This is a genomic window from Mastigocladopsis repens PCC 10914 (assembly GCF_000315565.1).
Lineage (GTDB): Bacteria > Cyanobacteriota > Cyanobacteriia > Cyanobacteriales > Nostocaceae > Mastigocladopsis > Mastigocladopsis repens.
In genome coordinates this window covers 4,616,192-4,731,534 of the sequence record NZ_JH992901.1, presented here as the reverse complement: position 1 = coordinate 4,731,534, position 115,343 = coordinate 4,616,192, and the positions used below count along the sequence as shown (strand labels likewise).

Below are 115,343 nucleotides of genomic sequence, written 5' to 3'. Positions count from 1 at the left end.
TGAAAGATTTTTATCATGACTGGTGTGAAGGAAGATTCATTAATGTACACCCGAAGAACCCTCTTGATGAGGAACACCAGGACAATCTGCCACAGAATAAAATGATGCAGCTGCAAAAGTATGGAAGCAAATTAGGACTGCGAGAAGTTGATATATATACTGGGCTAAATGTAATGATTTTACTCTTAGAATTACATCGTTATGCTCAGAGCAGCGATGAGTTAGAGGATAAAATCGCTTTTCACCCCTGCGGGCAACAAAACACTAAAGATTTTGATAACCAGCGATTGAGTTGCATCATTAGCTACAGCAATAGCATTGCCATTGGCACTTTTCTAAGGATAGCGGGTGTATTCCTCAGTGGCGCAAACCTCAGTGACGCAGACCTCAGTAACGCAGACCTCAGTGGCGCAGACCTTAGTGGCGCAATCCTCAGTGGCGCAAACCTCAGTGGCGCAAACCTCAGTGGCGCAGACCTTAGTGGCGCAAACCTCAGTGGCGCAAACCTCAGTGGCGCAATCCTCAGTGGCGCAATCCTCAGTGGCGCAATCCTCAATGACGCAAACCTTAGAAGCGCAAACCTCAGTGGCGCAAACCTCAGTGGCGCAGACCTCAGAAGCGCAGACCTCAGAAGCGCAAACCTCAGTCGCGCAAACCTCAGCGGCGCAGACCTCAGTCGCGCAATCGTCAGTGGCGCAAACCTCAGTCGCGCAAACCTCAGTGGCGCAATCGTCAGTGGCGCAATTCTCAGTGGCGCAATTCTCAGTGGCGCAATTCTCAGTCGCGCAATTCTCAGTCGCGCAGACCTCAGTGGCGCAAACCTCAGTCGCGCAAACCTCAGTGACGCAAACCTCAGTGACGCAAACCTCAGAAGCGCAAACCTCAGTGGCGCAAACCTCACAAACATTATTTGGAATCAGGATACGAAACGGGAAGATGTGCGAGGATTGGAGACAGCAGTTAATAAGCCCGAAGCCTTTTAACGTCCTCCCCGCCTCACCTCTGTTTCGCTTCTGTTGTATCGGCATACGCTTTGCGCTTACGCACAATTACACCCTACGCGCTCCTCACTCCACTAAAAAACCCGGTTATCTTGACCGGGTTTTCGTGGGGCAATATCCCCTTTGGCTTGTTATAAAAGTTAGTTATAAATGAGTAATCTAACAAAGACTACAACCAGAGCGTTGTCAATTTCGGAAAACTTTTATCCAGTTCTAAAAATTTCCTCGCATCGTGGAGGGCGATCGCCTTCAGCACTCCGCTCCGCGCGATCGCCCTCCACCTATTGGGACTTAGACAAAACAGAAGCTGGAAAATTTGCAAGAGGCTGAATGAAACGAACTTGATATCACCGACGATTAAGCAAACGCATTTTTTGAGACAACTTGATATACTGCACCCAAGGCTGCTCCGACAACTGAGAAATTGCATTTGGCGACAGGGTTGCTGTGAAAATATCCTTTTCGGGCGTAACATCTGGAACACCTAAATTTTCCAACATAGCAGTTGCACCCGTTGAGTCTGCGTCCGGTTTGGTGTGAATAAAAACATTCAAATTAGGCTCTTGTGCGCTATCAACATCATTAAGCGCCATTGCAAGGGCGGTATCTAGCTTCTGATAATCCATAAACTCCTCGCAGTCAGTCAACAAGGGCAAGCAAAACAGCTTACCCTATCATCAACCTATCAGATTTATTAGGTTGTCAATACCTACCGTTGTACGGACTTGATATGTCTATCTCTATCTCCAACTATAGATTGAGCGCATTAATCAGTCCATAGCCCCATTGGTTATCAAAGCTTCCTGCTGGTTTACCTGGTATGGAACTATTTTTACGAAGTAGGTCTTTAATAGCCTTTGGCTCAAGATTGGGGTTACGCTGCAACAGCAGTGCTATCAAACCAGTGACGAAGGGCGCCGCCATACTCGTACCAGCTAACGCCACAAACTTGGAATTAATGATCATCGAGTGATCAAAATTGGCATTGGAAGAGAGGGCGGAAACAATCATCGCTCCCGGTGCTGCGACATCTGGCTTTTGAGCACCATTCCGCAAAGGTCCTTCACTGCTAAAATCAGAAATCGTATTGAGCGGGAAGCCAAATTCTTGCACCTTGTTGTCTATGTCGGTATACTTCTCCTTTGTTGTATAGGCAGCAACTGTAATTGCACTGCTGGCACATCCAGGGGAACCAATTTTCACTGAGTCAGCTACACTCTTACCTGTAAATAACACCGACCCATCTAATGTCCATACATCCAGCCGCACATCTTGAGAGGAAGTGTTTTTGACCCGCAACTGCCAAATTCCACCCGGTACGGGCGAGCTAAAATTTCCCTTACCTGTACCGCGAATTTGTAGGAAAACATTATAGTCGCCGTTTGCTGGATCGCGTTTTGGTGTTGCGACTTGCACCCGCGCATCTTGCAAGGTGTATTCCTTTGTATAATTGCCTTCAGCAATGATTGGTTGGTAGGGAGTGACGAAGCCATTGGGACTACGTAGGGACACTTCCAATTGACCAGCACTTGAATACCAAGCGTTTAATATTGCCATGCCCGTTTGATTTAATGGCACATTGAAACGCATGGTATGCGTCTTTCCGGCACGTACAATTGCTTGACCGTGAATGTTATCGTTGCCCTCATTGCCTGCAGCACAGCAAACTATGCGTCCAGGACCAGTTTCAGAGTCAATGATTTTTGATAGCGAGTCGCTCCCATCGTGAGGGTCAAAGTGTCCGCCCAAGCTCATATTGACCACTGCTGGACGTCCTAATTCTCGTGCTACCCGGAAAATGTAGCGGACAGCATCAGCAATGTGACCTTCTACCAAGTCGCACCTGACGATGATCAATTCTGCCTCTGGCGCTACACCACCATATTTAGCATCAACACCAGCAGCAATTCCAGCAACGTGCGTGCCGTGACCGTTTGTATCTTGGGAAACTGTCAATAATGAGCCAGTTAATTCCGCTCCATATTTGCCTTCTAATACTCCCGGACCAGATAATGTCTGATCCCAAATGCGTAAAATGCGTCCTTGAAAGGCGGGGTGTTTCGGGTCAATGCCACTGTCGATAATACCGATAATAACTCCCTTGCCCGTCAGGGACTTATTTTTCTTTGTAAACTCCGGTATATAGACTGCGCTTTTGGCAACGTCCATCCGCAGTTCAAGTTTGCGCGATGGCTTGATGCGATGGATGGCAGGGTCTTCAGATAAGGTGTCTAAACTGTTTATAGGTAAGAAAGCCGTCCGGACACTCCCTACATTTTGGTTGACTTCAATACCTCGTTGTGATAGGTAACTCAAGTCTGCGTGTTCGTCACAGTAGATAAAAACTACGCTACGGGTTGGCTTGAGATTGTTTTTGGGGGGAACTATACTCAGCGTTCGTATCTGTGGAGTTAAAGCCTCCTGTCCTTCCCGTTGATAATCTTCAAATGCTAATAGCAGTCCTGGAGATAGTTTTTCGTGTCTCATTTGACCTCAACTGAAGTTGAATTTCTGGAAGATTTTAGCTAGATAAGTTGCCTCAGCATCATATAGAAAAGGCGCTTTATTAGGCTTTCAACTCTTTGTGCGACTATCTTAATTTACGATTTACGAGTTTTGGGTAAGAAGTGAAGAATTATAAATTATGAATTATGAAAAATTTTAGGTTTTTCCCGGTTTTAGCGAGAATTAAAATCCCTGGGACAATAATCTGGGTGCGTGCATTGGTGATAAGTTAAAATTGTGTAAAATTTGTCTATACCTCCAGAGATAGAAAGAAACTGCTGATAAGGTAAGGCTTAGGAAACAGTAAAAGTAACTTATGCAGTTTTCGCTTAAGCAAACTTGCCCCTAAAATCAGCTTTAGTGCGTTGTAGATGCCAGTTAAAGGAATGCAGAGTAGGCATTACACTGACACACTTGCTGGGCGCTCAGTTTTAACTCCGGCAAAGCTATCTTGGATGTCGCAATTCATCTCCCGTTACAGGCTTCGCCTTAAGGGTGAGATGAATTGCGACCAATAAAAAACATGGCTTCGCAATACCTTGGTGTAGTAGAATATACTTGCCACCAAAAAAGTTAGGGTTAGGCAAGATTGGTGTTTCTCCACCAGACAACTCGCATCACCAAAAAGAAATACCTGATTAACAGGGGGGTCGAATGTTGTGAATCAGACAAACGATACATCAGAATAAGTATTTTGTGACTGCGGTCGGGCAGCCCGTGGTAGTAAAACAGATGCTTGTGGAGGGGAATCTGTCGGGGTCAGTGCCGGTGGGAGAGCTTTTAACTCGTTATACCCCAGTGGGCTAGAAAAACCTGTTGAAGCAAGAATCTCCCTTCAAGGCTTCGCCTGTGAAGGTGAGAGTGTCAATGAAACAATAGAGCGATTGCCCGAAGGGCAGACGCCTAAAGGCGTATCGCCGCAGCCTTGGTTCTGGGGAAAGTGGGCGCGAGCCTATGCTTTGGAAGCAAATCACGTATGCGTAATTTCTGCTTGCTAATTTCCCCCAGAACTGAAAGAGGCGATCACAGCATCAAGTTCCTTTTTAGCTTCTGTGTGGATAACGCTCAGAATAGTTAAAGAATCAGGAAAACATTTGAAGTATTGGCTAAAATCTTTGTTGGCAGAGATAGAGGCGCTACTGGTGATGAACAAAAGAGTCACAGCTGTATTTGATGGCGATGTTTTACATCCTGATGCACCTTTGGATTTAAAACCGAACACGCGCTATGTGATTACGATTCAAGAGTTCAGTGAACCATCTGTAGCAGGTGATGCTTGGGATGTGCTAGAGGCAATGACGGGAACGATAGAAGCGCCACCGGATTGGTCGAGTGAGCATGACCATTATTTATATGGTACGCCCAAGCGAGAGACAGAAGACGGAGAATGAGCGATGAGCGCTTATTTTTGGACACGGTGTTTATCCAAGCTTTGCTGAATAAACGTGACCAGTATCATGCTCAGTCTAAAGTGTTTCTGCCAAGAGTGCGAGCAGCCGCAGCTGTTTGGGTTACGGAAGCAGTGTTGGTGGAAGTTGCTAATGCCTTGGGTGCTGTCAATCGTCCTGCAGCAGTGCAATTTATCCAACAGTGTTATCATACAGCTAATTTACAAGTGGTCACGGTGGATACGCCATTGTTCACTCGTGCGTTACAGCTTTACAATGAGCGTCCTGACAAAACCTGGGGTTTGACAGACTGCATTTCTTTTGTGGTGATGTGGGAACAAGGTTTGACTGATGCTGTAACGGCGGATGTGCATTTTGTTCAAGCAGGTTTTCGGGCGTTGTTGCGGGAGTCATTGACGAGATAAACTTAGGACTTACGCAACTGGTACACAGGGTGACTGGTTGCGATCTCAGGCACATCCTAGGTGGAAAGGGTAGAATGTGGTTACTTTGATGAGAGCGATCGCCGTCAGTAGGAGGGGAGTGATCGGGGAAAGGGGGGTCGTGATAGGAACAAGACGTCTGCTTCTACTTGATTTTATGGCTGCTACATTTGCATTCAATCCAAAATACAAAATCAAACATTGAATTATGCCCTAGATGTCGGCTTGAGAAATAACCAAGCCACAAAGAAGGTTGCAGCGGTAAACAGTTGGGTGAGATCCAAAGCAGACAAATAGCCATCGGAAAACGAAGCAATACTGCGATCGGTTATGCCAAATATCCACGATGAGATGCCAAACACCCAAATTCCATTCTTAAGATTTCCCACAAATTGATTAGCGTCTGATGATTGTTGGTTATTCATTATTTTCTCCATAAGTGAAGAATCTGATGGTTAAAGGATGCACCAGTAGCGGAGGTTCGCGACTGGTTCATTTCTGGTATGGGAGTTTCCGTTTGATTGAACTCAACATTAATTTATATTCTATATTAATAAATATTTAATCTACTTGACATCACTACCATAAGGTACATATGTAACATAGCATTCTTTATATCGATACTTTAGCATGATGTGATTTTTGTCAAGTTATATTAGCTACTGATATCAAATTATTCTGTTACAGTTTTGACAATTAATTTAATAATTATTTATTTTTACTTAGAAATCTTTCTGAAGACAGATATACTTGTACGACATGACTCAAGTAGAAATTCCTCATATTCATTTCCGTCTTTGGATACTCATCACTCACGGGTAAAAATGAGTTAAATCAAAGAAGTGGCGTAATAGCGAGATGTAAGATGTCAGCAGCGCGGGACTCCAAATCCCTATCAGGGATTGCAATCAACAATTCACCTCATGTACAGCAGTTGCAAAAAACTGCTCCACCGCACTTAGGGCTGGTTTGCATTACATTTTCCAAAGAGGTGCGCTTTCGGACAATAACGCGCACACGCTACTTACAACTCCCAGAAGAGCAACGTGAAACAGCCCTGAAAGTCCTTTATCGGGAGAACTTACAGCGCTTGGATCTGGCATTAACTTTCTGCGTGCGAAACTCGATACGGCTTTATCGGATGCCCTCTGGGTTATTTCCTATGAGTGACTTAGAGGACGAAATTGGGGCAACTGTTTTAGAGAAGATGAGTGCAGATTTAGCCAAAATCGGGCAAAGAGCGGAAAGATTGGGCATCAGAATGGTATTGCACCCAGACCAATACGTTGTGCTGAGTTCTGATTCACCACACGTGGTGACAACAAGTCTCAAAATTTTAGACCGACACGCCCGCACACTAGACTTGCTGGGTTTACCACGTTCCTCTTGGTCACTTATGAATATTCACGGCGGCAAATCCCAACGTGCAGATCAATTGGTAGGTGTCATTTCAGAATTGCCAGAAAACATCAAAAGCCGCTTAACTTTGGAAAATGACGAACACGCCTACAGCGCCAGTGAAATTCTACAAGTCTGCCAACGGGCTGAAATACCATTGGTATTTGATGCCCATCACCATATCTGCCATGAAAACTTAGATAGTTACGACCATCCAAGTGTTGCCGAAATGTTGTATGCTGCACGCGAAACTTGGGCAAACCCAGACTGGCAGTTGGTTCATATTTCCAACGGTGAAGAAGCTTTCGGTGACAGAAAACACAGTGACTTGATCACTGCTATGCCTAATGTATACCGAGAAGTGCCTTGGATAGAAGTCGAAGCCAAGCACAAGGAAGAAGCAATCGCCCGTATAGCCTCGGCAGGTTTCTTCTAGAAACCTGCCCCCTGTCCTTCTGAGACAGGGCAACCGTACGGAGTACGGTTGGAGGCTAGGGCGCGCAAAGCGATCGCCCATTTGCGCTCTTGGTGGGTTATGGAGAATAATTTCAAATAATCATGTAGAGACACGCAAATAAATAATGATGTAGAGACGTGCCTTGGCGCGTCTCCATAACGTCTAAGCGTAAAATCTTAAATATAAGAGATGGCAATAGCAATAGATTTTGGTACGAGCAACACAGTTATTGCTCGCTGGAACCCTGTTACCCAAGAGCCAGAAACCCTCAACATACCTGGTTTATCCATTCAACAAAGTCTCAACCCCCCACTGATTCCTAGTTTGGTTTACGTGGAAGACGCCGCGAAAGGGCAGGTCTTGGTAGGACAACAAGTACGCGATCGCGGTCTTGATCTCAAAACTGATCCGCGATTTTTCCGCAGTTTCAAACGCGGTATCGGTGCAGACATCCAAGGTTTCTTACCTGAAATCGATGGACAGATCATCACTTTTGAGCAAGTGGGGCAATGGTTTCTCTCTCAAGTCATTGAGCAATTGGCACCACTGCAAGGGGGAATAGAGTCTCTGGTGTTAACCGTACCTGTAGACAGCTTTGAGGCTTATCGCCACTGGTTGGGAAAAGTTTGCCAATCCTTAAGCGTCGAACAAGTGCGGATGCTGGATGAACCGACAGCAGCGGCTTTAGGCTATGGTATGGTAGACCAAGAAATTCTCTTGGTAATTGACTTTGGCGGCGGAACTTTGGATTTATCTGTAGTGCGGCTGGATAAAAGCGTGCAAACCGCTCAAAAGCCCTTGGGGTTTATTCTCAAGTGGGGTAATAAGTCTCTAGCCGAAGACTCTAAGCAAAAGGTAAAAACTGCTCGCGTACTGGCGAAAGCTGGGCAAAATTTGGGTGGTACTGATATTGACAATTGGCTGGTGAATTACTTTGCCAACACTCAAGGGCTGGTGGTTAGTCCCTTGACAATGCGACTCGCAGAACGGTTGAAGATTCAGCTGTCAACCCAAACCCAAGCAAGTGAAGTTTATTTCAACGATGAGACGTTTGAAAGTTATGAGTTAGAACTCAATCGTGATACTTTGGAAACTATCCTCAAAGAACACTTGTTTTTTGAACGACTCGATGAGTCGATGGCTTCCCTGTTGCAGCAAGCACGACGCCAGGGAATAGAAGTTTCAGATATTAATGCTGTTTTGCTCGTTGGTGGGACTGTGCAATTAAGCGCAGTACAAACATGGGTCAAGCAGTATTTTGAACCAGAAAAAATTCGTTGTGAGCGTCCTTTTGAAGCTATTGCTCAAGGCGCTTTGCAGCTTGCTCAAGGGGTGGAACTCAAAGATTTTCTTTACCACAGCTACGGCATCCGCTACTGGGATCGGCGCAACAGCTGCCACAACTGGCATTCTATCATTAAGGCTGGACAGCCTTACCCCATGACGCAGCCGGTGGAATTAGTCTTGGGCGCTTCTTTGGAGAGTCAGCCCAGCATTGAATTAATTATGGGCGAATTGGGAGCAGATACAGGCGGTACAGAAGTTTATTTTGATGGCGATCGCCTGATTACCCGCCGTATTGACAGCACTCAAACCAGCGTCAAACCCCTAAACGACAAAGATGGTGCCAGAACAATTGCCCAACTGACACCGCCTGGCTATCCAGGAAGCGATCGCATCAAAATCCTGTTTCAAGTTGATGAGCAACGCTTTTTACGAATCACGGTTGAGGACTTGTTGACGAGTGAAACGCTGTTGGAGAATCAACTCGTGGCACAGTTGAGTTAAACACGTCTTGTAGTAAGCGCTTAAGCGCTTACTACTAACCACTATCTACCTATGCACCACCACTGGTGTTCCTATTGATGCCCACTTAAATAGCCACTTAGCATGATTAGGAGCCACATTTACGCAGCCGTGGCTGACTGGCGTGCCAAATCTTCGATGCCAATAGGCACCGTGGATTGCATAGTTTCCACTGTAATACATAGTAAATGGAACGTCGGGAATGTCATAGTCCCTACCCTGCATTCGCGCAGACTTATGCTTGGATTGAATCTGAAAAACACCAGTGCGAGTCGGGGTCGATTTCTTACCTGTAGAAACAATGATTGCATAGACAGGTTTGCCACCTTCCCAAGCTGTTAAGCGTTGGTCTGAAAGGTTAATTTGAATCCAACGCTGAGTTGACTGTTGTAGGGTCTGTATTTGTTGTTTAATTGTTTGACTTTTTGATTGTGCCCAAACCTCATTTGAAGAAGTCATAAACACATTCAAGGTCAGTGCTGTCCCAGTCAGGAATATTTTTAAGTGACGCACCCAGTAAGGATAACTCAGGCTTTTCATGGCAGATTCATTCAAATTACGGACTTTGGGGAAAGCTTTTATACTAACTAGAGGGAGTAGAGCCTTTTCCTCTGCTGCCAACATTTCATACAAGTCGCTGTACTGATTTAAGATTGAAACGGTAGTGCCAAGGTGATGAGAAACTCTGTTCCTTCTCCTAATTTTGACTTACAAGTTAAAGTCCCCCCGTGTTTTTCCACCACAATAGAATAGGCGATCGCTAACCCTAAGCCAGTCCCCTTGCCTACAGGTTTGGTAGTGAAAAATTGGTCAAAGATTTTTTATTTTACATTCTCAGACATTCCTATTCCATTGTCAGCGATCCGAATTAACACATTCTTCTTTTCTGGTGTAACAACTGTCGCAATCCTAATTTGTCCTTTGTCTTTCACTAAGGACAAATCATTATTGGCAAATGGCTCTTCTATGGCATCAATGGCATTTGCTAGAATGTTCATAAAAACTTGGTTTATTTGCCCTGCATAACATTCAACTAGGGGCAAATTCCCATATTCCTTAACTACCTCAATTTCTGGACGCTTTTGAGTGGCTTTCAGACGACTACCCAAGAGCATTAGGGTGCTATCAATGCCATCGTGCAAGTTCACTGCCTTACATTTCGCTTCATCTAAGCGGGAAAATATTCGCAGCGATCGCACAATTTCCTGAATGCGATTAGTCCCCACTGCCATTGAGGATAACACCTTGGGAAGGTCTTTCTTAATAAATTCTAGCTCAATTTCCTCTGAATAAGCTGGAATTTTTTCAATGGAATCAGGGGCCTGAACTTCATATAATTCCAGCAATTTCAGCAATTTTTCGATATATTGTGCTGCGTAGTGCAAGTTGCCTTCAATGAAATTCACTGGATTGTTAATTTCGTGAGCCACTCCCGCCACCAATTGCCCCAAGGAAGACATTTTTTCCTGTTGCACCAACTTGAGTTGAGTTCTACGCAGTTCTAAGTGAACATTAATCCGGGCTAATACCTCTTCGTGTTGAATAGGTTTAGTAATATAATCCACCGCTCCTAGTTGCAACCCCTTAACCTTATCGACAACATCAGAAAGAGCGGTCATAAAAATCACTGGAATCCGCTTCGTTTTTGGGTTATCTTTCAGACGACGGCAGATTTCAAACCCATCAATTCCTGGCATGATCACATCTAATAAAATTAATTCTGGTAATGTCTCTTGTGCTTTTAAAAGCGCACTTTCAGCATTCTTAGCTACGGAGACTTGAAACCCAGAATGATGCAAAATATCAATTAAAATCTTAATATTTGTAGGAATGTCATCAACAATTAAGATAGTGTTTTGCTGAAGAGGTAGCATTTGATAATCTCAGACCATAAAGGGTTTAACTAAATTAGCGATCGCCTCATCGTCAAATTCTTCAGCTAACTTTAATACCTGGTTAGCAAAGATTGTATATTTAGGGTCTAGTTGCTTGATTCGATTAGCTTCCTCTACTATACGCAAAGCATAACCACCTTTAGCAGCTTGATACAGGGAGGTAAGTTTCTCTGTTGGAGGAATGACCATGTCACTAACCTGGGTGGAACTGTTCTGAGCCTGGGCGGCTAATTCCTCATTGTCCTTGGTTTTATAAATCCATCCCAACCCCAAATAATGCTGTAATTGGTCGAGCAACTCTGTTGCTTGCACAGGTTTGGGAAGAAAATCATCACAGCCGGCTTCTCGACTTTTTTGGCGATCAAAGCTAAACACACTTGCAGAAGAAGCAATAATCAGTGCATTTTTAAAGACTTCCAAATTCCGCAAACATTGAGTCATCTCAAAGCCATTCATGACAGGCATTGTTAAGTCAGTAATAATTAAATCTGGTTGAAATTCCCTAGCTTTTTCTAAACCCTCTTGCCCATGACTTGCCTCAATCATCTGAAAACCGATTGGTTCGAGCAGATTGACAATCACAGCGCGGTTTTCCCAACGGTCATCGACAATCAGGATTGTCCGTTGCTCGCCTTGATAGCCAATCACGTTTTTCTCCAATTTAGACTGTTCTAACTCAATCCACTCTGTTGCTTCTAGTAAATCGAGGTCAAACCAAAACTGACTACCTTCTCCATAGGTACTCTCGACTTTAATTTCACCGCCCATCATTTCCACAATTTTGCGGCTGATGGCTAGTCCTAAGCCAGTACCTTCTGCCTTGCGTGAGCTATCTCCCACCTGTTCAAAAGGCAGAAAGATTTTCTCTAACTGTTGGGGAGTCATCCCAACGCCTGTATCTTCCACTTGGAAGCGAATTTTGTGAATAGCTAATTGCTCTTGATCATTAGCAATTACCCCTACTTTAAAAGTCACGCCACCTTTATTAGTGAATTTAATAGCATTCCCCAACAGGTTAACCAACACTTGTCGCAGACGTTTTTCATCAGCATGAATGGCAGTGGGTAGGTGGTTTAATGCTTTATAACTAAAGCCAATTTCTTTTTGTTCTGCCTTAATGCGGCAAATTTCCTGAACTTCCATTAAAAAGTTTTCAAAATGAAAGTCTGTGGGGTAGAGTTCTAGCTTTTGTGCCTCGATTTTAGAGATGTCTAACACATCATTAATCAGTGTCAGCAGGTGAGAACCGCATTGGTAGATGATGCTGAGTCCGTCGTGTTGCTTAGAACTGGTAATTCTATCCCGTTGCAGGATTTGGGCGTAGCCGAGAATGCCGTTGAGGGGAGTCCGCAGTTCATGGCTCATGGTATACGACGAGGGAATCTTTAATAAAAAAATTGCCTGGATTCTCGTTTTTCTTGTAGGAACAACAATGGGAATTGTCATGGCGTTAGATGCTTTTTCTGGAGAATTGCTGCTCGCCATAATCCTTGGTGTCTCAATCACGTCAAAATTTGATGTTTGGGCATTTAGAATATCAGGATTAATAGCATTACTCGTTCCAGGAATATACACATTAATACAGTCTGATGGCTTAGAGTCTCATTTAAGGTGGCTTCCTATTGCAATCCTCACCACCGCAGGAGTGCTTGACGAATTTTTGGACGGTTTATCTGATAGAAAATACTTTCAGATATTCAAATATCGTCCTATCCTAGAAATAACAATGCTTTTGACAGTTTTTATGAAGCTTTTCCCTCTTACATATTCTTTCGCACTTCTATCATTTGATTTGGGCTACCTTACAGTAGCAAAAATTAGTCTTCGGATAAAAGAAATGACAAACATTTCAGTAGTAGAAAAAGTATAATTACAAAAATGACAACAGCGATTTTGTAATTAAAAGAGCATATTGTTTGCATTCAAATTGCATCAATATCAATGAGATGAAAAGCTCCGACAAAACTCGTTAAAAAAGGAATATTTTTTCAAGATGTTCGGCAAAAAGTCTCTCTTTTTCAACGGAAGTTTGTACGATAGCTATCATAATGCAGGTAAGTCATACTTTTATCAAAAGCTGGAAGATATTCCTCTTTGGCTTAACTTGGCAAGAAAGTATGGCGAGCCAATTCTGGAGCTAGCTTGTGGTACGGGTAGAATATCAATACCTTTGGCAGAGCAGGGTTTTCAAGTCACAGGAATTGATATTTCTCAGTCCATGCTAGATGTAGCCAAACAGAAATCTTCTCAAGTCGAATGGCTCGAAGCTGATATCCGAGATTTTAAACTGGAGAAAAAGTTTGCCCTGATTATATTACCTTATTTTCTCCTAATGGGTCTGTTGAAATTAAAAGACATAGAAACCTGTTTGGATTGTGTGAGAAGACATCTACAACCAGGAGGAACATTAATCATAGATGTAATGAATCCTTCTCGTAAATTTCTCTTAGATTTACTTCTCCTTTCCCAAAAAAGATTTCTTGATTGCATCTTCCCAAATCCTGAAGGCAAGGATAACATCGTAGTTACAATCGAAAGGGGATATGTTGTAGAACAACAAATTCTTATAGAAAAGCTGTTTTATAATATTCCAGGAGAAACAGAAGAAGTTGTTGATGAGTTAAAACTTCGGTTGTATTTTCCAGAAGAACTGGAAATGTTGCTCAAGTATAATGGGTTCACAATTGAGCGCAAGTTTGGAGACTACGATATGACACCGTTTACCTCAGAATCACCCCAACAGATTGTAGTTTGTAAGGCAAGTTTGTGAACCTATTACCTTTTGACACTCCCACGGCTACGTGAATATCGCGCTTTGCGCTCATTCCCGTAAAAAGCCGTGGGATTCTTGGTTCATTGACTCACCATTAGACAGCAGGCTTGCGCCAACCACCCAAGAGGGCAAATCTCCCCAAGCGTAGGTTCCCGTGTGCCCCACGCTTCCGAAATATATAAATAATTGCCGAAATCATCTTGTATCTGGAGATGAGGGGACAAGGGTGACGGGTATGAGGACAACAGGTCTATTGAGTGTTGACTAATTTTTGCATCAACTTGGCTGCTTGTTGAGTTACCCCCTCCCAATCTCCATTATCTACACATTGTTTGGGAAATAATTGACTACTCAAACCAACTGCGCTCGCCCCTGCTTGTAAAAATTCCTTGGCATTTTCTAAAGTGACACCCCCTGTTGGAATCAAGGGAATATGACCTAGTGGTCCTCGCAAACTTTTGATATAGCTGACCCCTCCCACTGCTTCCACGGGAAACACCTTGACACAGGTTGCCCCACTAGACCAAGCGGTCATTATTTCGGTTGGGGAGAGCGCTCCTGGTATGATAGGTACGCCTATATCGACAGCGGCTTGAATCATGACTGGGTCAACGTGAGGAGTGAAGAGAAACTGTGCCCCTGCAGCAATTGCTTCCCTCATTTGCTGTAAATTTAGCAGCGTACCAGTTCCAATAGTACATTTAGGTAATTCTACTCGTAGTTGCGCGATCAATTCAGTAGCACCAGCACTATTCCAGGTAATTTCAATTAACTGCATTCCCCCAGATGCAACAGCTAAAGCCATTTGGCGTGTCAAGGACACTTGGGGGGCGCGAATAACTGCAATTGCTTTGTGTTGTTTGATTTGTGATAACCAAGGTTCACCAGACATCTTTATCAGGTTTTAGATTTGGTAGTTTCAATGACAATAAACTGTAGCTCTCTACCTTTTAGCTCTCTCATTTATGCTTAATAATTATTAAATCTTTTCCTTATCTTACCATAGATAGATTTAGTTTAAACACTGAAAAGCTGTGTCCCGATTTTAGCTCTATCTTTAGAAAGATAGACTTAATTATTTAATATTTAGTTATTTAGTTTTGAATAAATACTCTCCACCCTAATAGCTAAATAAGTAATAACTAATGACTGATGACCAATCTTTTAAATTAAGTCGCCAGCCAGATGAAAACAATCCCATCTATTTTTACTCTAAAGAGATAGATGTTCTTAATAAAGTAATAACAGCATTATGCCTCTCTACAAACTTGCAGACTTTGATCCAAACTATCGAGAAACTTTTGGTGGCGACGATATCAGGGATTTAGACTTATATACCCAAGGCGGAGTAAAAGTTGGCTCAGTTGCCGATGTGCTAGTTGATGCAGATGGTCGTTTTCGCTATCTAGTTATAGACACTCAATACAATTCTTCTAGTAAAAGAATACTACTACCGATTGGTCTTTCTCGTATTGATTATAATCAGCAGCGCGTGTATGTTGATGGACTCAGCAAAGAGCAACTGCAAAGTTTGCCTGAGTACAGAGACAACATGACCGTTGATTACGATTATGAAGAGCAGGTACGCGGCGCTTATCGTCCAATGTCTAGTGATGTGGCTTACAATCGCGATACCTACAATTACCAACAAGACGCATCCCTGTACAACTTGAATGAGCAGGACCATCAAACTTTCAAACTGTACGAAGAACGGCTCATTGCCAACAAAAACCGTATCAAGACAGGGGAAGTAGCAATTGGTAAGCACATTGAGACAGAAACAGCACGGGTTTCAGTACCAATTGAAAGAGAGCGAGTTGTCATTGAGCGAGTTAATTCTACAGAAGTAGGGACAGCAGTAAATCCCAGCGAACTCCACTTTCAAGAAGGGGAAATAACACGGATAGAAATCTACGAAGAAACACCTGAAATTCATAAAGAGGCGTTTGTGCGTGAGGAAATCCGCGTCAGAAAAGTGGTTGATAGAGATACAGTTGAAGCACAAGAAACAATTCGTCGGGAAGAGTTAGATATTAATACTCAAGGGGATTTGCCCATACAAACTGATGTAACTCCATCTGACCGTGTTTAAATTGCTTACTCAAATCGAGTAGAATTTTACTGACAAAAGTGCAGGCAAGAGGGAAAGTGTTCACTTTTGCCTGTGTTTATTATTTAAATAGATAATCTTAAACAGAAGTTTAATAAATCCTTAAAAAATCTACTATATAAATAAAAAAAAATAAAAAATATACTACTCTTGAGCATTAATAATATAAGTTAAGTCAGTCGTTAGGGAGATGGAGCAAAGTAGCTAATTCTTTAGCCTAGTTGATAGGAGATAAAAATAGTTTGAGGGGGAATTAGCATGGCTTTACACAAAATCGCAGATTTCGACCCAAATTACCGAGATGCTTTTCAGGGTGATGACGTTAAGGGAATGGGTGTCTACACAGAAGGTACCGATGAAAAAATCGGTACCGTTAATGATGTTTTAGTAGATGAAGAAGGTCGTTTCCGCTATTTGGTCGTTGACTTAGGTTTTTGGATTTTTGGTAAGAAAGTCCTGTTACCAGTTGGTCGTTCTCGCATCGACTATAACGTTAATCGCGTTTTTGCCATTGGGATGACCAGAGAGCAAGCAGAAAACTTACCTGAGTTCAATGAGCGTCAGGTTCTTGATTATGACTATGAAGAGCGGGTACGCGGTGTATATCGCACTCCCGGACTTTCTACTCAAGCTGTAGAATCATCGGCTCCTTTGGAAGCATCAGCTCCTTTGGCAGATACAACATATCCACCTGCGACAGCAGGATATCAGCAAACACCTGTAGCAAATTCCACTTACGACCGTAATACCTACAATTACGAGCACGATGCGCCTTTGTTCCAGATGAACGACCGGGATCATCAGACTCTGAGACTGTACGAAGAACGGCTGATTGCGAATAAGACTCGTCAGAAAGCTGGGGAAGTAGCGGTTGGCAAACACGTTGAAACCGAAACAGCACGAGTTGCCGTTCCAGTAGAAAAAGAGCGCGTTGTTGTTGAGCGAGTCACTCCAGCAGATGCTGGTAGAGCAGTTGCTCCTGGTGAAGCTAACTTCCGCGAAGGAGAAGTTGCTCGCATGGAAATCTACGAAGAAACAGCTGACATTCGTAAAGAAGCTTTTGTGCGTGAAGAAGTCAGAGTGAAGAAAGTCGTAGACCAAGAAACCATTGAGGCGCAAGAAACAATTCGCCGTGAAGAATTGGATGTGAATGCTCCTGGTCTTCCCATTGATGAGCGATAAATCAAACCTTGTACTTGCCTAATGAACCGTCAGCAGATGAATTTGCCTGGCTCGTAGCAAAAAGTCCTCTGTAAGAGAACTAGATGAGGCATTTACTCCATTTCAATGAATGTAGAGACGCGCAATTGCCTCGCTCCGCTTCGGAGTAGCTCTTAAGCGTCTCTACTTACCATTAATAAACAAATGGAATATAACATTTAGAGTTAACAGGTATTAGTTCTTAACAATGACTTACAAGACACTTCATATAAGCAATGAAAATGCAACTAGAATTGCAAGAATCAGCGCCCTGCTTGAAAGTTTGAGGACAAAAGTGAAAGATTTTGCCGTTATTGACAGGCAAGGTCAGCTAGTAGGTGGGGTAAGAGATTTAATTATAGATGCCAATCGTCAACTAGAGTTTGTGGTATCTCAATCAGATAGTCAGGTAAGCAATCGATCATTTCTATTAAGTAGCAAGATAGTAGAAAAAATCGATTCACAGATTCAAAAAATTTTTATAAACCTGGATAAATCACAAATACAATATCTACCTGAATATATAGAAAGAGAAAATCAAGTTAGTGAAATGGAACAAAATTCAAACTCTCAGGAAGTAAATACACAAGACTCAGAACTCAGGGCAGCAGTAGCAAATGCTACAGTTAGCTCTGTAGATTCAGTAGAAGATATTATTCGTTTGCTAGAAGAACGATTAGTCATTGACCGTAGTAAGCGCAAAGTTGGTGAGGTGATTGTCCGTAAAGAAATTGAAACCCAAATAGTACAGGTGCCTATCCGGCGCGAAAAACTGATAGTGGAACAAGTCAGCCCAGAACGCAAACAGCTTGCAGAAATAGATTTGGGGCAAGGAGAAATTTTTGGTGTTGATTTGAATGAAAATGAAAAGGAAACTCCTTTATTTGCCAATTCTAATGGCGCTCTAACTGTGAGGGGTGAATTTACCTCCCCTAAAATTGCTAGTTTGCTTTTAAATGCGATCGCCCTTGAGCGAAATCATGGATGCAAGGCGGTGCAAGTCACAATCCTTGTGGAAGACGAAGAACGTCAGAAAACATACCAAGAGTGGTTTGATCGCACCTCGAAAGATTAAGAAGCTAATTATTTAGTAAACAGTTATCAGCAATCAAATGACTGATAACTGTTTACTGGTAATTATTAAAACAAAGTTAAGCTAACGAGATTTTAACTTTAGTTCCTTCGCCACGCTAAAAGGAGTCAAGCCCATCGGCATTATGCAATGGAAGCGGGATAATTTTTATTTATATGGATTAGTAGAACCATTAACTGGAGAGCATTTTATTTGGGAATTCTCTCATTTAAATACAGCTTGTTTCAATATTTTTTTAGAAAAATTCTCAGAGACTTATTCTCAAGATATACATATTCTTCAGTTAGATAATGGAGCGTTTCATTTTAGTCAGCATCTCAAACTACCAGAAAATATAGTTTTGTTATTTCAGCCTCCGCATACACCTCAAGTTAATCCAATTGAAAGATTGTGGGAGGAGGTTAAAAGGCATTTAACTTGGGAAAGCTTCTCAACTTTAGATGAATTAAGAGAATTTATTTGGAAGCGATTGGAACAATTAAACACATCAATCGTTGCTTCTATTACAGGTTGGGATTTTATTCTTGATGCTTTATTTGTATCAGGCTTTTCGTGAAATGGTATCACACCCGAACAAGACGGACATATTTAGTACATTAGAACTGTATGTGAGGAGAGTTTGCTAGAGCTAAATAAGAATTACTACTATTAAGCTGAAGGTACAGTTAATAAAAATGATAATTATTTGTATGGAAGGTAAAGGCAGAGGCTGCCAACGTCAGCCTCTGCCTTTACCTTTTTTATAATTCCTTTTTTGGGTGTTTAAAGTGTTTATATAAAAGACAGAAATTTATCGCACAAACTCTGAGAAAAATGTCAAAATTTTAATTTCTATTGATTTTGGGTACTCTGTTGTCATGTTTAGCGTTAAAAATATTGAAATACAGAATATAGATCATTTGGGAATAGTAGACTCAATTGGGTTAGTAGACATAATTAATAATTTATTAGGCTCAGAACTAGGAGAAAAAGTCAGCGCTGGACATGTTGTCAAAGCAATGATTATAAATGGATTAGGTTTTGTTTCTAAACCTTTATATATGTTTCCGAAGTTTTTTGAGTCAATTCCTTGTGAACATTTAATCGGAACAGGAGTAAAAGCAGAGTATTTAAACGACGATAAACTTGGTAGAGTCATGGATAAATTATTTCTTAAAGGACTCGATACAATATTTTTAGCAGTGTCGTTAAATACAGTGAAAAAATTTAATATATCTCTCGAGTCATCACATCTAGACTCGTCATCAATGCATGTACATGGAGAATATAATTCGACTTTACCAGAAGTAATATTTGATTTCCAAAGAAATGGAAATGAGCAACACCAAGAAGATTCACAACTAAAATCATCACAAGCGATAAATTTAACATACGGTTACTCTCGCGACCACAGACCAGATTTGAAACAATTTCTCATAGAGTTAATATGCTCAGGAGATGGAGATATACCAATATTTTTTAAATCAGCATCTGGAAATCAAGCGGATTCATCATGTTTTGGTCAAATTGCAGTTGAATATAAAAAACAAATACAAGTTGATAGTCTAATAGTTGCAGATAGTGCCCTATATACAGAGCCGAATATCAAATTAATGTCCGATTTCAAGTGGTTATGTCGAGTACCTTTAACGATAAAAGCAGCACAATTATTAGTATCATCTCTAGACGAATCAGAATTTCTCGCAAGTAAATTATCAGGATATTCATTTGTAGAGAAAACAGTAGCTTATGCAGGGATAGAGCAAAGGTGGCTGGTGGTACAAAGCAAAGCGAGAAGGGAATCAGACCTCAAAAAACTATCACAAAAAATTACCAAGTCAAAAGAAAAAACAAAGAGCGATTTGAAAAAAACTCTTGCCAGAGAAATTTGCCTGTGAAGCAGATGCAATTCAGGGATTAACAAAACTCTCAAAACAATTTAAATATTACCAAATTGCTGAGAGTCAAATAACCGAGCAAACGTCAGATAATCCAGACGGCAAGCAAGAAAAATATTATCAAGTATCAGCAACTATATCCGAGAATGAAAGTAAAATCAACACGGAAACAAGAAGTGCAGGGCGTTTCATTATCGCCACAAATATTTTAGAATCAAATCAACTCAGTAATGATTCAATACTTTCTAAGTATAAAGCACAGCAATCCTGTGAAAGAGGATTTGGTTTTCTCAAAGACCCGTTATTTTTCGCAGATAGTATTTTTCTCAAATGTCCAGAGAGAATCGAAGCATTACCAATGATAATGGGTTTATGCTTATTGGTCTATACTCTGGCGCAAAGACAAATACGAACTGCTTTAGAAAAATCAAAATCTACGATTAAGAATCAGTTAGGTAAATCAACCAATCGTCCTACCTTACGGTGGATATTCCAATGTTTTCAATCGATTCATTTAGTGACATTTAGTCATCAAAAACAAATTTCTAACTGGAACCAAGATAGGGATTTTATACTGTCCCTCTTACCTGAGGATTGTCATCGCTACTATCAATTTCTTACATAATTTTTGATGCATTCTCTTTTTTAGAATTATTTATTGTTCCCCAAACGAGCTACCTTTATCCTGTTAATAGCTCTAAATCATCACGTTTAATTATATTTTTCCAAGTACTTACATATTCACAAACTTGATAATAAATGTAAGTCAGCATAGAAATTCATTTATTAATTATAGTCAAAACATATTTGATGATTATTGCTGCTTATTGACAATTGATTGGACATAGGAAATCAAGCTATTCACGCTCTACCAAATCTCTTTCTTGGATGACAAGTATTCTTTGCTTCTTTGTTGGTAAATTTATTTCAGTAATTACCGATTGTGACACTGGGGGGTGCGGAAGATGGGATTAAGCCCGCCTGCGGGGGCTATAAAATCATCGGGATTCCAGCGAGGCTGACTGATTATCCTGATGAGGACGCTGACGGGGGTGGTGTTTCATCATAATTTACCGCTTTGCCTAACCAAGTGGGACTGAAGGGGCAAAATTATGGTGTTATGAGCTATCTATCCTATGAGTGATTTGCTAAAATTTAATCCCATATTTAATGGGAAAACTGCAACACTTTCGCTTACAGCGTCTAAGCTGTTTCTTGACTCCTATGGTTCTAGCTTGCAGGCGATTTTTAGATAACTTCACGATTGCTGCTCGCCACATTTGTTGCATTTTGGTCTTGCGGTCGGAAAATTTGTGTAGTAGGTAATGATCCATAAGTCTCATGAGATGTTGCCAAAAATAGCCATATCCCAGAATGAGTTCATACCAACAGCGATCCCCAAATGTTTAAAAACTGTGAACCATTGATGAAAATACGTGGAAGATAACATAATATCAAGCAGAATTACTTTACCTATGAAAACAGGTCACTACAATTGTGCAATTAGATGCTGGTACTGCCAAATTGGAACTATTTCTTAAGTTTGGCAATCTAGGAATACGATTCATCTAAGTACACGGAGGCAAGTAGATAGAGCTATATTGGATGGCGAATCTCTAATGGCTAATACATAACTGAAGATTGGCTAGAGACAAAAGTACAATTAGCAGTTAAAAATGCAGTTATTTGAGTGCTGTTTAATTCTCCCTACCTGTTGATCATACCCATTTCGATAAAATGACTTGGCACAATCTGAAAACTCAACAGCGCTTTGATAAGCGACACACATGAATCAACTGAACAATGGTTTCACTCTTTTTCTGAGTCTGCTAGTCGAGGCGATACCTTTCTTGTTGCTTGGGGTTTTGTTCTCTAGTTTGCTACTGTTGTTTGTAGATGAGCGCAAACTGGTGGAAAAAATGCCCAAAAACCCCTTATTGGGTGCATTAGTCGGGAGTCTAGTGGGCTTTGTATTTCCTGTTTGTGAATGCGGCAACGTACCAGTTGCGCGGCGGTTGCTGATGCAAGGAGTACCCACACCAGTGGCAATTGGCTTTTTGCTAGCAGCACCAACTATCAATCCCGTCGTTATTTGGGCAACTTGGACGGCGTTTCGCGATCAGCCAGAAATAGTGGTGTTACGAGTCGTGTTTTCCCTAATGATTGCAATCATTGTTAGCGTTGTCTTTAGTGTTCAAAAAGACTTAGGGTCAATGGTACAACCTGCGATCGCTCGTTATCTGAAATTTAACCCACCTGCAAAACCAGAACCCAAACGCCGCAGAAGTAAATTAGTCCAACAGCAGCAAGCAACAGTACCCACTTTGTTACAGTCTGGGACTTATTTGCTTGGAGGGCAAGCAAGTCAAAGCACGCGGATGGATGCTAGTGCCTTGCAAGCAAACATGGCAGCCTCTAAACCCAGTAAACCCCTGCCAGATAAACTGCGGTTGTTGGTGGATAATTGTGTGCAAGAATTGCGCGAATTGGGGGCAGTGTTGGTCATAGGAAGTGCCATTGCTGCTGCCGTTCAAGTATTAGCCCCCCGTGAATTTATCCTCAGTTTGGGGGCAGGTCCAATTAGTTCAATCATTGTCATGCTGATATTAGCGGCGGTGGTATCAATTTGTTCTACAGTAGATTCATTCTTTGCCCTATCTTTTGCCTCGACCTTTACCAGTGGTTCCTTGTTAGCTTTTCTGGTATTTGGACCGATGATTGACATCAAAGGCATTGGTTTATTGTTATCAATTTTTAAACCAAGGGCTGTAGTCTACTTGTTTGTTTTAGCAGGACAGTTAACATTTTTATTCACCCTCTTCATCAACTTACACGTCATTTAACAAATGCGTTATTTGTTCCTTGCTAATAACAAATGACTAATGACTAAACACCAATGACTTCAATCCCAAAAACAAAATCTAAAATCCGCCCTGATAAATTACAGCCATGGTTGGATGTTTTAGCAATCACAGCTTGGGGCATTTTAATCCTAAAATACTGGCTAACTAATAAGCTAAACTTGTTAATTCACCCCGATTACTTTTGGTTAGCAATTACAGGTGCCATTGGCTTGCTAATTATTAGTTTATTTAAAGCACTGCAACTTTTGCAACGGCATCCTCGTGAGGTGACTCCAAATGTCCAGCACCTAACTTTATTTCCACCCGGTTGGGGCAGTGCTTTACTATTAACAGCAGCAATCCTAGGATTAACAATCACACCCCGCGTCTTTGCCAGCCAAACAGCACTTCAGCGGGGTGTAACAGATTTAGTGGGAGCAACACGCGCCCAACCTCAAGCCTTTCGCGCTTCCGTCCGTCCAGAAGAGCGAACACTCGTAGATTGGGTACGTACGCTTAACGTCTACCCGGAACCAGACGCATATACAGGACAAAAAGCCAAGGTACAGGGATTTGTTATCCACACACCAGATTTAGGAAAAGAACATTTATTCTTGGCACGATTTGTCTTAACTTGCTGTGCCGCCGATGCCTATCCCGTGGGATTACCCATAAAACTGAAAGAAACTCGTGATAACTACCCACCCGACACCTGGCTAGAAGTCGAAGGACAAATGGTCACGGAAAACCTCGCAGATAAACGTCAACTAACCATCAGTGCGACCTCCTTGAAAAAAATTCCTCAGCCGAAAAATCCCTATACTTACTAGAGAAATGGTTAGTTGTTAGTTGTTAGTTGTCAAAAATTCCGACTAACTACTAACTACCAACAACTAACTCATAAGTAATGATTAATGACTAATGACTACGAGTAAAACTTTTTTCCAACCACTAGATCGTGTTGCTATAGGACTGATACTCATCCTTAGTCTGCTGATTGGGCTATTGATATTACAAGGTGATGCGGTTAAGCCTAGCGTACGTCATTTTAGCTGGCAGAACCAACAAATTGGAGCAGATGATACATCATTCACCCTTACCTTTAGTCGCCCAATGAACTCAAAAAGCGTAGAGGATAACTTAAAAATTGATCCGCCCTTAGCAGGTAAAGTTAGTTGGGCAGGACGGCGAATGGTTTACACGCTTGTGACACCAGCCCCCTATGGCACAACGTACAAAGTGCAAATACAGGGAGCTAAGGATAAATTTTCCGAACAAGAAGGAAAAAATAGACAGATACAACCTTTTACAGCGAGTTTCAGCACACGCGATCGCGTTATTCTTTACGTTGGAGCAGATCAACAAGACAAGGGGCGATTAGTTCTCTACAACCTCAGCCAAGAACAAAAAAAGGTACTCACCCCGAAAGACTTAGTTGTCATGGATTTTAAGCCCTTTCCAAATGGAGAGAAAATTTTATTTTCTGCTCGTAAAGTAGGAAACCAAGATTTACTTTCAACTCAGCTTTATACTGTAACAACGGGTATTTCTGCACAAGCTGAAAAACAACCAGAAGCACCAGGTAGAGTTGACTTGCTTTTGGATAATAAGGAATATCAAAACCTGAAATTTGACTTATCGCCTGATGGGCAAATTCTCGTTGTCCAACGAGGGAAAAAAGATGATCCAGGCGATTTTGGGCTGTGGTTTATGCCAGTCAACAGCGAGAATTCTCAAGAACAATCAACCCCCAAACGTCTGCAAAGTCAACCAGGGGGAGACTTTATTATTACGCCGGATAGCAAAGCTGTGGCAGTTGCCCAAGGTCAGGGAGCAGCGATATTATCGCTGCAAACAAACGCCAGTAAACCCCTAGATTTTCTGCCACAGTTTGGCTTAGTGCAGGCTTTTTCTAAGGATGGTTCGCAAGCGGCAATGGTGAAGTTTAATACAGATTACACGCGAGATTTGTTTTTAGTGACTAACCAAGGCGTCCAAAAACAACTGTTACGCACCAAAGGCTCAATTCTTAGCTGTCAGTTTGATACTGCCTCACCCACCCTTTACTGTTTGCTGACACAGCTGTTGCCAGGGGAACTTTATCAGGAACAGCCATATTTAGTGGCAATCAACCTCAAAAACGGAGAACAGAAACCACTGCTGGTACTACCACCAGACCAACGCAATGTGGAGATGAGTTTAGCACCTGATGGTTTAGGGTTGTTATTTGACCAAGTTGTCCCACAGACAACCCCCTCTAACTCATCAGCAGCAAATATGTTAACAACTGATGACGGACAGCCAATAGCTAGCAGTAGCTTATGGTTAATGCCCCTGCTGCCCATCGCAGACCCACCAGCAACAAACGACATCAAGCCAGAACAACTTCCCTTAGTTGGATTTCACCCACGTTGGCTGCCGTGAAGAAGAGGGAGAGATGTTCTGGAGCCAGCGATAAGGATTAGTACCGATACTGCATTTACACCTTAATGGTAATATTCTTATAGAATAATAGACACTACGTGTACAACACACCTTCCCAAAATCATAGTTGGTATCTTACCGGGTGAAAACTGCTATAACTGTTTAGCACAAACAAGTAAAGTGAGGCTTTTCAACAGCATCTGTTGCTTCAGCAAAAACGGAAGTATTTTTTTACTTCTGCTTTTTTTGCACTTAGCAGTGAGGAAAAGCTATAACTAACTCATGTTTAGTGACTTAATCTCAGAGGAGCTAAACTTGCCTTCTATAGTCTCTTTTGATCAGACAGCATTTATATGTAATGCTACCGCAGTCTCTGCTTTTTTAATTTAAAGCTGGTGGGTGAGGAGAGAGTGATGAATGAAGCTGACACCCCAAACAATGGGGATTTTGTTAAACCCCTAACAACTCCCAATTCGCTGCAACCCGAGCAGGTGAGTTGTCCATTTTACTCGGTTAGCAAGAGTGAAAACACTGGTATTACGATGCCACTACTGGCACCAGCACAAAACAAGCCGTGCGAAAGCGAAATTCCATCAGAAGAAAATGCACCCCAGCAGGACTGGGTTGCACAGCCCGACCGCGAAAAACAAGAACTCGTAGACGCTGAATTCAAGAAACTGCTGGAGTTGAATGCAGAATTACATTCTGCCAACAACGACTTGTATGACAAAGTCGAGGAGCTAAAAGCTGCCTTAACTGAGTCGGAAAAAGCTTTGCAGTGGCAGAAAAAGCGCTCAAGTGTTACAGAGTCAATGCTTAACCAACAAGCTCACGAACTGGCTGCGGCTCAAGAGCAAGTAAAGTCTTTATTTCAACAGTTGGAAACTGCTGTGCAAACTGTTCAGTGCCAGGAAAGTTCGATTGATAATTACAAAGTGCAGCTAGAAATTAGCCAACAACGCCTCGCTCAGTTAGAACGGGAATGTGCCCTGATTCAATCTAGTTACAACGACCAGTCTCACCAGCTATTGCAATCAGAAAATGCTTGTCGAGAGCTAAAAACGAGGCTGATGCGACAACAACGTCAGACCTTGCAATTCAAAGCCGCTCTGGAAAAGTGTCTAGAAGCACCTGTCCCCAGCTACGATGTCTTTGATAATAACGACATAGACACCAGTCAAACAAGACCATCTGAGCACTCTAGCTTTTTGTTTACCCAAGCGCAGCCGATTCGACCTTGGTCAGCCCAACCAGAATCCTTTACGGATAGTCTAGATAATTCTTGGGAGGAAACGCCAGTATCACTCTCACATCAATGGGATACTTCCACACCCAATTTATCGTCTACTTGGAACACGTCAGATACACAAGAAACACCTACACAACCGCAACCAGTTGACACACCAGAACCGAAAATTGAAACAGTTTCATCTTTGGGTTCTACAACCTTAGAAGAGCAATTGGATGGTGTGATCCAAATGTTTTTCGTTGCCAATCCTGTCTCTACATCTTCACAGCCACCTGCTGAAAAAAATGCAGACATTACCCTGGCGTCTGAGACTATCTGGGAAACTTCTGCAATACCCCTTGCAGATGAACCAGAAACTGCTAAATTGTCGCCAATTCATGATGGTCTAGAGCAAACAGAGGATTACTGGACAGAGGTATCACAATCGTCATCCCTGGAAGTACCAGCAACTGCTGACCCTCAAGAGCCATCGACAGACCATCCCACCAACCTCAACTCCCCCTCCCCACTGCTCTATCCGCAGCGTCCACCCAAAAGGAGAAAGTCTTTGGCTGCTGTAGAGCTACCAAATTTTCGTCAGAATAGTCATTAGTCCTTTGTCATTAGTCATTTGTCAAAAATTCTTAACTAATGATAAACGACTAATGACTAAATGACTAAATGACTTTCGGCTTCTGAAGCGAGACTTCAGAAGTAACTTTTGTTGCCGAAGTGTGGGGGCGTGCAATGCCTGTGGTGAGAGCATAGCTAATCGCTAATAGCCGCAACCACAATGCCGGATATCGGGATTCCAGCCAAGGTTGTATCCGACGAAGGAAACGCGGGAACCATCCACTGAGCAAAGCACTAATCAGAGCATGGCGACTAAAGTCAAAATAGTTTCTAGTCCACCTCAGTAAATCCTTAGCACCCGCAAGTTCCCAAATCCACAGTAGTAATGCAGGGTTGTTACGAGCTGCTTTCAGCGCCAGCCGATTGAAGGTCAACCAATCAAATCTATCTTTAATGAAATTATCTGCCACCTCTAGGGGTTCATCTACTAACAACCCAAAAAAGTTGTTGAGCATAGAGTTGATTCGCTGAGGTGGTATAAATTTCCCTGTGGGAACCATCATTCCTTTGGAAAACATCCAAGTGACGGCAATATTATTTTGAAAAGCACGAATTTGGTTCAAATGCCGGAAACTCAGCAAGTCGTGCTTGAGGGCGGTATCCAAAAGAGTTGTTAGGCGTTCCAGGTTGCGAACCAGAGAACCAAAGCCTGTGAAAACTAGGGGAGACTGGAGTGATGCTGCATCACCTATGGCAATCAAGCGGTCAAATGCTACCGTGCGATCGCGACTCCCCACACTAAAATGCCCCGGTATATATCCAAATGTTGGCTTTTTCCACACCAGCTTATCCAGCTCACAGCGACGATACTCTGGCAGAATCGTGAAAAAGTCCTCGTACATCTCTAGCAAGGAACCGGGATTTTTAGGATTGACTTCGTGGTAATGAAATAAATAAATCGTCAATTCTTCATTTGCTCCAGGAAACAACTCCCAAATCAACTGCCGTCCTCGCGAGGTATCTCCATGACTGTAGAGAACATCCCCATACTGAGAATCCCATACCCCAGGCTCAAATCCACCCTCAATCACCGCTCCTACAGTCGGGCAAACACTGTCGAAGGCACGACCACCATTCAATTGCCATGCAATTGGTGAAGCCGTTCCCATCGCATCCACTAACACTCGTCCGCTCACTTGCTTCTGTGTTTGACTGGTTAAATCCTTGACAGTAACAACAACTTGTGAATTATAAATATCTGCCCGGATAAACTCTGTCTCATCGCAGATGTCACCGCCTGCTGCACGCAGCTTTTGCCCACACATTTGCAACAATTTCTCAGAATCTAAAGCCACATTTAGCACTGTGGGCGTGTGTAAAACAGGCGCTTTTAGCTTGCTGGGATTATTGGCATCAAAAAATTTATTAAATCCATCTTTGTATTCCCGCGCAATAATTGATTCCACTTCTGTAATCGTCAGCAAACCCAAGTTAAGTAAACTTTGAATCTCATCGCGGGAAATATTCCATTCTCGATTCATTCGCCCAAAAGGTAATCGTTCCATTAGCAGCACTCGATAACCGAGTCTTGCCATGACTGCTGCATGGATAACGCCAAGTGCCCCACCAATGTATATCAGGTCGTAGGAAGAGGAGGGGGAGAGGGGGGGAGTGGGAGAGGAGGGGATAGCTTCCCCTTGTTCTCTTGTCCCTCCTACGTGGGAAAATACCACCTGACGTGGTTGCTGGGGATTCCGCACACCTTCGCGCCATCGTTGCTCCCACCAGTAAACGCGCTTTAGGTCATATTCGCCCTTGGGCATTTTTTGAAAATATTGGACAGTCAGGGGGTAATAGGGAGCAAGTGCCTCAAAAATCGATTGCTCACACAAATCAAGCATTGGGGGTTCAGGGTATTCATAGGGAAAGCGGCTTCTAATCCCAGTGGTGAGCCTTTTAAGAATTTGTTGCTCCCTATGTAAGGGTTTATCTGCCCAACGGAACGCTTTCAAATACGTAGTTCGCTGCACTGACCAAACGAAGACAGAAAGTTCTGATGGTAACTTTTCCGAAATAGTCCCCAGACTCGTTGTAGTATCAGAAACTCTCAGGCGAAAGCCTTGCGGGGTAAGCACTTTTTCCCCAGTTCCCGGTTCAAAATCAGTCTGCAACCAGTTGTATACAGCGGCTGTATCGGGAGTAGGAATTTCTAGGTAAAGAATCTCTTGCATTTTTTCTGAAATCTCCAATAATTTTATGCTTTAAGACAGATCTCACAAAGGGATAAAGTATGGTAAACTCCGCCCTATCGGTTGAATGAAGATTCAGTAAAGAAATTTTAAGAGTTTCTCACATTTATTGTTCATTCTTTGTTTCTGTAAACGCACGCCATGAATTATCCCATCCCAGACAGCCCACAAGAAATCGTTGCCTTGAGACAAAAGCCGATCGATGAAGAGTTGGTTGCTGCCGCGATCGCTGGTGTCATCAAAATTGTCCGTTCTCAAGGTCAATCGTTAGAAGAGTTAACCACCCAGTTGTTAGCTGACGACAGCCTGCTAGACATACAACAGAGACGCTGGCTAAGTCAAGTCGTTACTCAAGCTTGGGAAAATTTCTCGTAAATTAGTAGGTAGTGGTTAGTAGTTATTAAACAACTAACAACTCACATACAGTCAAATTTTCAGCCAAATTGCCAATCACCTTTGTGGTGTGGGAGTTTCAATAAATTGTCTGGGATTGGCGATTTGAGGATTGGGGACATCGAGAGATACAGACAACAGGACGCGGGGAAGTTTCTTTTTCTCCGCGTCTTTGCGTCTCCCTCTCTCGTCATCTTCTTAGCCTCTTTGCAGTTAGATTCAACTGGAAGTACTCAAAGCTGCTTCAGCTTGAGAGTGTAACAAAAGACCGTACTCCAAACCTTCTACCACTGCTTGATAAGAAGCTTCCAAAATGTTTGTGGAAACGCCTACCGTTGTCCAGCGTAGATGAGCGTTGCGCGACTCCACTAAAACGCGGGTTTTCGCTCTTGTCCCCGTGTGTCCGTTAAGAATCCGGACTTTATAATCTGTCAACTCAAATTCAGCAATATGGGGATAGAAATTCATCAAAGCCTTGCGTAAAGCCGCATCCAAAGCAGCAACAGGTCCGTTTCCTTCCGCAGCTTCTAGAATATCCTTACCGTTGACAGTGACTTTTACAGTGGCAAGAGCGTTAGTCGTTTCTTTCCCCTCAACCAAGTCACAATGGACTTGAAAACCTTTAATTTCAAAGAAAGGCTGGCGACTGCCTAAAGCTTCGCGCATCAGCAACTCAAAACTCGCCTCCGCCGCCTCAAATTGATATCCTTCGCTCTCCAAAAGTTTGAGACGTTGCAGAATTTGCCCTGTTGTTGGGTTATTTTTATCAAGTTCAATACCAAAAGTGCGAGCTTTGGCTAAAACATTACTGACTCCAGACTGTTCAGAAATCACGATGCGGCGACGGTTTCCGACTTGTTCCGGTTGCATATGTTCGTAAGTCAGAGGATTACGTTCCACCGCTGATACATGAAGACCACCTTTGTGAGCAAAAGCCGAACGTCCTACAAAGGGAGCATGTTCGTCAGGAGCAAGATTCACGACCTCACTCACGAAGCGGCTAGTTTCTGTCAGTTGAGACAACTGGTTATCTTCAATACACTTGTAACCCAGCTTCAGTTGCAAGTTGGGAATTAACGAACAGAGATTGGCATTTCCGCAGCGTTCACCATACCCGTTCATCGTGCCTTGTACCATCCTCACCCCTGCCATGACACCACCTAAGGCGTTGGCAACTGCTGTATCTGAATCGTTATGAGTGTGAATTCCTAGCTGAGTGTCACCAGGCGTGGAATTAACCACATCTGTGACAATTTGAGTTATTTCGTGGGGTAAAGTTCCGCCATTAGTATCGCAAAGAACTATCCATTCAGCACCAGCAGAAATTGCTGTTTGTAATGTCTGTAAAGCATAATCTGGATTTCGCTTGTAGCCATCAAACCAGTGTTCCGCATCGTAGATAACGCGACGTCCTTGAGAGCGAAGATACTCAATCGTATCTTGTATCATTGCCAAATTTTCTGCGAGGGTTGTTCTGAGTCCTTCTGTAACGTGTAAATCCCAAGACTTGCCAACAATCGTCACCCAACGGGTGCCAGCAGCCAGAATTGCTTGTAGCATGGGATCACCTGCTGCTGTTTTTTCAGGGCGTCGGGTATTGCAAAAAGCGACAATCTCTGCTTGCTGAAGCGGCTCTTCTTGGAGATGCCAGAAAAATTGTACATCCTTAGGATTTGCCCCAGGCCAACCACCTTCTATAAAGGGAATTCCAAGTTGATCCAATCTCCGGGCAATGCGTAACTTATCTTCTATGGACACCGATAACCCTTCACGTTGAGTGCCATCCCGTAGCGTCGTGTCATAGATCCAAAGTTGGGTTGAGGAATTTGCAGTCATAAGATGGGGACTCTTGGAGACAACTTTCAAGGCAATGTGTAAGTATAGTTAAGGATAAGGCGATAAAAGTAACGCAGAGTACTTCTTACAGTTCTTAAAAGAAGATTTTACCGTTCCTGAGGCTCAAACGGAGATCTCAGTTGTCTAAAGGAAACAAACAGAAAATGACTCAGGAGTTATTCCTTGCCACTCTCAATTGCTGAGTAAATGCCCATTTATTGAGCATTTTCACAGGGTTCCCCCATATTTTTCAGGTTGTGGGGTCTCACTAATTCTTCTATGGCTACAGATGCACGAGCGCAAGGTTTTGCACTCCTAGCGCCTAGGTGCAAACTAGATGACGATCTGATTAAGTTTCTTGGGTTCTTAGGTTAGCGTTTATCATATAGTATCTCTGTCTTTTTCTACAACGAAATGAATTGTTACAATACAACAAAAAGCTAATTTAGTCATCCCGAATGCCCAATATCCAAGCTCAAGGTCAGACAATTGAGTGCAAACGCGGAGCTAATCTGCGGCAAATCTTGCTGCAAAATGGTGTTGACCTCTACAATAGCGGTGCTAAGGTTATAAACTGTCGAGGAATTGGCAGCTGTGGTACTTGTGCAGTTCTTGTAGAAGGTGAAGTGTCAACAGCCAATTGGCGCGACAAAGCGCGACGGTCACTACCTCCCCATTCTCCTACAAAAGACCTGCGTTTAGCCTGTCAAACCAAGGTTTTGGGCGATGTGAAGGTGACAAAATATGAGGGATTTTGGGGACAAGGTTCTCAAATAGTTTGGACATCAGAAGGTTAAAAGGTTAAAACGGAGAAAAACAATATGGGTAGATGGACACCACTTATTCTCATGGCAGGAGGCTTGGCAATTTTGCTTGGTACATTGCTGGGCATTAGCTTTCCTATGGGCGGACAAAACACTGCCCAGGCACCTGCACCTACACAAAGGGGCAAAGAATCAAAAGTCCTCCCAGCTAATATTAATGTTAATAGCACTGCCGCAGGTAATGCTCCCGCGAACGATAACAGGAATAGCGTTGCCCAAACAACTCAGGGAAGCGACTCTTACAATGACCAAGTTCAAGAAGACACAGGTAGTGACAATCAACCAACAAACAATCAATCACCTACTGAAAGCAATCAGGGTAACGAACCCATTCGAGCCTTGTGGTAGTGGTAGTATGTCATTAGTTACAAGTTGCAAGCTATGAATTACAAGTTATGAGTTATGAGTTATGAGTTATGAGTTACGAGTTATTAGTCCAAAGTCCATACTTCAAAGTCCAAGTTTTTATGACTAATGACTCTTGACTAATGACTATCGACTAATGACTATTGACTCTTGACTTAATAACTTAATGACTATTGACTAATGACTAGTGACGTTTTAATTATTGGTGGCGGCGTCATCAGCTTGGCGATCGCCATTGAATTAAAATTACGCGGTGCGAAAGTTACAGTTGTCAACCGCGAATTTCGCGTCGCTGCGACTCATGCTGCCGCTGGGATGTTAGCACCAGGTGCTGAAAGAATCCAACAAAAGGCAATGCAAGAGTTATGCAGCCGCTCTCTGTATTTATACCCCGAGTGGACGCGCAAGCTTGAAGAATTCACCAGCATCAATACTGGTTACTGGTCCTGCGGTATCCTGGCTCCAGTTTATCAGGAGACAAATAGACTTGAGGAAACCTTCCCCCCCTCCTCTTCATACTGGCTAGAAAAAGTAGCTATTCATCAATATCAGCCAGGACTGGGAGAAGAAGTTGTTGGAGGTTGGTTGTATCCTGAAGACGCACAAGTAGACAATAGGGCTTTAGCACAAGCTCTATTGGCAACTGCTAAGTCGCTTGGTGTTGAACTTCAAGAAGGTATTGCAGTCGCAGGAATTCAACAGCAGCAGGGGCAAGTTGTTGGCGTACAAACGAGCACTGGACTCCTTCGCGCCCAACATTATGTTTTGGCAGCAGGTGCTTGGTCAAACACATTGTTTCCACTTCCCCTGCGTCCTGTAAAAGGTCAAATGATCAGCGTGAAAGTGCCGGAATTTTTGCCGGATCTGCCCTTGACACGCGTTTTGTTTGGGGAGGACATTTACATCGTACCGAGGCGCGACAGACGAATTATTGTTGGTACCACGGTTGAGGATGTCGGCTTCACCCCCCACAACACTCCAGCAGGAATTCAAACCTTACTACACAGCGCCATCCGTCTATTTCCCCAAATACAGCACTATCCCATAGAGGAATTATGGTGGGGATTTCGCCCTGCAACCCCAGATGAATTACCTATTCTTGGCAGCAGCCCCTGTGAAAACTTAACCTTTGCCACAGGTCATTACCGCAATGGTATTCTTCTGGCACCGATAACAGCAGCATTGCTTGCCGATTTGATTCTCGAACAAAAAACAGACCCATTACTCTCTCATTTCCACTACTCGCGCTTCCACACAAAGTCATCTACCACCCCAATGCTTACTTACCCTACACTCAGAACTCACAGATCAGAACTTAGTACTCAGAACTTAGAGATCAGCACTTTAGAAGACTCACCACTCCAAATTGCCGGAAAAACTTTCCAATCCCGCTTGATGACAGGAACGGGCAAGTATCGCAGCATTGAGGAAATGCAGCAAAGCGTTGTTGCGAGCGGTTGTGAAATTGTCACTGTTGCAGTACGGCGAGTACAAACCAATGCCCCTGGACACGAAGGTTTAGCCGAAGCATTAGATTGGACAAAAATCTGGATGTTGCCCAATACCGCTGGTTGCAAAACTGCAGAAGAGGCAATTCGCGTCGCACGTTTGGGGCGGGAAATGGCAAAACTGTTAGGACAGGAAGATAACAACTTTGTTAAGTTAGAAGTGATTCCTGACGCTAAGTATCTGCTACCAGACCCCATTGGGACTCTACAAGCAGCAGAACAGCTGGTGAAAGAAGGTTTTGCAGTATTGCCCTACATCAACGCTGACCCCATGCTAGCGAAGCGCTTGGAAGAAGTTGGCTGTGCTACAGTCATGCCTTTGGCAGCACCCATTGGTTCTGGACAGGGATTGAAAACTACTGCAAATATCCAAATTATCATTGAAAATGCCAATGTACCAGTGGTGGTAGATGCAGGGATTGGAGCACCCTCTGAGGCGGCGCAAGCAATGGAAATGGGCGCAGATGCTTTGTTGATTAATAGCGCGATCGCCCTCGCACAAAACCCCGCTGCAATGGCTCGTGCCATGAATTTGGCAACAATTGCCGGTCGTCTGGCTTACCTTGCCGGGAGAATGCCCATCAAAACCTACGCTATGGCTAGTTCACCCCTAACGGGAACGATTACTGGTTAATCCACTCAAGAGTCAATGGTTCATAGTAACTCTTGACTCTTGACTCTATGTAACGATTTGTCTCCTACTTTTAAGAGCAAATATAACGTTTATGTAACATAAAATAAAGAAATAGCATAAGGAATTATACTCATGCCCTACACCACAGAAGAAGGCGGTCGTCTCAATAACTTTGCTAAAGAACCCAAAATTTACAAGGCAGAGCCTCCAACAGAGGGACAAAAGCGAAATTACATTATCCTAGGAATTACTGCTACAATTTTGGTCGGTGGTTTAATTTTTGTTGCTTTTTCTGTCTCAAATGTCAGTTGATCATAAATTTTTTGAGAAATTGAAAATTAAATTTTTGAGTTTTTTCAGGTTCCCTGTTTTATAGGAGCCTGTTTTTTTTATTTAGATTAAAATTCTTTCATTTATAGTATAAATATATACTTTCATTCTTTGAAACCACAAAGAATCGATTTATCCTGAGCAAAGCAACAATTACTTGAAAGTCGTAGTCATGGTCAGATTTACAGGCTACCTGTATGCACCCCAAGAGGGTATGTCCACTGCGTTTTGGCTCTTTAGCCGCCATGAGCGTAAATGAAACTGCACACTCGGATAATTTTACTTGGAATCGGCAAGTGTATCACCGCCTGAAACTTGCTCTCGGTCTCGGTTTACGGCGACAAATTTTTTTGGCGGTGTGTGATGATTTAAACCTGAGAAATCAGGTGGCAGCGCGTTTGCATTCAACTTTGGCTTATCCTGTTGGGCAAGTGCTATATCAGCCATCAAATATGCAGGAAGCAAGCACACCAGCCTATCCGCGATTAGTAACATTACGGCTGAATTTAAGCGACCCTAATCCCATAGCTCAAATAAATCAATGGTTGTCTAGTTATCCACCGCCGATTGTTGGGGCATCAAAAGACGCTCCAGGGCGACCATTACCAATACCAGCGTTTCAGATTGTGGGTGTCGAACAGCTGACGAGGCAACCAGTTGCAATACAGCGGTTATTTTTGCACTATCTGCGTTTAACAGAGCAGCAACTGTCTAAGTTTGAATCCAGCTTACTGTTGTGGATACCGCGTCCTTGGTTGTATGCTATTCAGCAATCAGCACCACAGTTTTGGCGTTACCGTACAGGTGTTTTTGTTTTTGCCGGAGAACCCACACCGACAACTCAAAATAAAAGCTCACCAGAACGTTTTTCCGGTTCTAGAAGTTTAGAGTTAGGCAATGTAGAAAAATCCATTTTAGAAGAATCAGCCATTGCGGATGATTTCGATTTTCCGGCACAGAGATCAGTCAATCGGGGACACAAACCGCAGGAGTTTCCTCCATCAAAATCAGAAAACTTAACAAACAAACCTCTTCAAGAGGAACTCGCGGATAAAGCAAGCACAAGCGAACCCCCATTGCAAGAGCGCTTATCTCACATTAGCCAAGAGTTAACAGAGCTAGTACTGGGAACTATTAACACAACAATTGCTGAAGATGATGACCAGAGCTTGCAAGTGAAGCAAATTCTAGAGGAGATAGAGGAATTACATTCACAACAAGCTTCAGGTGTCCAGATGGGAGCAGCTTATCACCGCTTAGGAAACTTATATCGCCTTCGTATTGAGCAAGGACAGTCAACCCTAGAAAACCTCATGGTGGCAATTCTTGCCTATCAAGAATCAATCACCCATGATGACAGTTCCCCCCAAGTGCCTGATACCTTGAATGACTTGGGTACACTCTACTGGATGCTTTATCGCACACCACCCAATTCTGAAGAGGGACAAGCTTACATAGAGCAAGGGATTGAATTTTATCATTTGGCTTTGAAGCTCATTTCACCAGAAAGTCACCCTGAAACCTACGCTCGTGTGCAAAATAATCTGGGGACAGCTTACGGTGATTTAGCTCGTTTTGCTAACCCTGCGGACAACTGGCAACAAGCAGTTTTAGCTTACAGTGAAGCTCTCCAGTTCCGTACAGCGCAGATGGAACCATTAAAGTATGCTGCTTGCCAGAATAATTTAGGTACAGCTTACTGGCATTTAGCACAATACAATCAACCTGTTGAGCATCTCAAGAAAGCCATTGGATCTTACAAACTGGCGCTGACTTACTACAGCCCTGAAGAAGAACCGCTTAAGTATGGCATGATTCAAAACAATATCGGCACGGCATACTGGAATATTGCACAATACGAACAGCCAGCGGAAAATCTGCCATTAGCTATTGATGCTTACCGCGAAGCGCTGAAATATCGGACTCCTGCGAATGTTCCTCCCGCCTGCGCCGCTACCCAAAATAATCTTGGAACTGCCTACTGGCATCTTGCCAATGAAGCACAAACTTTAAAGCAGGATCGGCAAAATTTGTTAGAACAATGCATTAGTTCATATGAAGAAGCTCTGACCCTTGCTCACTCACTCAATGGTATGCCTTTGAGTTTTGATGTGTTGGCTACTCACAATAATTTAGGAATAGCGCATTTTCAGTTAGCAACAGACCAGTATTTCGATGCCGATAAAGCGACTCGTTCTAAACACCTAGAAGCATCATTAGACAATCATTTGCAAGCCTTAAATGGACTGAGCAAGCAACCAGAGGCTTATCAAACAACTTTTGCTTATGTGATAAAAACGATTCGCGCTTTCCACAATGAATTAGGCATCCAAGGACAAAACTTGGCTTTGTCTAAAGTTCCAGGTCAGTTATTGCCAGAGATTCTGCCCAAATTGTAATTAGAGTAAAGCGTTTAAGATTGTTGCGTTACCAGATCAAGATTGGTCGGACTCCATATTTTACAGGACTGTTATCCCATCCACCTAAATCTTTCAAATCAACACGAGTCATACACTTTTTCGGGTTAGTAAATGGGCGGGCAAATACTTCAACTTCAATCACCCCTGTGGTATCCCGAAAAACTGTCCATTGCTCACTATTCGCTTGGATTTCGTCTTTTACGCGTTTTCCCAGGTCATTGTAGTAAACAATTACACTCACCCACCTTATAGCAACTTGTTCCATGACTTCCATTTCAGACTCAAGCAACATCGCTTGAAGCCCCGTATCCTGAAACAGATAGACAAATTCCTCTAAGACGCACTGCTTTAATAAAGTAGCAGCCCTCTGTTTACCTACCTTTAGTTGGAGTTTCAACCTATCGTTGTGGTCAGAGTTAAGCATAGTTTTGTTCTTGGTTAAGTTTTAATTAGGAAGACTAAAGCAAGAAACTGAGGTGCTTGTTCAGAAAGTTTGTAACTATTGCCCAATCTTACATACGAGATAGGTTTTTTAACTACTACAGCACAGCAGAAATAACTAAACAGTTAAAAATGACAAAAAAGCTGTTTTGATAGGCACTATAGTCTTCTGTATTCACCATAGCTACCTTTTTGTACTAGTGATAGTTGGACACAGTACTTACCCTTAATCTGTGAAGCGGTAAAGTCGCTATTTTTTTTTGAATAATCTTTAGCTTACACTTAATTTGTACAAGTTTTCTAAACTTGTACAAGTTTATGATGACAATGTGTATAGGTAAACGTATGTTAGAAAGTCCCCGATGTGGTAAGCGAGGTCCAGCCCCTTCATGGAAACTTGGGAGTACCCGTGCTATTAGGGTGCCAATTGTCTTAGCTGATGCTTTACTTAATTTGGCTAGGCGAATAGATAACGGTGAAGTGACTCTAGCTGATGCCTTCTTAACAAAATCCGAGCAACAGATTTCCTGCGTTCTGGTTGCTCAAAACGAAGATGAAAAAGACACTGATGAGGAACGAAATCAGAAAAAGCAGGCTTTAGCTATCTAAATGGAGCAAGAAGACTCCCGTCACACCCAAAGGGTTGACGGTGAGATGAATTGCGACCAGTATAAAACCGGCCGCAGGGAGAATTCTACACAGATTGACAGCGTGTGTAGAAAACCCTAAGATACAGAAACATTCTGGAGGTCGAGAATGCTTACACTTACTTATGAATTCAAACTCAAACCAACAAAAGAACAGGTTGAAGATATCGAAAATATCTTAACTGTTTGTCGCAAAGTCTGGAATTATGCTTTGCGTGAAAGAAAGGATTGGGTTAATTCTCGTAAGTGCAAAGTGAATGCTTGCTCTGTTGAATGTGAATACATCATTAAAGCTGATGAACCTTTTCCTAATTATCATGTTCAAGCCAAAAGATTAACTGAGGCTAAGAAAACTAATCCTGAATTAAAAAGTGTAAATGCCCAAGTTTTGCAGCAAGTTCTCAGAACTTTAGATCGTGCTTGGGATGATATGAAATCTCGAAATTTTGGATTTCCTAGATTAAAAAAACACTTCAGGATGAGAAGTTTTGTTTTTCCTCAATTAAAAGGAGAAATCCTGAAAGCTAATCAGGTTAAATTACCTCAACTTGGATGGATTAAGTTTCATCAATCTAGACCAATTCCAGATGGATTTGCTGTATGCCGCGCTAGGGTGGTTAGAAAAGCATCTGGGTATTTTGTCATGCTGTCTTTACAGCTAGACGTTAATGTACCAGATATGCCTTTTCACGGGCATCCGATTAGTATTGATGTAGGCTTAGAAAGTTTTTTAGCTACTTCCGACGGGACGCTAATTGCTAGACCTAAATTCTTCTTGCACCTCCATCGTAAGTTGAAATTACTACAAAGAAGGTTGAAGCACAAGAAGCTAGGATCTAACAATCGCAAGAAGTTGAACGCAAAGATAGCTAGACTACACCAAAAGATTTCTGATACTAGGAAGGATTTCCACTTTAAAACAGCACATAAACTTTGCGACCAAGGCGACTCAATATTTGTTGAAGATATTGATTTCAGAACCTGGGCTAAAGGTATGTTCTGTAAACATACTTTAGATGCTGGATTTGGTCAGTTTTTCAATATCTTGAGTTACGTAGCGAGTAAGAGAGGAAAATACTTTGGCAAAGTAGATAAGAACTACACCAGCCAAACTTGCCCTAATTGTGATGCGCTGATTGGCAAAAAAACACTATATGTAAGGATACATCATTGCCCTGAGTGCGGATACACAACAAATCGAGATGTTGCTGCTTCTCAAGTAATAAGAAATCGTGGTGTAAATGCCGTTGGGCAAACGGTATTAGAAAATGCTTGATGGACTCGTACTGACGGGGATTGGTAGTAATACCAGTCTAGTTAAGTGGGGATGAAGCAAGAATCTCCCGTTACAGGCCCAGCCTTAGCGGTGAGAGTGTCAATTATATGAACAGGCTGTAGAGGCGCACGTAAATGCAACACGAGTTCATATTCAGGCAATTAATTTGTACACAAAGGAAGTGGAAAAACTGCTGAAGACAATTAACTTGCAGCGCAAAAAACCTTTGCCGCCAACTTAATTTTCGATAAATCCCCTCTAAGCTAGGGGAGCAAGTTTCACCATTCTGGTACGGTTGTATAGGCGGTAAGTTGTTTTGCTCCGCTGCAATTAGGAGGAATCATAGAAAATGCCTGGACACGATATTATCGTTATCGGAGCATCGGCAGGCGGAGTTGAAGCGCTTTCTTATCTAGTCAAGCATTTATCGCCAGACCTGAATGCTGCAATACTTATAGTCCTTCACGTTCCAGCCCACGGCACAAGTGTTCTGCCGCGTATCCTAAGCCGTGCGGGAAAATTGCCAGTGTCACACGCTACAGATGGCGAAACAATTCATCCGGGACACATCTATGTTGCCCCGCCAGACTATCACCTGCTGGTGAAGTCTGGATATATACGCTTAACGCGGGGTCCGAGAGAGAACAGCCATCGCCCAGCCATCGATCCGCTGTTTCGCACCGCTGCACGAGCTTACGGGCGGCGAGTTGTCGGCGTGGTGCTCACGGGTGTGCTTGACGACGGCACGGCGGGACTGCAGGCGATAAAAATCCAAGGTGGTGTGGCGGTTGTGCAGCACCCCGATGATGCGATGTATTCTGGAATGCCGCGTAGTGCGATCGAAAACGTAGACGACATTGATCAGATCCTGCCACTGGCGGATATTCCAGATGCCTTGGTCGTTCTAGCTAACACGCCAGTGCCAGCAGAAGCAGAAAACCCTGTTTCTAAAGAGATAGAAATTGAATCTGAATTGGCGGAAATGGATATGACAGTCCTAAACAACGAGCACAGACCTGGTAAACCATCTTCTTTCGCTTGTCCTGACTGCGGTGGTACTCTCTGGGATCTCTCAAAAGAAGATGTGTTACGGTTCCGGTGCCGCACTGGTCACGCTTTCTCCGCTGAAACTCTGCTGGCAAAGCAGTCAGATGCCTTGGAAGATGCGCTGTGGATTGCCCTGAGGGCACTTGAGGAAAAATCGTCTTTAGCACGTCGCATGGCTACGCGAATGCGCGATCGCAACCAAAATCTGTCAGCCAAACGATTAGAAGAGGAGGCGCACGATTCTCAAGAACGTGCCGCTGTTATCCGGGATGTCCTTTTGAAGGGCAATAGTGTCAAAATAGAGGCGAATAGCGCTCAAGTCTCTGAAGACATAGAAGCGATTAATGACGAATAAAGAACTCAGAACACAGAACTCAGTAGTCAGAATAATAAACGGTAAAAAGGAACTGAGCCGCCTGTTTTTAAATAAGCGTGCATTTATTTATGGGGATGCCCAACTGAGTTTCTCGCTGAGGACTACTGAGTTCTTCTTAAGAATAAAAAGTATGTTGTTGGCACAGGAAAATTTAGGCTGATCCTATGCACCCCGAGGTGTTGAAAAGAGTTCTACTTTAGAGAACTTCAAAATTGGGCTTCTAGGCGCAACTTCATTTGCACCAGGCAGTCTTTTGACTTTTCCATCATCTCCCTGGTGTTTTTGATATGAAGCTTTGATGTCTCTACATGATCCTTTGATATCTCCATCCGTTCGTCAGACGATGACTTCTCGTGTTTGTTTAATCTCTGATACATAACTCATCTCCAAAGGTTTTTATTGCGGTAATATCTCAATAATTAATCTAAACTTTAATTTAAAAAAATAATTATTGTTTTGTTTTACATTCAGTCCAATATGCCTGAATTTTACTATACAAATCTTTCATAGTCATAAACCGCCACCCAAGCCCCTCATACTGTTTTGAAAGCTGTTTTGAATGATGTTTAAGTTTGTTTGAATTAGCAAAAATATCACGGACAAGATCCTTTTTCAAAGGAACTGTTTTCATATTTAAGCTATCTATTTGTTGCAATTCCTCCGGTTTAACTGCACAGCCATAGATAGTCGTGAGTAACTCAGCGAAAGAGACTCTAGCAGATTTTTCACTTTTCAAAAGTATCCTAGCAAGTTCCTTCGCTTCATCAAGACTTAACCTATCTTCCATAAGTGCAGTAGACAACTCCTGGTTTGTCATCTTTAACTCTTGCTTCAATTCTTGCAGTTTCTGCTCTTCGTGCCGCCGATTGAGATTTTCGCTTTCTACCAACTCACGCAAAAACTCTACCTGCTCATGCAAAAGCTGTATCTCCATCAAGGCTGCCGATAATCTTTCATAAGCAGAGGTTATCTCTTGTGAAACTTGACACTCTTTTTGGTTTCCCTGCATAACTTAAAAATGTTATACTATAAAAGTTAAATATCCTATAATCCTAGTTATTAAGTGTATACGTTAACTGCATAAAAAATATCCTTCTTTATAGTAGTTAAAGAATTCTAATAGGTTGATAACTCTTACTATAGAGATAGTAGTTAGTAGTTACTCTACTTTGCAGTATATGCCAACTGACCTAGAATCGTCTCAACATAAGTAATCGGCTGGCTTGTCCAAGTCCTAAGAGGATGTCTGAGAATTTACAGGGTGAATGTAATTCGCGCAAAACTTTTCAGATTGTTTGCTACATTTACCGTCCAAGTTTCACAAGCTTCCTCTGTCTAAAACCTCGGAATTGAAGGATTTAGCAGGCTTCAAAAGCAGGTAGCTTCAGATGTCAAGGATAGTAAAATTTTAGAAAAACTTACAGCGGTTTGCGGATGAGTGAGTTACAAAACTTCGGTCTTAAAGCTAGATAGAACGACTGTTTTACTTCTGTGCCTCCTAGGTCGGAACTGCGTTAACGCGCAGCATACACGGAGGGCATATTCTGACGCCCGACGCCTTTGTTCTGCTATATACACAATTTAACTGAACTATAATTCTGGTTCCTACTTAAAATAATTTTATTCAGTAAACTATCTTTAAATTTTTCATCCAACCTGCTTTAATAGTCAACTATTAAGTAGAATTACTAGGTAATATATGAATTGATTTTTTCTCTATCATTTACTAGTCGAGCTAGAAGATGAGCTTTAGGGGGTTTTCTAGCTGCTATTTTGCTTAAAACATGGGGTTAGCGCCTGTGCTTTACTTGACAGAATAATCTACAGAAGGGAGACTGTAGCCTCTTGAATGCGTTCCAAAGCAAAAGCTTTAGGAACAAGAGTAAAATCTAAAATCCCGAAGAATATATCTACAAAAAAATATGAGTATTACGGAACTCAATCCTGACTTAGAGAAACTTTTAGAATACATAAAACGTAACCGTGGTTTTGATTTTAGCGGCTACAAGCGTACAAGCTTAAGCCGCCGCATTCGCAAACGGATGCAAGTCCTTGGTGTAGAAAGTTATAGCGATTATCTTGACTACTTAGAGGTTCACCCGGACGAGTTTATTGAGCTATTTAACACGATTTTGATCAACGTCACGACCTTCTTCCGAGAACCACAGGCTTGGGAGTACATAGCTAATGACATTATTTCTCAAATCATTGCAGGCAAGCACACTAGCAAACCGATCCGGGTTTGGAGTGCTGGATGCGCTTCCGGAGAAGAAACCTACACCATAGCCATCTTGCTGGCTGAGGCATTAGGCATGGAACAATACATAGCACGGGTGAAGGTCTTTGCCACCGATGTAGACGTGGATGCCCTCAACTATGCTCGCCAAGCAAATTACAACCCTAAGCAAGTACAGAATGTTCCCCCGGAGCTACTGGACAAGTACTTTGAGCGAGTCAATGGTCACTATCTTGTGCAAAAAGAACTGCGTCGCGGTGTGATCTTTGGTCGTCACGACTTGATGCAGGATGCACCTATCTCAAGGATTGACCTGCTAGTATGTCGTAACACCCTCATGTATTTTAATACCGAAACCCAAGCCAGAATTCTTGAACGCTTTCACTTTGCCCTGAATAACAACGGCTTTCTGCTTTTGGGCAAAGCAGAAATGTTGTTTACTCGCAACCACTCGTTTACACCAGTGGATTTGCGGCAACGGGTGTTCACCAAACTGCCTAATGGCAATATACGCGAAATGCTGCTGAACATGGCTCACTCTAGTAGCCAGAAAGCTGCCCCACAGATGGTTGACAAACTCCGCATTTATGAAGCTGCCTTCGAGATTGATCCGGTTGCCCAGGTCGTGGTGGATCTCAACAGCATAGTCATCCTAGCCAACGCCGAAGTCCGAAAGTTGTTTAATCTCAATTTCAAAGACATCGGTCGCCCATTGCAAGATTTAGAACTTTCCTACCGACCAGTAGACTTGCGATCGCCTATTGACCAAGTTCGCACCAATCGTCGCTCCATCACTTTAAAAGAGATTGAATGGTTGCACCCAGAGCGCGAAAGCAGATATCTGGACGTGCAAATCACACCACTGTTGGACGAAAACACCGATGAACTGCTTGGCTTAAAAATCATTTTCACCGACGTGACCCGTTTTAAACAGCTACAGCAGGATCTCGTTCACACCAACCAAGAGCTAGAAACAGCATATGAGGAACTCCAATCTACCAACGAAGAACTGGAAACCACCAACGAGGAACTTCAGTCCACAGTGGAGGAACTAGAAACAACCAACGAAGAACTTCAGTCCACCAACGAAGAACTAGAAACAATGAACGAAGAACTGCAATCCACCAATGAGGAATTGCAGACCATGAACGAGGAACTACGCCAACGCAGCGAGGAACTCAACCGAGTCAACAGCTTTTTAGAGTCAATCCTCACCAGTCTCCGCGCCGGAGTTGTCGTTCTCAGCCCCGACTTGCATATCCTGATTTGGAACCGTAAAGCTGAAGACTTGTGGGGTTTGCGCTCTGATGAAGTTTTTTCCAAGCAGTTCATGAGCTTGGATATTGGTTTGCCCATAGAGCCACTTATCCAGCCACTGCGGGCAATGATTTCTGGGGAATCAGAATACCATGAAATGCTGCTGAATGCCAGAAACCGCCGGGGTAGGGCAATTGAATGCCAAGTCATTTGTACACCGTTATTAACTAACAAGTCGGAGATCCAAGGAGTGATTTTACTCATGGAAGAGCGCGACCAAGAGGAATAGTCTTCAAAGGGAACCCCTAGCCCTTAAGCTTTACTCCCCTTGACAGAAGAGAGTAACCTAAAGAAATAACCAACACTCATTAGAGTTATTATCAGATTAATAACTAGCTAGATAGATTTTGGATATTGGCGCGACAAGTATCGTGGTGGGTGGAGGAGCGCACAAGAGGTAAGCAGTGAATCCGGACAAGTTTGGTCAGCAAATAAAGGAAGTAAGCCAGCGCAGCCAATTGTTACAAAATAGGGTTAGCGAATCACCATTGCGGCAAGAAAATTTGTTGTCACAAGCTTTCGAGGAACTTAGCACCGCCTTGGAAGAATTACGTGTAGCAGAGGAAGAATTACGCGCGCAGAATGAGCAGTTAGCAATTGCTCAGGAACAGGTAGAAGCAGAGCGCTTGCGCTATCAAGAATTGTTTGAGTTTGCCCCTGATGGCTATTTTGTAACAGATACCTACGGGAAAATTTTGGAAGCCAACCGCGCTGCTGCTATTTTGCTGAACATATCAAAAAAGTTCCTGATAGGCAAACCCTTGAGCAACTTTATCCCTCAGGAAGAACGTAGTGCCTTTCGTGAGCAACTTTTACGGTTGTGTGATCTAGAGCGACTACAGGAGTGGGAAATTCGCTTAGAACAGCGAAAAGGTCATATATTTGATGCAAGTTTAAATGTAACTACTGTCAGGGATAGAGAAGGCAAACCCACTGCTTGGCGTTGGCTTGTGCGGGACATCACTGCTCGCAAGCAAGCAGAAGAAAAACTGCGAGCAATTCAACTCCAGAATATGCAATTGCAAGAAGTTGCACGCATCAAAACCCAAATTATGTCAGTTCTATCTCACGAGCTGCGTACACCTTTAAATTCAATTTTAGGGTTTTCCCAGCTGCTGTTGCGCCGCTACTACCATCTGTTCCCCCCCGAATTAAGAGATATGGTAGAACGGATTGCCAACAGTGGCAAACACTTACTAGCGCTCATCGAGACTATACTTGACTTCTCTAGGCTGGAGACAGATAGGCTAGAACTGAAATTACAAGAACTTAACATAGTTGAACTAGTCACAGCAACCACAGAAGAACTACGTTGCCTTGCCGAACAGAAAAACTTAACCTTGGTTCTACACTCAAATCTCCAAAACCCCAGAATTATCAACGACCCCATTCGCCTACAGCAGGTTCTGGTGAACCTAGTTTCCAACGCCATCAAGTTTACAGATACCGGGGGCGTGTTTGTGGAAGTGCAACAACTTAATCATAACCGAGTAGCGCTCATGGTTAAGGATACAGGTATTGGCATCCCAGAATCAGAGTTGACAAATATTTTCGGGGAATTTTGGCAAGTTGATAGGTCCACGACACGCAAGCATGGAGGCGTTGGTTTGGGACTGGCGATAGTAGATAAGTTGGTACGCTTAATGAGAGGAACCATCACAGTTGAAAGCAAACTGGGTGAAGGTTCAACCTTTCGCGTAGAGTTACCACGCGAAGTTAGTCAATTGTAGAGACGTGCCATGGCACATCTCTACATTATCCTCTCGGCTATCCTCAACTTTGCAGAACGAGCGCGTGGGTTATTGACAATTTCCTCCTCTTGTGCTTCTATTGGCTTTTTCGTCAACACCTTTAATAAAGGGGAATCTTTGAAACTGTGCTTCACGATGCGGTCTTCTAGGCTGTGAAAACTGATGACAGCAATTCTGCCACCAGGTACAAGAGCGTTTGGCGCTTTGCTCAAGAAAGTTTCTAGGGATTTTAACTCGTCGTTGACGACAATTCGCAGCGCTTGAAAAACACGGGTAGCGGGGTGAATTCTCCCGTAACGGTATTTAGGGGGAACACAAGAAGCGATCGCCTCAGCTAATTGCGTCGTAGTATGAATTGGACGCCGTTCGACAATACGTCTGGCTATCCGCCGCGATAACCTTTCTTCACCGTATTTAAAGAAAATATCTGCTAAATGAGCTTCATCCCAACTATTAATCACATCAGCAGCCGTGAGAGGTTGTCCCCTATCCATCCGCATATCCAAACTTGCTTCGCGACGAAAACTAAAACCCCGTTCTGGCGTATCCAAATGGTGGGAGCTAACGCCTAAGTCGGCAATTATACCATCAAACAGACTATAAGGAAACGCGTAGGAAGCAAAGTTGCTATAGATAAATTTTATACGCTCCCCAAACATCCCTAATACCTTTTGCGCCGCCGCCAAAGCATCCTCATCTTGGTCAATTGCCGTTACTCGAGTATCCGGTGCAGCCTCCAAAATCAAACGACTGTGACCGCCACCACCTACCGTTGCATCTAAATAATGCCCACCGGGACGGACAGCCAAACCCGAAATCACCTCTCGACTCAACACAGGCACATGAAAAAATTCCTGTGCCTCCATTCCCTGCATCTCACGCTCCATATAATAATAGTTGAATAAGTGCAACAAAACGAAACATCAAACAAGACCCACCAACGACCAACCTCTCTCCAACTTAACGCTAACTCCGCGCTCTGTTGCGGCTGTACGGTTCAATTTTAAAATTTTCCAAGACCGGAGAACACTGATTTTATGGCAAGATTAGAAACCCGCACCGAACCAATGGTGCTAAACATGGGTCCCCACCATCCCTCCATGCATGGAGTGATGAGACTGATTGTCACCCTAGATGGCGAGGATGTGGTTGATTGTGAACCGGTAATTGGCTACTTACACCGGGGAATGGAAAAAATTGCGGAGAACCGCACCAACATTATGTACGTCCCCTACGTCAGTCGGTGGGACTATGCAGCCGGAATGTTCAACGAAGCCGTCACCGTTAACGCACCAGAAAAACTAGCAAATATTCCTGTCCCCAAACGCGCCAGCTATATCCGCGTCATCATGCTGGAGTTGAACCGCATCGCCAACCACTTACTGTGGTTTGGTCCATTCTTGGCTGACGTCGGTGCTCAAACTCCCTTCTTCTACCAATTTCGTGAACGGGAAATGATTTACGATCTGTGGGAAGCCGCCACAGGTTACCGGATGGTCAACCATAACTACTTCCGTATTGGTGGCGTAGCGGTTGATTTACCCTATGGTTGGGTTGACAAGTGCCTGGACTTTTGCGATTATCTATTACCTAAAATAGACGAGTACGAGCGCTTAGTGACTGACAACCCCATCTTCCGCCGTCGTGTTGAAGGGATTGGCACTATTTCGCGCGAAGAAGCCATTAACTGGGGACTTTCTGGTCCAATGTTACGCTCTTCTGGGGTGAAGTGGGACTTGCGGAAAGTTGACCACTACGAATGCTACGACGACTTTGACTGGGAAGTGCATTGGGAAACCGCCGGCGACTGCTTCGCCCGTTATGTGGTGCGGATGCGGGAAATGCGCGAATCTGTAAAAATCATTAGACAAGCTATCAAAGGACTTCCCGGTGGTCCCTACGAGAACCTAGAAGCCAAGCGTTTAGCAGCAGGGAAAAAATCCGAGTGGGATGGACCTGATTACCAATACGTCAGCAAGAAAATTGCTCCCACCTTCAAAATTCCCAAAGGTGAAATCTACTCCCGTGTAGAAAGTGGCAAAGGTGAACTAGGAATTTATTTGATTGGCGATGATAACGTCTTCCCCTGGCGATGGAAGATTCGCGCAGCCGATTTCAATAACGTTCAAATTGTGCCTCATTTACTTAAAGGCGTGAAGGTGGCGGATATTGTCGTCATTCTGGGTAGTATCGACATCATCATGGGTTCTGTAGATAGATAATAGAATTCCGTTCCTAGAACACTGGTTCAGTATTCAGACTTAGGGCTAAAAAACCAGGTTTTGTCGTAGAGACGTAGCATGCTACGTCTCTACATTATTGCTTTGACAACAGTATGATGAATTCCAATCCGGCTTTGTGTGAAGTCATTGCACACCGTATTGCTACCAGTTCCCAAAAGCGAATAACTTTCGCCGAATTCATGGACATGGTGTTATATCACCCTGAACTTGGTTACTACTCCACCAAGGCGGTGAACTTGGGAAAGCAAGGCGATTTTTTCACTTCTGTCCACCTTGGTGCTGACTTTGGCGAATTGCTTGCGGTGCAATTTGTCCAAATGTGGGAGATTTTAGAGCGACCTGTCCCATTTTCTTTGGTAGAAATGGGAGCAGGTCAAGGACTATTAGCCTTGGATATCCTCAAATATATTCAGCAGCAGTCCCCTGATTTTTGGAATGCTCTAGATTATGTCATCGTTGAAAAATCTCCTGTTTTAAGGCAAGAACAACAGCAACGCTTACAAGAATTTTCTGTGCGCTGGTGTGATTTAGAGGAGATACCAAGTCACTCTATAACTGGCTGCTTTTTTTCTAACGAGTTGGTGGATGCTTTACCCGTGCATCAATTTGTTCTCGAACAAGGGAAACTGTGGGAGATTTTTGTAACAACACAACAAGAGTCAAAAACCCTCCCATCTCCCCCCACTCTCCCTACTCCTCTACCATCATTTGTAGAAATTGCAGATACGCCATCCACACTCAAGCTTTTGGAATACTTTAACCTTGTGGAAATTAATATCAGTGATTACCCTGATAGTTATCGTAGCGAGGTTAACTTAGCCGCTTTGGACTGGTTGAGTTTGGTGGCGAACCGTTTGCAGCGTGGATACCTGTTAACTATTGATTATGGTTACTCTGCCAATCGTTATTACAACCCAAGGCGATCGCAAGGGACGCTACAGTGTTATTACCATCATCAGCGCCATAATGACCCGTATATCAATATTGGGGAACAAGACATAACGGCTCATGTTGACTTTACCGCTTTGGAACGATGGGGTGAGCGGTGTGGATTAGATAAAGTTGGTTTTACGGAGCAAGCGTTGTTTTTGATGGCTTTAGGGTTGGGAGAACGAATTTCCGCCCTCTCTTACACAGAACAACCCATCTCACAGTTGCTGCATCGCCGGGATGTCCTGCATCAGCTTTTAGACCCTTTAGGACTGGGTGGGTTTGGTGTCTTAGTTCAGAGCAAAGGACTGACAACTGAAGAGGCTGCACAACCGTTGAAAGGACTCAGTGTGCCAGAACAAATCCAAATGCAAATGTGAAAAGTTAAGCGCTATTAACAGTATGTTAGTGATTATTGGTCTACCATAGCAGTAATTACATTAAAAATAATAACTTCAGGAGAGTAATAATTATGACTCCTCATGACCTGTTAACGCTAGTAACCCTACTGACTCCGGGAATTCTACTTTCAGTGCTGATTATGGTGACATTTGCGGCAGGTGGCTAATTACGAGTTACGGGAGATGAGGGAGTCATTTCTCCCTCTACTCTTTCTACTCTCCCTACTCTCCAATACCTACTCTTCAAAGAATTAAAATCAAAAGATTGAAAAGCAAGCGCTTACCAAGGGAAGGTGAAAAATGAAGGTAGCATTTCTGGGGACTGGATTAATGGGACTACCAATGGCTCAAAGGTTGTTAGAGGCAAATGTAGAGGTGATTGCCTATAACCGCACCCCAGAAAAATTAGAACCACTCAAAGCAGCTGGTGCTGAAGTCGTAACACACTCCTACCAAGCAATTAGTGCTGCTGATTGTACCATCATGATGCTGAGTAATGCCGCAGCAATATACAATGTTTTGCTTTCGGATAGAGCTTGGCAATCTGTCGCCGGACGCAGCATCATTCAAATGGGGACAATTACTCCCACAGAAAGTAAAGAAATCTCAGATGCAGTGGTTGCTGCTGGTGGAGAGTATCTAGAAGCACCGGTTTTGGGTAGCATTCCAGAAGTCAAAGATGGCAAACTGATTGTGATGGTAGGCGCACACCAAGAACAATATCAACGCCACCTAGAGTTATTCAAACATTTTAGTCCAGAGCCTCTACTTGTAGGTCCCGTAGGAACTGCGGCGGCGCTGAAACTGGCGTTAAATCAACTCATTGCTTCCATGACAACAGCTTTTGCCCTGAGTGTTGGTTTTGCCCAACGTCAAGGTGTTAGCGTAGATCTATTCATGTACATTCTGCGCCAGAGTGCTCTTTACGCACCGACTTTCGACAAAAAGTTGCAACGGATGCTGGAGAGCAATTATGCTAATCCCAACTTTCCGACAAAACACTTGATGAAAGACGTAGATTTGTTTATCTCAGAGGCAAAATCGACGAGTTTAAATCTCAGCAGCATTGAGGGTGTGCGGGACATTATAGAGATGGCAATGAAAATGTCATTTTCTGATGCGGATTACTCATCAATATTTTCTGCCATTAATTCATCAACTGACGGTGCTTGAGCCTTTGTTGGGCAATAGCAAAGTATCCTCAATTGACTGTCGCACTTGATGAGTGATGTAACAATCACTGTTGAGGCAATCGATAAGCAACTTTTTAGCGTCCTCATACTGCTTTTCCTCGCTTGCCAAAAGACTGTCGAGTTGGCGTTTCATCAATTGCAACAGCTTGTCTGCGTTTGGCAACATTTCCACTGCTAGTAAAAAGACTTCTCGCCAGCGCTTCTCACTCATATGGCGGACAAGGTTTTGCAAAGCTTCTTCAGCATGATGAGGTGGACTAGAAACAATTTTTTTGGCAGCCAAGTATTTCTGAAAGATGATATGGGAAAAGGAGTAAATACCCCTTGCCCGCTCAACAAGTAAACCATGCTGAACTTCAATCGACTTCAAAATATCTTCGCTGTCAACTTGAAGTGTTTCTAAAAAGGTGCTACCCTCAGGTAATGTATGGATATGATGGGAAATCCTTGCCTCAATAGCTTTTTGCTTGAAGAAATACTCGCTACGTTCAAAGGTAGTCCAAGCAATTTGACTTAACAAGTCTTCTTTATGCTGCCGGGATTGTTTGTAAACCTGATTTCGCTCAATGCCGCGCTTATTATCCCATTTTTTCAGTAATAAATCCAGCCCTTCTTGATAAAGCTCACAACGATTAGCTGGAAAGTCAACTCTTTCCTCAAACACCAGGCACAAAAGGGTTAGCAGTAAGGGATTGGTCGCTAGTTCTTTGAGTGGTTGATGTTCTTGCAGCTTTTGCACAAAGCGTTGTGCTTTTACCGCATCTTGACCTTGAAACCATTTGGCGGCAAAGCTAGCAATTTGTTCGTCATCAAAATCGGCAACTTCCACTTCGGTGAACTGTTCAAAAGTATATTCCTGTGCTGCAATCCGACAGGTTATCACTATAGAATTGGCAAAAAACCGCGTTGCAACAGCGCGAATTTCCTGCAACACTCGATCAAGGTCGGCTTGCCTGACTTCATCCAATCCATCGAGTAAAAGTATCGTTCGCCCCTGACTCAGCAGTGTTTGAACTGCTTGGGGTTCAACAACTCCACATTCCTCAAATTGTGCTGTCATGTAGTCCAACAAGCTTGGTTGTCCGCTAGTCTGGGCAAAGTCCTTCAAGGTGATAAAAATAGGGACAGTATTACACAGAAACTGACCTGAGTTGCATTGCGTTGCTACCCATTTCAAAAATGTCGTTTTGCCCGAACCTGGTTTTCCCCAAATCATCAGCTTGTCGTAGCATTCTACCGCTTCGAGTCCTAGGACTTGTTCTTGGGAAATGTTGCTCAAGCTAAAAGGCTCAAAGTTCTCCTCGTCACAAGCCTCGTACAATTCTGGAATGGAAAGCCGTTTGCGTCCAGTGACTCTTTCTAAAATATTCACATCTGTGTATATGCTGTCCAACCTCATCGGCTGCTCTCTATCAAGCAAGCGTATTATGCCACAACGCCTCTGAACACTCTCATGAACTTTTTCTCGTACCGTCTGCACCAGACTCTCTATCTGATAAGTACTTGCTGCATCATCTACATTTGGAATTGAGCATAAACTAGCAATCTCAGCCCATTCCAGTCCTAACTTTTCGCAGATTGTGACAAAAATGTAGCGGTCAACAGCTTTCCCTTGGAAAAATTTGCTCACTGGCTGACGGCTAATACTTAGTTCTTCTGCTAACGCTTGTTGTGTAAGTGAATTACGAATGAGGGCAGCTTGCGCTTTTTTAATTCCCTGATCAGATGCTTGAAGTGAGCGTCTTGCCATTATACCCTAGAAGAAATAACTTTTATAGTTTAATCTGCTATTTTTTTATCCTTAATGCACAAGTCATGCATATCTCATACATAAATCAATCATAACACTTACCGGAAATCACTCAGCCAAATGTGATTCTAGAGATGTAGGTTCTGGACATCTCTTACACACAGGAAGCGAATACAGTGACAAATTATCAGTTGTCCAACAGCCTTAATCAGCTTATACATGTTCTTGTCCATCCCCAAAGGAGGGGATTATGACTGCAATAACTCTCTCATACACAGACCAAGATTCAACCAAACCTGTCACAACGACAATATATTCTCGTTCAACAAAAGCTGTAACACCACAGCGGCTACAACTCATTGCAAAGGTTGTGAAGGCTCTCAGTTGTTTACCGCAAGATGAGATTAAATGTTTAGCAGATCAGCTTGAAATGACCCATGACAAGCCAAAGTCATCTCACAATAACACTGACTTGGCGGCAAAACTTGGTGTCGATCCAATCAGTGAAGATGAGCAAAGAGAATTAGAACTTGCTGCTCTGAAAAATTATTTTGAGTGGAGACAAGAGTTACTCAAAGATTCATTCTCAGCATCTGAAGTAGCTAAACTGCTGGGTGCAAAAAGTCGTCAGACACCACATGATCGACGGAAAAATAACAGCTTAGTTGCAGTTGAAGATAATGGTGTTTGGAAGTTTCCACGCTGGCAATTCGATCCTCACGGTTCAGACGGCGTTATTGATGGACTACCAGATGTCTTAAAAGCTCTCAAGGTTCCTGCTTTATCGCAAATCAGTTGGTTAAACCGACGCAACCCAGCTTTAAATGGTCTAACCCCTGTACAAGCGCTGAAGCATGGTCAAAAAGATGACGTAATTGCTCAAGCAAGGGCTGTAGGAGTTATATAGCTGGTAGGGGGTTCACTTTGGGAACTCAACGACTGATAACAATATCCGAAATTACACCTAGAAGATAACCGTAAATACACTAAGAAAAATAAAAGATCCGGAATGACCTCAATAGGTTTCCGGAATTACCTGAGCGGCTTTTGAATCTCTGGATTAGACTGGGCTTTGAAGTTTCGGTCTTATGACGGCTCAAGAGTATTGAAACATTGAGTGTCAAAATTTTGTCAGTCAATCCAGATTTAGGAGTGATAAAGGTGGTAAAAATCTTGCTTCCGCCTCCTCGGTTTACGGAACCACAATTTTATGTCTTAGACAAGAAAACAAAACTTTTCAGAATTTTTCGTCCCGAATACAATCCAACTGCCCTTACCTTTCGTTCTTGGGGTCCACTTTTTCGCTTTGACCATCACCGGGGCAACCCGCCCACACCTAACTATGACATACACAAATGCGAACCGTGTGATGATACAGAACGTCGGATATGCTACGTTGCGCTTTCACTTTCTAGCTGTCTAGTTGAAGTTTTTGGTGATGAATGCTTTGGTGATAAACATAATGACTATGCACAAGTGACTGACCATAACCTTGCAATCCTCACTCTTAAGAGTAACCTAAAGTTACTGGATGTACGGGGTTCTGGTGCAATGCAGGCAGGTGCTAATGATGCAACCCTAGCAAAAACGGAGCAACGTGGTATTAGTCAAGCTTGGTCGCGCTACTTTTATGAGCAACAAGCAATTTACCCTGAAATCCAGGGGATTATTTATGGAAATGCTCATAATAATGAAGATGCGATCGCATTTTATGAGCGTGCTAAAAATTTCCTCACTTGTCAGATAGAAGATGTATGGATGCTGAGCGATCCAAAGTTACGTCGTTATATTCTCCAAGCCACAAAGAATAATAATCTAAGATTGGCTTTTCCTGACTGGCAAGAACATGGGTATATTATGAATTCTCAAATGGTGACTCCTAGCTACGCGAATGCCGATAGATAAAGTAAGAATATGGATAGCAAATCAGACACTGAGGCGCTTAAAAGCGTAATTTCAAGGGAAGCAGTAGATTGGCTACTGCAACGCATCTTCCAAGTTCCGAAAAAATGGTTAATTATTAGTATTATTCTTATCCTTATTAGTACTTGTGAAATTAGCTGGGGCAAAGAATCATCATTTAAATTTAGAGTCACGAATACAACAGCGGTTTTCTTGTCACTGATTTGGTTACCATCTATACTTAAAATATTTGCTTTAAGTGGAGGAGCGCTGAAGACGCCAGCGGGAGAAATTGGTAGCTCAGGCATGAAGACTATGCTAGAGTCATTAACCAGTGATTCATTGGGATTTCTCATTGAGCAGACTAAGCTAGCGGAAGATGCTGCTCCACCGCAACAACAGCAAGAAATGCGTCAAATTCGCCAACAATGGCAGAAAGTCTACGCGTCAAGGATTCCTGTATCACAAGCACGGCAAGAAATGGAGCGTTTAGCCGAACGCTACAAGGAACTAAGAATGACAATGCCTTCTGGGGTGCAGCGAACATTTGAGATGGAATCAGTCGCTGGACGGATGCGTGCTTTAGCTCCAGAAGTCAAATATAGCGTACAAGAAGTGAAAGACCTTCTGCAATCGAGCGACCAAGGGAAACGGTTGCTCGGACTTTCTGTTGTTGAGTGGTCTGGAGATCCGATTTATTTTGATTTGGTTCTACATTTAATTAATCATTCAGAAACGGCGTTTGAGCAAACGATTGCATTGCGTTCTGCTCAAAAGATGGCGTCTAAGCTCGATACTAACCAGAAGAAAGACTTACAAGCAGCACTTATTGAACAGCGTAATTTTAATCCAGACCAGAAGCATTGGGTTAAACCTGATTCTAATCGTTGGATATTGAGCGATCGCATATTATCCGCCCTACAAATATCAGAAAGTTAAAAGTACTAATTCATCTGTGTCCATCGGTGTCCATCTGTGGTTCATTATTTCTTGCTATACCTCACCCAATTGCAAACCGCTATATATCAAAGGGTGGGTTTCGCGCCTCAGGATGCACGTACTTGCCGCTGTCGCACCCGTTCGGGACTTCCAGTAGGAATTGAGGCAATAAGCTTCTGCGTGTATTCCTCTTTGGGTTCACGGTAGATACTCTCTGCTGTGCCTTGTTCGACAATTTGACCACGATTCATCACCAAGATGCGATCGCTCATAAATTTCACGACGCTGAGATCGTGGGAAATGAAAATATAGGTCAAACCGAACTCATCTTGCAACTCTTTTAACAGATTCAGCACCTGTGCCTGCACTGACACATCCAGCGCCGAAACCGATTCATCGCAGATAATAAACTTAGGATTTAATGCCAACGAACGGGCAATACAAATCCGCTGACGTTGACCACCAGAAAACTGATGAGGATAGCGATTTATCCCATCTGCACTCAACCCCACCCGTTCTAGAAGGTAAGCAACCCGTTCTCGCCGTTGTTGCTTTGTCTTACCAATCGAGTGAATCACCAAAGGTTCCATAATTGCTTCCCCAACCTTGAGGCGCGGATCGAGGGAGCTAAATGGGTTTTGGAAAACAATTTGCATTTCTCGCCGCAACTGCTGCAACGGTTTGCCTTTGAGGGTGGTAATGTCTTGTCCTTCAAAAAGGATTTGACCGCTCATTGGTTCGATTAATCGCAGCAAGGTTCTACCAAGAGTAGTTTTACCACAACCAGATTCTCCCACCAATCCCAGCGTTTCTCCCTTTTTCACATCAAAGGAAACACCATTGACTGCCATAAAATAGCGTTTTGTGCCACCAAATATTCCCCGTACGGGGAAACCAACCTTAAGGTCACAAACTTGCAACAGAGGTTGCTGCTGTTCTAAGGTTGCCAATCTTTGAGCAATCTCTTCAGTTGTCACTTCCAAAGGGTGTTCGGGTTGTTTCTCCTGAATCACCAAATCTCCTGCTGGCGTTTCCTCCACATTCATATAGTCGGAAACTGTCAGTAATTTGTGGGGACGGCGGTTGAGTGTGGGGCGACAAGCTACCAAACCTTTCGTGTATGGATGCTGCGGATTTGTGAAAATTTGCGCTGCCGAATTGTATTCTACAATTTTGCCTCTGTACATCACCGCCACTTGGTCAGCAATTTCTGAAATGAGTCCTAAGTCGTGGGTGATAAAAATCATTGCCATATTGCGGCGCTGCTGCAATTCTCGCAGCAACTCAAGAATGGTTGCTTGTACCGTCACATCCAATGCTGTTGTTGGTTCGTCAGCAATCAGTAGCAATGGGTTGCACGAAATAGCCATTGCTATCATCACCCGCTGCAACTGTCCCCCAGAAAGTTGATGCGGGTAACGCTCCAATATAGCTTTTTTGTGTTGCTTCACCAACTGTGCTATCTTTTGCTCATCTGGGGTTGATGACCCAAAAGAGCTTGGTTGCCAATTCTCAATATACTGTTGCGTCAGCGCTTCATCGCTGGGGAGGAGTTTGACCTCTTGCAGGCGAGCGATCGCCACTCGTCGTGCTTCCAATGGTGAAACATTCTGGTGTCGCAAAATGGCTTCAGTAATCTGAAATCCAATTGTATAAACCGGATTGAGTGAACTCATCGGTTCTTGAAAAATCATGGCGATGTCGCCGCCTCTGTGGACTTCTATCTGCTCGTTAGGCAATTCCACTAAATTAATGGGTGCGCTATTGTCCTGGGCGCGAAACCAAATTTCGCCGCCACTAATTCTACCAGGATTCTGGAGCAAACCCATAACCGCTAGGGATGTTACTGATTTTCCGCTCCCCGACTCCCCCACTATTCCTAGAGTCTCTCCTCGATGTAGCTCAAAGGAAATGCCATCTACAGCTTTGACAATTGTGGTCTCACCAGAAAATTCAACTTGAAGATTGCGAACGTCTAGGATAGTTTCTTTCATAAAAGTCGGGCGTTTAAATCGTAACTTATAAATTATTTGGTATTTGGATTTTAACAGTGACTTTGATATTTTTGCGGTAGTTCACTTCTGGTAATTCATCCATCAGTAGGTTTATGCCGAATTGTTGAGTGTACTACAGTTGCAGTTGTTGTCAGATATACCGTATGTCTTGGAGGATGGATGCCACAATACTTCGGAAAATTGCCCACAACTGACCAACCTTGGACAACTATCGGTACAGTACAAGCTGTACATTGGAACCAACATAATATCAACTTAGAGTGTGGAGAGTCACGCCTGAGTATCAGCGTGCTAGCACCAAATTTAATCCGCGTGCGGATGTCACCCAATGGTGAATTTATGCCCCGCCGTCCTTGGGCGGTGACGCTGGATGATACAGAATGGACAGTCATACCCTTCCAAGTACGGGAAACAGACGCAACAGTAGAAATCGAAACAGAGCAAATACGTGTGTGCGTACAGCGGGAAAATTGCCGTATGACCTGCTTCGACAAAGCTGGTCGTCCCTTCGCCCAAGATGCTGATTTGGCTATAGGTTGGCGCTTGGGTGCAGTTGCTGCGTGGAAGCGCATCGAAGCCGACGAACATTTCTACGGCTTTGGTGAACGCACGGGCTTTCTTGATAAACTGAGCGAAGTCAAAACGAACTGGACGACCGATGCCTTAGATTACGGTTCTCTCACCGATGAAATGTACCAAGCCATTCCATTTTTTATGGCTTTGCGTCCAGATGTTGCTTACGGTATCTTCTTCAACACCACTTTCTGGAGTCAGTTCGACATTGGTGCAGAACAACCAGGTCTGTGGAAAATGGAAACTCGCGGCGGTGAGTTAGATTACTACATCATCTATGGTTCCGAACCTGCTGAAATCCTCCGCACCTACACCCAGCTAACTGGTAGAATGCCGCTACCACCGAAATGGGCGCTGGGCTACCACCAATGTCGTTGGAGTTATGAGTCGGAAACTGTCGTGCGTGAACTGGCGCGGGAATTCCGCGATCGCCGTATTCCCTGCGATGTCATCCACCTTGATATTGACTATATGCGGGGCTATCGCGTGTTTACCTGGAGTCCTAAGCGCTTCCCTGACCCGGCAAAATTGATAAGTGACTTGACAGAGGTTGGCTTTAAGACAGTCACAATTATTGACCCTGGTGTGAAGTACGAACCAGAAGCGAACTATCACGTTTTTGACCAAGGTATACAAAACGACTATTTTGTGCGTCAAGCCAATGGACGCTTATTTCATGGCTACGTATGGCCAGAAAAATCTGTTTTTCCTGATTTTCTGCGTTCCGATGTGCGTCAGTGGTGGGGCGACTCACACAAAAGCCTCACAGATATCGGGGTTGCAGGAATTTGGAATGATATGAATGAACCAGCCATAGACGATCGCCCTTTTGGGGATGATGGTCATAAAATTTGGTTTCCACTGGATGCACCCCAAGGAGATGGGGGAGAAATGACTCCCTCATCTTCTCCATCTTCCCAAAATGCAAGGGCGACTCACGCAGAAGTGCATAACTTGTATGGTTTGTCAATGGCGCGAGCTAGTGCAGAGGGTTTGCAAAGACTGCGCTCTCATGAGCGTTCTTTTGTACTAACTCGTTCTGGTTTTGCAGGAGTGCAGCGGTGGTCGTCGGTGTGGATGGGCGATAATCAGTCATTGTGGGAACATCTAGAAATGTCTCTGCCAATGCTGTGCAACATGGGACTTTCTGGTGTAGCATTTGTCGGTTGCGATATTGGTGGATTTGCTGGTAACGCCACAGCTGAATTATTCGCTCGGTGGATGCAGGTAGGAATGCTCTACCCCTTGATGCGTGGTCACTCGGCGATGAGTACAGCTCGTCATGAGCCGTGGGTTTTTGGAGAGCGTACAGAGAAAATCTGTAGAGAATATATCAATCTACGTTATCAATTGCTGCCATACATTTACACCCTCTTCTGGGAAGCAGCAACTACAGGAGCGCCGATTTTAAGACCATTACTCTACCATTTCCCCAACGACCCCAAAACCTATACACTCTACGACCAAGTTTTGCTCGGTTCTTCCCTTATGGCTGCACCAATCTACCGTCCTGGAATTGAGCATCGCGCCGTGTACTTACCCGAAGGGACTTGGTATGACTGGTGGACTGGCGAGAGTTACTCTGGTCCGGTTCATATCCTCACCCATGCTCCCCTGGAAAAAATGCCTCTTTATGTCCGTGCTGGTGCGATTATACCTATGCAACCTGTCATGCAGTATGTTGATGAACATCCAGTTGAGCACCTACGCCTACGTATTTTCCCTGCTACTGGTGAATTTACACTTTATGAAGACGATGGACATACATTTGAGTACCAAAAGGGGAATTTTGCAACCATAAATTACCGTGTCTCAGTTGATGGAGAACAAACAATTGTGGAAATTGGAGCGCGAGAGGGAACATGGACACCATCGCCGCGTGAGGTCATTGTTGAACTCCTTGGAGTTGGCGAACAGCAATTTCAAGACGATGGTAAACCACGTACTTTGAAGTTTTGAAATATGTGAGTGGTTAGTTGTTGGTTGTTAGTTAAATTTTCTACTAACTACTAGACTTCTTGCAAAAATACGATTTATGAATTTTTGAACCACAGATGGACACAGATGAACACAGATAAATATCGGTTTTTATCTGTGTAGCCTACGGCACGGCTTACGCCTACATCTGTGGTTTAATTTCAAAAAAATTGAATGAGTGCAAGAGTTCTACTAACAATTAACCACTAACTACCGACTGCATCTTTGACCTCGCGCTTTTTCCATAAGTTGGACATAAATGGTCGCTCAAAAACTAAATAAAACCAATAGGCAATAAGTAAAGACAGTGGTACAGAAACTACATAAAATGTAGCTGCAAACAGAATTGGTGACATTTGAAGATTAAGAAGGAAATTCCCCACAACTGTGACTACTACTCCGTGAGTGAGATACAAACTGTAAGAAATTCCTCCCAATGCAATTGCCCAACGACTCTCAAAGAGGCGCAGAATGAAAGGTGCTTTTTTGCCTTCAAGCACAAATTTTGTGCAGTAAATGAGTAGACAAGCTGTCGCCAAACCACAAAAACTATCACCAATCCACTTATCTAATCCTAGTTTTTGCCATTCGGTGATCACAGCAACAACAAAGACTATCATCGCCAGCACACCCCAAGGCAATGAATTTCTTATTGTTGTTAACTTAGGTTTTTGAGAAAATCCAATATCTGCTGCTGTCATTCCTAAAGCAAATAAGCCGAGAAACCAAGGATGGACTGATTCCAAAAATCCATTCAAAAGATATATCGGAGCTAAACCAATTAAAAAGGCAGTGATGACAACAGTAAATAAGCCGAAACGCCGCCATATAGGTAGCAGTAAGAGTGGGAATAAAAAGTATATTTGCCACTCAGTGGCGACACTCCACAGTGGTGCATTAATAGAACCAAGTGTTTCGCGACTCAGGTTGTGAATAAGTAACACATGGGTTATCACATCAATAGGAGAAAAGAAAGGATGGAATTCCCCAAAGTCCGGAGATTCATGCCATTGAAAATGGGAAAAGTGAATCAGTCCTACGATGATGACTGCTATGAGCAAACTAAAAAAAAGAGCCGCATAGTAAGGGGGCAAAATTCTCCGCGATCGCCTCTGAATATAATCCCACAAACCTCTTGAAAGATAACCGCTGTGTGAACGGGCTATCGGTAGCATGAGAACGTAACCGGAAAGCACAATGAAAATTGCCACAGCAAAATTTCCATATCTGAGAGTTTTGCCTATTAATTGCAAAAATACAGGCAGTCCCTCTCCCATGTATCGATTGATGTGAACAAATACTACATACAGAGCTGCCAATCCACGTAAGCCGTCTAAGTAATCAAGTCGCAGTCTCTGTTCAGTAGATTTCCCAGATTTTAATACTTGCATTGAATGACTCTAGCCGTTAAATTTAATCTTTGCTTAACAATCAACTTGTTAATCTTTGCTGAAAAATAAACTGACCATCTAATAAGCAGTTAGTTAGTAGATGATGTATTCAATTAATAAAGTAAGAAAATCTTTGCTCAGTAATTATGAAGGTCTAAAAAAGAATCATGAATTTTTTTTAAAGTCTTAATTGAATCTTGATTTAATGAAAATTTTTACGTTTTTTTACTGTAAAAATTTATACATCCAATTCTCTTTTAAAAAGAATGCACAACTTTATCAGTTAGGCAATTGCTTCTAAAGCAAATTTGCTTGAAAATCGGTCTTGTTGCTTTACATCTTTAACTAGCTCTAACAAGACAATCTATGACTTTAATTCTTACTAACGACGACGGAATAGACGCTCCCGGTCTTCAAGCGCTCCTGAAAGCTGTAAATGGAAAAGAAGTCATTGTGACTGCTCCCAAAAGTCATCTCTCTGGCTGTGGACATCAAGTCACTACGACTCAACCAATTCACGTCCACCGTCGCTCAGAGAACGAGTATGCGATCGCAGGCACTCCCGCTGATTGCGTCAGAATTGCTCTCACACATATTTGCGAAAATATCCAATTTGTGCTTTCCGGAGTTAATGCTGGGGGCAACATGGGGGTGGATGCTTACATTTCCGGTACTGTCGCTGCTGTGAGGGAAGCAGCGATACACGGTATTCCTGGAATTGCAATTTCCCACTATCGTAAAAGAAAGCTGAATGTTGATTGGGATGTGGTCGCACGCTGGACAAGTTCTGTTTTAGCTGACTTACTCAATCGTCCTTTGGAAGCAGGAACTTTTTGGAACGTGAATTTGCCTCATCTGCTTCCAGGCGAACCAGATCCAGAAGTTGTGTTTTGCCAACCCTGTACTAAACCATTGCCTGTTAACTACCGCATTGAAGGCAATGATTTTTATTATGAGGGTGAGTATGCCAAGCGCGATCGTACTCCTAATAGCGATGTTGATCTCTGTTTTTCAGGGAAAATTGCCGTAACCCAACTGCGAGTTTAATTAAGGAAATGAAGGATAAAGGCTAGAGGGTAAAAATTACTTAGACTTTATACTTCATGCTTTTTTCACAGTTTATACTGTACAATTTCTCAATCAGATGGTTCTTCAATCATCGTCATCAATCGGTCTAAAGTTAGTGTAAGTTGAGTGAGTTTTTGCAGAGATTCATCCTGGTTTTCTGCAAGGATCTGTACAGCATCACACAGTGCTAGGATCTGATATCCTTGCTGCTGTAGTTGCTTTCCTTGTTCTTCAACTTGTGTGCTAAGAGTATCTACTCTTTGAGCAAGACGTTCAATCGTCTCAGTGGTAGCTAGTACTGCTTCCCCAATTTGTTCAACAATCGATTCCAAGCGACTAACTTTAACTCCAACTTCTGCTACAACCATTTTTTTAGCACCTTGATTTAAGATCGTATTACAGTAGATTTACTGTGATTTTTGAACAAGTGAATAAAGCAGCAGCGCCAAACAGCGACTGCCATCTGGAACTATGTACAATCTAGTAGTCCGCCACATACACACATACGGTTTGCGGGGTTTGTAGTGAGCGCTTTAGCGCTAAAGCGCCAACTACAAATTACACTTACCCGTCATTTTTGGATTGGCAAACTACTAGTGGTCTATGTCATTAATTTTGAGGGATTCGTTGTGAGCACAAGAGCGCTCTCGGAGTCTAGGACTAAAGTCCTTACTACGAACTTGTACAACCATCAGAATTAATGCGATGAACTACTAGTGGTAAATTAGCTTTTGTCATAACTCACACCTACTACCTGCATCCTGCAAGACAAATTATCCGACCATTTATCAATAGACTTCTTGCACTCAATCGATTTTTTGTGAGGGGAGAACCACAGCTAGGAACTCACAAATCAGGAGAAATACTGCCTTCTTGCGTTCAGCCCAAGCTGCGTTCTTCTCTATTGATTGATGAATGAGTGCAAGAGGTTTAATAAAATCAACTTTTTAGGAGGATGAATTTTGCCTCAGGTTTACACAAGCCAGCTATGAGTTTAACTTTTCAGGTGACCAAGAAAGAACTCAGTAGTCACAACTCACTAGTCAGAATATTAAACGCGCTCTTCAAGCATGAATTAAGAGTTTTGGTCTTGAGTCTTGGTATAGCGCCCCCGGATTTATCCGTGAAGACCAAGTAAAGTCTTTCCTGATTAAATCAAGCGGATTCTCTCCGTGGGGATATTCTGATTACTGTGTTCTGTGTTCTGCGTTCTTCTTAAGCACTTAGTTGGTAGCAGATTCTAACACAATTGTTTTGAATCGTCATATTTATAGTGTTCTTTCATCCCACATAAGATACATTTATTTAGCTTTAACTAAAATTTATAAAAAATCATGATCCCAGTCGTTTTGATGAAGATTCAGTGAAACTACGGTTGAGCTTGATTTCCTTCTGGAAAGCTAAGTTTATAGTCAAATTAATGTTAGGTAATATTACGTTTCTCGCTAAATAATTGGCTTAACGATGTATCAGATATCCTGCACAACCGTTATTGAAGGTGTAACTGCTGACAATTGGGAACTACAACTGACTCCTCATCCATCAGTAAATTCTAAATTTAAACGATTTTTGGACATTATGGGGAGCCTAGTAGGACTATTGATTTTAGCGATTTTGTTTGTGCCCATAGCGATCGCAATAAAAATCGACAGTCCTGGTCCAATTTTCTTCACTCAAGAACGCTATGGACTCAACGGACGCCCTTTCCGCATCCGTAAATTCCGCTCTATGGTTTCTGATGCCGAGAAGTTAAAATCTTTAGTGCAAAACGAAGCTAACGGCTTAATCTTTAAAAGTAAAAGTGACTTCCGAGTGACAAGGGTAGGGCGCTTCTTAAGAAGTACAAGTTTAGATGAACTACCACAGTTTTGGAACGTTCTGGTAGGCGAAATGAGTTTAGTGGGGACACGTCCACCAACAGCAGATGAGGTTCGTCTCTACAATCAGCGTCACTGGCAACGTTTAAATGTCAAACCAGGTTTGACAGGTGAATGGCAAATTAACGGTCGTTCTCATGTAAAAGATTTTGAGCAAGTTGTTGACTTGGACTTGCAGTATCAGAAAAAATGGTATCCCATGTATGACCTGTTATTGATAGTGAAGACATTCTTCATCATCGTTGGTCGAGTTGGAGCTTTCTAAGGAAGAGATTATTAGTGTTGAGTTATTAGTTGTCAGTTATTATACGACATCCAGTTCAATAACGCTCTTTTCATAAAGTCCGCCTGTGCGGACTTTGTTTGTATAGCCGCAACCTGTAGTCGCGGCTACACAGCAAGGGTTTGTATCATGTTTAGGGAATCTAGTACTCCACCATACAAACTACACTTACCCGTCATTTTTGGATTGGCAAACTACTAGAAAATATTGTAAAAAACTAATGCAATAATTCCTCTACCTGATGCTGACTCCATAAAGTTCTATAAAGCCCAGGCTCCTGCAAAAGTTCTATTTGCGTACCTATCTGAACGATTTTACCCTTGTCCATAACGAAAATACGGTCAGCAGCAGCAGCAGCAGAGAGTTGATGAGTGATAAAAACCACTGTTTTTCGTTCCGTACCACCAGAGATATTTCTCAAGATGGCTGTCGCTGTTTGATTATCGACACTGGAAAGGGCATCATCCAAAATTAATACTGGGGCATCGACGAGTATTGCCCTAGCCAAAGCAGTGCGTTGTCGTTGACCGCCAGAAAGAGTAATGCCGCGTTCCCCAACAATCGTGTCATATTTTTGGGGGAAGTTGATGATCTCTGGATGAATTTGCGCCTCTTTGGCAGCCTTTTCTACTGCTTGGCGTTCGCTGATAGGGTCGCCGTAGCGGATGTTATTTTTAATTGTGGTACTGAAGAGAAAGCTATCTTGAGGGACATAAGCGATCGCACTCCTTAAATCTGCCAAGGCTATCTTGGTAATATCCACGCCATCCAAAAACAACTGTCCCGGCTCAATATCCAACAATCTGGGCACAGCATTTGCCAAAGTTGATTTTCCCGAACCAATAGCGCCCACAATTGCCACCGTCTCCCCAGGAGCTATGGTAAAGTCTAAGCCTTGTAGCGCAGGAATGGTAGAACCAGGATAGGTGTAACTAAGGTTTCTGGCGGTGAGTTCTCCTTTAACTTGCTCTCGTGGCAAGTGAAAAGTATCTGGTGCGTCTTTAATTTTGGATGTGACAGTAAGAATCGACTCAATGCGGTCAATACTCACCTCACCCCGTTGGTAGGCGGTAATGGTGAATCCTAACAGGGCTGTGGGGAAAACCAGACGCTCTACGTAAAGAAGTAGCGCGATAAAGTCACCAACTGCAAAGGTTCCATTAGCAATCCGCGTGGCTCCCAGCCAGATGATGATAAAAGAACTCACTGTGGCTAGTCCACCAATCAGTGGAAACAGTGTATTTCGGCTTTTTGCCAGTTTCAAATTATCCTGCAATAGCTGCTGGTTTTTGCTGGCAAAGCCACGGCGCTCGTTTTCCTCTTGAGAATAGATTTTTATCAGGGCAATACCGCTGACATCCTCTTGAATCAGTTCGCTGATGTCGGAGAGTCTCTCCTGCACAGCTAACTGTTCAATGCGTAGGCGATCGCTAAATAAATGCACCAACAAAAACATCAAAGGATACACTGCCAGTGAGGCTAATGTGAGATCCACGCTGATCGCCAGCATCACTGGCAGGGTCAGAACGTAGGCAAATAGAGTGTTTGCCAAACTCAGTACTGCAAAACCTAATAGCCGGCGGATATTGTCCACATCACTCGTCGCCCGACTAATCAAATCACCTGCGGTGTTTGTGGCAAAATAAGATGGCTCCAGTTTAAGTAAGTGTTCAAAAATCCGTTGTTTCAGGTCGAATTCCACCTGACGCCCCACGCCAAATAGCCAAATCCGGGAAGACATCCGGATGAGCCACATAGCTGAACTCAACAATACAATTTGTATGACAAAATATATGACTTGATTTAAGGTGAATTCTACTGAAAGTCTTTCAACGCAAGCGCGAATCAGCAGAGGGATGTAAACACCCAATCCATTAACGATTAATAAGGCAATAATGCCTAATGTCGCTTCCCGCCAATGAGGACGCAGGTATGCAACGAGTTTAGCCAGCCGTCGTGATTTTGCCATTCAAGCAATTACGCAACTTTATAAATCATAAACTAAGTCAAAATATACCTGTCTTCTTACTATAGGCGCAAAAAAACTAGTGGTTCATCGCATTTATTTTGAAGGCTTCGTAGTGAGTGCAAGAGCGCTCAAAGAATCTAGGACTAAAGTCCTTACTACGAACTTGTACAACCAAAGAAAAAAATAAGGTCAGCCACGACTACAGAACGTGGTGACCGATGAAGTACTAATTTTCTCGACGTATACCTAACGACCACGCAGGAAAAAGTATATCTGGTTAAGATAAGTTTCCCATACTCGTGTTGTTATTTGTAGTGTGTCCGCATTTGGTACAAAATCTTCTAACCTCAACCCCCTTGTTCTAATATCCTGTGGAGTTTGCAACAGGTATGGTGTTGTTCTGATGTCAGATATTCTTGAGGCATAGATGATACCATCGCTGGTTACGGTCGTATCTGGTTCCAATGCGACAAGTGTCTCAGATGTTGGTATGGTTGAGCGCAAATTCTGGACACTTTCAAGACTTGCTATAGGTGGCTCGCCCACCATTGCTACAGGTGATCTCACAAGGAAGTAGGCGACAGCTGGTGTACTTGCTAACAACAAAATTGTTAGCGCCCAACCTATTAAGTATCCTCCTGGTGCGTCTAACGCCCCTCCGCCTTTCATCCTTTGTGCTGCAAAAATCATCAGTAAAATCGATGCTCCCAGAGGTTTGAGCGGAAACGACACGACCCTCCATAATGAGGCAACCGCTGGTTCATTGGGGTTAATAAACGACAGCAGTATGACGAGCAACAGAATGACTAAGATTAATCGTCCTACAAAAGTTCCTGAGGGATAAAATCTCTGGAACAAGCTGTATATAATGGTGCCAACAAGCAGCCACAGTAATACCCGGCTTAACAGTACAAACATGAATGATTGACTCTCAAATATTCATTTTGGGTTCAGCAGTACAAGGCTGAGGGCAGAGGAGCCATTGCGGTGGAGGCAACGCCTGCATAAAGCAAAGGAAATTCTCAAGACAGAAGAAGGAATGATGTATTTAGCAGCGAAGCTGCTACTTCTGCCTTAGTACTTCTGCCTTTTTGAGCACTATTACCTAACTTCAAATACCTCACACCCTCACACCACGACAACCATCGTAGTGATTTTAGAGCAATTTCTTACAACTGCATCTACTATCTGTAATTTTCCAGATCAGTAATCCGCCTCCTGTAAATTAAATTAATTAAGTAGTCGTCACATCAAAAGGAAAAACTATGTCGCCTGGAAAACCCACCATTTTGGTGACAGGGGGAGCTGGATACATCGGTTCCCATACGGTGCTTGCTCTCAAGCAGGCTGGTTTTGACGTGATAATACTCGATAATCTGGTGTACGGACATCGCGATTTGGTAGAAAAAGTTTTACAGGTAGAACTTGTGGTGGGAGACACAGGCGATCGCGCGCTGTTGGATGATTTATTCAAAACGCGCGATGTAGCTGCCGTCATGCACTTTTCGGCTTATGCGTACGTGGGGGAATCGGTTAGCGACCCTGCAAAGTACTACCGCAACAACGTTCTAGGCACCCTGACTCTGTTAGAAGCAATGTTAGCAGCGTCTGTTAAGAAATTTGTATTTTCTTCTACTTGTGCAACATACGGGGTGCCCCAAGTTGTGCCAATTCCCGAAGACCATCCCCAGAATCCGATTAACCCCTATGGCGCGACTAAGCTCATGGTAGAACGGATTCTGTCTGATTTTGATGTGGCATACGGTTTCAAATCGGTGCGGTTCCGCTATTTCAACGCCGCTGGTGCTGCTCCCAATGGCTTATTGGGGGAAGATCACAACCCAGAAACCCATTTGATTCCCCTCGTGTTACAAACAGCGTTGGGCAAGCGCGAATCTATATCCGTGTTCGGCACTGATTACCCCACGCCTGATGGGACGTGCATTCGGGATTATATTCATGTTAGCGACTTAGCAGATGCCCACGTTTTGGGATTGGCTTATTTGTTGAAAGGCGGCGACAGTGAAGTTTTTAATTTAGGAAATGGCAATGGCTTCTCAGTCAAACAAGTCATTGAAACTGCCAAGGAAGTCACAGGAAAAGATATCAAAGTCGTGGAGTGCGATCGCCGTCCTGGCGATCCACCAGCACTTATTGGCAGTGGCGACAAAGCTAGAAAAATCCTAGGCTGGCATCCACAATACTCTTCTCTTGAGGAGATTATCGCTCACGCTTGGCAGTGGCATCAGAGCCGCCATAAATGAGGAGTGATCATTCCATAGTGTAGAGACGTGCCATGGCACGTCTCTAGATTGTCGTACCTAAAACCTAGCTCCTCTTGACCATCCGCAGTACCAAAAAGAAGACACCCACTGCTAAAAGACCTGAGAGGGCGAGCGCCCAAAATGGCACGCCCTGTGTTTGCTCCTCAGCTATATTCCTATTGACATTTTGTACATTTTCTATATTCTCTGTCGCCACTGAACCAGCTGCTACAGTGACCGGAAACTTTAACTCAAATGGCTGGAAGTTCTTTCCATCTTTTGGTTTACCACTGAGCTGTAGCTGATAAGCTCCTGGTCTGGGAAAGGTAATTTCAGTACCAGGTATGCCTTGATACCGCTCTGCCGTAATAGGTTGTAAAGATGGTTCGAGGAGTGGAGGTTCGCCTGGTGAGTGAGGTTCAGCGTAAACAGCTAATTGACAATTACACTGTGCCAAAGGGATAACTTTTCCACCTTTACGAGCCAGGGCAAACCAAGTTTTTGCCGATTCCCCAGCACGGGGATTATCATTTGGTTCAATGTGTAAGGTTGCGCCAACATCTGCTGCAGTTGTTATCTTATGACCATAGACTGGGTAAGCAGTGGTTAGATATGTAACTAAAAGAAACAACAACAATACATAAACACTACGGTGAACACACCTTACCCCAATATGTTTACCTTGTTTTACAGCATTCTCAACAAACCCAAGAGCCAGCCTGGAACTTAAGTTCCAGCCTGATAGCAAAAGTCCACTAAAGAGGACTAGAAAAGAATATTCAGCCCACTTTAGTGGACTTAACCTATAAACCAAGGATTTTAATCCTTGACTTATGAATTTACTGTGACTTTCTTGGGGGAACATAAAATTTCTGTAAAGATAACATTGACCAAAAAAAGCGCCAACGTACCAGCAACACAGCCAGAGTCACTAATCCCAGAAGAACTGCTGCTAATGTATTCCCCCAACTAGATTGAAAAGAACCTAAGTAGTGGGAGCCAATAATGACAGCATGAATGGCGCTTAACAGCAAAGCTGGTACGCTTAATAAATGAATTGGTCGCCAGCGCTTGCCCAAAAACTTCTGCAAGTTGTCAAAACTGGTGAGGGCTGCGGGAGTCATCAAGACCAGCGCTATAGCACCCAAAACCATGCCCAACTGATACTCTGGCGGCAAGAAAAAGAAGGCGGCAAAATTCCATTGCAATGAATGTTCCATCATATGGGTGGTGTGAGCACTAGACAGCACAAAAGCGCCTACTCCCAACGCACGACGGTAACGCAAAGGTGCTGCCCACAAGCTGCTGATGGGACGAGCAACAAGCGCCAGAATTAAACAGATTAACGCAGCGTGTCCGGTGTAATCTACCATTGTGTCGCCAGTCCGCAGCAGCGTTAGCACACCGATGGTGAGAGTCACCCAACCACCGAGGCGGAACAATTGACTGCGCCTGTCTTTACTAACCAACGATGTAGACACACCCACACCTAACATTGTAGGCAGAGTTCCCAAGCCAAAAGCTAGCATTGTCGCTGCACCCATCCACCCATTGCCAGTTTCAGCAGCTTTAATTTGGGCAGTATACAGGAAACCACAGGGCATTAAACCCCAAGTCATACCCAAAAGTGCTGGAGTCCACCATCTAGTTTGTAGAGAAAGCTTCACCATTCCCTGACTCAGTGAGTTATGTAGACGACCTTGCACCAGAGGGTGTAGCAATGGAATTCGAGGCAGAAAGCCGGGTTTTATTTGTCCAATCCCAAACCAAATCAGCCCAATGCCAGTGATAATCGCCATCCATTGACGTAATTCGCTACCAATTCCCGCCATTTGTCCACTTTTGAGTAACACTGAACCCAGCGCCCCAATAGCAGCACCAACGAGAACATAGCTCAACATTCGTCCTAGGTTGAGTAATGCGTGAAATTGCAATTGCTGTCGCCAATGGGAATCCTGCTTGTGAGATAGGGAAAACGCCACTGCTAAAGGACCACACATCCCAAAGCAATGTCCAAAACTTCCTAAGAACCCCAGAGTCATGATGAGCAACAAATGTAGCATCAGTTATTAAAAATTTAAAAAATGAAGATTAAGAATTAAAAATGCTATGTATTTTATTCTCATTACGCTTTTTTAACTTGATTCTCTCTAATATTTGTGGAAACTTCTTGCAGGAACTTCTATAATTTCGGTATCTTGAATGAGTTTTCCGTTATTAACTAAACTTTCATGATTATTGGCATTTAAACTAACTGTTATAATGTTTTTCCCTGGTGGCAAATTTTCCAGATAATACCAATTCCCATATAATCTGGCAATTTTTTTCCCATTTACATTAAGATGAGCGTGACCTTCTCCAGGTTTATCAGCTGTATTAACGCTTTCTGGTGCAAAGCTAAAGTTAGTCACTTTTACCTCCAAATTCCATCCTTTCTTAGCATCTTGATGCACAACTAAGTCAACAGAGGGGATAGGCTGACCAGGAGAAATTTCTACTGTTTTGTGATGATGAGTTGTACCATCACCATCTGGAGTATCACCACTGGCTACTGTCAAACTGTTCCCTAATACTGTTAAGCAAATTAATGCAGTAGATGCTAAGAAAAATCTCTGGAGCATTGCTGAGAAGCACGAAAGTTTCATGGGGAACTTTAAATGAAGTTAGTCGATATGTCAAAAGACACAATGTCAAACTTGGATTTGCGCTATCCTATGTCAGGAATGCAGCAAGGAAACAAGGAGGTGGGGTGGTGGGTCAGTAGGGGAAGTAGAAATGATCAGGGGACAAGGGGATAAGGGAAGGTTTTTTGATGAGATATGTGAAAAAACGGTTTTGGCTGGTGCTTTTGTTATTGACGACAGTAGTTGCAGTGGTGGTTACTAGTCTGTTTGTTCAACAACACAAGGAATCAGTGATTTACAGCATTAGAGTCGAGAAGAATTCCCTCAGTGCAAATCAAGAAACAAAGACATCAACAGGGGAAAATGCACAGACAATGAAACGCAAAGATACGGAGATAGAAAATTTCCCAGAGTCCTTGCAAGTTTCTGCGGATAAGCTTTTTGCCCACCTTCAAAGATTAAATTTTACACGCCATACCCCAGCAGAGCGATCGCGTACTTGCGCTTACATCACAAGCGAACTGAAAAAATTGGGCTGGAAACCTAAGCTAGAGAAGTTCCAAGATGGTGTCAATGTCTTTGCCCAAAGACCTGGGACTGATAAAAATGCAGGCGCAATTCTGGTAGCAGCTCATTACGATACGGTTTATATCTCACCGGGTGCTGATGACAATGCTACCGGTGTTGCTGTGGTGCTGGAAGTTGCCCGACTTCTTGGTTCGCGTCCCACTCCCAGAACGTTGCAACTCGCCTTTTTTGATCAGGAGGAAGCAGGACTTTTAGGCAGTAAAGCCTTTGTAACAAACAAGGAACATCTGGAAAACCTGCAAGGCGTTATTGTCATGGATATGGTGGGTTATGCTTGTCACACTCCTGGTTGTCAGAAATACCCAACGGGTTTACCAATCACCCCACCCAGTGATCAAGGTGATTTTTTGGCGGTCATAGGTGATGCAGAACACTTGCCACTACTCAACGCTTTTCAAAATTCACAGATGCTCCCTGTAATCTCTCATAAGGGAAGTACGAAGGACGAGAGTGAATCAATGCCACCCGTGCTAAGACTGCCAATACCCCTCAAAGGCTTGCTCACACCTGATACTTTACGTAGCGACCACGCCCCATTCTGGTATCAAGGAGTCGGTGCAGTGCTCGTAACTGATACCGCGAATCTACGGACTCCCCACTACCACCAACCCAGTGATGTACCAGCAACTATCGACCGCAAGTTTTTCACAGGGGCAGCACAGGTTGTCTTAAATACTACTCATTCTTTGTTAGAAAATAGTAATTTCTTGAATAGCCCAGTATCAACCTTGCCAGACCACTAGTAACCAGGATGATTCCGTTGTAGTAAGGGCTTCAGCCCTAGCTCTATGCAACTTGAATGCTCATTAGCTTATGTATTTGTTCCTGCTTGGATAGCAAAATACAGTTGATTAAATTCTCTATTTGGTAATAAACCTGTTTTATCTAAAGCAAGGCTATCTTTAATCCGTTTAACAAGATACATATCAGTTTCGCCCTTATTTTTAGCAGTGATTTTTCCGCGATATTCAACTGCAAAAAAATCTTTAATTAACTCAAAAGTTGCTTGGGAAATATTAATGCTTCCAGGAATACCAGATGATTCCATCCTGGAGGCGATGTTAACAGTGTCGCCCCAGACATCGTAAGCAAACTTTTTGTGTCCAATCACACCAGCTAATAATGGTCCTGAGTGGATACCAATACGAATGTCCCAGTAAGGCTGGTTCAAAACCGACTTCTCTTTTTTGCGCCACTCCATGAATGTGCGAATGTTGATAGCAGCTAGAACAGTATCAATGGCATGGGTTTTGTTAGGAGTAGGAATTCCCCCAGCACACATATAACTGTCCCCGATTGTTTTCAATTTTTCCAAACCATGCGCTTCAATAAACTGGTCAAAGCAAGAAAAACAATAATCGAGTTCATCAACTAGTTCTTTTGGGGTAAGCTGTTCTGATAACTTGGTAAAATTCTTGAAGTCTGTAAACAGAACAGAGGCACATTCATAATAAACAGGTTTAACTGTACCAGTTTGCTTGAGTTCAGAGGCAATATCTATTGGTAGTATATTCAAAAGCAATTGGTCAGTCTTGCGTTTTTCCTCTTCTAATTGAACATACAGCCGATTTAACTCTTCAAAGCGTTCAGCATTACGGATGGCTGCTGATAATTGCACCGCCACTAAATAGCCAATGCGTAAATCTTCTTGTGTGTAGGTCTTTGGTGCTGTGGTGGCAAAGTTAATCGTACCCATTACCTGAAGATCGCATTCTAAAGGAATGATAATCTGCGATTGGTACTGGCTGAGAAAGCCGCTTGTACAATTTTCATGAATGAGTTGGGCTTGACCTGTTTTTAGGCTAATACCAACTGCACCCATGTTTGGGATACCAGAAGATTCAACTTCGACAGGAGAACCAAACAACGTCACTATACGCCAAGAATTGTTAGTCAGACGGAGGCAAACACTACAATGCTCAAAGTCCAACAACCATTTTGCTTGTTTGCCGACTACCTGCAAAATCTCATCTAGCTTCAGCGAACGATTGATTGCTAGCGCAATTTCATTCACAGCAGCGATGCGACTGGAAAGCGCTTGCGCTTCAGCAAGTAGGCGGCGGGAAAGATGCAACAATTGTTGATATTCCTGTTCTTCCAGCCTACGACCAATAGAGGCGGGGATAGAAGTCATAGTGTATCAATTTCGAGTGAAATCGAATCAGTGTATCGATTTATACTCGTAAATAAATCTGCCGTGGCGATAATCTCAAAGATTTCAGAATGGTCTAAACCTAAGTCATAGAGGTGTTGGTAATCTTGAGCCGTCAGTTCATGGGGTGTGGTGGCGGCTTTCAACCCAAAACTGATAACTGCTTTTTCACGTTGAGGAAGTGGACAGGCGGCAAAATCTGAAACGAGGGTTTTTAAAACTTCCTCACTCATTCCCAAGGACGATAATCCATGCAGGTGGACATTCAATGCATAAGGACTGCTATTAGCCTGGGAAATAGCAATTCCCAACATTTCCTTGAGCGTGCGGGGCACATCTCCTTTGAGGACTGTAGCACGGAACTTCTTCCAGTTGGCTTCCAGCACATCAGGATTGATTGCCATTGATTTAAATAAGTTTGGTACTATCCCAAACCCAAGTTCTACCTGGATTTCTTGATATATCGTTTTGACCTTGGAATTGGTCAGTTGGTCGTATTCAATTAGGGGAATTTTTGCCATTGTCACCTATAGCTAGACGTGGGAACATTTTTTGAGTCACTCAACTCAACTAAACCTTGTCCTATTTTTTGTACAATCTATATATTTTTTTGGAAGATCAATACTTAGGCAGGCACCCCATCATTACATGGCACAAGTTTTTATCCGAGTTGCTTTATCGGTAAAATACATCTTGTCGTAAATCTTTATGCCATTATAAATAGTCTATCAAAAGTATAATAACATTGGCTTTGGATTTCAATAAGCGCAGGTTTTCTTAAGAAATTTCTTGTTTTGAGAGAATAGGTAATAAAAAAACACGCTAAGAATTATGCAGGCAGAATATCGGCAGCGCCGTGAGCAATTGATGTCAAAAATCGGTAGTGGGATTGCAATTTTTCGCAGTGCGCCAACAGCGGTGATGCACAATGATGTCGAATACGCTTTTCGCCAAGACAGCGATTTTTACTATCTGACAGGGTTTAACGAAGCGCAAGCAGTAGCAGTTTTAGCACCATCACACCCAGAACATCGGTTTGTGCTGTTTGTACAACCCAAGGATAGGGAGCAGGAAATCTGGAGTGGTTATCGCTGTGGGGTTGAAGCGGCGAAACAAATGTATGGTGCAGACGAAGCTTACCCCATCACCGAACTTGATGAAAAGTTGCCACAGTATTTGGAAAAAGCTGATCGCATTTACTACCACTTAGGACGCGATCGCACTTTCAACGATAAGCTCCTCAACCATTGGCAGCGTTTAATGCGGACTTATCCCAAGCGGGGTACAGGACCAATTGCCATTGAGGATACCAGTCCAACTCTGCACAGCATGAGATTGATTAAAAGCCAAGCAGAATTGGAGTTGATGCACAAAGCTGCCGATATTGCAGTAGAGGCACACAATCACGCAATGGAATTTACGCAACCTGGGCGTTACGAGTACGAAGTCCAAGCAGAAATCGAACATATCTTTCGCCTCCGGGGTGCGACTGGGCCTGCTTACCCCTCAATAGTGGCTTCTGGAGTGAATGGGTGTGTCCTGCACTATATTGAAAACAATCGGCAGATGCAGGACAAGGAGTTGCTGCTAATTGATGCAGGCTGTGCCTATGGTTATTACAACTCCGATATCACGCGGACATTTCCGGTAGGTGGCAAGTTTACGCCAGAACAAAAGGCACTGTATGAGATTGTTTTGGAAGCACAAAAGCAAGCTATAGCCCAAGTGCAACCTGGCAACCCCTATAAACAAATTCACGATACTGCTGTGCGTGTCCTCACGGAAGGCTTAGTCGAACTTGGTATCCTTAAGGGTGAAATTGACAAGCTCATAGCGGAAGAGAAATATAAGCCATATTATATGCACCGTACTGGTCATTGGCTAGGCTTAGATGTTCATGATGTTGGTGTGTATCAGCACGGAGATGATAAACCGCAGATTTTACAACCAGGTCAGGTGCTAACGGTAGAACCTGGACTTTATATTGTGCCAGATACCAAGCCAGCAGAAGACCAGCCAGAGATAGACCCTCGCTGGGTTGGCATTGGTATTCGGATTGAGGATGATGTTTTGGTGACAGCGACAGGTCATGAAGTGTTGAGTGCTGGTGTGGCTAAGGAAGTTGCCCAAGTGGAAAGATAAGCAGCAGGGTGGGCATTGCTCACCCTTTGAGAGTCGTTTTAATCCCTGATCAAGATATAGCAGTCCTAAATCATTTGTAAGAAAAATGAACCACAGATGCACACGGATGCACACAGATAAAATACGACGCTCTCACGATTCATGTAGGATTGCTGTATAAGCTCTATTGAGGTAGACTAGTCACTCTCGGTTGGTCTAGATAACCATAAACCAGCTTAGACACTTGACTAATAAAGTCTCTTGCTCTTGTATCACCAAAAGGTCTTTTCACCAAAATGCCTGCCAAGTAACGCTTACCTGATGGCAACTCGATGATACCTGCATCCCCAAGGAGAACTCCAAGAGTTCCTGTTTTATGAGAAATGACCGCACCTTTACCAAGACCAGCTGGTAGCAATCTTTTGTTCTCAACACGACGCATGATACCCAAAACCTGGGAACGGCTTGTATCATTAAGCAACTTATTATTAGTAATCAATGCTGACAGTCTGACCAAGTCTTTAGGACTAGTTGTATTAGTACCTTTAAAATCACCTAATAAATTGCGAATCACGGTGTTTTGTAGTCCCCAACTGCGAAACCGCTGATTTAACTTAGCCTTACCACCTAAACGGTCAATAATCATATTGGTAGCGGTATTGTCGCTGATAGTAATCATCTTGGTGGCGGTAGCTAAAACACTCAATCGGGTTCCCACTGGTTTGTATTGTAATACTCCCGAACCTTCAGCTTCAGCTTTCAAGTCACGCCGCAGCACTAAGGTTTCATTCAGCTTAACTCTGCCAGCATCGACTTCCTGAAATAAAGCAACCAAAATGGGAAACTTAATGGTGCTAGCAGCTGAAAATACCTTCTCTCCATTAAAGTCTAAATAGTTGCCTGTATCCAAATCGAGGAAAAACATTCCAGGCGAGAGAAAGCTGTAGCGAGCCATCAATGTTTTCAGTTGAGAGTTGAGCTGCGACAATTCCTTGCCTAAAGGTACAACCCCAGCAAAGGTCGAAATATCGCTGATTTGGACAGGAATTTGTTCTTCTCCAGAGTTAGTGTCTACATCTTTTACTTGTGCATCACCAAAAGCTACACGCTCAATTGAGGAGAATTTCACTATCCAGTGGGAGGAAGAATCTCCTTGAATGAGTAATTTTTCAGGAGAAACTGTGTAGCCAGGTGCTAATTCAATAACTAATCTGGTGGTTTGGGAATCAACCTGTCCAAAGCGAATTTCCCGAACTGCTGAACCAAGACTTTTACGCACTGTATTGTCATCTAGATTCGTCGTTCCTGGTAGGTCAATGACAAGTCTCATCGGGTTATTAATTAAAAAAGCTCTGGGTTGAACTCCAGAATCAGTGGTTATATCTAGTTGATTTTGAACAGGATCGAAATACCAAGATTGCAAGCGAGCCGCTTTGACTGGAGAAGATAACAGTACAAGACTGACAATACTAACTAACAGAAAGCTAAATCTCATCCGTGTGATTTTTGTGAGCGATAATAGACTTTGCTTGCACAAATCTTCTAGATTTTTATAGCCTTATCCGGAAGAAATCTGAGTGAAACTGTAATTATTGCTAATTTATTCTCCATTAAAAAGTAATTTTAATAACATATAGCTGATTTGCCGAGAACACAGCCTCAATCAGCAACAGTTCATCCACACCGAAAGCTTCGGTGGGAACATTGTGTCAGGTATATAAGTCCTTAAGAAAGTCACTCTTGCCGATTTGTTCCCGATAAGGAATTAAATAGGGAACGGCAACTGTAATACAGCAGAATCCAGAACTCAGAACTCAGAACTCAGAAGTAAAATTGGCTCAATGTCTGGCTTTTAGACAAAGCGCGTTGTACTTCATTTACTTGCAATGTGCTGTATCTAGGGAAATATGTTGTATTAGGGTGCAGTGAATTAACTACGCAAAAAGCCCTCATCCTGCCTTAAGGCACTTCTCTCAAAAATTGGGAGAGAGTTTTCGAATGAGGGTATTTATGAGAAATAAGCTGCTGGCAAAAGTTAAGAAGAATGAAAATGAAACCACAGATGGACACAGATGGACACAGATAATTTATGTGTGTTAATCCATGTGCATCCGTGGTTTTAAATATCGTTATATGAATTTTGCAAGAAGTCTAATTATTAGCTGATGAGTTACTCAAATTGCGCGGGAAAATTTCTGCTCCTGTTTGATTGTATGAGTATCAAAGATAACGGCAATATTTCGTATCAATAACCTGCCGATTTCTGTGACGCTGATGTGGTTTTTTGACAGCTTAACGAGTTCATCTGCTTCCAGATACTTCAACGCTTCTAGTTCCTGAGAGAAATACTCATCAAAACTGATATGGTACTTGTCTTCAATATCTTGCTTATAAAGTTGAAAATGACACATGATGTCCATGATGACATCCCGTCTCGTCATATCATCCCAACTCAGTTTAATACCTTTACTAATTGGTAAGATACCTGTATCAATTGCCTGATAGTAATCCTTTAATTGCTTGTGATTTTGGGCGTAAGTATCTTCTAGCATACTGATGGATGTAGCACCAAAACCAAAGAGTTCTGCTTGTGGCTGAGTTGTGTAGCCTTGGAAGTTACGTTTTAGAGTGCGATCGCCTTGAGCAATTGCCAATTCATCATTGGATTTTGCAAAATGATCCATACCAATGAATAAATATTGGTGACTCGTCAACTCCTCTACAGTCATCTTCAGAATTTCTAACTTTTCCTGTGCTGGGGGTAGTGCCTCTGTTGGTATATTTTTTTGCACTGGCTTGAGCCAAGGGACATAGGCAAAGTTAAAAACAGCAATCCTGTCAGGGTTTAATTCAATCGTCTTTTTCACCGTCTCCCGAAAGGTCTGGAGAGTTTGATATGGTAAACCATAAATGAGGTCTACATTCACGCTTTCAAACTTCGCTGCTTTAATCCAATCCATCACATCAAACAACATTTCTTCTGGCTGGATGCGATTCACTGCGACTTGAACTTGACGATTAAAATCTTGGATACCAAAACTAATTCGGTTAAACCCAATTTCTCTCAAAAAGAAAATGTAATTTTTATCGACGTAGCGGGGATTAATCTCGATAGAGATTTCTGCTGTTGGACTAATTGTGAAGTATTGATTGATACTTTTCCATAAAAATTCCACTTGTTCAAGGCTCAAATAATTAGGAGTTCCGCCACCCCAGTGAATTTGAACCACTCTCCTATCTAAATCAATTAAGCTTGCTGTTTTCCTGATGTCTCGAACTAGATACTCCAGGTATGGTTTAGCAATATTCTTGTTGTTTGAAATCACCACATTACAGCCGCAAAAGTAGCAAGGACTTTGGCAAAAAGGTATGTGGAAATACAAAGAAAGGGGGTTTTTTCTTTGATTCGAGGCGGCGATCGCGGCTTGAAAATCTGTGTGAGTAAATGCTTCTGTTAACTCTGTAGCGGGTGGGTAACTAGTGTATCTGGGTGCGGGAGTATCATATTTTTTGATGATATCGAAATCAAATTTGACACCAGGAATTTGAAAAACCATTGAGGTTGCTTCCAATAAAATAAATGTCTGGAGGATACAAAGGTGATAACGGATCTAATGGATAAATCATCCGCGATCGCCGTTACAAAATCCGTTACTTATATTTCAAGAATCCTATATTTTCACCTGCTGTGCGCGCTTGTTGTGTTCCACAGCGAACTTTTCCGGTTGGATTGCTACTCATTGTTAAAGTAGTTCTCGTCCAAATAAAGTACGTACCCAATACCTACGAGGTGTGGATTTCTTGAAATTTAGGATTTTCGCACAATTCCCGATGTCAGACTATATCCTATAGTTTGTAGTGAGGACTTCAATCCTCAACTTTGAGAGCGCTTTAGCTCTTACTACGAACTCCTTATTAAGACTATTTAACTATTAAACAGTTGTATAACTATAAAAACAATTGGATTTCTTAAGATTTCCCTCATTGCCACTTCATGAAAAATCTATTTTAAAAATTGTTTTAAATAATTTTACTTTTGATGGATTTAAATAAAAAATCATGCTTATATAGCTTTAAAAAGATAAATTCATCGAACGGTTCTCATGGCTAAGTCTCTTCAAACCTCAGAGCCTGAGTTGCTTAAGCTAGGTGTTAAAGCCCCTGTGCAAGAAACATTGTTAACACCCCGGTTTTACACCACTGACTTTGAGGCTCTAGCGCAGTTGGATATTTCGGCGCATCAAGCCCAATTGCAGGCTATCGTGGATGAACTACGAGCTGACTATAACCGCGATCACTTTGTGCGCGATTCCGAGTTTGAGCAGAGTTGGGAACACATTGATGGGGAAACACGCTGCGCTTTTATTGACTTTTTGGAACGCTCATGCACTTCGGAGTTTTCCGGCTTTCTTCTGTTCAAAGAGTTATCGCGCAGGCTGAAAAACCGAAACCCTATTCTAGCAGAAGCCTTTCATTTTATGGCGCGGGATGAAGCACGTCATGCAGGATTTCTCAATAAAGCAATGTCAGACTTTAATCTCTCGCTGGACTTGGGTTATCTGACAAAAAATCGTACTTACACCTTCTTCCCGCCAGAGTGGATTATTTACACAGTTTACCTATCTGAAAAAATTGGCTACTGGCGCTACATCATCATGTATCGTCACCTAGAGTCACATCCAGAAAACCGATTCTATCCCCTCTTCCGCTATTTTGAGAGTTGGTGTCAAGACGAGAATCGACATGGAGATTTCTTCAAGGCGCTGTTGCAATGTCTGACGACAAGCCGCTCCGCGTCTACGCAGCCTCACTTATGGAACAAGTGGAAAGCACGTTTGTGGGTGAGGTTTTTCCTGTTGAGTGTGTTTGCAACTCACACTCTCACAGTGTTGGAACGGGCATCATTTTATCGCTCTGTTGGCATGAATCCATACGCGTACAACATCAAAGTTATTGAAAAGACAAATGAAACCGCAGCACGAGCATTTCCGGTGATACTGAATACAAATCATCCAGAGTTTTTCCGGCGGCTGGAGGAGTGTTCGGATATGAATCTCAAGCTGGCGGAGATTGACAGGAGCAATAGTCCAAAGGTTGTCAAGTTCTGCCAAAAATTACCCTTGGTACTTTCAATGATCGGGCATTTGTTGCGGATTTATCTGATTAAACCAATTGATGCTGAATCAACTCGGGAAGTAGTTTGTTAACTTCGTGAGGGTGTAGGGTATCAAAATTTTGAATTTTGAATTTTGAATTTTGAATTTTTAACCCCTACTCCCTGAACCCTTTTTCTTATCATCAGCCACTGAACTGCGAACGACTAGGCGATCGCCTATAACTTCAACGTCTTGAACCTCCACAGGTAGATTCTTCAATTCCTTTGAAACTTGTTGCTGTAGGCTTTCTTGGGAAATCCCAAAACGCTGATATATATCGGAGATAGAAAAGCTCAGATTGCCAAACTTGATGCGTGTTTTGTCATCCAAGCTCACTTGTTTATTGCGGATATTCGGTTTCCCTTCAATCTCTACATAAATGGGGTGGTATTTTAAGATTGGTACAGTCGAGAGCAGTTTTGAAATTGCGGCTTGTTCCCCTGCTTGTAACTCGTTTAAGGAAACTGTTCTTAAATCAATCACTGCACCTGCGGAGATTTTCCCATCTTTAATTTGAGTATTTGTGCTGACAACTGCTTGAGCAAGCCGACTTTTATCGGTTGTTTTGGCAATTCCTGAAACAATCAGCGTATTAACTTCATTAGCATCGAGTTGAACTTCACCTTTAGCATTTGAGCCTTTAAGATTATCGGAAATTTTACTGAGTACTTGCTGTTGTATTTGCTGTTGTGATAGTTGAATTTGGGTTTGGGTTTGGTCAGATATGGCGGGTGGACTTGCTGTTGTTGGTGGATTTGTGTACCACTTAGGTAGCTGGATTGCTTGTTGCCAAAAGAAGAATAAAACAGCACCAATACCGCCGATACTACAGCACAACAGTAACAAAACTCGCTTGAACATGACTAAATTCCAAATGAGAAGTCCGTAGAGGGAGATTTGAACAGCCTTCGTTCAATACGCTTATCGGCATAGGCTTTTTATTAAGTCATTGGTTCACAATAAAGAGTAGAACACTACTTTGTGCTTTTTATTCATGCTGCATCGTTCAACAAAACAGGGTCTCATTTGCATTACTCAACCTAACCATGCTAGGCTTTCAGGTCAACTGGCACAGGCTTGGGGAAATGAAGATTTTGGTCAGGTTGCCCCAAAAACAGAAGTTTGTCAAGGTGCGGAACTACATGACATTGGTTGGATTTTTTGGGAACAATCACCCAAACTGAACCCGCAAACTGGCTACCCCTATCAATTCATGGAACTTTCAACTCAGGAGCATATAGATATTTGGTCTGGTGCTAAACATCTCGTACTTCCTATGGGTAGGTACATAGCGCTACTTGTTTCACTGCATGGCACAGGATTATATGAAAGATTCACAAGCTGGCAGAACTCACAAACGTCTACTGAAATTGTGCAGAACTTCTTAGAGCGGGAGTATGCCTTCCAAGAAAAGCTTGTTGCTGTTCTTGGTAATGACGAATATTATTCACCATACACAACACCGGAAGTGATTTCGCGCAATAGAAAGCTGGTAGCTACATGGGACGCACTATCAATAATTTTATGTCAAGGATTTACTTCTGAAGCACACGTAGCTCAAGTACCAATGAGTGACGGTGAAACCACTCTCAAACTCACGTTGAAAGAGGTTAAAGATAACCATAATCTCTTAGCAGTATCTCCCTGGCCATTTCAGCATAGTGAGGTAGATCTGGTTTATGAGGGACGGCTTCTACAGCAGACATTTAGCGATGAAAAAGCGATGCAAGAGGCTTTGATGAGTGCTTGTTGGGTGAGTGTCAGTACTACCTTGAAGCCAGAATAGGAACTTTTTAGACAAGATTTGCTTGCTTGCCGATATTGTCTCGACCATGTGGTTCTTTGAGGAAGTTCGGATCTGGTCCGGAGGGGATAAGACCGCCTGGATTAAGCGGGAACAGATTTCCATAGTAGTCCTGCTTTACACTTTCCAAGTCGCAGGTGTCAGCAACGCCTCTAAGCTGATACAGCTCACGCAGGTAAGCTCCTAGGTTCTGATAGTCCTGAATTCTTCTGCGGTTACACTTAAAGAGCAAGTAGTACACAGTATCAAAACGGAATAACGTTGTGAATAAACGGACATCTGCCAGTGTGAGAATGTTTCCACACAAGAATCGGCTGGCATTAAGAGTTGTATCAATTTCATCTAAAGTGGCAAACAACTCATCACAAACTTTATCATACGCTTCCTGTGTCTGGGCAAAGCCACAACGATACACGCCATTGTTCACGCTTGTGTAAATTTTCTCATTCCATTGGTCAATTTTTTCTTTGAGTTCCTGTGGGTAGAGGTCTTGCGTGGGATTTTTAGCGAACTCGTTGAACTCTGAGTTCAGCATGACAATAATCTCTGCACTCTCGTTGTTGACAATGGTCTTTGTCTGGTTGTCCCACAACACAGGCACTGTAAAGCGTCCACTGTAGCCAGGTTCTGCTACTTCGTAGAGTTCAGCAAGCGTACGGCAACCCTCATATTCCTCGTTGAACACCCAACCTCCTTCCATTGGAGAAGGTGACACAATTGTTACCGATATCGCTTCTTCAAGTCCTTTGAGCGCTCGAACAACAAGGGTACGATGTGCCCAAGGACAACCCAGCCCAACTATGAGATTGTAGCGCCCGGTTGCTGGTTGGTACAGGTTGCCTTCCTGCGTTCCAATAAAGTTTCGGAATTGGCTGTTGGGTCGCAGGTATTCTCCTGATTTATTGCGGGGGGCTAGTTTCGACATCATCATGTGCCAAAGAGTTGTCCAGACAAACTTTCCCAGCCTAATGATCAGCTTTGGAGGAAGTGACTTGCCTTTTTTATTTCTAAATTTTTTGTCTGCTACTGGTGAAAAAGTATCTTGTGACATAACACCCCATCGCGATCATACAGGACAGAAGATGAGTGTCGGCAACAAGCACCTGTTGAGAAGGCGCTTGTTGAGCCGAATCATTGGGTTATGTATATATCTAAGCTTGTGATTTGACTTACGGCAGTATACTAAAAGGATATTTGTCAATATAAAGATATGTTGCAAGGATGAACCATAGGTTAAATTGATGTTGACTATGAACAATCTTGCTTTACTCCACCAACTTGTTGATATGGGGTGGAAATGAATACTATCTAAATTCTAAGTGATGATCCCAAGACGAACGGAATAGAGTTTATTGGCTACTCCACCAGCAGTGTGGGTAGAGAGTCTGCTTGATGTTGTAAGGTCAGTAATTCATCCCAAATTTCCTTTGGATTGTTTGGGGGAAGCAATTTACCGCGAACCACTTCTCCCACTGTTATAGGCTGATTAGCGTAACACCAGCACACTTGAGCCTCCCTGATTTGTGTTACCTTGTACTGCAAGATCAGGTAGCTTTGGTCTCGATCATCCCTTCCTATAACCACAAAATCTGATATTTGCTGTTTATTGTCCTGTTTCACTGCTTTTTCTAACTGAATCTCGAACTTGTTGATTAATAGTTGATACTTGCGATCGCTGTCACTATCCGGCAATTACGTACAAAATTCCTGTAATAACTATAATGTCAGGATGTCATTTTTATTAGGTCAAAATGTCATTTTTATTCTGCATTTCCCCCACTTGCCACGACTTAATACATGCAGCATAGCAGCATTTAACCAGCTAACAACAACTCGATTAAGAAAAAAAGAGTGGGAGCAAGCATACCAAACGCTATCACACTCCCACTACCATTTACCGCTGAAGAGACAGGAATATGTACAGACGCTGCCAGTGATTTAGGGGGCTAATGTGCAGGTCAGCGACAACGCCAGTACAGGCTGAATATTCCTGTTGCGGTAAATGTAAACCTAATTCTTGATATTTCCTTGTCCTGACAAATAGTAAGTACATCATTTAAAGATATACTTTACTATTTGTCTTTGGGATTCTTTGGTAGAAAGTGTATCACATTTAATTTAATATGTGATACACCCTGATAACAACACCCTTGAAGTCGTTTACCTTCTTTAATTTAACTGACTTGCTCATAGATTGGTTGCCATTTTGGCAAGTCTTTTATTTCTTTTATAAACTGTCAAACACATCACAAATTGACATGGAATTCCAATCATTCCTCTTTTTTTTGTTTTTCATCATCTTCACTATGAGCTAGCTTTAGTTATAGTTAAAATCGCTCTCTAGCTTGATTTTATCCTTATTTGTTTCACAATTTAATGTGGGGTTACACCCCTTAATTTAAGTAAATAAATGATGGGTTACACCCCTTATTCTTATATAAATTGATGATGGGTCACACCCCTTCATTCGTCTGGCGTTGGGGATGAGGGTCAGGGGGCTAGTACCGCTGCGCGGAAGTCAAAAGTCAAAAGTCAAAAGTCAAAAGTCAAAAAGCTGATTACAGCAATTTTCGGGTAAATAGACCACATTGTAGAGACGCGCCATGGCGCGTCTCTACAGAGATTGAAATGAGTGCAGATGTGGTTCATTGATTTGAAAACCGCTGTAAGTGGGCTTTTCGCTGCTTTGGAAGGGTAGCTTTATTTCCGCTGCGCTGTACTAGGGTGTTAGGTTTTGTATTTGAGTCAACTGAGAAAACTATAGATAAGGATGACCTTATCTACCCAGAAAGCTTATTCCCCGTCTCTCACCAAAACCTTCTCAAAGACAATCGAATCAATCCATACATCTGAGTTGAAAATCAGTTCTCCCACCCGCCGATACCCTCGGTTTTGATAGAATGACAAGAGCTGGTGATGCGTTTTTACTGCATCCAACCGCACAGCGTGATAACCTTGCTCGGTGGCGAGTCTCTCAATAACTTCCATACACCACATCCCCAGTCCTTGTCCTTGCCAAGTTGGAAGTATTGCTAGTTTATATACGTACACAGCAGGAACATTTAAGACTTGCCAAATAATCTTTCCATACTTGATATAGGTTAATGGAACCTCTGCCGTCATCTCCAGTGTAAAGGTGCCAACTAGATTCTCACCCACTGTAAGTGCATAAACCTCATGCTTATCTGCGTCTTGAAGCATTTGCTCAAGTGGATAGATTGGTGATAACCAGTGATGAAGCCCGAAGCGGTTTTTCAAGTCGAAACCGCATGCCAATATGATTTGGTGAAGCGATGGCACATCAGGCGCATTAACACGATGAATAGCCGGTTCCATCTTCCCTATGTCTTGGTAATTCGTGATTGAAACCGATGATTATGAATGACAAATGAATAATTTGTATTAATTCTTGCGTAAGATTGAAGACAATGGAGTATGTTTGCGTATATCTAACATACTTGCTAAAGATTCTTTATCCTGACCCATTGAGACGCTTTGCTCTGGTGATAAAACTGTGACTACGGGTTCTGTTTTATCTGGCATGACTACAACGGGTGTCCTTGCTTGTGATGACTCAAAAACTGGGAGATTTTGGGAAGACGGGGGTTTTATTCTTGGGCGATGTTTTGCGAAGTGTGCTTGATAGCGATTGATATGATTCTTGACCTTTTGACGCTGCGCTGGACGGTTTAGCAGTAGGAATAATATTAAGCTACCACTAGCACAACTTAGAGCAATAGCAGCCACTATCCATAAAGGTGTAGAATTGGTTGTTCCAGAGGGTGTTTTAATTGGTTCGACAACCTCAGCTTCTGCTATTTCTGCTTCTTCCGGTTCCATACGCCCTGCATAACTCAGGCTGTACAAGGCAAGGGAACTTGTACCTAAAAAAATCACTAACAAGCCAGTTGGCAATAGCCAAGGATAATGTATATGCAGATGTAGCAGAGGATTCTTGCTCCCTGTTCGTTCTGGGATTCTCTTCTGGGACTCGGGTATAGGTGCTTCTGCTGGGGATAACGGCTGCTGTACACTCTGGGTATTTTCCATAGTTGCCTTACTAATTTGTACCCTTCAGTTCTTGATTGTACTGAAGGGTTAACGATGATAGTATCCGTAGAAACATATCCTATTTAAGTATATTTTTTTTAACAAAAGCTACTCAATCCGATATTTTTCTACTAGAAATTGGTCACTTTTTATACTATTCCCAGCATAAATACTGTAAATCAGTTCTCCTCTTCCTTTGTTGGGACAGAATGTCTCTCAAGAGCAAGTTGGATTAATTTATCAACTAATTCAGGGAAACAGACACCGCTATGCGCCCAGAGTAGCGGATACATACTTGTTGCTGTAAAGCCTGGTAAAGTGTTGATTTCGTTGATGAAAACTTCTCCTGTGGCTTCTACGTAGAAAAAGTCTACCCTTGCTAATCCAGCAGCATCAACGGCTGCAAACGCTTGCAAAGCCATTTCCTGAATTTGATAAGTTACAGCTTCGGGTACGGGTGCTGGAATCAGTAAATCTGCCTTGTCTTGTGTATATTTACTTTCATAGTCATAAAAATCTGTTTCGTAAGTGATTTCACCTAGAATTGAAGCTTTAGGAGTATCATTTCCTAAAACGGCACATTCTAATTCTCGTGCTATAACTCCAGCTTCCACGATTATCCTGCGGTCGTAGCTGGCGGCGTTATCCAATGCAGCTTCTAATTCTTGCTGCGATCGCGCTTTGGCAATGCCTACCGATGAACCCAAATTCGCAGGCTTAACAAAGCAGGGATAGCCCAAAGTTGCCTCAATTTCATCACAAAGTTTGGGAAAAACACAAGGATTCGACCAAATTTGCGTTCTATTTAACGCCATATATTTGACCTGCGGCAATCCTGCTTGGGCAAAGACTGTTTTCATAACAATTTTGTCCATTCCCACCGCCGAACCTAACACTCCAGAACCAACAAAGGGGACTTGCATTAAGCTGAGTAATCCCTGTATTGTGCCGTCTTCACCGTTGGGACCATGGAGAATAGGGAACCACACATCGACTTGTGCAACTTGGGAAGGATATTGCCAACGGTTAGGAGGTTGAGGTTTGGTCACTGATAATTCATGATCAGGAGTAGAATCCGGCGATTGCAGAGGTGTTCCTGATTCTAAGACTTGTTGCGGTACATCCCCTGCTAACCAACGTCCATCTTTCTGGATATAGAAAGGCAATATTTCATATTTATTAACATTTTGCTCATCACTCAAGGCTCTAGCGATCGCCCGTGCGGAACTTATAGAAACTTCATGCTCTCCCGAACGACCACCAAAAAGCAATCCCACCCGCAGCTTGGTCATCTGAAATACCTCTGTCACACGTTAAATTCAGATAGCCTAGCACAACGAGCGGGAGTTACTCCAATTTTCATGCCAGTAGCGCCCAATTGTTACGGGGGTAAAACCCATACGAATGAGCGCTAGCTTGTCAACGAAAAAGCTTTCCACTAACATCAAGCGCGTGAATTTAGTCTACATAATCTGTTGTAATTTCAGACTTTTCAGTGTTATTTGAAGTGATTGGACGGCTACCATCTACCTCAAGAGTACCCTCAACTTGAAACTTACTCTTAGCAATTGGACGTTGACCGTCTATATAGAGAGTATCCCTAACCTCTAAATCACTCTTGTCAATCGGACGCTTACCGTCTACAGCTATGATATCATGATCCTGAAAATTGCTCTTGGCAATTGGGCGCTGACCATCTATATCAATTGTTTCCTGAATCTGAATATCACTTGAAACAATTGGACGTTGACCATCTATGTCGTAGGTATCTTTAACCTCAAAAGAAGTTGGATCAACCGGACGTTGACCATCTATGTCAATTGTTTTAGGAATTGGTTTTGATTCGTTAGATGATGGCTGAGAAATAATGTTCGCTTCAGTATCTGTTGTATTCTGAGCCGAATTATCTTTGTTTGTGTTATCCATGCTTTTTGCTTATTATTTTTTTGAACTCGTAATACTTCTTATACTTATCATGACTGGAGACAGCGAATGAGGTTTGCGCTGGACGACTGTGCATGAATTCGCTTGTGCAGTTCAGCTAGGAATTAATACAGCTTCCGGCACTTCCACGGGTTCACCCGTTAAACTAAAAGCACGAACTTCGGTAATTCTTACTTTAATCAACTGACCTTTCAATTCCTTGATATCCCCAATGAAGAAGGTGAGACGATTTCCACGAGTGCGTCCCATCAGTTGAGTTTTGTCTTTGGAATTTTGGTCTTCTACCAGCACTTCTTCAATGCGTCCCATGTAACGGTGCGATCGCTCGGCTGCTTTAATATTAACGAGATGATTGAGCCGTTGCAGGCGATCGCTCTTCACCTCTTCACTCAATTGTTCATCCCACACCGCTGCTGGTGTTCCCGGACGTGGCGAATATGCGGCTGTATTCAATAAGTCAAAGCCAATATCTTCTACCAGTTTCAGAGTGTTTTCAAACTGTTGTTCTGTTTCTCCTGGGAAACCCACAATAGCATCAGCACTAATTGATGCATCCGGCATATACTGCCGAATTGTTTCAATGATCCGGCGATATTTCTCGTGAGTGTAACCCCGACTCATCCGTTTTAATACTTCGTTATCCCCAGATTGAAAGGGGATATGGAAGTGTTCGCACACTTTGGGTAATTCTGCACAAGCTTTGATTAGGCGTTCGGTGAAATAACGCGGATGAGATGTCGCAAACCGAATCCGCTCAATTCCGGGCACATCATGTACATAATAAAGCAAATCTGTCAAGGTGTGCAGATGGCGACCTTGTGGCGTCACTCCTGGTAAATCCCGCCCATAAGCGTCAATATTTTGACCCAGTAGGGTAACTTCTTTGTAACCTTGTCGCCCTAGTTCTGCCATTTCTGCCCGAATTGCTTCTGGTGTACGAGATTGCTCAACACCTCGTACATTGGGAACGACACAGTAAGTGCAGCGTTCGTTACAGCCGTAAATCACATTCACCCAAGCGGTCACAGTGGTATCTCGTCGCGGCTTGGTGATATCTTCCATAATGTGGACTGGCTCAGTTGCGACAACTTGGTTGCCATCAAACACTTGTTGTAGCAAATCTTTCAAGCGGTTGGCGTGTTGTGGTCCCATCACCATGTCTAATTCTGGCACGCGCCGCAACAATGCTTCGCCTTCCTGCTGGGCAACACAACCTGCAACAATCAAGGTAAGGTCTGGTTGCTCGTGCTTACGTTTCGCTTGTCTACCGAGATAAGAATATACTTTTTGTTCAGCATTATCCCGAATACTGCAAGTGTTGTAAAGAATGACATTTGCATCATTCGGGTCTTCTGACCACTCAAAGCCCATGTCTTCTAAGATGCCAGCCATCCGCTCTGAGTCGGCTTTGTTCATCTGGCAACCGAAGGTAGTAATGTGATAGCGACGGGGTGAAGTGGTCATGGTTAACTATACAGAAGAATAAATAGCGTATTACCTTGATAAATTATAAATTTTTCTCATCTATCTGGTTTGATAGGGCAGCCTGCTCATTCAGCCAGCCTGCGCTACTACTCGACCACCCAAAATTGTCGGTGAAGATAGACACGGGGACGCGGAGGCTGTGGTGGAATATTACGTAAATAAACGTAATCTTTGTACAAATTTCACACTACTTAGATTAGGTTGTGCCAAACTTGTGCAGTTACAGGTTGTATCTCAGTTGGAATCTGGAGATCGAGAAAAACGATGAAAACAGCAATATTTGGAGCCGCTTTGACCTTGGTTAGCCTTAGTCTTCCAGCACTAGCCGCTACCACAGACCAATACCAATTCAAGGGGGAGAACGCTTCTGCCTCGTTTTATCAGTATGATGGCTGTAGCTCGACCTCCGTCTATGTTTATGCTTTTGACAATATCACCAAGAGTGAACCAGGCGCTCCAACTTCCCAAAAAGAAGCTAACCTGTACTATTCCAACTATAACTACTGCAACGGAACAGGGTCGTCTGGTTATGGGTCTAGTCAAAGTGCAACTTTCACAATCAACAATTCACTGAAATCTGCCACTTTGAAAGGCACCTTCACAGTCACTGATTATTCCTCAGGGAATACCAAAACCGCAGACGTAGATTTGACGTGGACGGGTACAGGTGATACATATCGTGGCAACTACCACAGCCACTCTCAAGGACCAGGTTACACCTCAAATTATCGCTCCGCCGGTGCCTATCGTGACGCTGAGGTATCGGGTAGCGTGACTTTGGATAACACAAACTTGATTGCAAATCTTTCCAGTTCTGGTTCTCTCGGTTCCTCTAACAGTGGTTCCCTCTACATTACTAGAAAGTAGATAGTAGTTTGATGGGGAAAACTTCTTCGTTGCTTCGTTTGGGTATCAAGGAAGTTTTCCCCATATTTTGGCAAACATTAAGCTCCTTTCCAAGTACCGTGGAAGCTGTGAGGAATAACGCTGGGTAGTCCTAATCTGCAAAGGGGTTCCTCATCTAGCTTATCGGCATCAAACACCCAAACTTCACTCCTATCAGAATTGCCATCGTAGACAACTGTGATTATCCATCCCTGTTCAGGATTTTGAGGATTTGGGGCATATATAGGTTCCGAGGGATAGCGATTTTCGCCGCAGTCAGCAATGGTGAGGGTGTCAGTTTTGTGGTCGAAACGGGCGATCGCCCCAAATATCTCTTTCCTATTATCCACCCCTTGGCGATGCACGGTGAGATAAGTATGGCGAGTCCTGTATCCCTGGTCTTGCGGTGGTACAATCGGAAATTCACAATGGCGATCCATGATTTCCTGAATTGCTTGTACCTGACCCGCTTTAGGGTCAAGCTGTACTCGCCATAGTGTACTCACAGCTGGGGTGTGAGTCTCGCCTGTTGCTACTTCCCTAAGATATTGGTTGGTTTGAAAGTCTTCATAGCGCGCGACATCGACAATAACCAATCCACTATCATCTACGTATCCATTACCGAAATGCCACTGATACCAAGGTTCAGTTTCGCCACGGCTGACCAGAGATAGAGTTTCGCGGTCAAAGACAAGAAACTGAGTCCCTAGCTGCGGTTTCCACTCAAAAGAATCACCGTAGCAGCTAAATCCACTTAACACTGGTAGGGCATTTAATCGCAGTGGAGGAAGGAAAAACACTAGGTATTGCCCAGCTAGGACAAAATCATGTATCAAAGGGAAACCATCAAGTTCAAACGAGGTTTTTTGCAGAACTTGACCTGTAGAATCGCTCTTGTAAATATTTAGTACCCCATTCAATCCAGGAGAAATGCCAAAGTTAAAAATCGAGCCAGATTTGGGGTCAACTTTGGGATGAGCGGAATAAGGCAATCCATTATTCAACGCTCCTAAATCATCCTTGCCCAAAGTGTGGAGCGTTTGCAAGTCGAGGGCGTGGGGGTTGTCGCCTTCCCAAAGTGCTAGTAATTTATCTGGTAACGCCAGCACTGAGGTATTAGCAGAATTCTTAATTGGTTTGAGCCATTTATTCCAAAATGGTCCCGGTGCAGTCATGCCATAATTGCCATAAAGCAGTTTACCTGCTGCTGCTTCTTCTTTGTAACCATCCGTTTGTACGTAACGATAAACTCCAGTTACACCTGCATCGGTAAAATGCACACCAAGAATTGCACCGTCTCCATCAAACCAGTGTCCCACGCCGATACCACCGCGCTCTAGCTGCGCCACACCATTGCGGTAGAGTGTACCGCGTAAGCCTTCAGGTATTTTGCCAGAGAGAATTTGCAGTTGAGTGGGGGAGAATTCCTTTGCGGGTTGGGCAAGGGCTTTTGCCCAGGTGTTTTTAGTTGACTTTTTCTCAAGTGTGTGCATTAGGAGTTTAAAGCTGTGTCAACGAATAAAGCATTACATAAACTTGATTGTTATTGCAATTTCGTTACAATACCTCTTCCCAAGGGATAAGTTATGTTGAACCACACAGGCACTCAGTACAGCGTTTTAATTTGTAGTAAGTGCTTTAGCGCTCTTCGTGCTAACTACAAACGCACCAGTAAGGAACCATAGCTATTTAGATCTTGTCTCAAATATTGCCGTCAAGACTGAGTCAATCTTTTTTCAAATCTTTTCAGCCTTTTGGTATTGTCAAAAAACTCGCTCAAGAGCAAAAATAATGACCAGCACAGATGGAGCACATTTGGTGTTAAAAAAAAGGCCCCTGTATAATCAGGGGCTGGGCTGTTACGTATCAACTAGGATGATTCCGAGAAACGGGCGCGATCGCATTGATTTGCGTCTGTCGATCAGGTGATAGCGATCATCGCTTGCGGCGCTGGACTTTGCTCTAACGCCTCTAAGACTACGCTTTGCGTGATAGCCTTATAAAAAAGCCTTGATCATCTGCCTGCGATTAGACTAACAAAAAATAAAAAAGCACCAGCTAAAAGCTGGGCTTGGTATAAGTCGTCAAACTAAAGATGACTAAGTGAAATAATACTTTTCCCTTATCCAAGTTGTTGCCAATTTGGCAGATTTAGCAGTTCTGAGCAGACGTTCGTGTTTTTAGTTGCCCGGAACTAACAACATTCGCTCCTCAATATCTTCCCAGGTTTTGGGCGACACCCGCACTGCTGCTTCTTTGCATTGGATGATCAGGTAATTGGCGTAAAAATAATTATCTAGTGCCTGCAATTCTTGCTTAGATAAATTGACCATTTCTAAGGTAAGATGAAATGCATCAAGCCAAGTTTGTAGCAGGCGTTTAAAAAATGCTCGGCGCAGTTCTTGAGGCTGTTTATCATCAGGAATTTGAGCTTTAAGTTCTGTGAGTCGGGCAATCAGCACTGAGAAGTTGACAGCTTTGAAAATTTTTATATTTTCCAAATGTTTCGCCTGCTTAATAAACTCATCGATGGCGTTGGCGTTGGCGTTGGCGTTGGCGTTGGCGTTGGCGTTGGCGTTGGCGTTGGCGATGGCGATGGCGATGGCGTTGGCGATGGCGATGGCGATGGCGATGGCGTAGGCGATGGCGATGGCGATGGCGTAGGCGATGGCGATGGCGATGGCGTAGGCGTAGGCGTAGGCGTAGGCGTAGGCGATCGCACGTTTGCCCACAGGTTTAATATCCCCTTGCGATCCAGCAGTTTCCTGTTCTGCCCATCTCAGTAAGTCTTGCAACTTAGAAGTATTGATATACTTTTGAACTTCTTTTTCCATCGCCAACAGCAACTCATCTGCCCCACCGGGCATTAAACCAGCCACAAGTAAAAACACTTCTTTCCAACGTTCATCAGTTAGGTGTTCACGCACCAATTTTTCAACTTGCCGATGGTCATCAATATATTGTGCTGTTAAATATTCTTGCAGTGTCAAATGGGAGAATGAGTAAATACCCTCTGCCCGTTCTACTAAGACCCCATGTTGTACTTCAATTGACCTGAGAACATCTTCCCCACGAGTAAACTTCTCATCGGGTAGCATTTCCTTCAGCAGGTTTTCAATTTTGTCGGCAATTTCCCGACGCGGCAAAAATAAGCGGTCTTCTTGAAAAGCATCATGGGCAATTTCCGAAAGCATCATTTCCTTACGTTTAGTATCCAGACCCTTGTAAAGGTCTTCTTGAGGAATGCTTTTTTCCGCTGCCCATTCTTCTAATAAAACTCGCAATGCTCTTTCATAAAGTGTCGCTCGGTTTGTAGGAAATTTGCGAGAACGTTGATAAAGTAAACATATTAATGTCAGCAATAATGGTGTTTGAGTTAGCTCTTTTGCTGCTGTGTGTTCAGGGCTATTTAGTTTTTCCCAGCAGTCTTTACCTGTATTTGGTTCACTTCGGAACCAATTGTTAATAAAGTTTTCAATTTTCACGTCGTCAAAGTCTGCTATTGCGACATCTGTAAACCTGCGAAAATTGTGGCGATAAGCTGCTACCCTACAAGAAGCGATAAAGCGATTTTGATCGTAGCGGTCAACAAAGTTTTGAATTTGGCGAATAGCCTCATTCATATTCTTTGTGGGTACTTCATCTAGTCCATCCAGCAAAACCAGTAATTTGCCTTGTTCTAACGCCCTAGTTGTAAATTGTTCAGGTGTGGGAAAGCCACAATTACCAAACTCCTCAGCAATTTTTTGTTCAATATTGATTTCGCTAGAAGCAAAGCCTTTCAATTCAATAAAAACCGGGATACATTCATGCTTGAATGCCTTTTTCTTCCCCTTGAGTGCTTCCAGTCCCATCCGTCGTAAAAATGTGGATTTACCTGCACCTGGTCCACCAAGTACCATCAAGAATTGCTTTTCATTAGCAACTTTCAGTCCATCTTTTTTTACGCAATCTTGCGTCTGAAAACTCCGTTTTTGAGCTTGGCGATAACCCTCTGCTAAAGTATCAATCGATTCAAAACTACGGAGAGCCTGATCATCCAAAAATTGCACAGCAGTATACACCGATTCTAATTCCACAGGCTGCCGCATACCTAATACTTTCAGGATGCCATGACGCTCTTTGTAGTTCTTTTCATACTGCTGAGATACAAACTTGATGTGTTGGATTCGTTCATCCAAGTTTTTACCAAAAAGACCGAGAACCCTACCTCCGCCTCCCCAGATAGTCTGGAAAATGGGGACAGCTACACCACTAACTGCTTGAGTGAGTAATCCTGTGATTAATGGTTCAGCGCCTGTCATAAGGATATGGGCGAATTAATAAATGAAAACTTAATTGTTATAATTTTAACGCTTATACTAAGTTGAATTCAAAAACCTCACCCCGCCCTCCGGGCACCCCTCTCCTTAGCAAGGAGAGGGGCGGGGGGTAGTTGCAGCTATGAACGCAACTCGGTATTAAACCACCGCCGCTGTCGCCTTCAATTCCAAAATCTTGTCAATCACATCTTCTACAACCTTATCTGGCGTAGAAGCACCAGAGGTAATTCCGACGACAATTTCCCCATCTGACAACCAGTTTTCTGTGACTTTCAAATTGCCATCTAATTCCCGATGTTCAATGCGATTTCCTGATAGAATTCGCGCTTCACTATCGATGTGATAAGAAGAAATTCCTCGCTCTACTGCAATCTGTTGCAACTGTGTGGTATTCGATGAATTAAACCCACCAATGACTATCATTAAGTCTACTTTTTGTTGTACTAACTCCAACATTGCGTCTTGGCGTTCTTGGGTTGCATCACAAATGGTATTGAAGCTTTGGAAATGGTTATTCAATTCAGTGGGACCATACTTTTGCATCATCGTCCGCTCAAACAGTTTCCCTATTTGCTCGGTTTCACTTTTGAGCATTGTGGTTTGGTTAGCAATACCTACCCGTTCTAAATCTTTATCGGGGTCAAATCCAGCGGAGCAAGCTTTACTGAATTTTGCTAAGAATTCCTCCCGGTTTCCTCCATTCAAAATATAGTTAACAACATATTCTGCTTGCTGCATATTTAGCACAATCAGATATTTCCCAGCAAAGGAACTCGTAGCAACAGTTTCTTCGTGCTTATATTTACCGTGAATAATTGATGTGTAATCGACTTTTTTGTGCTTTTCAACAGTATTCCAAACTTTAGCAACCCAAGGGCAAGTTGTATCAACAATTTTGCAACCTTTCTCGTTCAGCAACTGCATTTCTTGAACACTTGCCCCAAAAGCTGGTAAAATAACAACATCACCAGACTCGACAACAGAAAAGTCTTTTTTACCTCCTTCAACGGGGATAAATCCTACTTCCATTTCCAGCATCCGCTGATTGACAGAAGGATTGTGAATTATTTCATTCGTAATCCAAATGCGTTCCGTGGGGAAGTGTTTGCGAGTTTCATAAGCCATCGCTACAGCACGTTCTACACCCCAACAAAACCCAAAGGCTTGCGCTAGCTGGATGGTGACATCTCCCCTTTGCAGAGTGTAGTTGTTATTGCGAATTTCCTGAATCAAATTGCTTTGATACTCAGACTGCAACTGAGTCGCAACTTCTGCTTGATGACCAAATCCTTTACGATGGTAATTTTCTGAATGTTGCAGAGAACGTTTAAAAGCTTTGGTATCCATTGTTTTTTCTTTTTCGTCTGAAATTGCCATTTTTTATTGTCTCGTGCAAAGACGCAAATTAGGACACGGAGATGTTTTGCTTCTTTGCGTCCCCGTGTCTTCCCCTGTGCGCGTCAACAATCAGGGGTGTAAGGGGGTAAGGGTGTAAGGGGGTGTAGGGGGAAGAAGCGAACAAACTAATCCATGTGAATTATTTTTTTCACTTACACCCATACACCCCACACCCATACACCCCTAAACCCCTATACCCCCAGTCTTGGTCAGCGAACACGCTGTGCTTGCAGTTGCATTTGACTATACAACTGTAGAGCAGAACTCCAAACCAGATAACCTTGTGAATTTAGATGTAACCCATCAGTACTGAGTTTAGGACGCAGAAGACCTTGCTTGTGAGCAAACAACGGATACAAATCTAAATATTTCACGCCTTCTTTTTGGGCGATCGCTTGCAATTTCTGGTTCAATCGGCGAATACGACTATTGGAAATCTCCAAAAGTTTTTCTCGCCCTTCCCAAGTTGCGTCTTCTCCTCCATGCGGCAAAATCGACTGCACAACGATTTGCGTCTGTGGATGCACCTTTTTGAGATAACGCATAATTTGCCGCTGATTTTTTAAAATTGTCTCATCACTGACCCCTCGAATCAGGTCATTGATGCCAATCATCACAAAAATTGTTTCTGGTTGGGTGGAGTCAAATAATTCTAATCTTTTTAATAATCCTGTACTAGTTTCCCCAGAAAGTCCTTGATTTAACCAAGTTCTATTTTGGGGTAATAACTCAGCAGGAAACCACAGACTCAAAGAATCTCCCACCAGTATTGTTAAATGCTGAGGTCGCTTTTGGGCAGCTACTTTGGCTTCTTGTCTAAGAACGTCTACCCATTGCTGATAATTCAGTTTGTGACGCGAACCTAACTCAGGTGTAACAGCTTGACCTTGACTGTCGGGCTTGAGTTGTGCAGGGGAAGTTTCTGTCGCAAAAAAAGCGGTCAATCCCTGCTGTCGATAAATGAGCAGGGCGATCGCTAACATGAGAACAATGTTGGTTAGTAGAGAGAAAAATGCCCAGATTGGAAAGGTTTTTGCAGGATTAGACACGAGTGGCTAGACTTACCAAATCTTTGACTCAGATCAAATCCTACTACTTGCTGCTGAGATTGACGCGCTCTCCGAACTCCTCGTTGTAACCTTCTTCACCATGTTCGTTGATATCCAAGCCTTGGAATTCAGCTTCTTCTTTGACTCGCAGACCAACTGTGACATCGATAAGTTTCAAAATGATCCAGGTCCCAACCGCAGCGATGATGTAGGCAACAACAATTGCTCCGATTTGTGTGATCATCTGACCTGGATTGCCATATAACAAGCCATTTTTCCCTGCAGAGTTGACTGTTGTGGTAGCAAAGATGCCTGTGAGAATCGCTCCCACTGTACCGCCGACGCCATGCACGGGAAATGTATCTAAGGCATCATCAATTTGCAACTTGTGCTTGAAGCTAACGGCATAGAAGCAAACAACAGCAGTCATGCTACCAATTAAGATTGCTGCCACTGGCGTGACAAATCCTGCTGCTGGGGTAACGCCCACCAAACCTGCCACTGCTCCTGTAGCTGCCCCAACAGCCGTTGGTTTGCCGCGCAATGCCTTTTCCAGAATCAGCCAGGTTAGAGCCCCTGCTGCCGCACCAGTATTAGTGGCAACAAAAGCGGCTGTTGCCAATGCACCAGAAGCCAAGGCACTACCAGCGTTGAAGCCAAACCAGCCAAACCACAGCAAGCCTGCGCCCAGCAAAATGAAGGGAACATTGTGAGGAGGGCTGAGACGGTCAGGATAGGTTTTGCGAGGTTTGAGGACGATCGCGGCTACGAGAGCAGAAACGCCAGAACTAATGTGGACGACTGTGCCGCCAGCAAAGTCAAGCGCACCCCAGCCACCATATAAGCCTAACAATCCACCTTTAGCCCAAACCATATGGGCAAGGGGGCTGTAAATAAATGTTGACCACAGCAAGACAAACAAAGAGTAAGCGGTGAAGCTCATCCGTTCTGCGATCGCCCCAGAAATCAGTGCTGGGGTGATAATGGCAAACATGGCTTGGTAAATCATGAATGCCTGATGGGGAATAGTCGGAGCATAGGAAAGCACCTCAGCGGGATTTGACCCCTTGAGATAATCGGTGACTTCGTATCCGACACCATTCAAACCAAACCACTGCAATCCACCGATGATGGCGTTCCCTGGAGCAAAGGCGAGGCTATAGCCCCATAAAATCCAGGTAACGCCTACAATTGCCATCAGTACAAAGCTCATCATCAGGGTATTGAGGATGTTGCGCGATCGCACAAATCCACCATAGAAAAACGCCAGTCCGGGTGTCATCAGCAGCACCAAGGCAGATGAGAGCAGCATAAACGCTGTATCAGCAGCCGTTTGAGCATTAGAAATCGCCGCGTTAACATCATTGGGTGCAGCGAAGACCTTGCCCATCAAGGGTCCACCCAGAAGTAGTAGGGTCATAACCCCAATGATCAAAACTTTTTTCAACACTTGTTTTTGTTCCGAAGCACCAACTAGTTTGTTAGGTATATAGATTTGAGCATTGTTTAATACTCTTATTCCGTATGAAATGTTACGAAATTTTGACTTACTGGAAAGTTTAATAAAAAATATACTACTTTTTATCGTTGTCAAGATTGATGATTTTGTGTATATCAACAAAGCAATACAGTACAGAAAACCGCAGTAAAAGACCCGCCCCCTCTATGAAAGGCAACAGTAGAAGAGGGCGGGTATATAGTATGACCAAGAAAGAATCATCCGTCAGAACACAGAACTCAGAATGTTAAACGCGTTTTCTGCGTGGCTTTATTAAGAGTTCTGGTTCTGTGAGAACTGGTTGCAAGCAAGCGAATTGATTCGTGGAAAAAAAGAAGTTTTCCTCGTTCAAATCAAGCGGATTCCATCCGTGGGGATATTCTGATTACTGAGTTCTGTGTTCTGTGTTCTTCTTAATAATCAGTAGGAGAATCTAACGACTGAAAACTTATAAAGTTGTGGGTAAATCTCCTGTACGCGAAACGCCAGTACTATGGCTACCTGATTCGGTAAATCCATTAGCGCCAGCTTCTTTAAGGAATCCGCTGTAAGCCTCCATACCGTGTTCGCCGATATCTAAGCCTTCAATCTCCTCTTCTGGTGAGACTCTGATACCTAAAGTTGCCTTGAGTGCTAACCAAAAGATGGTGCTGAGGAGAACGGTTATCCCACCAACGGTGAGAACACCAAGCAACTGAACAAAGAATGGTCCCAAGCCACCTCCTGCGAATAAACCCTTGGCAGGACCAAGACCGTCAGTATACCAGGGGAATTTTGCTACACCAGGACCAACAGAGAACAGTCCCACTGCCAGAGTACCCCAGATACCGCACACCAAGTGAACTGAGGTCGCTCCCACTGGGTCATCAATACGGATTCTGTCAAAGAAGGTGACAGCGAAAACGACCAAAATTCCGGCAATTAGACCAATGATGAAAGCACTGCCGAGAGTGATGTAGGCACAAGATGCCGTAACACCAACCAAGCCAGCCAAAATACCATTAATAATCATCGAAAGGTCTGGCTTGCCTAAATACAACCAAGCTGTCACTGTAGCAGCAATACCACCAACAGAACCTGCTAAGTTGGTAGTTAAGGCAATGTGAGTAATGGCATTCGCGTCAGCAGCCATTGTTGAACCGGGGTTGAAACCAAACCAGCCCAACCACAAAATTAAACACCCTAAGGTGGCAATGCTCATGTTGTGACCAGGCAAGGCAACGATTTGCCCATCTTGATATTTTCCAATACGTGGTCCGAGGAATGCTGCACCCATCAAAGCTGCCCAGCCACCCACAGAGTGAACGACTGTAGAACCAGCAAAATCGAAGAAACCTCTTTGTGCTAGCCAACCACCACCCCAAATCCAGTGTCCGGTAATGGCGTAGGCAATACCAACAAGTAAAAGGCTGAAGATTAAGAAGTCAACAAACTTAATTCGTTCAGCAACCGCGCCAGAAACAATCGTTGCTGCTGTTCCGGCAAACACGAGCTGAAATAAAAACTTCGCAGCCAGTGGTACGCCAGCCCATTTCAGAGCGCTGAAAACGCCTTTATATGCATCTGCTGTTGCGGGACTGTTGTCTGCACCTTGGAGGAAAAACCCATTCAATCCAATAAACCCATTGCCATCGCCAAACATCAAGCCAAAGCCAATCGCCCAAAAAGCAACGGTGGCGAGAGCAAATACAATCAGGTTTTTAGCAAGAACGTTGACAGCATTTTTCTGGCGACAGAAGCCGGTTTCCAACATACAAAAACCGGCGTTCATAAAGAACACCAAAAATGCGGCGATCGCTACCCAAAGAGTGTCAATCGCAACTTTGAGTTCGGCTGTGGTTGGTCCTGCTGGAGCAGGGGTTTGAGCCACTGCTGCACAACCCCATGCCAATACGATTAGACAAGCTATGGGGATACAGGCTTGCCAGCTAGGAGACAACCGCTTTATGACAACATTCAATTTCTTGACACTTGAGCTATATTGTGCTGCATTACCTAGCAATTTTGGTGAACGCTGCCTATTTTTTTTTCTTGATTTGTTTTTGTTTGTGATTTTTATCATCTTGCTCTCAACCATCCTGAATCGGAAAAACACGTTGAGTATGAATAGTTAACGCCTGAACCTAAACAAGCCGTTTTTGATATTTGTGATTCAGGCTAGCTGTCTGCTTAAACTAACTGATTTTCATTATCAGTAAACGGTTGTTTGAAAATCAGAATATCAAATCACCTAGTTAACAGTCATGAAACTGATGCTACCTCTGTATGGGAATATTCTTAAAAAATTATTATGTACTTTCCGAAACAGTCAAGTCTACTTCATTAGCTCTTTAAGAATTATCTTTTAAAGGAGTAAATACTCCAAGGAGTCAATTCATCCTCGCAAGATAGCCTCTAAAGTGTCTCGTTATCACGGCAACAGTCTTTAGTGACGCATAATGAGTGGTTTTCGCGAAAAAGTCAAAATTTAACCAGCAAAATAACAAGTTTTCTTCTCCTTGCTATTACATTCTTCTTTTTACCTCTTCTTGGTGGTTTTTACGTCCTGAACAGGAAGGCTTTAATACTGAGCCGTTATCATTCTTCAACTATATTCCAAAGCACCTATAAATATTTCTTCAAAACTAAAAGACATCTGGTGAAAAACAATGTAGAGACGCGCCATGGCGCGTCTCTACAAGAGTTATGGACAACACACAATTAATTTCTGGAGATGTCTAAAGAATATAAAAAAATCAATACGAAGAAAGAAAATTAGCGATCTTGACATTCTGTAATTTTCAATACAGTTTTTTTTCTAAGCTTTCAAATTAAGTACTCTTGTTACTTTGTAGCTATTCCTCAATAAGAATGTAGAATAGTCAAACATTATTAAAAAAATCATAAGTTGTCATTCACAGATAACCTTGATAAAGTAGATAGTTTGACTCAAATTACTCTGCTGATTGCATTTTCCTGAGATATTGCTCATAGCCAAGTTGTTCTAGTTTTGCTTGCTTTGCCACTACTGTTTCTGACAAGCTTTGACGATACTTTTGTACTTTCTCTAATAATTCCGGTTTATGAGTTGCCAGAATTTGTATCGCCAAAAGACCAGCATTTTTAGCATTACCTATAGCAACAGTCGCCACTGGTATACCAGCAGGCATTTGTACTATTGAATACAACGAATCAACACCTTGTAAGTGACGGCTAGGAACAGGAACACCAATAACAGGAAGCGGGGTTAAAGATGCTACCATTCCTGGAAGATGAGCAGCACCACCAGCACCAGCGATAATGACCTTAATGCCACGTTGGTGAGCAGATTTGGCATATTCCACCATACGTTCTGGAGTACGATGGGCGCTGATAATTGCTACCTCTGTGGCAACACCAAATTCTTCACAAACTGCGATCGCACCTTGCATGGTTGGTAAATCCGAATCGCTACCCATAATGATGCCGATAAGAGTCATAGGAGTGGGGGAGTGGGGGAAGTTGGGGGAGTACGCGATTTTTGATTGATCATCGCCGATTGCCTCTAAAATCAGGTCAGATTGAACTATCTTCTTGCTGACGTGATGACCGAAGCAACACGAAGCCCCATTGGTACTCATGTAGACATTATCAACGCTCGAGTACCCAGTTACACAGATTTGCAGATGCTCTCAGTTAACCCACAGGGCATAGTTGAGCAAATCCTGCCAATGTCTAAACTCCTCAAGCGGGTTCCGCCTGTTGACTTGCAAGTGTTGGATGTTGGTGGCGACTGGATTTCCTTAGGTGGTGTGGATTTGCAAATTAACGGCGCGTTGGGATTGGCATTTCCCGACTTATCAGGGGAAAATGCTCACCAACTCGTAAACATCTGTCAATTTTTGTGGGATGCGGGGGTAGACGCTTTTTTACCTACCCTGGTTACAACTTCGGTAGAAAATATTCAGCGTGCGCTTGCTGTCATCGCTGATTTTATGAACCCCTCTCAATATGGCGAGACAGGTAGTGCCAAAATTCTCGGAGTGCATCTAGAAGGACCATTTTTGAATCCTCAAAAGCGTGGCGCGCACCCAGCCGAATACCTATTACCACTCAAGCTCGAAGAAGTCAAGCGAGTTTTGGGCAATTACGCCCATGTTGTGAAAGTCATGACCCTAGCACCAGAGTTAGATCCAACTGGTGAAGTGATAACTTATTTGCGTTCTTTAGGTATCACTGTGAGTCTAGGACATTCCCAAGCCACAGCAGCAGAGGCGCAACGTGCTTTTGAACTAGGTGCAACAATGGTGACTCATGCTTTTAATGCTATGCCACCATTACACCACCGTGAACCTGGTTTATTGGGAGCAGCAATTGTCAATCCTTGTGTTGTGTGTGGTTTCATTGCTGATGGTCAGCACGTCTCGCCAACAATGCTGCAAATTTTACTACGCGCCAGCACTCCTCCCCTTTCTCAAAACAACGAAGGGGAGATACCCGAACAAGGGCTTTTCCTTGTCAGTGATGCCCTTGCGCCTCTGGGATTGCCTGATGGAGTGTATCCTTGGGATAATCGGCAGATTGAAGTGAAGAATGGAACTGCACGCCTCCCAGATGGAACTTTATCGGGGACGACTTTACCTTTATTGGTGGGTGTGCAAAATTTAGTGAAGTGGGGAATATGTGACGTACAAAGAGCAATCGCACTTGCTACTATTGCACCACGAAGTGCAATCAGTTTATCGGCAATTCTCTCTGGTGCTTCTGCAAGTCAGCTATTGCGTTGGCATTTGGATGAATCTACAAAAGAACTTTCATGGCAGCGGTTGTTCTTCAGCAACGAATAAAGAATAGACCTGTTGCAAAAGTCAATAAGATGGAAATCAAACCACAGATTAACACAAATGGACACAGATGAGGAAACTGCCGTGGTGAGGCAGTCCGGTCTTGGGGGTTTCCCCCAGGAGGAACTGCCGAAAGGGTTTTCCCCCGAGTCCCACAAGTGGTGTGCAAGTGTCCGTTGAATTATCTGTGTTTATCTGTACACCAGTCGCCACAACGGGGGGAACCCCCGCAAGGCGCTGGCTCGTCCATCTGTGGTTCCAAAATTCATAGATTAATTGTGGGTTTGACAGATAACTCATTTGCCACATATTCCGTTACTGGGATTCGCACACATGGTAATTTTATGGATTGGGGAACCTTGAAAATTAAGTTTCATGAACGTAACCGACGATAAAACAATTGTAAAAGAATATTTCAATTCCACTGGCTTTGACCGCTGGAGACGAATCTACGGTGATGGTGAAGTCAACAAAGTCCAGTTAGATATTCGCAATGGACACCAGCAAACAGTGGATACGGTATTAGGCTGGCTCAAAGCTGATAATAATTTGGCAGGTCTATCAATCTGCGATGCTGGGTGCGGTGTGGGTAGTCTCAGCATACCCTTGGCGGAAGCTGGAGCAAAGGTCTACGCCAGCGATATTTCTGAAAAAATGGTAGAAGAAGGCAAGGAAAGAGCCTTAACAATCGTAGGTACTGAAAATCCTACATTTGCTGTACAGGACTTAGAAACGTTAAGCGGTAGCTACCATACAGTGATTTGCTTGGATGTTCTCATCCATTACCCTCAGCAAAAAGCAGATGAGATGATTTCTCACCTCTGTTCTTTAGCACACTCACGCCTCATTCTCAGTTTTGCACCGAAAACCTTTGCCTTGAGTTTGTTAAAGAAAATAGGTAGTTTCTTTCCAGGTGCTAGTAAAGCGACTCGCGCTTATTTGCACCGCGAGGCTGATGTAGTGAAAATTTTGGCAAGAAATGGCTTTAGTGTGCAACGCCAGTCTATGACTCGAACTCGCTTTTATTTCTCTCGCTTATTGGAAGCAACACGCCAGTAAAGTGAAAATCCCAACATGATATAGCGCTTTGCAATTGGGTAAGGTACACAAAGAAATAATGAACCACAGATGGACACAGATGCACACAGATAAATTTGTACTTCATTCCAGTGAGAAGCGCTATAAGTCGGTTGGGGGTAGAGTGTAGGGGAAACGAAGAGGACACGGGGATACACCAAACACGAGGAGTGTGTTTGATAAATTCAGGACTTACGCAACTGGCACACATATTTTCTGGTATGAGAGTCAAGGGTCAAGGGTCAAAAATCAAGGTTTTTGGAATGCGTGACTTTTGACTCTGGACAACCTCCAAAGAAAAAAATATGGCACTTGCGTAAGTCCTAAAATTCTCCGTAGTCTGTTTTCCCACACCCTTTTCCCATTGGAAGCTCTTGGAAAGTGAGGTTAGAATCACAAGCAAGGTTTAAATCAGAAAAATACAACTATGAAGACTGCTGAAAAATTGGCTGCGGGTTGGTTGCTTACACTCGGATTCATGTTTCTATCTTTATCAGCCTCCGCAGTCATGCAGAAAAATGATATGCAGAAGGATACTATACCAAATTGGAGATCAGTTGAACATGTTCTAGATATTCGTAATGAAGCTGCCATTAATGTACTGGATAACACTGCATTGCATGGTCTAATTTTTGGTGTACCTACATCAGTACTGGGAGTATGGCTAGCATTGGGAGTATACCGTCAAAGTCAGCAGGAAACAAAGGCGATAAAAGCACAGGCAAACGACCAGATGCAATCCACCTTTTATCGCATGATTCAAGAAAATAATGGGCGCATCACTCTTTTAAGCTTTGCTATGCAGTCACAGCTACCACCAGCAGATGCAAGGCAATATCTCGATGAGCAAGCTAAATTATTCAATGCTAACTTTAAGGTAAGTGAAGAGGGGGGAATCTCTTACGATTTTTATGTTTAAAGAGCAATTTGGCAAAAATTGTCTAACCCCATGATGCAGATTTTTTTGAGCATAGCCGCCATTTTAGGTGGTTTATCTGTTGCCGCAGGTGCTTTTGGCTCTCATGCTTTAAAGGAGAGAATAAGTGAGCGTTCCTTAGAAATTTTTGAAGTCGGCGCTCGTTACCAAATGTATCATGCTCTAGCACTGCTAGTCGTGGCACTACTCCTGAGTCGTATCGAGTCACCTCCGCCTACCCTTTTAGCAAGTGGATGGCTGTTCATCATTGGTATTGCCATTTTCTCAGGTAGCTTATATGCTCTGAGCTTAAGTGGTGTTAAGTCTTTAGGAGCAATTGCGCCACTGGGAGGAGCAGCATTTATTGCAGGTTGGGGTGCTTTAGCTTTTGCCGCTTGGAGTTTGAAATCATAAAAATTATGAATTGTAAATTATGAATGATACAAAATTTCATACTTTACAATTCATAATTCGTCTCATAAAGGACAGCCTTCTCCTGTCGCAGACGCTGCGCGAACACGAAAAATCTCACAACTCAAATAGGATTGCTATATTTATTATCAATAAGTAAGTGGATTTCTAACTGAGTTCCATTCCATCGCCACACTTCCGGGACTCCTAGTACCTCACACTTATTAAACCTAGTGCGGGTAATTTGTTTAACTCTAGTCACATTAATTGGCTCCTAAAATCTAAAATCCTCAGTTTAAATCTTCATATATTACATAATTAGTCATTTGTCATTAGCCATTAGTTAGTTAGTTATCAATTAAAAGTATTACCAATATCCACCTCACCTACTCCCTAACCACCACACAAAAGTATGACGCCAAAATCATGTGAACTTTTGTAAAGTATGGAGAGGCAGAATTTTTGCAAAGTGAGGAGAAAAAGCGTCGATATAGCGGAAATTTATCCCAAATTCAGGAAAATCTCACCTTAAAAGTTTAATCTTTATACAATGGAGCGCCAATACCTTTTATGTGCCGATTACTTGCTTACCTCGGTTCACCTGTTTCTTTGGAGCCTCTGCTGTACAAACCTGAGCACTCCCTTGTCGTTCAAAGCTATCAACCCCGCGAAATGCACTCTGGGGTAGTAAATGCTGATGGCTTTGGTGTTGGGTGGTATCATCTTCAAAAAGACACTGAACCATTTACCTACAAAAGTACACTACCCATTTGGAATGACATTAACCTGCCAAGCCTCAGCCGTTACATTGAGTCAGGGTGTACACTTGCCTATGTTCGTAGCGCAACACCAGGTCAAGCACTTGATTTTAGTAACTCTCAGCCTTTTCAGTACCAGCGTCTGTTATTCATTCATAATGGTCGAATTGACAAATTTCAGCAAACACTCTACAGACCAATACGGAGCCTGTTAAACGATGAAATTTACCAGTGGATAAAGGGAACGACAGACTCTGAACATATTTTTGCTTTGCTGCTCAACCAATGGCAAGCTAATCCTGGTAAAAGTCTAGAGCAGGCTCTACACATAAGCTTGCTGAAGCTTCAAGAGTTAGCGCAACGTTATCAAACCTATGTCTCTGTCAATGTCATCATCAGTGATGGACATCGCCTCATTGCTTCTCGTTTTAGCACACAATCACCTGCTCCCTCTCTTTACTGGCTACGCGACGATTTAACTTTCCCCAAGTCCGTAATCATTGCGTCGGAACCACTATTTGCTGGAAATTGGATTCCTTGTTCTGAAAATAGCATTATCAGTGTTGGAGAAGACTGTGATATCAGAATTGAGCCAATCTAGTTTAAAAGAAACAATTTCTTGTAACTTCCACCAGTGTCGCGCTAAAACTCTTGCCTTGTTTGTAGGTATCGACGAAGTAACCTTTTGCGCTCAGGCTCATCCCGACTTTAGCCCAATTGGATGGCATTTGGGGCATATTGCCTATACCGAGTCTTTGTGGCTGCTAGAGCACAGTGCAGACTTACCGTGTTTGTTCCCGCAATATCGTAAGCTGTTTGCCGCTAATGGTTTACCTAAGTGCGATCGCGTCAAATTACCAACATTAGAGAAAACGCTTCATTACCTCGACACAGTCAGAGCAAAAGTTTTGGATTACCTAGAACTAGCCGATTTAAAGCAGCAAGAGCGTCTTTGGCAATTTATACTTCAGCACGAAAGCCAACACAGTGAAATTATTACATTTTTATTGGAATTGGGCAAGCAGGAGAGAAGACAACTCTCCTTGTCCCCAAGGAGACAAGAGTATCAGATAACTTCTCCCCCAAGAGAACGACACAGACTTACCAACCCAGGGGAAGTTGTCCTCCAGGCGTCTACAACAGAGCTTCCCGCAGCACGGAAGCGTCCTCCCCTAACCTCCACTCCCCCTTTTACCGAGATGATAGAAATTCCTGGGGGCGAATTTGAGATGGGTGACAGCTCAGTTGATGCTTTGGATAACGAACGTTCAGCGCATATTGTATACTTAGATACTTACTGTATTGACCGCTACCCTGTGACTTGTGGGCAATATTTGGCATTCATGGAAGCGGGAGGTTATCAAAATCCTCGCTGGTGGTCTAAAGCTGGTTGGGAATGGTTACAAACTGAGCAGGTGACACAACCGCTCTACTGGTGCAACAATCCAGCTTGGGATAATCACCCAGTGTACGGTGTCAGTTGGTACGAAGCTCAAGCCTATTCGCAGTTTGTTGGTAAGCGGTTACCTACAGAAGCGGAGTGGGAAAAAGCAGTCAGTTGGGATGCAAAAGCTAATCGTCGCCGCATCTATCCTTGGGGGAATGAACAACCAACACTCGAGCTTTGTAACCACGATAATTTTATGGAAAGAACAACGCCTGTAGATACTTTCCCTACTGGGCAAAGTGCCTATGGTTTGTACGATGCTTTAGGAAATGTCTGGGAATGGACGGCTTCCTGGTTTGATGGTTACAAGGGCTTCCAGTATTACCCTTACATAGGGTACTCGCAAGTTTATTTTGACCAGCAGCACCGTGTTTTAAAAGGCGGCAGCTGGGCAACTCGTCCTTGGGTACTGCGTTCTAGTTTTCGCAACTGGTATCAGCCTGGTGTGCGCCAGATTTTGGCAGGGTTTCGCTGTGCTACAAGTACCAATTTCCTTTCCTGATCAAATCAATAGTGTGAATACTGAATAAAATGTTATAAATAGCACTTGTAGGCAAAATTCTTCATTTTGTCCCTAGTTTGTTACTTTGTTAAGTTTAATCTCAAACTATACCCCTTAAATTTATGAGCTAAATTGCTGGCTTTTTTTAACAAACACTCTTTCGGCAAGAGTATCTAGATATGTCATCATTCCCAAGTATTCGCAAAGCCAACTTAATCACACAAGTGACAGGCTCCACTTTTGAGCAAGAAGTCCTTGAAAGTATGATTCCTGTTTTAGTTGATTTTTTTGCTCCTTGGTGCAGTCCGTGCAAAATGGTGAATTATACTGTCGAGCAAGTGGCAAAGCAATACCAAGGTATTGTGAAAGTCGTTAAAGTTAATACGGACGAAAATCTCAGTCTTGCCGACGAGTATCGTATCCGCAGTCTTCCCACCCTGATGATTTTTCAGGAAGCTCAACTAGTTAACATGATTGTAGGAGCTGTTCCTAAAAACGCTCTGATCAAAACTTTGGAAAATTACCTCTAACTTCAACGCTAAATCATGTATATGAGGTAAGATCCATCTCTGCACTACGGGAAGAGCAGCACGGCATTGCTATCGATAAAACTGTGTAAAGGTGTGTCATCTATCATCTCTGGAGCAAGACGACATAAAACCTCAGCTTGAAATATTCTAGAGGTCTTTGAGAGAAATTAACCGTGTCATTCACTACACGGCTATTTTTGGTAAGACTCGCTACAAAAGGAAATCGATAAATGGTGGAAGCAAACCTGGTTCAGCAGGAAAATGTATTCAACAGTATGCTGCCTGACGAGGGGCGCTGGGTGCTGTTCTCAACGATTCTGGCATCAAGCATGGCTTTTATCGATGCCTCGGCGCTGAACGTCGCCCTCCCAGCATTGCAGAACGATCTTCAAGCGAGTGGCGTGCAACTGCTGTGGATTGTCAATGCTTACCTGCTCATGCTAGCCGCGCTGATCTTAGTCGGCGGATCGGTGGGCGATAAGCTGGGTCGCAAAAAAGTGTTTATGATTGGCATCAGCCTGTTTATGCTGGCTTCGCTTGCCTGCGGTTTCGCTCCAACCACGGAATTCCTGATCGGGGCGCGGGTTATGCAGGGTATCGGCGGCGCAATGATGATCCCTGGCAGCCTTGCAATCATCACCGCCTATTTTGAGCCAGAACGTCGCGGTGGAGCCATCGGAACCTGGTCGGCGGCAACGACAATTGTGACGGTCGCAGGACCTGTGCTGGGCGGCTTACTGGCGGATGCCGGATTGTGGCGCGGAGTCTTCCTGATCAACCTGCCACTAGGGCTAACGACGCTGCTAGTACTCTACTTCAAAGTTCCAGAAAGCCGCAACGAAGAAATTTCTGGAAAAATCGACTACCCAGGCGCGATTCTAATCACCCTCGGACTGGCGGGACTGACATACGGTTTCATCTCCATACATGAGCTTGGATTAAGTGACTTGCGTATTTATGGGTCGTTGCTTGGTGGAATCGTCGCGCTGGGGGCTTATATGGTCGTCCAAGCACGCAGCGCCCACCCGATGATGCCCCTGCACTTATTCAAGTCGCCCACCTTCAGCGGCACTAACCTGCTAACCTTGTTCCTCTACGGAGCATTGAGCGTAGGCACCTTCTTCTTATCGCTAAACTTAGTGCAGGCGCAGGGCTATAGTCAGTCGGTCGCTGGGTTGGCAGATATGCCCTTCGCGCTGCTGCTGAGTGGGCTATCACCTTGGGCTGGTCAATTGGCAGACCGCTACGGTCCACGCCTACCACTGATTGTCGGTCCCTCACTGGCTGGATTGGGGTTCCTGCTGATGTCATTCGTTGGTCTTACTCATGGCTCTAGCGAATACTGGACAACCTTCTTTCCGGGCATCATGGTATTTGGGTTAGGCATGGCAATCACCGTAGCACCGCTGACAACCGCCGTGATGGGTTCGGTGGGAACACACTACGCCGGGACAGCATCGGGAATCAATAACGCAGTTTCGCGTACGGCGGGAGTACTAGCGATCGCCATCGTCGGCTCAGTGGCACTATGTACTTTTGCGGGGGCATTGCAAGACCATACCGCCAACATCCATCTCACACAAACGGGACGGATCTTTCTCCAGTCCCAGGCAAACCAACTCGGTCAGACATCGCTCCTAACGGGAGTTGCGCCTCAAAATGTCGCAGCGGTCGAAAAGGCTATCAAGCTCGCCTTCGTCGATACTTTCCGGGTCGTGATGATCATCTGCGCTGGATTGGCATGGGTGAGCGCACTCATGGCGGCGCTTCTAGTTGAGAGCCAGGATTCCGCTGGAAAAACTCCCCATGATCAAGAGTCCATCAACTGTTGAAAATTTCATTCTTGCCTAGTCCCTACTGAATGCTGTCTGCTGTTGTGCATTTTTTGCACAACAGCTTTTTTTCTGTAAAGTAGCGATAGTCAATGCTGGTTTCGCCTTAAGTAGCCCATTTAATGGGAAAATCCGAAAAATAAGCATCAACTTAAGCCATCAAGCTCAAGCGTGATGTTATGCACTATGACTTTGGGTGATGCAATAGGCGCTCCCAACTTCTAGAGCCAAGTAAACGGAGGTTTAATGTCAATATCTAAGGCTGCCAGCAGCAAACTTACTTCCCAAAACACTATTGAGAAACGCTTGCAAATACAGCGTTTGCAAGAACCAACCTTGATTGTTTCTCCTAGTGCTGGGAGTGATGTCGTTAAGGGATTAACTCAAACACCCAAATCCTTACCCCCTCGTTACTTCTATGATGACCATGGTTCTGAACTATTTGAGCAAATTTGTGAGTTATCAGAATATTACGTAACGCGGACGGAAACGGCAATTTTGCAACAGTGCGCTGGTGAAATTGCCCTGATAACAGATCATTGCGAACTGGTGGAACTTGGCAGCGGCAGCTCTACCAAAACCCGTATTTTACTAGATGCTTACAATGAGTTAAGCTACCCCCTACGTTACCTGCCAATTGACGTGAGTGCAGGTATGTTGGAAAGCAGCGCTCGGCAACTACTGGCAGATTATCCCTCACTGCAAGTTCATGCGTTGGCAGGAACCTATGAATTGGCGCTGGCGGAACTCAAACCGGCGAAATTACCCAACCGAATGATTTGTTTTATCGGAAGTAGTTTGGGTAATATGAATTCGCAAGAGTGTGATGTGTTCTTCTCTCAAATCACAGATGCCCTTGAGATAGGAGAGTATGTCTTATTGGGGGTAGACTTGCAAAAGCCAAAACATCTGTTGGAGGCTGCTTATAACGACAGCCAGGGAGTGACGGCGGCGTTTAACCTCAATATGTTAGAGCATTTAAATCGGCAGTTTGAGGGCAATTTTGACACAACACAATTTGAACATTGGGCATTTTATAATGAAACTAAAAATCAAATCGAGATGCATCTTAGGAGTTTGCGATCGCAAACTATTCAATTACGCACCCTGAACCTGACTGTTCATTTTGAAGCAGGTGAGACTATCCTCACTGAAATTTCCCGCAAATTTGACCTCAACTCTATTCAACAGGCGCTAAAAGCAAAGAGTTTAGTCCCACAAAAGGTGTGGACTGATCCAAATCAATGGTTTGGTTTATTACTGTGTCAACTGCAAGCATCGACAGCAGTTTAATGGTAGTTAGTAGACTTCTTGCACTCATTCCGGTTTAAAGATATTTGGAACCACAGATGGACACAGATAAATCATCGGTGTTTATCTGTGTTTTTTTTGATAAACATTAGACCTGCCTTGACAATCTGTTGAAACTATCTATTGGTTTAGAGGTGGAAATCGATGCTGATGCTGGGACAATTCAGTTGTTAGAACTTGCTGTGGAATGCCTTGTGTTTGAGAAAAGCCGCCCTACGAGCTCGGCACGAGATGAAACTTCAATCTTCCGAAATATCCGTTTTAAGGCTTGCTTAACAGAATTTTCTGTAATCCAAAGGGCTGTACCGATTTGGGCATTCGTTAGCCCTTGTGCTACCAGTTCGGCAATTTGAATTTCACGCGGTGTTAAACGATTCATCTCAACAGAATTCAATTGTGTTGGTTGAGACCGTATTGTTGTTAACCTGGTTGATAGATGAAGGCAGAGGGCACTTAGGTCAGCAAGTTCCTGAGCATTAAAGGCAGGTGACAACCAAGCGCGGGTCAAGCCAACTCCACCGATAAGGCAACCATTACCTACAATCGGTCCAGCCATCACATGCCCATGATCAAAGCGCGGACATATAGTATTCCACATCCCAGGAGGTAACAACAATTCTTCGTGAATGGGGGCATGGTGCTCAACCAAGTAGCGCAAGACTGGATTATGTTCTGTAGATAAAACTAATTTAAGAATGCCTTGAATCGTTGTTCCAGTGGGGGGGAGCAGCTGATCAAAGAAAAAAAGCCCCCAACGTTGGGCTGCAAAATACTCACCAACTTTAACCATGACGTGCAGTCGTAGTTCCTGCTCATCACGAGCATGAGCGATCGCCCCAAATAAAGACTGCAAAGAATTTACCATCATCGTTACTGCAAGATGTACTCGTTCGAGGACTAGGCGTAGTCACGGAATCAATTTTACTCTAGCCTCATCACAGTTACAGAGCAAGGAGTACCGTTCCATGTCACTGTTAAACTACGCTCATCCTGAAGTTCTTGTAGATACCCAATGGGTTAGTGAACATTTGAGTGACCAAAGTGCGTCTTGTCGAAATGGACCTGGATACCACAGCTTATGACTCCGGTCACATTCCAGGCGCTGTCTTCTGGAACGGATTCACCGCCATCCTGCAACCCGATTACCGTGTCAATTTTGATAAAGTGGCGCTGTCAGGACTGCTTGCGCGGTCTGGCATTGCCAATGACACAACCGTCATTGTCTATAGCGATCATAGTGC

General features: G+C 43.3%; 96 protein-coding genes and 2 pseudogenes (2 of these 98 running past the window's edge). 54 read left to right on the top strand and 44 right to left on the bottom strand.

The genetic code is table 11. From position 1 onward, the window contains the following. A protein-coding gene (locus MAS10914_RS0123065) for a pentapeptide repeat-containing protein (protein WP_017318318.1) crosses the window boundary here: on the top strand, window positions 1-983 show its final stretch. The gene continues 2,170 nt to the left of window position 1, outside the view; only the last 983 of its 3,153 coding nucleotides appear in the window; its start codon lies off the left edge, out of view; it ends in the stop codon at window positions 981-983. A gap of 168 nt (window positions 984-1,151) precedes the next feature. Then, on the top strand, window positions 1,152-1,331 hold the full coding sequence (locus MAS10914_RS34560; RefSeq protein ID WP_156818224.1) for a hypothetical protein: 180 nt from the start codon (window positions 1,152-1,154) through the stop codon (window positions 1,329-1,331). Window positions 1,332-1,348: 17 nt separating this feature from the next. Here the strand turns inward: MAS10914_RS34560 and MAS10914_RS0123060 are convergent, their stop codons facing one another. After that, window positions 1,349-1,627 carry a hypothetical protein gene (locus tag MAS10914_RS0123060; protein ID WP_017318317.1) on the bottom strand — a complete coding sequence of 93 codons (279 nt, stop codon included), beginning with the start codon at window positions 1,625-1,627 and terminating at the stop codon, window positions 1,349-1,351. A 124-nt stretch (window positions 1,628-1,751) separates the two neighbouring features. After that, a complete protein-coding gene (locus tag MAS10914_RS0123055) occupies window positions 1,752-3,488 on the bottom strand; it encodes a S8 family peptidase (RefSeq protein ID WP_017318316.1) in 1,737 nt (578 codons plus the stop codon). Between the two features lie 1,112 nt (window positions 3,489-4,600). Here MAS10914_RS0123055 and MAS10914_RS0123050 point away from each other — a divergent pair. Continuing rightward, window positions 4,601-4,897, top strand: coding sequence for a hypothetical protein (locus MAS10914_RS0123050; RefSeq protein ID WP_017318315.1), 297 nt, complete (start codon window positions 4,601-4,603; stop codon window positions 4,895-4,897). Next, window positions 4,894-5,319 carry a type II toxin-antitoxin system VapC family toxin gene (locus MAS10914_RS0123045; protein ID WP_017318314.1) on the top strand — a complete coding sequence of 142 codons (426 nt, stop codon included), beginning with the start codon at window positions 4,894-4,896 and terminating at the stop codon, window positions 5,317-5,319. The genes MAS10914_RS0123050 and MAS10914_RS0123045 overlap by 4 nt, the downstream gene beginning before the upstream one ends. A gap of 224 nt (window positions 5,320-5,543) precedes the next feature. Here MAS10914_RS0123045 and MAS10914_RS0123035 read toward each other — a convergent pair whose 3' ends face one another. Next, on the bottom strand, window positions 5,544-5,762 hold the full coding sequence (locus tag MAS10914_RS0123035; protein ID WP_017318312.1) for a hypothetical protein: 219 nt from the start codon (window positions 5,760-5,762) through the stop codon (window positions 5,544-5,546). Window positions 5,763-6,202: 440 nt separating this feature from the next. Between MAS10914_RS0123035 and uvsE the strand changes: the two genes are divergently transcribed. Both uvsE and MAS10914_RS0123025 read left to right on the top strand, forming a co-directional pair. Then, window positions 6,203-7,171, top strand: coding sequence for a UV DNA damage repair endonuclease UvsE (gene uvsE, locus MAS10914_RS0123030; RefSeq protein ID WP_017318311.1), 969 nt, complete (start codon window positions 6,203-6,205; stop codon window positions 7,169-7,171). A gap of 210 nt (window positions 7,172-7,381) precedes the next feature. Further along, entirely contained in the window at window positions 7,382-8,980 is a 1,599-nt protein-coding gene (locus tag MAS10914_RS0123025; protein WP_017318310.1) for an Hsp70 family protein, read from the top strand. Between the two features lie 45 nt (window positions 8,981-9,025). Here MAS10914_RS0123025 and MAS10914_RS0123020 read toward each other — a convergent pair whose 3' ends face one another. The 4 genes from MAS10914_RS0123020 to MAS10914_RS30870 form a co-directional block, all read right to left on the bottom strand. Then, window positions 9,026-9,538 (bottom strand): L,D-transpeptidase, encoded by a 513-nt coding sequence (locus tag MAS10914_RS0123020; RefSeq protein ID WP_026082758.1) that lies wholly within the window; start codon window positions 9,536-9,538, stop codon window positions 9,026-9,028. 107 nt (window positions 9,539-9,645) lie between these two features. After that, entirely contained in the window at window positions 9,646-9,816 is a 171-nt protein-coding gene (locus MAS10914_RS36690; RefSeq protein ID WP_408605897.1) for an ATP-binding protein, read from the bottom strand. A 3-nt stretch (window positions 9,817-9,819) separates the two neighbouring features. Further along, complete coding sequence (locus tag MAS10914_RS31725; RefSeq protein ID WP_017318308.1) at window positions 9,820-10,872, bottom strand: sensor histidine kinase; 1,053 nt, start codon at window positions 10,870-10,872, stop codon at window positions 9,820-9,822. A gap of 9 nt (window positions 10,873-10,881) precedes the next feature. Continuing rightward, window positions 10,882-12,339 (bottom strand): ATP-binding protein, encoded by a 1,458-nt coding sequence (locus MAS10914_RS30870; protein WP_232224219.1) that lies wholly within the window; start codon window positions 12,337-12,339, stop codon window positions 10,882-10,884. Between MAS10914_RS30870 and MAS10914_RS30865 the strand changes: the two genes are divergently transcribed. Beyond that, window positions 12,326-12,763, top strand: coding sequence for a hypothetical protein (locus MAS10914_RS30865; protein ID WP_232224218.1), 438 nt, complete (start codon window positions 12,326-12,328; stop codon window positions 12,761-12,763). The genes MAS10914_RS30870 and MAS10914_RS30865 overlap by 14 nt on opposite strands. Window positions 12,764-12,886: 123 nt before the next feature. Then, on the top strand, window positions 12,887-13,663 hold the full coding sequence (locus MAS10914_RS0123000) for a class I SAM-dependent DNA methyltransferase (protein WP_017318305.1): 777 nt from the start codon (window positions 12,887-12,889) through the stop codon (window positions 13,661-13,663). A gap of 253 nt (window positions 13,664-13,916) precedes the next feature. Here MAS10914_RS0123000 and MAS10914_RS0122995 read toward each other — a convergent pair whose 3' ends face one another. Then, complete coding sequence (locus MAS10914_RS0122995) at window positions 13,917-14,558, bottom strand: bifunctional 4-hydroxy-2-oxoglutarate aldolase/2-dehydro-3-deoxy-phosphogluconate aldolase (protein ID WP_017318304.1); 642 nt, start codon at window positions 14,556-14,558, stop codon at window positions 13,917-13,919. Between the two features lie 360 nt (window positions 14,559-14,918). Here MAS10914_RS0122995 and MAS10914_RS0122990 point away from each other — a divergent pair, with 360 nt between their 5' ends. The 10 genes and pseudogenes from MAS10914_RS0122990 (at window position 14,919) to MAS10914_RS0122945 (ending at window position 27,054) form a co-directional block, all read left to right on the top strand. Then, entirely contained in the window at window positions 14,919-15,758 is an 840-nt protein-coding gene (locus MAS10914_RS0122990) for a DUF2382 domain-containing protein (protein ID WP_017318303.1), read from the top strand. A 276-nt stretch (window positions 15,759-16,034) separates the two neighbouring features. Then, complete coding sequence (locus MAS10914_RS0122985; RefSeq protein ID WP_017318302.1) at window positions 16,035-16,958, top strand: DUF2382 domain-containing protein; 924 nt, start codon at window positions 16,035-16,037, stop codon at window positions 16,956-16,958. A 226-nt stretch (window positions 16,959-17,184) separates the two neighbouring features. After that, window positions 17,185-18,051, top strand: a complete 867-nt coding sequence (locus MAS10914_RS0122980; RefSeq protein WP_017318301.1) for a DUF2382 domain-containing protein — start codon at window positions 17,185-17,187, stop codon at window positions 18,049-18,051. 127 nt (window positions 18,052-18,178) lie between these two features. Next, a pseudogene (locus MAS10914_RS0122975) lies at window positions 18,179-18,625 on the top strand (transposase); the annotation flags it as partial. A 301-nt stretch (window positions 18,626-18,926) separates the two neighbouring features. Next, window positions 18,927-20,571 (top strand): annotated as a pseudogene (locus MAS10914_RS33130) (IS1634 family transposase). A 318-nt stretch (window positions 20,572-20,889) separates the two neighbouring features. Further along, on the top strand, window positions 20,890-21,015 hold the full coding sequence (locus MAS10914_RS36305) for a hypothetical protein (protein ID WP_269635074.1): 126 nt from the start codon (window positions 20,890-20,892) through the stop codon (window positions 21,013-21,015). Between the two features lie 718 nt (window positions 21,016-21,733). After that, the gene (locus MAS10914_RS0122960; RefSeq protein WP_017318298.1) at window positions 21,734-22,789 is read left to right on the top strand and encodes a permease; all 1,056 of its coding nucleotides are present in this window, start codon (window positions 21,734-21,736) and stop codon (window positions 22,787-22,789) included. 53 nt (window positions 22,790-22,842) lie between these two features. Then, a complete protein-coding gene (locus MAS10914_RS0122955; protein ID WP_017318297.1) occupies window positions 22,843-23,619 on the top strand; it encodes a TIGR03943 family putative permease subunit in 777 nt (258 codons plus the stop codon). Window positions 23,620-23,710: 91 nt separating this feature from the next. Continuing rightward, complete coding sequence (locus MAS10914_RS0122950) at window positions 23,711-25,213, top strand: Ig-like domain-containing protein (RefSeq protein WP_017318296.1); 1,503 nt, start codon at window positions 23,711-23,713, stop codon at window positions 25,211-25,213. 413 nt (window positions 25,214-25,626) lie between these two features. Next, window positions 25,627-27,054, top strand: a complete 1,428-nt coding sequence (locus MAS10914_RS0122945; protein WP_017318295.1) for a hypothetical protein — start codon at window positions 25,627-25,629, stop codon at window positions 27,052-27,054. Window positions 27,055-27,118: 64 nt separating this feature from the next. Here MAS10914_RS0122945 and MAS10914_RS0122940 read toward each other — a convergent pair whose 3' ends face one another. Continuing rightward, on the bottom strand, window positions 27,119-29,245 hold the full coding sequence (locus MAS10914_RS0122940) for an NAD(P)/FAD-dependent oxidoreductase (protein ID WP_017318294.1): 2,127 nt from the start codon (window positions 29,243-29,245) through the stop codon (window positions 27,119-27,121). Between the two features lie 159 nt (window positions 29,246-29,404). Here MAS10914_RS0122940 and MAS10914_RS0122935 point away from each other — a divergent pair, with 159 nt between their 5' ends. After that, on the top strand, window positions 29,405-29,638 hold the full coding sequence (locus tag MAS10914_RS0122935; protein ID WP_017318293.1) for a hypothetical protein: 234 nt from the start codon (window positions 29,405-29,407) through the stop codon (window positions 29,636-29,638). Window positions 29,639-29,875: 237 nt separating this feature from the next. Here MAS10914_RS0122935 and cimA read toward each other — a convergent pair whose 3' ends face one another. Further along, complete coding sequence (cimA, locus tag MAS10914_RS0122930) at window positions 29,876-31,492, bottom strand: citramalate synthase (RefSeq protein WP_017318292.1); 1,617 nt, start codon at window positions 31,490-31,492, stop codon at window positions 29,876-29,878. 458 nt (window positions 31,493-31,950) lie between these two features. Between cimA and MAS10914_RS0122925 the strand changes: the two genes are divergently transcribed. From MAS10914_RS0122925 to MAS10914_RS0122905, 5 genes are all read left to right on the top strand, one after another. Beyond that, window positions 31,951-32,289: a 2Fe-2S iron-sulfur cluster-binding protein gene (locus MAS10914_RS0122925; protein WP_017318291.1), complete on the top strand. Its 339-nt coding sequence runs from the start codon at window positions 31,951-31,953 to the stop codon at window positions 32,287-32,289. A gap of 24 nt (window positions 32,290-32,313) precedes the next feature. Further along, the gene (locus MAS10914_RS0122920; RefSeq protein ID WP_026082756.1) at window positions 32,314-32,664 is read left to right on the top strand and encodes a hypothetical protein; all 351 of its coding nucleotides are present in this window, start codon (window positions 32,314-32,316) and stop codon (window positions 32,662-32,664) included. 198 nt (window positions 32,665-32,862) lie between these two features. Next, a complete protein-coding gene (gene thiO, locus MAS10914_RS36300) occupies window positions 32,863-34,824 on the top strand; it encodes a glycine oxidase ThiO (protein WP_017318289.1) in 1,962 nt (653 codons plus the stop codon). Between the two features lie 132 nt (window positions 34,825-34,956). Further along, window positions 34,957-35,136, top strand: a complete 180-nt coding sequence (psb34, locus tag MAS10914_RS0122910) for a photosystem II assembly protein Psb34 (RefSeq protein WP_017318288.1) — start codon at window positions 34,957-34,959, stop codon at window positions 35,134-35,136. 263 nt (window positions 35,137-35,399) lie between these two features. After that, a complete protein-coding gene (locus tag MAS10914_RS0122905) occupies window positions 35,400-37,553 on the top strand; it encodes a tetratricopeptide repeat protein (protein ID WP_017318287.1) in 2,154 nt (717 codons plus the stop codon). 28 nt (window positions 37,554-37,581) lie between these two features. Here MAS10914_RS0122905 and MAS10914_RS0122900 read toward each other — a convergent pair whose 3' ends face one another. Beyond that, window positions 37,582-37,998: a hypothetical protein gene (locus MAS10914_RS0122900; protein ID WP_017318286.1), complete on the bottom strand. Its 417-nt coding sequence runs from the start codon at window positions 37,996-37,998 to the stop codon at window positions 37,582-37,584. 362 nt (window positions 37,999-38,360) lie between these two features. On the opposite strand from MAS10914_RS0122900, the gene MAS10914_RS30860 reads away from it, so the two are divergent. The 3 genes from MAS10914_RS30860 to MAS10914_RS0122885 all read left to right on the top strand — a co-directional run bounded on the left by MAS10914_RS30860 (window position 38,361) and on the right by MAS10914_RS0122885 (window position 41,340). Next, entirely contained in the window at window positions 38,361-38,624 is a 264-nt protein-coding gene (locus tag MAS10914_RS30860) for a hypothetical protein (protein WP_017318285.1), read from the top strand. 147 nt (window positions 38,625-38,771) lie between these two features. Beyond that, on the top strand, window positions 38,772-39,938 hold the full coding sequence (locus MAS10914_RS0122890; RefSeq protein ID WP_017318284.1) for an RNA-guided endonuclease InsQ/TnpB family protein: 1,167 nt from the start codon (window positions 38,772-38,774) through the stop codon (window positions 39,936-39,938). A gap of 349 nt (window positions 39,939-40,287) precedes the next feature. After that, window positions 40,288-41,340, top strand: a complete 1,053-nt coding sequence (locus MAS10914_RS0122885) for a chemotaxis protein CheB (protein ID WP_017318283.1) — start codon at window positions 40,288-40,290, stop codon at window positions 41,338-41,340. Window positions 41,341-41,567: 227 nt separating this feature from the next. Here MAS10914_RS0122885 and MAS10914_RS35825 read toward each other — a convergent pair whose 3' ends face one another. Next, window positions 41,568-41,738: a hypothetical protein gene (locus tag MAS10914_RS35825; protein WP_017318281.1), complete on the bottom strand. Its 171-nt coding sequence runs from the start codon at window positions 41,736-41,738 to the stop codon at window positions 41,568-41,570. A gap of 71 nt (window positions 41,739-41,809) precedes the next feature. Beyond that, window positions 41,810-42,370, bottom strand: a complete 561-nt coding sequence (locus MAS10914_RS0122870) for a hypothetical protein (RefSeq protein WP_017318280.1) — start codon at window positions 42,368-42,370, stop codon at window positions 41,810-41,812. 913 nt (window positions 42,371-43,283) lie between these two features. On the opposite strand from MAS10914_RS0122870, the gene MAS10914_RS0122865 reads away from it, so the two are divergent. Both MAS10914_RS0122865 and MAS10914_RS0122860 read left to right on the top strand, forming a co-directional pair. Beyond that, window positions 43,284-45,143, top strand: coding sequence for a CheR family methyltransferase (locus MAS10914_RS0122865; protein WP_017318279.1), 1,860 nt, complete (start codon window positions 43,284-43,286; stop codon window positions 45,141-45,143). 175 nt (window positions 45,144-45,318) lie between these two features. Further along, entirely contained in the window at window positions 45,319-46,644 is a 1,326-nt protein-coding gene (locus tag MAS10914_RS0122860; protein WP_017318278.1) for a PAS domain-containing sensor histidine kinase, read from the top strand. A gap of 20 nt (window positions 46,645-46,664) precedes the next feature. Here MAS10914_RS0122860 and rsmH read toward each other — a convergent pair whose 3' ends face one another. Next, window positions 46,665-47,552, bottom strand: a complete 888-nt coding sequence (rsmH, locus tag MAS10914_RS0122855) for a 16S rRNA (cytosine(1402)-N(4))-methyltransferase RsmH (protein WP_026082755.1) — start codon at window positions 47,550-47,552, stop codon at window positions 46,665-46,667. A 150-nt stretch (window positions 47,553-47,702) separates the two neighbouring features. On the opposite strand from rsmH, the gene MAS10914_RS0122850 reads away from it, so the two are divergent. The 3 genes from MAS10914_RS0122850 (at window position 47,703) to MAS10914_RS0122840 (ending at window position 51,412) form a co-directional block, all read left to right on the top strand. Beyond that, window positions 47,703-48,887: an NAD(P)H-quinone oxidoreductase subunit H gene (locus MAS10914_RS0122850; protein WP_017318276.1), complete on the top strand. Its 1,185-nt coding sequence runs from the start codon at window positions 47,703-47,705 to the stop codon at window positions 48,885-48,887. A 116-nt stretch (window positions 48,888-49,003) separates the two neighbouring features. Next, entirely contained in the window at window positions 49,004-50,218 is a 1,215-nt protein-coding gene (locus MAS10914_RS0122845; protein ID WP_017318275.1) for a class I SAM-dependent methyltransferase, read from the top strand. Window positions 50,219-50,539: 321 nt separating this feature from the next. Beyond that, entirely contained in the window at window positions 50,540-51,412 is an 873-nt protein-coding gene (locus MAS10914_RS0122840) for an NAD(P)-dependent oxidoreductase (RefSeq protein ID WP_017318274.1), read from the top strand. Here MAS10914_RS0122840 and MAS10914_RS30855 read toward each other — a convergent pair. Next, window positions 51,395-53,182 (bottom strand): NACHT domain-containing protein, encoded by a 1,788-nt coding sequence (locus MAS10914_RS30855; protein WP_017318273.1) that lies wholly within the window; start codon window positions 53,180-53,182, stop codon window positions 51,395-51,397. The two genes, MAS10914_RS0122840 and MAS10914_RS30855, sit on opposite strands and share 18 nt — an antisense overlap. Before the next feature lie 250 nt (window positions 53,183-53,432). Here MAS10914_RS30855 and MAS10914_RS0122830 point away from each other — a divergent pair, with 250 nt between their 5' ends. The 3 genes from MAS10914_RS0122830 (at window position 53,433) to MAS10914_RS0122820 (ending at window position 56,023) form a co-directional block, all read left to right on the top strand. After that, window positions 53,433-54,089 carry a hypothetical protein gene (locus MAS10914_RS0122830; protein WP_017318272.1) on the top strand — a complete coding sequence of 219 codons (657 nt, stop codon included), beginning with the start codon at window positions 53,433-53,435 and terminating at the stop codon, window positions 54,087-54,089. Between the two features lie 206 nt (window positions 54,090-54,295). Then, on the top strand, window positions 54,296-55,087 hold the full coding sequence (locus MAS10914_RS0122825; RefSeq protein ID WP_017318271.1) for an RES family NAD+ phosphorylase: 792 nt from the start codon (window positions 54,296-54,298) through the stop codon (window positions 55,085-55,087). Window positions 55,088-55,096: 9 nt separating this feature from the next. After that, a complete protein-coding gene (locus MAS10914_RS0122820; RefSeq protein ID WP_017318270.1) occupies window positions 55,097-56,023 on the top strand; it encodes a hypothetical protein in 927 nt (308 codons plus the stop codon). Between the two features lie 107 nt (window positions 56,024-56,130). On the opposite strand, the gene MAS10914_RS0122815 is transcribed toward MAS10914_RS0122820, so the two are convergent. Further along, complete coding sequence (locus MAS10914_RS0122815; protein WP_017318269.1) at window positions 56,131-58,017, bottom strand: ABC transporter ATP-binding protein; 1,887 nt, start codon at window positions 58,015-58,017, stop codon at window positions 56,131-56,133. Window positions 58,018-58,197: 180 nt separating this feature from the next. Here MAS10914_RS0122815 and MAS10914_RS0122810 point away from each other — a divergent pair, with 180 nt between their 5' ends. Then, window positions 58,198-60,570: a glycoside hydrolase family 31 protein gene (locus tag MAS10914_RS0122810; protein ID WP_017318268.1), complete on the top strand. Its 2,373-nt coding sequence runs from the start codon at window positions 58,198-58,200 to the stop codon at window positions 60,568-60,570. A 224-nt stretch (window positions 60,571-60,794) separates the two neighbouring features. Here MAS10914_RS0122810 and MAS10914_RS0122805 read toward each other — a convergent pair whose 3' ends face one another. Further along, the gene (locus MAS10914_RS0122805) at window positions 60,795-61,979 is read right to left on the bottom strand and encodes an acyltransferase family protein (protein ID WP_017318267.1); all 1,185 of its coding nucleotides are present in this window, start codon (window positions 61,977-61,979) and stop codon (window positions 60,795-60,797) included. Between the two features lie 366 nt (window positions 61,980-62,345). Between MAS10914_RS0122805 and surE the strand changes: the two genes are divergently transcribed. Next, a complete protein-coding gene (gene surE / locus MAS10914_RS0122800) occupies window positions 62,346-63,026 on the top strand; it encodes a 5'/3'-nucleotidase SurE (protein WP_017318266.1) in 681 nt (226 codons plus the stop codon). Window positions 63,027-63,115: 89 nt separating this feature from the next. Here the strand turns inward: surE and MAS10914_RS0122795 are convergent, their stop codons facing one another. Continuing rightward, window positions 63,116-63,415, bottom strand: a complete 300-nt coding sequence (locus tag MAS10914_RS0122795) for a hypothetical protein (RefSeq protein ID WP_017318265.1) — start codon at window positions 63,413-63,415, stop codon at window positions 63,116-63,118. Window positions 63,416-64,511: 1,096 nt separating this feature from the next. On the opposite strand from MAS10914_RS0122795, the gene MAS10914_RS0122790 reads away from it, so the two are divergent. Next, on the top strand, window positions 64,512-65,189 hold the full coding sequence (locus MAS10914_RS0122790; RefSeq protein ID WP_017318264.1) for a sugar transferase: 678 nt from the start codon (window positions 64,512-64,514) through the stop codon (window positions 65,187-65,189). A gap of 235 nt (window positions 65,190-65,424) precedes the next feature. Here the strand turns inward: MAS10914_RS0122790 and MAS10914_RS0122785 are convergent, their stop codons facing one another. Continuing rightward, window positions 65,425-67,176 (bottom strand): ABC transporter ATP-binding protein, encoded by a 1,752-nt coding sequence (locus MAS10914_RS0122785; protein WP_017318263.1) that lies wholly within the window; start codon window positions 67,174-67,176, stop codon window positions 65,425-65,427. Window positions 67,177-67,422: 246 nt separating this feature from the next. Further along, complete coding sequence (locus MAS10914_RS0122780; protein ID WP_017318262.1) at window positions 67,423-68,094, bottom strand: hypothetical protein; 672 nt, start codon at window positions 68,092-68,094, stop codon at window positions 67,423-67,425. Between the two features lie 347 nt (window positions 68,095-68,441). Here MAS10914_RS0122780 and galE point away from each other — a divergent pair, with 347 nt between their 5' ends. Continuing rightward, window positions 68,442-69,440, top strand: coding sequence for a UDP-glucose 4-epimerase GalE (galE, locus tag MAS10914_RS0122775; protein WP_017318261.1), 999 nt, complete (start codon window positions 68,442-68,444; stop codon window positions 69,438-69,440). A gap of 64 nt (window positions 69,441-69,504) precedes the next feature. Here the strand turns inward: galE and MAS10914_RS0122770 are convergent, their stop codons facing one another. The 3 genes from MAS10914_RS0122770 to MAS10914_RS0122760 all read right to left on the bottom strand — a co-directional run bounded on the left by MAS10914_RS0122770 (window position 69,505) and on the right by MAS10914_RS0122760 (window position 71,998). Then, window positions 69,505-70,077 carry a hypothetical protein gene (locus MAS10914_RS0122770; RefSeq protein ID WP_232224282.1) on the bottom strand — a complete coding sequence of 191 codons (573 nt, stop codon included), beginning with the start codon at window positions 70,075-70,077 and terminating at the stop codon, window positions 69,505-69,507. Window positions 70,078-70,279: 202 nt separating this feature from the next. Continuing rightward, window positions 70,280-71,503, bottom strand: coding sequence for an urease accessory protein UreH domain-containing protein (locus MAS10914_RS0122765; protein WP_026082752.1), 1,224 nt, complete (start codon window positions 71,501-71,503; stop codon window positions 70,280-70,282). Window positions 71,504-71,590: 87 nt separating this feature from the next. After that, window positions 71,591-71,998 (bottom strand): hypothetical protein, encoded by a 408-nt coding sequence (locus tag MAS10914_RS0122760; RefSeq protein ID WP_232224216.1) that lies wholly within the window; start codon window positions 71,996-71,998, stop codon window positions 71,591-71,593. Between the two features lie 254 nt (window positions 71,999-72,252). Here MAS10914_RS0122760 and MAS10914_RS0122755 point away from each other — a divergent pair, with 254 nt between their 5' ends. Next, window positions 72,253-73,395, top strand: a complete 1,143-nt coding sequence (locus tag MAS10914_RS0122755; protein ID WP_017318257.1) for a M20/M25/M40 family metallo-hydrolase — start codon at window positions 72,253-72,255, stop codon at window positions 73,393-73,395. 68 nt (window positions 73,396-73,463) lie between these two features. On the opposite strand, the gene MAS10914_RS0122750 is transcribed toward MAS10914_RS0122755, so the two are convergent. Continuing rightward, window positions 73,464-74,786, bottom strand: a complete 1,323-nt coding sequence (locus MAS10914_RS0122750) for an adenylate/guanylate cyclase domain-containing protein (protein ID WP_017318256.1) — start codon at window positions 74,784-74,786, stop codon at window positions 73,464-73,466. After that, entirely contained in the window at window positions 74,783-75,325 is a 543-nt protein-coding gene (locus MAS10914_RS0122745) for a carboxymuconolactone decarboxylase family protein (RefSeq protein WP_017318255.1), read from the bottom strand. The genes MAS10914_RS0122750 and MAS10914_RS0122745 overlap by 4 nt, the downstream gene beginning before the upstream one ends. Window positions 75,326-75,635: 310 nt before the next feature. Here MAS10914_RS0122745 and MAS10914_RS0122740 point away from each other — a divergent pair, with 310 nt between their 5' ends. Next, window positions 75,636-76,946, top strand: a complete 1,311-nt coding sequence (locus MAS10914_RS0122740; RefSeq protein ID WP_017318254.1) for an aminopeptidase P N-terminal domain-containing protein — start codon at window positions 75,636-75,638, stop codon at window positions 76,944-76,946. A 163-nt stretch (window positions 76,947-77,109) separates the two neighbouring features. Here MAS10914_RS0122740 and MAS10914_RS0122735 read toward each other — a convergent pair whose 3' ends face one another. Further along, window positions 77,110-78,420: a serine hydrolase gene (locus tag MAS10914_RS0122735; RefSeq protein WP_017318253.1), complete on the bottom strand. Its 1,311-nt coding sequence runs from the start codon at window positions 78,418-78,420 to the stop codon at window positions 77,110-77,112. A 679-nt stretch (window positions 78,421-79,099) separates the two neighbouring features. Beyond that, window positions 79,100-80,482: an oxygen-independent coproporphyrinogen III oxidase gene (gene hemN / locus MAS10914_RS0122730; protein WP_017318252.1), complete on the bottom strand. Its 1,383-nt coding sequence runs from the start codon at window positions 80,480-80,482 to the stop codon at window positions 79,100-79,102. 546 nt (window positions 80,483-81,028) lie between these two features. Between hemN and acsF the strand changes: the two genes are divergently transcribed. After that, a complete protein-coding gene (gene acsF, locus MAS10914_RS0122725) occupies window positions 81,029-82,132 on the top strand; it encodes a magnesium-protoporphyrin IX monomethyl ester (oxidative) cyclase (RefSeq protein WP_017318251.1) in 1,104 nt (367 codons plus the stop codon). Window positions 82,133-82,189: 57 nt separating this feature from the next. On the opposite strand, the gene MAS10914_RS0122720 is transcribed toward acsF, so the two are convergent. Then, window positions 82,190-82,942: a hypothetical protein gene (locus MAS10914_RS0122720; RefSeq protein ID WP_017318250.1), complete on the bottom strand. Its 753-nt coding sequence runs from the start codon at window positions 82,940-82,942 to the stop codon at window positions 82,190-82,192. Between the two features lie 133 nt (window positions 82,943-83,075). Between MAS10914_RS0122720 and MAS10914_RS0122715 the strand changes: the two genes are divergently transcribed. After that, on the top strand, window positions 83,076-83,867 hold the full coding sequence (locus tag MAS10914_RS0122715) for a DUF3891 family protein (RefSeq protein WP_017318249.1): 792 nt from the start codon (window positions 83,076-83,078) through the stop codon (window positions 83,865-83,867). A 7-nt stretch (window positions 83,868-83,874) separates the two neighbouring features. On the opposite strand, the gene MAS10914_RS0122710 is transcribed toward MAS10914_RS0122715, so the two are convergent. From MAS10914_RS0122710 to miaB, 7 genes are all read right to left on the bottom strand, one after another. After that, on the bottom strand, window positions 83,875-84,936 hold the full coding sequence (locus MAS10914_RS0122710; RefSeq protein WP_017318248.1) for a glutathione S-transferase family protein: 1,062 nt from the start codon (window positions 84,934-84,936) through the stop codon (window positions 83,875-83,877). Window positions 84,937-85,241: 305 nt separating this feature from the next. Continuing rightward, on the bottom strand, window positions 85,242-85,577 hold the full coding sequence (locus MAS10914_RS0122705) for a hypothetical protein (protein ID WP_017318247.1): 336 nt from the start codon (window positions 85,575-85,577) through the stop codon (window positions 85,242-85,244). Between the two features lie 1,101 nt (window positions 85,578-86,678). Continuing rightward, on the bottom strand, window positions 86,679-87,221 hold the full coding sequence (locus MAS10914_RS32280; RefSeq protein ID WP_017318246.1) for a GNAT family N-acetyltransferase: 543 nt from the start codon (window positions 87,219-87,221) through the stop codon (window positions 86,679-86,681). Window positions 87,222-87,287: 66 nt separating this feature from the next. Then, window positions 87,288-87,935: a hypothetical protein gene (locus MAS10914_RS0122695; RefSeq protein ID WP_017318245.1), complete on the bottom strand. Its 648-nt coding sequence runs from the start codon at window positions 87,933-87,935 to the stop codon at window positions 87,288-87,290. A gap of 179 nt (window positions 87,936-88,114) precedes the next feature. Further along, window positions 88,115-89,227, bottom strand: coding sequence for a D-alanine--D-alanine ligase family protein (locus tag MAS10914_RS0122690; protein ID WP_017318244.1), 1,113 nt, complete (start codon window positions 89,225-89,227; stop codon window positions 88,115-88,117). Between the two features lie 166 nt (window positions 89,228-89,393). Further along, window positions 89,394-89,861 carry a hypothetical protein gene (locus MAS10914_RS0122685; protein ID WP_017318243.1) on the bottom strand — a complete coding sequence of 156 codons (468 nt, stop codon included), beginning with the start codon at window positions 89,859-89,861 and terminating at the stop codon, window positions 89,394-89,396. A 111-nt stretch (window positions 89,862-89,972) separates the two neighbouring features. Continuing rightward, a complete protein-coding gene (gene miaB / locus MAS10914_RS0122680; RefSeq protein ID WP_017318242.1) occupies window positions 89,973-91,343 on the bottom strand; it encodes a tRNA (N6-isopentenyl adenosine(37)-C2)-methylthiotransferase MiaB in 1,371 nt (456 codons plus the stop codon). 285 nt (window positions 91,344-91,628) lie between these two features. Here miaB and MAS10914_RS0122675 point away from each other — a divergent pair, with 285 nt between their 5' ends. Beyond that, entirely contained in the window at window positions 91,629-92,231 is a 603-nt protein-coding gene (locus tag MAS10914_RS0122675) for a hypothetical protein (protein ID WP_017318241.1), read from the top strand. A gap of 77 nt (window positions 92,232-92,308) precedes the next feature. Here MAS10914_RS0122675 and MAS10914_RS0122670 read toward each other — a convergent pair whose 3' ends face one another. From MAS10914_RS0122670 to purE, 7 genes are all read right to left on the bottom strand, one after another. Beyond that, the gene (locus tag MAS10914_RS0122670; protein ID WP_017318240.1) at window positions 92,309-93,742 is read right to left on the bottom strand and encodes a carotenoid oxygenase family protein; all 1,434 of its coding nucleotides are present in this window, start codon (window positions 93,740-93,742) and stop codon (window positions 92,309-92,311) included. A 687-nt stretch (window positions 93,743-94,429) separates the two neighbouring features. Then, window positions 94,430-96,553, bottom strand: coding sequence for an NACHT domain-containing protein (locus tag MAS10914_RS0122665; protein ID WP_017318239.1), 2,124 nt, complete (start codon window positions 96,551-96,553; stop codon window positions 94,430-94,432). A gap of 156 nt (window positions 96,554-96,709) precedes the next feature. After that, entirely contained in the window at window positions 96,710-97,918 is a 1,209-nt protein-coding gene (locus tag MAS10914_RS0122660; protein ID WP_026082749.1) for a 4-hydroxy-3-methylbut-2-enyl diphosphate reductase, read from the bottom strand. Between the two features lie 260 nt (window positions 97,919-98,178). Further along, window positions 98,179-99,018, bottom strand: coding sequence for an SGNH/GDSL hydrolase family protein (locus MAS10914_RS0122655; RefSeq protein ID WP_017318237.1), 840 nt, complete (start codon window positions 99,016-99,018; stop codon window positions 98,179-98,181). Window positions 99,019-99,061: 43 nt separating this feature from the next. After that, entirely contained in the window at window positions 99,062-100,438 is a 1,377-nt protein-coding gene (locus tag MAS10914_RS0122650) for an ammonium transporter (RefSeq protein WP_269635073.1), read from the bottom strand. A gap of 526 nt (window positions 100,439-100,964) precedes the next feature. After that, the gene (locus tag MAS10914_RS0122645; protein ID WP_017318235.1) at window positions 100,965-102,578 is read right to left on the bottom strand and encodes an ammonium transporter; all 1,614 of its coding nucleotides are present in this window, start codon (window positions 102,576-102,578) and stop codon (window positions 100,965-100,967) included. An 871-nt stretch (window positions 102,579-103,449) separates the two neighbouring features. Beyond that, complete coding sequence (gene purE / locus MAS10914_RS0122640) at window positions 103,450-103,974, bottom strand: 5-(carboxyamino)imidazole ribonucleotide mutase (RefSeq protein WP_026082748.1); 525 nt, start codon at window positions 103,972-103,974, stop codon at window positions 103,450-103,452. A 105-nt stretch (window positions 103,975-104,079) separates the two neighbouring features. Between purE and nagA the strand changes: the two genes are divergently transcribed. Further along, the gene (nagA, locus tag MAS10914_RS0122635) at window positions 104,080-105,321 is read left to right on the top strand and encodes an N-acetylglucosamine-6-phosphate deacetylase (RefSeq protein WP_017318232.1); all 1,242 of its coding nucleotides are present in this window, start codon (window positions 104,080-104,082) and stop codon (window positions 105,319-105,321) included. Window positions 105,322-105,369: 48 nt separating this feature from the next. Here the strand turns inward: nagA and MAS10914_RS34555 are convergent, their stop codons facing one another. Then, window positions 105,370-105,618 (bottom strand): hypothetical protein, encoded by a 249-nt coding sequence (locus MAS10914_RS34555; RefSeq protein WP_156818220.1) that lies wholly within the window; start codon window positions 105,616-105,618, stop codon window positions 105,370-105,372. 75 nt (window positions 105,619-105,693) lie between these two features. Here MAS10914_RS34555 and bchM point away from each other — a divergent pair, with 75 nt between their 5' ends. The 8 genes from bchM to egtD all read left to right on the top strand — a co-directional run bounded on the left by bchM (window position 105,694) and on the right by egtD (window position 114,084). Beyond that, window positions 105,694-106,377, top strand: coding sequence for a magnesium protoporphyrin IX methyltransferase (bchM, locus tag MAS10914_RS0122630; protein WP_017318231.1), 684 nt, complete (start codon window positions 105,694-105,696; stop codon window positions 106,375-106,377). 445 nt (window positions 106,378-106,822) lie between these two features. Then, complete coding sequence (locus MAS10914_RS0122625) at window positions 106,823-107,314, top strand: hypothetical protein (RefSeq protein WP_017318230.1); 492 nt, start codon at window positions 106,823-106,825, stop codon at window positions 107,312-107,314. A 30-nt stretch (window positions 107,315-107,344) separates the two neighbouring features. Further along, window positions 107,345-107,725 (top strand): DUF423 domain-containing protein, encoded by a 381-nt coding sequence (locus MAS10914_RS0122620; RefSeq protein WP_017318229.1) that lies wholly within the window; start codon window positions 107,345-107,347, stop codon window positions 107,723-107,725. Between the two features lie 567 nt (window positions 107,726-108,292). After that, entirely contained in the window at window positions 108,293-109,081 is a 789-nt protein-coding gene (gene egtC, locus MAS10914_RS0122615) for an ergothioneine biosynthesis protein EgtC (RefSeq protein ID WP_017318228.1), read from the top strand. Next, window positions 109,056-110,429, top strand: a complete 1,374-nt coding sequence (egtB, locus tag MAS10914_RS0122610) for an ergothioneine biosynthesis protein EgtB (RefSeq protein WP_017318227.1) — start codon at window positions 109,056-109,058, stop codon at window positions 110,427-110,429. Before egtC ends, egtB begins: the two co-directional genes overlap by 26 nt. A gap of 179 nt (window positions 110,430-110,608) precedes the next feature. Then, window positions 110,609-110,959, top strand: a complete 351-nt coding sequence (trxA, locus tag MAS10914_RS0122605) for a thioredoxin (protein WP_017318226.1) — start codon at window positions 110,609-110,611, stop codon at window positions 110,957-110,959. A 230-nt stretch (window positions 110,960-111,189) separates the two neighbouring features. Then, window positions 111,190-112,791 carry an MFS transporter gene (locus tag MAS10914_RS0122600; protein ID WP_017318225.1) on the top strand — a complete coding sequence of 534 codons (1,602 nt, stop codon included), beginning with the start codon at window positions 111,190-111,192 and terminating at the stop codon, window positions 112,789-112,791. 246 nt (window positions 112,792-113,037) lie between these two features. Further along, window positions 113,038-114,084, top strand: a complete 1,047-nt coding sequence (gene egtD, locus MAS10914_RS0122595) for an L-histidine N(alpha)-methyltransferase (RefSeq protein ID WP_017318224.1) — start codon at window positions 113,038-113,040, stop codon at window positions 114,082-114,084. A 181-nt stretch (window positions 114,085-114,265) separates the two neighbouring features. Here the strand turns inward: egtD and MAS10914_RS0122590 are convergent, their stop codons facing one another. Then, window positions 114,266-114,967: a LuxR C-terminal-related transcriptional regulator gene (locus tag MAS10914_RS0122590; RefSeq protein ID WP_017318223.1), complete on the bottom strand. Its 702-nt coding sequence runs from the start codon at window positions 114,965-114,967 to the stop codon at window positions 114,266-114,268. Between the two features lie 176 nt (window positions 114,968-115,143). On the opposite strand from MAS10914_RS0122590, the gene MAS10914_RS31720 reads away from it, so the two are divergent. Further along, window positions 115,144-115,343, top strand: the beginning of a protein-coding gene (locus tag MAS10914_RS31720) for a sulfurtransferase (protein WP_332248821.1). It continues 562 nt past the right edge of the window; 200 of the gene's 762 nt are visible here — the first part of the coding sequence; the start codon lies at window positions 115,144-115,146; the stop codon falls past the right edge of the window.

Bases quoted from the DNA above. Each gene is read 5' to 3' on its own strand.
- MAS10914_RS34560 (WP_156818224.1), top strand. From the start codon at position 1,152: ATGAGTAATCTAACAAAGACTACAACCAGAGCGTTGTCAATTTCGGAA.
- MAS10914_RS0123060 (WP_017318317.1), bottom strand. From the start codon at position 1,627: ATGGATTATCAGAAGCTAGATACCGCCCTTGCAATGGCGCTTAATGAT.
- MAS10914_RS0123055 (WP_017318316.1), bottom strand. From the start codon at position 3,488: ATGAGACACGAAAAACTATCTCCAGGACTGCTATTAGCATTTGAAGAT.
- MAS10914_RS0123045 (WP_017318314.1), top strand. From the start codon at position 4,894: ATGAGCGATGAGCGCTTATTTTTGGACACGGTGTTTATCCAAGCTTTG.
- MAS10914_RS0123035 (WP_017318312.1), bottom strand. From the start codon at position 5,762: ATGAATAACCAACAATCATCAGACGCTAATCAATTTGTGGGAAATCTT.
- uvsE (WP_017318311.1), top strand. From the start codon at position 6,203: ATGTCAGCAGCGCGGGACTCCAAATCCCTATCAGGGATTGCAATCAAC.
- MAS10914_RS0123025 (WP_017318310.1), top strand. From the start codon at position 7,382: ATGGCAATAGCAATAGATTTTGGTACGAGCAACACAGTTATTGCTCGC.
- MAS10914_RS0123020 (WP_026082758.1), bottom strand. From the start codon at position 9,538: ATGAAAAGCCTGAGTTATCCTTACTGGGTGCGTCACTTAAAAATATTC.
- MAS10914_RS31725 (WP_017318308.1), bottom strand. From the start codon at position 10,872: ATGCTACCTCTTCAGCAAAACACTATCTTAATTGTTGATGACATTCCT.
- MAS10914_RS30865 (WP_232224218.1), top strand. From the start codon at position 12,326: ATGGGAATTGTCATGGCGTTAGATGCTTTTTCTGGAGAATTGCTGCTC.
- MAS10914_RS30870 (WP_232224219.1), bottom strand. From the start codon at position 12,339: ATGACAATTCCCATTGTTGTTCCTACAAGAAAAACGAGAATCCAGGCA.
- MAS10914_RS0123000 (WP_017318305.1), top strand. From the start codon at position 12,887: ATGTTCGGCAAAAAGTCTCTCTTTTTCAACGGAAGTTTGTACGATAGC.
- MAS10914_RS0122995 (WP_017318304.1), bottom strand. From the start codon at position 14,558: ATGTCTGGTGAACCTTGGTTATCACAAATCAAACAACACAAAGCAATT.
- MAS10914_RS0122990 (WP_017318303.1), top strand. From the start codon at position 14,919: ATGCCTCTCTACAAACTTGCAGACTTTGATCCAAACTATCGAGAAACT.
- MAS10914_RS0122985 (WP_017318302.1), top strand. From the start codon at position 16,035: ATGGCTTTACACAAAATCGCAGATTTCGACCCAAATTACCGAGATGCT.
- MAS10914_RS0122980 (WP_017318301.1), top strand. From the start codon at position 17,185: ATGACTTACAAGACACTTCATATAAGCAATGAAAATGCAACTAGAATT.
- MAS10914_RS0122960 (WP_017318298.1), top strand. From the start codon at position 21,734: ATGAATCAACTGAACAATGGTTTCACTCTTTTTCTGAGTCTGCTAGTC.
- MAS10914_RS0122955 (WP_017318297.1), top strand. From the start codon at position 22,843: ATGACTTCAATCCCAAAAACAAAATCTAAAATCCGCCCTGATAAATTA.
- MAS10914_RS0122950 (WP_017318296.1), top strand. From the start codon at position 23,711: ATGACTACGAGTAAAACTTTTTTCCAACCACTAGATCGTGTTGCTATA.
- MAS10914_RS0122945 (WP_017318295.1), top strand. From the start codon at position 25,627: ATGAATGAAGCTGACACCCCAAACAATGGGGATTTTGTTAAACCCCTA.
- MAS10914_RS0122940 (WP_017318294.1), bottom strand. From the start codon at position 29,245: ATGCAAGAGATTCTTTACCTAGAAATTCCTACTCCCGATACAGCCGCT.
- MAS10914_RS0122935 (WP_017318293.1), top strand. From the start codon at position 29,405: ATGAATTATCCCATCCCAGACAGCCCACAAGAAATCGTTGCCTTGAGA.
- cimA (WP_017318292.1), bottom strand. From the start codon at position 31,492: ATGACTGCAAATTCCTCAACCCAACTTTGGATCTATGACACGACGCTA.
- MAS10914_RS0122925 (WP_017318291.1), top strand. From the start codon at position 31,951: ATGCCCAATATCCAAGCTCAAGGTCAGACAATTGAGTGCAAACGCGGA.
- MAS10914_RS0122920 (WP_026082756.1), top strand. From the start codon at position 32,314: ATGGGTAGATGGACACCACTTATTCTCATGGCAGGAGGCTTGGCAATT.
- thiO (WP_017318289.1), top strand. From the start codon at position 32,863: ATGACTAGTGACGTTTTAATTATTGGTGGCGGCGTCATCAGCTTGGCG.
- psb34 (WP_017318288.1), top strand. From the start codon at position 34,957: ATGCCCTACACCACAGAAGAAGGCGGTCGTCTCAATAACTTTGCTAAA.
- MAS10914_RS0122905 (WP_017318287.1), top strand. From the start codon at position 35,400: ATGAGCGTAAATGAAACTGCACACTCGGATAATTTTACTTGGAATCGG.
- MAS10914_RS0122900 (WP_017318286.1), bottom strand. From the start codon at position 37,998: ATGCTTAACTCTGACCACAACGATAGGTTGAAACTCCAACTAAAGGTA.
- MAS10914_RS30860 (WP_017318285.1), top strand. From the start codon at position 38,361: ATGTTAGAAAGTCCCCGATGTGGTAAGCGAGGTCCAGCCCCTTCATGG.
- MAS10914_RS0122890 (WP_017318284.1), top strand. From the start codon at position 38,772: ATGCTTACACTTACTTATGAATTCAAACTCAAACCAACAAAAGAACAG.
- MAS10914_RS0122885 (WP_017318283.1), top strand. From the start codon at position 40,288: ATGCCTGGACACGATATTATCGTTATCGGAGCATCGGCAGGCGGAGTT.
- MAS10914_RS35825 (WP_017318281.1), bottom strand. From the start codon at position 41,738: ATGTATCAGAGATTAAACAAACACGAGAAGTCATCGTCTGACGAACGG.
- MAS10914_RS0122870 (WP_017318280.1), bottom strand. From the start codon at position 42,370: ATGCAGGGAAACCAAAAAGAGTGTCAAGTTTCACAAGAGATAACCTCT.
- MAS10914_RS0122865 (WP_017318279.1), top strand. From the start codon at position 43,284: ATGAGTATTACGGAACTCAATCCTGACTTAGAGAAACTTTTAGAATAC.
- rsmH (WP_026082755.1), bottom strand. From the start codon at position 47,552: ATGGAGCGTGAGATGCAGGGAATGGAGGCACAGGAATTTTTTCATGTG.
- MAS10914_RS0122850 (WP_017318276.1), top strand. From the start codon at position 47,703: ATGGCAAGATTAGAAACCCGCACCGAACCAATGGTGCTAAACATGGGT.
- MAS10914_RS0122845 (WP_017318275.1), top strand. From the start codon at position 49,004: ATGAATTCCAATCCGGCTTTGTGTGAAGTCATTGCACACCGTATTGCT.
- MAS10914_RS0122840 (WP_017318274.1), top strand. From the start codon at position 50,540: ATGAAGGTAGCATTTCTGGGGACTGGATTAATGGGACTACCAATGGCT.
- MAS10914_RS30855 (WP_017318273.1), bottom strand. From the start codon at position 53,182: ATGGCAAGACGCTCACTTCAAGCATCTGATCAGGGAATTAAAAAAGCG.
- MAS10914_RS0122830 (WP_017318272.1), top strand. From the start codon at position 53,433: ATGACTGCAATAACTCTCTCATACACAGACCAAGATTCAACCAAACCT.
- MAS10914_RS0122820 (WP_017318270.1), top strand. From the start codon at position 55,097: ATGGATAGCAAATCAGACACTGAGGCGCTTAAAAGCGTAATTTCAAGG.
- MAS10914_RS0122815 (WP_017318269.1), bottom strand. From the start codon at position 58,017: ATGAAAGAAACTATCCTAGACGTTCGCAATCTTCAAGTTGAATTTTCT.
- MAS10914_RS0122810 (WP_017318268.1), top strand. From the start codon at position 58,198: ATGCCACAATACTTCGGAAAATTGCCCACAACTGACCAACCTTGGACA.
- MAS10914_RS0122805 (WP_017318267.1), bottom strand. From the start codon at position 61,979: ATGCAAGTATTAAAATCTGGGAAATCTACTGAACAGAGACTGCGACTT.
- surE (WP_017318266.1), top strand. From the start codon at position 62,346: ATGACTTTAATTCTTACTAACGACGACGGAATAGACGCTCCCGGTCTT.
- MAS10914_RS0122795 (WP_017318265.1), bottom strand. From the start codon at position 63,415: ATGGTTGTAGCAGAAGTTGGAGTTAAAGTTAGTCGCTTGGAATCGATT.
- MAS10914_RS0122790 (WP_017318264.1), top strand. From the start codon at position 64,512: ATGTATCAGATATCCTGCACAACCGTTATTGAAGGTGTAACTGCTGAC.
- MAS10914_RS0122785 (WP_017318263.1), bottom strand. From the start codon at position 67,176: ATGGCAAAATCACGACGGCTGGCTAAACTCGTTGCATACCTGCGTCCT.
- MAS10914_RS0122780 (WP_017318262.1), bottom strand. From the start codon at position 68,094: ATGTTTGTACTGTTAAGCCGGGTATTACTGTGGCTGCTTGTTGGCACC.
- galE (WP_017318261.1), top strand. From the start codon at position 68,442: ATGTCGCCTGGAAAACCCACCATTTTGGTGACAGGGGGAGCTGGATAC.
- MAS10914_RS0122765 (WP_026082752.1), bottom strand. From the start codon at position 71,503: ATGCTACATTTGTTGCTCATCATGACTCTGGGGTTCTTAGGAAGTTTT.
- MAS10914_RS0122755 (WP_017318257.1), top strand. From the start codon at position 72,253: ATGAGATATGTGAAAAAACGGTTTTGGCTGGTGCTTTTGTTATTGACG.
- MAS10914_RS0122750 (WP_017318256.1), bottom strand. From the start codon at position 74,786: ATGACTTCTATCCCCGCCTCTATTGGTCGTAGGCTGGAAGAACAGGAA.
- MAS10914_RS0122745 (WP_017318255.1), bottom strand. From the start codon at position 75,325: ATGGCAAAAATTCCCCTAATTGAATACGACCAACTGACCAATTCCAAG.
- MAS10914_RS0122740 (WP_017318254.1), top strand. From the start codon at position 75,636: ATGCAGGCAGAATATCGGCAGCGCCGTGAGCAATTGATGTCAAAAATC.
- MAS10914_RS0122735 (WP_017318253.1), bottom strand. From the start codon at position 78,420: ATGAGATTTAGCTTTCTGTTAGTTAGTATTGTCAGTCTTGTACTGTTA.
- hemN (WP_017318252.1), bottom strand. From the start codon at position 80,482: ATGGTTTTTCAAATTCCTGGTGTCAAATTTGATTTCGATATCATCAAA.
- acsF (WP_017318251.1), top strand. From the start codon at position 81,029: ATGGCTAAGTCTCTTCAAACCTCAGAGCCTGAGTTGCTTAAGCTAGGT.
- MAS10914_RS0122720 (WP_017318250.1), bottom strand. From the start codon at position 82,942: ATGTTCAAGCGAGTTTTGTTACTGTTGTGCTGTAGTATCGGCGGTATT.
- MAS10914_RS0122715 (WP_017318249.1), top strand. From the start codon at position 83,076: ATGCTGCATCGTTCAACAAAACAGGGTCTCATTTGCATTACTCAACCT.
- MAS10914_RS0122710 (WP_017318248.1), bottom strand. From the start codon at position 84,936: ATGTCACAAGATACTTTTTCACCAGTAGCAGACAAAAAATTTAGAAAT.
- MAS10914_RS32280 (WP_017318246.1), bottom strand. From the start codon at position 87,221: ATGGAACCGGCTATTCATCGTGTTAATGCGCCTGATGTGCCATCGCTT.
- MAS10914_RS0122695 (WP_017318245.1), bottom strand. From the start codon at position 87,935: ATGGAAAATACCCAGAGTGTACAGCAGCCGTTATCCCCAGCAGAAGCA.
- MAS10914_RS0122690 (WP_017318244.1), bottom strand. From the start codon at position 89,227: ATGACCAAGCTGCGGGTGGGATTGCTTTTTGGTGGTCGTTCGGGAGAG.
- MAS10914_RS0122685 (WP_017318243.1), bottom strand. From the start codon at position 89,861: ATGGATAACACAAACAAAGATAATTCGGCTCAGAATACAACAGATACT.
- miaB (WP_017318242.1), bottom strand. From the start codon at position 91,343: ATGACCACTTCACCCCGTCGCTATCACATTACTACCTTCGGTTGCCAG.
- MAS10914_RS0122675 (WP_017318241.1), top strand. From the start codon at position 91,629: ATGAAAACAGCAATATTTGGAGCCGCTTTGACCTTGGTTAGCCTTAGT.
- MAS10914_RS0122670 (WP_017318240.1), bottom strand. From the start codon at position 93,742: ATGCACACACTTGAGAAAAAGTCAACTAAAAACACCTGGGCAAAAGCC.
- MAS10914_RS0122665 (WP_017318239.1), bottom strand. From the start codon at position 96,553: ATGACAGGCGCTGAACCATTAATCACAGGATTACTCACTCAAGCAGTT.
- MAS10914_RS0122660 (WP_026082749.1), bottom strand. From the start codon at position 97,918: ATGGATACCAAAGCTTTTAAACGTTCTCTGCAACATTCAGAAAATTAC.
- MAS10914_RS0122650 (WP_269635073.1), bottom strand. From the start codon at position 100,438: ATGACCCTACTACTTCTGGGTGGACCCTTGATGGGCAAGGTCTTCGCT.
- MAS10914_RS0122645 (WP_017318235.1), bottom strand. From the start codon at position 102,578: ATGATAAAAATCACAAACAAAAACAAATCAAGAAAAAAAAATAGGCAG.
- purE (WP_026082748.1), bottom strand. From the start codon at position 103,974: ATGACTCTTATCGGCATCATTATGGGTAGCGATTCGGATTTACCAACC.
- nagA (WP_017318232.1), top strand. From the start codon at position 104,080: ATGACCGAAGCAACACGAAGCCCCATTGGTACTCATGTAGACATTATC.
- MAS10914_RS34555 (WP_156818220.1), bottom strand. From the start codon at position 105,618: ATGAGTTATCTGTCAAACCCACAATTAATCTATGAATTTTGGAACCAC.
- bchM (WP_017318231.1), top strand. From the start codon at position 105,694: ATGAACGTAACCGACGATAAAACAATTGTAAAAGAATATTTCAATTCC.
- MAS10914_RS0122625 (WP_017318230.1), top strand. From the start codon at position 106,823: ATGAAGACTGCTGAAAAATTGGCTGCGGGTTGGTTGCTTACACTCGGA.
- MAS10914_RS0122620 (WP_017318229.1), top strand. From the start codon at position 107,345: ATGATGCAGATTTTTTTGAGCATAGCCGCCATTTTAGGTGGTTTATCT.
- egtC (WP_017318228.1), top strand. From the start codon at position 108,293: ATGTGCCGATTACTTGCTTACCTCGGTTCACCTGTTTCTTTGGAGCCT.
- trxA (WP_017318226.1), top strand. From the start codon at position 110,609: ATGTCATCATTCCCAAGTATTCGCAAAGCCAACTTAATCACACAAGTG.
- MAS10914_RS0122600 (WP_017318225.1), top strand. From the start codon at position 111,190: ATGGTGGAAGCAAACCTGGTTCAGCAGGAAAATGTATTCAACAGTATG.
- egtD (WP_017318224.1), top strand. From the start codon at position 113,038: ATGTCAATATCTAAGGCTGCCAGCAGCAAACTTACTTCCCAAAACACT.
- MAS10914_RS0122590 (WP_017318223.1), bottom strand. From the start codon at position 114,967: ATGGTAAATTCTTTGCAGTCTTTATTTGGGGCGATCGCTCATGCTCGT.